Annotated in this window: 111 protein-coding genes and 1 tRNA gene (2 of these 112 only partly in view); 64 read left to right on the forward strand and 48 right to left on the reverse strand. The window is 61.7% G+C overall.

Annotated elements, in window-relative coordinates:
• The 5 genes in view from I6E60_RS04065 to guaA are tightly spaced (at most 40 nt apart) and all read left to right on the forward strand, a layout consistent with a single transcriptional unit that may run on beyond the window.
• Nucleotides 1–1,064: the 3' portion of a GuaB3 family IMP dehydrogenase-related protein gene (locus I6E60_RS04065; RefSeq protein WP_197178985.1), read on the forward strand. Its footprint begins 58 nt before the window's first position; only the last 1,064 of its 1,122 coding nucleotides appear in the window; the start codon falls outside the window, past its left edge; its stop codon occupies nt 1,062–1,064.
• Between the two features lie 40 nt (nt 1,065–1,104).
• Nucleotides 1,105–2,832, forward strand: a complete 1,728-nt coding sequence (locus I6E60_RS04070; RefSeq protein WP_197178986.1) for a glycerol-3-phosphate dehydrogenase/oxidase — start codon at nt 1,105–1,107, stop codon at nt 2,830–2,832.
• Complete coding sequence (locus tag I6E60_RS04075) at nt 2,829–3,641, forward strand: SURF1 family cytochrome oxidase biogenesis protein (RefSeq protein ID WP_307784373.1); 813 nt, start codon at nt 2,829–2,831, stop codon at nt 3,639–3,641. Before I6E60_RS04070 ends, I6E60_RS04075 begins: the two co-directional genes overlap by 4 nt.
• A 4-nt stretch (nt 3,642–3,645) precedes the next feature.
• Nucleotides 3,646–4,104, forward strand: a complete 459-nt coding sequence (locus tag I6E60_RS04080) for a DUF3817 domain-containing protein (protein WP_197123201.1) — start codon at nt 3,646–3,648, stop codon at nt 4,102–4,104.
• On the forward strand, nt 4,101–5,696 hold the full coding sequence (gene guaA, locus I6E60_RS04085) for a glutamine-hydrolyzing GMP synthase (RefSeq protein ID WP_197106399.1): 1,596 nt from the start codon (nt 4,101–4,103) through the stop codon (nt 5,694–5,696). The genes I6E60_RS04080 and guaA overlap by 4 nt, the downstream gene beginning before the upstream one ends.
• Before the next feature lie 75 nt (nt 5,697–5,771).
• Here the strand turns inward: guaA and I6E60_RS04090 are convergent, their stop codons facing one another.
• The 3 genes from I6E60_RS04090 to I6E60_RS04100 all read right to left on the reverse strand — a co-directional run bounded on the left by I6E60_RS04090 (nt 5,772) and on the right by I6E60_RS04100 (nt 7,348).
• Nucleotides 5,772–6,575, reverse strand: a complete 804-nt coding sequence (locus I6E60_RS04090; RefSeq protein WP_197178987.1) for a Bax inhibitor-1/YccA family protein — start codon at nt 6,573–6,575, stop codon at nt 5,772–5,774.
• 79 nt (nt 6,576–6,654) lie between these two features.
• Entirely contained in the window at nt 6,655–7,164 is a 510-nt protein-coding gene (locus I6E60_RS04095; protein WP_197123205.1) for a hypothetical protein, read from the reverse strand.
• Nucleotides 7,154–7,348, reverse strand: coding sequence for a DUF4190 domain-containing protein (locus I6E60_RS04100; RefSeq protein ID WP_197123207.1), 195 nt, complete (start codon nt 7,346–7,348; stop codon nt 7,154–7,156). The genes I6E60_RS04095 and I6E60_RS04100 overlap by 11 nt, the downstream gene beginning before the upstream one ends.
• A gap of 171 nt (nt 7,349–7,519) precedes the next feature.
• Here I6E60_RS04100 and I6E60_RS04105 point away from each other — a divergent pair, with 171 nt between their 5' ends.
• From I6E60_RS04105 to I6E60_RS04115, 3 genes are read left to right on the forward strand one after another with little or no spacing between them, the layout of a single operon-like run.
• Nucleotides 7,520–8,521, forward strand: a complete 1,002-nt coding sequence (locus tag I6E60_RS04105) for a glycerophosphodiester phosphodiesterase family protein (protein WP_197123209.1) — start codon at nt 7,520–7,522, stop codon at nt 8,519–8,521.
• Between the two features lie 12 nt (nt 8,522–8,533).
• The gene (locus I6E60_RS04110) at nt 8,534–10,939 is read left to right on the forward strand and encodes an ATP-dependent helicase (protein ID WP_197106394.1); all 2,406 of its coding nucleotides are present in this window, start codon (nt 8,534–8,536) and stop codon (nt 10,937–10,939) included.
• A gap of 52 nt (nt 10,940–10,991) precedes the next feature.
• Nucleotides 10,992–12,404: an RNB domain-containing ribonuclease gene (locus tag I6E60_RS04115; RefSeq protein WP_197180021.1), complete on the forward strand. Its 1,413-nt coding sequence runs from the start codon at nt 10,992–10,994 to the stop codon at nt 12,402–12,404.
• Between the two features lie 39 nt (nt 12,405–12,443).
• On the opposite strand, the gene I6E60_RS04120 is transcribed toward I6E60_RS04115, so the two are convergent.
• From I6E60_RS04120 to I6E60_RS04130, 3 genes are all read right to left on the reverse strand, one after another.
• Nucleotides 12,444–13,208, reverse strand: coding sequence for a nuclear transport factor 2 family protein (locus I6E60_RS04120; RefSeq protein WP_197178989.1), 765 nt, complete (start codon nt 13,206–13,208; stop codon nt 12,444–12,446).
• Between the two features lie 92 nt (nt 13,209–13,300).
• Nucleotides 13,301–14,164, reverse strand: a complete 864-nt coding sequence (locus I6E60_RS04125) for a helix-turn-helix transcriptional regulator (protein WP_307841777.1) — start codon at nt 14,162–14,164, stop codon at nt 13,301–13,303.
• A gap of 50 nt (nt 14,165–14,214) precedes the next feature.
• The gene (locus I6E60_RS04130) at nt 14,215–14,988 is read right to left on the reverse strand and encodes an oxygenase MpaB family protein (RefSeq protein ID WP_197178991.1); all 774 of its coding nucleotides are present in this window, start codon (nt 14,986–14,988) and stop codon (nt 14,215–14,217) included.
• A 189-nt stretch (nt 14,989–15,177) separates the two neighbouring features.
• Between I6E60_RS04130 and sucC the strand changes: the two genes are divergently transcribed.
• Together sucC and sucD are read left to right on the forward strand one after the other, a co-directional pair.
• Entirely contained in the window at nt 15,178–16,347 is a 1,170-nt protein-coding gene (gene sucC, locus I6E60_RS04135; protein ID WP_129073528.1) for an ADP-forming succinate--CoA ligase subunit beta, read from the forward strand.
• A gap of 10 nt (nt 16,348–16,357) precedes the next feature.
• On the forward strand, nt 16,358–17,245 hold the full coding sequence (sucD, locus tag I6E60_RS04140; protein WP_197123297.1) for a succinate--CoA ligase subunit alpha: 888 nt from the start codon (nt 16,358–16,360) through the stop codon (nt 17,243–17,245).
• Nucleotides 17,246–17,303: 58 nt separating this feature from the next.
• Here the strand turns inward: sucD and I6E60_RS04145 are convergent, their stop codons facing one another.
• From I6E60_RS04145 to I6E60_RS04155, 3 genes are all read right to left on the reverse strand, one after another.
• Nucleotides 17,304–17,558 (reverse strand): hypothetical protein, encoded by a 255-nt coding sequence (locus tag I6E60_RS04145; protein ID WP_197123217.1) that lies wholly within the window; start codon nt 17,556–17,558, stop codon nt 17,304–17,306.
• A 117-nt stretch (nt 17,559–17,675) separates the two neighbouring features.
• Entirely contained in the window at nt 17,676–18,563 is an 888-nt protein-coding gene (locus I6E60_RS04150) for a DMT family transporter (RefSeq protein ID WP_197178993.1), read from the reverse strand.
• On the reverse strand, nt 18,556–19,161 hold the full coding sequence (locus I6E60_RS04155; protein WP_197178995.1) for a helix-turn-helix domain-containing protein: 606 nt from the start codon (nt 19,159–19,161) through the stop codon (nt 18,556–18,558). The genes I6E60_RS04150 and I6E60_RS04155 overlap by 8 nt, the downstream gene beginning before the upstream one ends.
• Nucleotides 19,162–19,420: 259 nt before the next feature.
• Here I6E60_RS04155 and I6E60_RS04160 point away from each other — a divergent pair, with 259 nt between their 5' ends.
• The gene (locus I6E60_RS04160) at nt 19,421–23,020 is read left to right on the forward strand and encodes a S8 family serine peptidase (protein ID WP_197123223.1); all 3,600 of its coding nucleotides are present in this window, start codon (nt 19,421–19,423) and stop codon (nt 23,018–23,020) included.
• A 115-nt stretch (nt 23,021–23,135) separates the two neighbouring features.
• On the opposite strand, the gene I6E60_RS04165 is transcribed toward I6E60_RS04160, so the two are convergent.
• Nucleotides 23,136–23,909 (reverse strand): IclR family transcriptional regulator, encoded by a 774-nt coding sequence (locus I6E60_RS04165; protein WP_197106390.1) that lies wholly within the window; start codon nt 23,907–23,909, stop codon nt 23,136–23,138.
• 183 nt (nt 23,910–24,092) lie between these two features.
• Here I6E60_RS04165 and I6E60_RS04170 point away from each other — a divergent pair, with 183 nt between their 5' ends.
• From I6E60_RS04170 to I6E60_RS04215, 10 genes are all read left to right on the forward strand, one after another.
• Nucleotides 24,093–24,851, forward strand: coding sequence for an MIP/aquaporin family protein (locus I6E60_RS04170; protein ID WP_197123225.1), 759 nt, complete (start codon nt 24,093–24,095; stop codon nt 24,849–24,851).
• Entirely contained in the window at nt 24,851–25,849 is a 999-nt protein-coding gene (dhaK, locus tag I6E60_RS04175; protein ID WP_197123227.1) for a dihydroxyacetone kinase subunit DhaK, read from the forward strand. Before I6E60_RS04170 ends, dhaK begins: the two co-directional genes overlap by 1 nt.
• Before the next feature lie 5 nt (nt 25,850–25,854).
• Nucleotides 25,855–26,496 (forward strand): dihydroxyacetone kinase subunit DhaL, encoded by a 642-nt coding sequence (gene dhaL / locus I6E60_RS04180; protein ID WP_197178997.1) that lies wholly within the window; start codon nt 25,855–25,857, stop codon nt 26,494–26,496.
• Between the two features lie 2 nt (nt 26,497–26,498).
• On the forward strand, nt 26,499–27,281 hold the full coding sequence (gene dhaM, locus I6E60_RS04185) for a dihydroxyacetone kinase phosphoryl donor subunit DhaM (RefSeq protein WP_197178999.1): 783 nt from the start codon (nt 26,499–26,501) through the stop codon (nt 27,279–27,281).
• A gap of 146 nt (nt 27,282–27,427) precedes the next feature.
• Nucleotides 27,428–28,642, forward strand: coding sequence for a DUF6350 family protein (locus I6E60_RS04190; RefSeq protein WP_197123233.1), 1,215 nt, complete (start codon nt 27,428–27,430; stop codon nt 28,640–28,642).
• A gap of 9 nt (nt 28,643–28,651) precedes the next feature.
• Entirely contained in the window at nt 28,652–29,236 is a 585-nt protein-coding gene (gene purN / locus I6E60_RS04195; RefSeq protein ID WP_197123235.1) for a phosphoribosylglycinamide formyltransferase, read from the forward strand.
• 5 nt (nt 29,237–29,241) lie between these two features.
• Nucleotides 29,242–30,843: a bifunctional phosphoribosylaminoimidazolecarboxamide formyltransferase/IMP cyclohydrolase gene (gene purH, locus I6E60_RS04200; RefSeq protein ID WP_197109514.1), complete on the forward strand. Its 1,602-nt coding sequence runs from the start codon at nt 29,242–29,244 to the stop codon at nt 30,841–30,843.
• 84 nt (nt 30,844–30,927) lie between these two features.
• On the forward strand, nt 30,928–32,130 hold the full coding sequence (ddaH, locus tag I6E60_RS04205) for a dimethylargininase (RefSeq protein ID WP_304611050.1): 1,203 nt from the start codon (nt 30,928–30,930) through the stop codon (nt 32,128–32,130).
• 179 nt (nt 32,131–32,309) lie between these two features.
• A complete protein-coding gene (locus tag I6E60_RS04210; protein ID WP_197123237.1) occupies nt 32,310–34,109 on the forward strand; it encodes an ABC transporter ATP-binding protein in 1,800 nt (599 codons plus the stop codon).
• Nucleotides 34,106–35,911, forward strand: coding sequence for an ABC transporter ATP-binding protein (locus tag I6E60_RS04215; RefSeq protein WP_197179001.1), 1,806 nt, complete (start codon nt 34,106–34,108; stop codon nt 35,909–35,911). Before I6E60_RS04210 ends, I6E60_RS04215 begins: the two co-directional genes overlap by 4 nt.
• Here I6E60_RS04215 and I6E60_RS04220 read toward each other — a convergent pair.
• Nucleotides 35,908–36,219: an MGMT family protein gene (locus I6E60_RS04220; RefSeq protein ID WP_197179002.1), complete on the reverse strand. Its 312-nt coding sequence runs from the start codon at nt 36,217–36,219 to the stop codon at nt 35,908–35,910. The genes I6E60_RS04215 and I6E60_RS04220 overlap by 4 nt on opposite strands.
• Before the next feature lie 2 nt (nt 36,220–36,221).
• The gene (locus I6E60_RS04225; protein WP_197123243.1) at nt 36,222–36,674 is read right to left on the reverse strand and encodes an N-acetyltransferase; all 453 of its coding nucleotides are present in this window, start codon (nt 36,672–36,674) and stop codon (nt 36,222–36,224) included.
• 105 nt (nt 36,675–36,779) lie between these two features.
• Here I6E60_RS04225 and I6E60_RS04230 point away from each other — a divergent pair, with 105 nt between their 5' ends.
• The 3 genes from I6E60_RS04230 to I6E60_RS04240 all read left to right on the forward strand — a co-directional run bounded on the left by I6E60_RS04230 (nt 36,780) and on the right by I6E60_RS04240 (nt 39,628).
• On the forward strand, nt 36,780–37,994 hold the full coding sequence (locus I6E60_RS04230) for an NADP-dependent isocitrate dehydrogenase (RefSeq protein ID WP_197123245.1): 1,215 nt from the start codon (nt 36,780–36,782) through the stop codon (nt 37,992–37,994).
• Between the two features lie 223 nt (nt 37,995–38,217).
• A complete protein-coding gene (locus tag I6E60_RS04235; RefSeq protein WP_197179003.1) occupies nt 38,218–38,712 on the forward strand; it encodes a pyridoxamine 5'-phosphate oxidase family protein in 495 nt (164 codons plus the stop codon).
• A 37-nt stretch (nt 38,713–38,749) separates the two neighbouring features.
• Nucleotides 38,750–39,628 (forward strand): Rieske 2Fe-2S domain-containing protein, encoded by an 879-nt coding sequence (locus I6E60_RS04240; RefSeq protein ID WP_197179004.1) that lies wholly within the window; start codon nt 38,750–38,752, stop codon nt 39,626–39,628.
• Here I6E60_RS04240 and I6E60_RS04245 read toward each other — a convergent pair.
• On the reverse strand, nt 39,625–40,137 hold the full coding sequence (locus tag I6E60_RS04245; protein WP_197179005.1) for a DUF805 domain-containing protein: 513 nt from the start codon (nt 40,135–40,137) through the stop codon (nt 39,625–39,627). The genes I6E60_RS04240 and I6E60_RS04245 overlap by 4 nt on opposite strands.
• 37 nt (nt 40,138–40,174) lie before the next feature.
• Nucleotides 40,175–40,954, reverse strand: a complete 780-nt coding sequence (locus I6E60_RS04250; RefSeq protein WP_197123253.1) for a potassium channel family protein — start codon at nt 40,952–40,954, stop codon at nt 40,175–40,177.
• Nucleotides 40,955–41,045: 91 nt separating this feature from the next.
• On the opposite strand from I6E60_RS04250, the gene I6E60_RS04255 reads away from it, so the two are divergent.
• Nucleotides 41,046–42,941 carry a heavy metal translocating P-type ATPase gene (locus tag I6E60_RS04255; RefSeq protein ID WP_197179006.1) on the forward strand — a complete coding sequence of 632 codons (1,896 nt, stop codon included), beginning with the start codon at nt 41,046–41,048 and terminating at the stop codon, nt 42,939–42,941.
• Here the strand turns inward: I6E60_RS04255 and I6E60_RS04260 are convergent.
• The 9 genes from I6E60_RS04260 to I6E60_RS04300 form a co-directional block, all read right to left on the reverse strand.
• Nucleotides 42,938–44,446: an oxidoreductase gene (locus I6E60_RS04260; RefSeq protein WP_197123256.1), complete on the reverse strand. Its 1,509-nt coding sequence runs from the start codon at nt 44,444–44,446 to the stop codon at nt 42,938–42,940. The genes I6E60_RS04255 and I6E60_RS04260 overlap by 4 nt on opposite strands.
• A complete protein-coding gene (locus tag I6E60_RS04265; protein WP_197179007.1) occupies nt 44,443–45,303 on the reverse strand; it encodes an FAD:protein FMN transferase in 861 nt (286 codons plus the stop codon). The genes I6E60_RS04260 and I6E60_RS04265 overlap by 4 nt, the downstream gene beginning before the upstream one ends.
• On the reverse strand, nt 45,287–45,736 hold the full coding sequence (locus I6E60_RS04270) for an FMN-binding protein (protein ID WP_197179008.1): 450 nt from the start codon (nt 45,734–45,736) through the stop codon (nt 45,287–45,289). The genes I6E60_RS04265 and I6E60_RS04270 overlap by 17 nt, the downstream gene beginning before the upstream one ends.
• Nucleotides 45,737–45,816: 80 nt before the next feature.
• A complete protein-coding gene (gene mnhG / locus I6E60_RS04275; RefSeq protein ID WP_197123262.1) occupies nt 45,817–46,197 on the reverse strand; it encodes a monovalent cation/H(+) antiporter subunit G in 381 nt (126 codons plus the stop codon).
• Nucleotides 46,194–46,460 (reverse strand): monovalent cation/H+ antiporter complex subunit F, encoded by a 267-nt coding sequence (locus tag I6E60_RS04280; RefSeq protein WP_197123264.1) that lies wholly within the window; start codon nt 46,458–46,460, stop codon nt 46,194–46,196. Before I6E60_RS04280 ends, mnhG begins: the two co-directional genes overlap by 4 nt.
• Nucleotides 46,457–47,092, reverse strand: a complete 636-nt coding sequence (locus I6E60_RS04285; RefSeq protein WP_197179009.1) for a Na+/H+ antiporter subunit E — start codon at nt 47,090–47,092, stop codon at nt 46,457–46,459. Before I6E60_RS04285 ends, I6E60_RS04280 begins: the two co-directional genes overlap by 4 nt.
• The gene (locus I6E60_RS04290) at nt 47,089–48,645 is read right to left on the reverse strand and encodes a Na+/H+ antiporter subunit D (protein WP_197123267.1); all 1,557 of its coding nucleotides are present in this window, start codon (nt 48,643–48,645) and stop codon (nt 47,089–47,091) included. Before I6E60_RS04290 ends, I6E60_RS04285 begins: the two co-directional genes overlap by 4 nt.
• A complete protein-coding gene (locus tag I6E60_RS04295) occupies nt 48,642–49,166 on the reverse strand; it encodes a Na(+)/H(+) antiporter subunit C (protein ID WP_197123269.1) in 525 nt (174 codons plus the stop codon). The genes I6E60_RS04290 and I6E60_RS04295 overlap by 4 nt, the downstream gene beginning before the upstream one ends.
• Nucleotides 49,163–52,075, reverse strand: coding sequence for a Na+/H+ antiporter subunit A (locus I6E60_RS04300; RefSeq protein ID WP_197179011.1), 2,913 nt, complete (start codon nt 52,073–52,075; stop codon nt 49,163–49,165). The genes I6E60_RS04295 and I6E60_RS04300 overlap by 4 nt, the downstream gene beginning before the upstream one ends.
• Nucleotides 52,076–52,348: 273 nt before the next feature.
• Here I6E60_RS04300 and I6E60_RS04305 point away from each other — a divergent pair, with 273 nt between their 5' ends.
• Both I6E60_RS04305 and I6E60_RS04310 read left to right on the forward strand, forming a co-directional pair.
• The gene (locus tag I6E60_RS04305) at nt 52,349–53,122 is read left to right on the forward strand and encodes a glucosamine-6-phosphate deaminase (protein ID WP_197179013.1); all 774 of its coding nucleotides are present in this window, start codon (nt 52,349–52,351) and stop codon (nt 53,120–53,122) included.
• A 59-nt stretch (nt 53,123–53,181) separates the two neighbouring features.
• On the forward strand, nt 53,182–53,724 hold the full coding sequence (locus I6E60_RS04310; RefSeq protein ID WP_197179015.1) for a DUF1697 domain-containing protein: 543 nt from the start codon (nt 53,182–53,184) through the stop codon (nt 53,722–53,724).
• Here the strand turns inward: I6E60_RS04310 and purU are convergent.
• Nucleotides 53,721–54,575: a formyltetrahydrofolate deformylase gene (gene purU, locus I6E60_RS04315; protein WP_197123278.1), complete on the reverse strand. Its 855-nt coding sequence runs from the start codon at nt 54,573–54,575 to the stop codon at nt 53,721–53,723. The genes I6E60_RS04310 and purU overlap by 4 nt on opposite strands.
• A gap of 40 nt (nt 54,576–54,615) precedes the next feature.
• Between purU and I6E60_RS04320 the strand changes: the two genes are divergently transcribed.
• Nucleotides 54,616–55,869, forward strand: a complete 1,254-nt coding sequence (locus tag I6E60_RS04320; RefSeq protein WP_197123280.1) for an MFS transporter — start codon at nt 54,616–54,618, stop codon at nt 55,867–55,869.
• On the opposite strand, the gene nagA is transcribed toward I6E60_RS04320, so the two are convergent.
• Nucleotides 55,805–56,977, reverse strand: a complete 1,173-nt coding sequence (nagA, locus tag I6E60_RS04325; protein WP_197123657.1) for an N-acetylglucosamine-6-phosphate deacetylase — start codon at nt 56,975–56,977, stop codon at nt 55,805–55,807. The two genes, I6E60_RS04320 and nagA, sit on opposite strands and share 65 nt — an antisense overlap.
• 221 nt (nt 56,978–57,198) lie before the next feature.
• Between nagA and glyA the strand changes: the two genes are divergently transcribed.
• Complete coding sequence (gene glyA / locus I6E60_RS04330) at nt 57,199–58,482, forward strand: serine hydroxymethyltransferase (RefSeq protein ID WP_197179017.1); 1,284 nt, start codon at nt 57,199–57,201, stop codon at nt 58,480–58,482.
• A 78-nt stretch (nt 58,483–58,560) separates the two neighbouring features.
• Here glyA and I6E60_RS04335 read toward each other — a convergent pair whose 3' ends face one another.
• Entirely contained in the window at nt 58,561–59,367 is an 807-nt protein-coding gene (locus I6E60_RS04335) for a DeoR/GlpR family DNA-binding transcription regulator (RefSeq protein ID WP_197123373.1), read from the reverse strand.
• 101 nt (nt 59,368–59,468) lie between these two features.
• Here I6E60_RS04335 and melA point away from each other — a divergent pair, with 101 nt between their 5' ends.
• Nucleotides 59,469–60,785, forward strand: a complete 1,317-nt coding sequence (gene melA, locus I6E60_RS04340) for an alpha-galactosidase (RefSeq protein ID WP_197179018.1) — start codon at nt 59,469–59,471, stop codon at nt 60,783–60,785.
• Entirely contained in the window at nt 60,782–61,621 is an 840-nt protein-coding gene (locus I6E60_RS04345; RefSeq protein ID WP_197179019.1) for a class II fructose-bisphosphate aldolase, read from the forward strand. Before melA ends, I6E60_RS04345 begins: the two co-directional genes overlap by 4 nt.
• Nucleotides 61,622–61,721: 100 nt before the next feature.
• On the opposite strand, the gene I6E60_RS04350 is transcribed toward I6E60_RS04345, so the two are convergent.
• Nucleotides 61,722–62,789, reverse strand: coding sequence for an amidohydrolase family protein (locus I6E60_RS04350; protein WP_197179020.1), 1,068 nt, complete (start codon nt 62,787–62,789; stop codon nt 61,722–61,724).
• 142 nt (nt 62,790–62,931) lie between these two features.
• Between I6E60_RS04350 and I6E60_RS04355 the strand changes: the two genes are divergently transcribed.
• The 8 genes from I6E60_RS04355 (at nt 62,932) to I6E60_RS04390 (ending at nt 69,996) form a co-directional block, all read left to right on the forward strand.
• Entirely contained in the window at nt 62,932–63,810 is an 879-nt protein-coding gene (locus tag I6E60_RS04355; RefSeq protein ID WP_197179021.1) for an SIS domain-containing protein, read from the forward strand.
• A gap of 106 nt (nt 63,811–63,916) precedes the next feature.
• Nucleotides 63,917–65,179, forward strand: coding sequence for an ABC transporter substrate-binding protein (locus I6E60_RS04360; protein WP_307841778.1), 1,263 nt, complete (start codon nt 63,917–63,919; stop codon nt 65,177–65,179).
• A 22-nt stretch (nt 65,180–65,201) separates the two neighbouring features.
• A complete protein-coding gene (locus tag I6E60_RS04365; protein WP_197179023.1) occupies nt 65,202–66,143 on the forward strand; it encodes a carbohydrate ABC transporter permease in 942 nt (313 codons plus the stop codon).
• On the forward strand, nt 66,143–67,039 hold the full coding sequence (locus I6E60_RS04370) for a carbohydrate ABC transporter permease (protein WP_197179025.1): 897 nt from the start codon (nt 66,143–66,145) through the stop codon (nt 67,037–67,039). Before I6E60_RS04365 ends, I6E60_RS04370 begins: the two co-directional genes overlap by 1 nt.
• Nucleotides 67,036–67,938 carry a carbohydrate kinase family protein gene (locus I6E60_RS04375; RefSeq protein ID WP_197179027.1) on the forward strand — a complete coding sequence of 301 codons (903 nt, stop codon included), beginning with the start codon at nt 67,036–67,038 and terminating at the stop codon, nt 67,936–67,938. Before I6E60_RS04370 ends, I6E60_RS04375 begins: the two co-directional genes overlap by 4 nt.
• Nucleotides 67,935–68,846 carry a PfkB family carbohydrate kinase gene (locus I6E60_RS04380; protein ID WP_197179029.1) on the forward strand — a complete coding sequence of 304 codons (912 nt, stop codon included), beginning with the start codon at nt 67,935–67,937 and terminating at the stop codon, nt 68,844–68,846. The genes I6E60_RS04375 and I6E60_RS04380 overlap by 4 nt, the downstream gene beginning before the upstream one ends.
• A gap of 116 nt (nt 68,847–68,962) precedes the next feature.
• Nucleotides 68,963–69,838, forward strand: a complete 876-nt coding sequence (locus I6E60_RS04385) for a bifunctional methylenetetrahydrofolate dehydrogenase/methenyltetrahydrofolate cyclohydrolase (RefSeq protein ID WP_197123284.1) — start codon at nt 68,963–68,965, stop codon at nt 69,836–69,838.
• A 2-nt stretch (nt 69,839–69,840) separates the two neighbouring features.
• Complete coding sequence (locus I6E60_RS04390; RefSeq protein ID WP_197123286.1) at nt 69,841–69,996, forward strand: hypothetical protein; 156 nt, start codon at nt 69,841–69,843, stop codon at nt 69,994–69,996.
• A gap of 59 nt (nt 69,997–70,055) precedes the next feature.
• On the opposite strand, the gene I6E60_RS04395 is transcribed toward I6E60_RS04390, so the two are convergent.
• Nucleotides 70,056–71,072 carry a galactokinase family protein gene (locus I6E60_RS04395; protein ID WP_197123288.1) on the reverse strand — a complete coding sequence of 339 codons (1,017 nt, stop codon included), beginning with the start codon at nt 71,070–71,072 and terminating at the stop codon, nt 70,056–70,058.
• 44 nt (nt 71,073–71,116) lie between these two features.
• On the opposite strand from I6E60_RS04395, the gene I6E60_RS04400 reads away from it, so the two are divergent.
• The 3 genes from I6E60_RS04400 to I6E60_RS04410 are packed head-to-tail and all read left to right on the forward strand — an operon-like array spanning nt 71,117 to nt 73,695.
• Nucleotides 71,117–72,037: an aldose 1-epimerase family protein gene (locus tag I6E60_RS04400; protein WP_197179031.1), complete on the forward strand. Its 921-nt coding sequence runs from the start codon at nt 71,117–71,119 to the stop codon at nt 72,035–72,037.
• Complete coding sequence (locus I6E60_RS04405; protein ID WP_197179034.1) at nt 72,034–73,107, forward strand: VIT1/CCC1 family protein; 1,074 nt, start codon at nt 72,034–72,036, stop codon at nt 73,105–73,107. The genes I6E60_RS04400 and I6E60_RS04405 overlap by 4 nt, the downstream gene beginning before the upstream one ends.
• A 15-nt stretch (nt 73,108–73,122) precedes the next feature.
• On the forward strand, nt 73,123–73,695 hold the full coding sequence (locus I6E60_RS04410) for a cysteine hydrolase family protein (RefSeq protein WP_197179036.1): 573 nt from the start codon (nt 73,123–73,125) through the stop codon (nt 73,693–73,695).
• Here the strand turns inward: I6E60_RS04410 and I6E60_RS04415 are convergent.
• The gene (locus I6E60_RS04415; RefSeq protein WP_197179038.1) at nt 73,692–73,895 is read right to left on the reverse strand and encodes a PLDc N-terminal domain-containing protein; all 204 of its coding nucleotides are present in this window, start codon (nt 73,893–73,895) and stop codon (nt 73,692–73,694) included. The two genes, I6E60_RS04410 and I6E60_RS04415, sit on opposite strands and share 4 nt — an antisense overlap.
• Nucleotides 73,896–74,154: 259 nt before the next feature.
• Here I6E60_RS04415 and I6E60_RS04420 point away from each other — a divergent pair, with 259 nt between their 5' ends.
• Nucleotides 74,155–75,687 carry a stealth family protein gene (locus I6E60_RS04420; protein ID WP_231601122.1) on the forward strand — a complete coding sequence of 511 codons (1,533 nt, stop codon included), beginning with the start codon at nt 74,155–74,157 and terminating at the stop codon, nt 75,685–75,687.
• A 32-nt stretch (nt 75,688–75,719) separates the two neighbouring features.
• Here the strand turns inward: I6E60_RS04420 and I6E60_RS04425 are convergent, their stop codons facing one another.
• A complete protein-coding gene (locus I6E60_RS04425) occupies nt 75,720–76,727 on the reverse strand; it encodes a phosphodiesterase (protein WP_197179042.1) in 1,008 nt (335 codons plus the stop codon).
• Nucleotides 76,728–76,985: 258 nt separating this feature from the next.
• Here I6E60_RS04425 and I6E60_RS04430 point away from each other — a divergent pair, with 258 nt between their 5' ends.
• Complete coding sequence (locus tag I6E60_RS04430) at nt 76,986–77,840, forward strand: nuclease-related domain-containing protein (RefSeq protein WP_197179044.1); 855 nt, start codon at nt 76,986–76,988, stop codon at nt 77,838–77,840.
• Nucleotides 77,841–77,890: 50 nt separating this feature from the next.
• Here I6E60_RS04430 and I6E60_RS04435 read toward each other — a convergent pair whose 3' ends face one another.
• The 4 genes from I6E60_RS04435 to I6E60_RS04450 form a co-directional block, all read right to left on the reverse strand.
• Nucleotides 77,891–78,745, reverse strand: coding sequence for an NAD(P)-dependent oxidoreductase (locus I6E60_RS04435; protein ID WP_197123304.1), 855 nt, complete (start codon nt 78,743–78,745; stop codon nt 77,891–77,893).
• 80 nt (nt 78,746–78,825) lie between these two features.
• Complete coding sequence (locus I6E60_RS04440; protein WP_197179046.1) at nt 78,826–82,392, reverse strand: DUF4132 domain-containing protein; 3,567 nt, start codon at nt 82,390–82,392, stop codon at nt 78,826–78,828.
• A 144-nt stretch (nt 82,393–82,536) separates the two neighbouring features.
• Nucleotides 82,537–83,013, reverse strand: coding sequence for a hypothetical protein (locus I6E60_RS04445; RefSeq protein ID WP_197179048.1), 477 nt, complete (start codon nt 83,011–83,013; stop codon nt 82,537–82,539).
• 96 nt (nt 83,014–83,109) lie between these two features.
• Nucleotides 83,110–83,182 (reverse strand) — tRNA-Lys (locus I6E60_RS04450).
• Between the two features lie 25 nt (nt 83,183–83,207).
• Between I6E60_RS04450 and I6E60_RS04455 the strand changes: the two genes are divergently transcribed.
• Nucleotides 83,208–83,837, forward strand: coding sequence for a DNA-directed RNA polymerase subunit beta (locus I6E60_RS04455; RefSeq protein WP_197123309.1), 630 nt, complete (start codon nt 83,208–83,210; stop codon nt 83,835–83,837).
• On the opposite strand, the gene I6E60_RS04460 is transcribed toward I6E60_RS04455, so the two are convergent.
• The 4 genes from I6E60_RS04460 to I6E60_RS04475 are packed head-to-tail and all read right to left on the reverse strand — an operon-like array spanning nt 83,834 to nt 87,964.
• On the reverse strand, nt 83,834–84,655 hold the full coding sequence (locus I6E60_RS04460) for an ABC transporter permease (RefSeq protein ID WP_197123311.1): 822 nt from the start codon (nt 84,653–84,655) through the stop codon (nt 83,834–83,836). The two genes, I6E60_RS04455 and I6E60_RS04460, sit on opposite strands and share 4 nt — an antisense overlap.
• Nucleotides 84,652–85,569 carry an ABC transporter permease gene (locus I6E60_RS04465; RefSeq protein ID WP_197123313.1) on the reverse strand — a complete coding sequence of 306 codons (918 nt, stop codon included), beginning with the start codon at nt 85,567–85,569 and terminating at the stop codon, nt 84,652–84,654. Before I6E60_RS04465 ends, I6E60_RS04460 begins: the two co-directional genes overlap by 4 nt.
• A gap of 2 nt (nt 85,570–85,571) precedes the next feature.
• Entirely contained in the window at nt 85,572–86,753 is a 1,182-nt protein-coding gene (locus I6E60_RS04470) for an ABC transporter ATP-binding protein (RefSeq protein WP_197179050.1), read from the reverse strand.
• A complete protein-coding gene (locus I6E60_RS04475) occupies nt 86,753–87,964 on the reverse strand; it encodes a PotD/PotF family extracellular solute-binding protein (RefSeq protein WP_197179052.1) in 1,212 nt (403 codons plus the stop codon). The genes I6E60_RS04470 and I6E60_RS04475 overlap by 1 nt, the downstream gene beginning before the upstream one ends.
• A 498-nt stretch (nt 87,965–88,462) precedes the next feature.
• On the opposite strand from I6E60_RS04475, the gene I6E60_RS04480 reads away from it, so the two are divergent.
• The 6 genes from I6E60_RS04480 (at nt 88,463) to I6E60_RS04505 (ending at nt 93,143) form a co-directional block, all read left to right on the forward strand.
• Nucleotides 88,463–89,071, forward strand: a complete 609-nt coding sequence (locus I6E60_RS04480; RefSeq protein ID WP_197179053.1) for a sigma-70 family RNA polymerase sigma factor — start codon at nt 88,463–88,465, stop codon at nt 89,069–89,071.
• A complete protein-coding gene (locus tag I6E60_RS04485) occupies nt 89,068–89,970 on the forward strand; it encodes an anti-sigma factor domain-containing protein (protein ID WP_197179054.1) in 903 nt (300 codons plus the stop codon). Before I6E60_RS04480 ends, I6E60_RS04485 begins: the two co-directional genes overlap by 4 nt.
• Nucleotides 89,971–90,036: 66 nt before the next feature.
• Nucleotides 90,037–90,639, forward strand: a complete 603-nt coding sequence (locus I6E60_RS04490) for a hypothetical protein (protein ID WP_197179055.1) — start codon at nt 90,037–90,039, stop codon at nt 90,637–90,639.
• 145 nt (nt 90,640–90,784) lie between these two features.
• A complete protein-coding gene (locus tag I6E60_RS04495; protein ID WP_197179056.1) occupies nt 90,785–91,318 on the forward strand; it encodes a copper resistance CopC family protein in 534 nt (177 codons plus the stop codon).
• Between the two features lie 7 nt (nt 91,319–91,325).
• Entirely contained in the window at nt 91,326–91,880 is a 555-nt protein-coding gene (locus I6E60_RS04500) for a copper chaperone PCu(A)C (RefSeq protein ID WP_197179057.1), read from the forward strand.
• The gene (locus tag I6E60_RS04505; protein WP_197179058.1) at nt 91,881–93,143 is read left to right on the forward strand and encodes a Dyp-type peroxidase; all 1,263 of its coding nucleotides are present in this window, start codon (nt 91,881–91,883) and stop codon (nt 93,141–93,143) included.
• 73 nt (nt 93,144–93,216) lie between these two features.
• Here the strand turns inward: I6E60_RS04505 and pstB are convergent, their stop codons facing one another.
• From pstB to I6E60_RS04545, 8 genes are all read right to left on the reverse strand, one after another.
• Nucleotides 93,217–93,996 carry a phosphate ABC transporter ATP-binding protein PstB gene (gene pstB / locus I6E60_RS04510; RefSeq protein WP_197123331.1) on the reverse strand — a complete coding sequence of 260 codons (780 nt, stop codon included), beginning with the start codon at nt 93,994–93,996 and terminating at the stop codon, nt 93,217–93,219.
• An 18-nt stretch (nt 93,997–94,014) separates the two neighbouring features.
• Complete coding sequence (pstA, locus tag I6E60_RS04515; RefSeq protein ID WP_197123332.1) at nt 94,015–95,097, reverse strand: phosphate ABC transporter permease PstA; 1,083 nt, start codon at nt 95,095–95,097, stop codon at nt 94,015–94,017.
• Nucleotides 95,097–96,041, reverse strand: coding sequence for a phosphate ABC transporter permease subunit PstC (gene pstC / locus I6E60_RS04520; RefSeq protein WP_197123333.1), 945 nt, complete (start codon nt 96,039–96,041; stop codon nt 95,097–95,099). The genes pstA and pstC overlap by 1 nt, the downstream gene beginning before the upstream one ends.
• A gap of 147 nt (nt 96,042–96,188) precedes the next feature.
• A complete protein-coding gene (locus I6E60_RS04525) occupies nt 96,189–97,283 on the reverse strand; it encodes a phosphate ABC transporter substrate-binding protein PstS (protein ID WP_197179060.1) in 1,095 nt (364 codons plus the stop codon).
• A gap of 176 nt (nt 97,284–97,459) precedes the next feature.
• Complete coding sequence (locus I6E60_RS04530; RefSeq protein ID WP_197123335.1) at nt 97,460–98,539, reverse strand: phosphate ABC transporter substrate-binding protein PstS; 1,080 nt, start codon at nt 98,537–98,539, stop codon at nt 97,460–97,462.
• Nucleotides 98,540–98,642: 103 nt separating this feature from the next.
• Nucleotides 98,643–99,581, reverse strand: coding sequence for an NUDIX domain-containing protein (locus I6E60_RS14630; protein WP_197123336.1), 939 nt, complete (start codon nt 99,579–99,581; stop codon nt 98,643–98,645).
• Nucleotides 99,578–101,758: an RNA degradosome polyphosphate kinase gene (locus I6E60_RS04540; protein WP_197123337.1), complete on the reverse strand. Its 2,181-nt coding sequence runs from the start codon at nt 101,756–101,758 to the stop codon at nt 99,578–99,580. The genes I6E60_RS14630 and I6E60_RS04540 overlap by 4 nt, the downstream gene beginning before the upstream one ends.
• A 74-nt stretch (nt 101,759–101,832) precedes the next feature.
• A complete protein-coding gene (locus tag I6E60_RS04545) occupies nt 101,833–102,564 on the reverse strand; it encodes a response regulator transcription factor (RefSeq protein ID WP_197179062.1) in 732 nt (243 codons plus the stop codon).
• Nucleotides 102,565–102,659: 95 nt separating this feature from the next.
• Here I6E60_RS04545 and I6E60_RS04550 point away from each other — a divergent pair, with 95 nt between their 5' ends.
• From I6E60_RS04550 to I6E60_RS04565, 4 genes are all read left to right on the forward strand, one after another.
• On the forward strand, nt 102,660–102,914 hold the full coding sequence (locus I6E60_RS04550) for a hypothetical protein (protein WP_197123340.1): 255 nt from the start codon (nt 102,660–102,662) through the stop codon (nt 102,912–102,914).
• A 156-nt stretch (nt 102,915–103,070) separates the two neighbouring features.
• Complete coding sequence (locus I6E60_RS04555; RefSeq protein WP_197179064.1) at nt 103,071–103,667, forward strand: FABP family protein; 597 nt, start codon at nt 103,071–103,073, stop codon at nt 103,665–103,667.
• Nucleotides 103,657–104,730 carry a folate-binding protein gene (locus I6E60_RS04560; protein ID WP_307841779.1) on the forward strand — a complete coding sequence of 358 codons (1,074 nt, stop codon included), beginning with the start codon at nt 103,657–103,659 and terminating at the stop codon, nt 104,728–104,730. Before I6E60_RS04555 ends, I6E60_RS04560 begins: the two co-directional genes overlap by 11 nt.
• A 32-nt stretch (nt 104,731–104,762) precedes the next feature.
• On the forward strand, nt 104,763–105,506 hold the full coding sequence (locus I6E60_RS04565; RefSeq protein ID WP_197123346.1) for a phosphoglyceromutase: 744 nt from the start codon (nt 104,763–104,765) through the stop codon (nt 105,504–105,506).
• Between the two features lie 104 nt (nt 105,507–105,610).
• Here I6E60_RS04565 and phoU read toward each other — a convergent pair whose 3' ends face one another.
• Nucleotides 105,611–106,264, reverse strand: a complete 654-nt coding sequence (gene phoU, locus I6E60_RS04570) for a phosphate signaling complex protein PhoU (RefSeq protein WP_197123348.1) — start codon at nt 106,262–106,264, stop codon at nt 105,611–105,613.
• A 167-nt stretch (nt 106,265–106,431) separates the two neighbouring features.
• On the opposite strand from phoU, the gene I6E60_RS04575 reads away from it, so the two are divergent.
• Together I6E60_RS04575 and I6E60_RS04580 are read left to right on the forward strand one after the other, a co-directional pair.
• Nucleotides 106,432–107,586 (forward strand): cell wall metabolism sensor histidine kinase WalK, encoded by a 1,155-nt coding sequence (locus tag I6E60_RS04575; RefSeq protein WP_197123350.1) that lies wholly within the window; start codon nt 106,432–106,434, stop codon nt 107,584–107,586.
• Complete coding sequence (locus I6E60_RS04580) at nt 107,583–108,263, forward strand: response regulator transcription factor (protein WP_197123352.1); 681 nt, start codon at nt 107,583–107,585, stop codon at nt 108,261–108,263. The genes I6E60_RS04575 and I6E60_RS04580 overlap by 4 nt, the downstream gene beginning before the upstream one ends.
• A 74-nt stretch (nt 108,264–108,337) precedes the next feature.
• On the opposite strand, the gene I6E60_RS04585 is transcribed toward I6E60_RS04580, so the two are convergent.
• The gene (locus I6E60_RS04585; protein WP_197179068.1) at nt 108,338–108,847 is read right to left on the reverse strand and encodes a hypothetical protein; all 510 of its coding nucleotides are present in this window, start codon (nt 108,845–108,847) and stop codon (nt 108,338–108,340) included.
• 102 nt (nt 108,848–108,949) lie between these two features.
• Between I6E60_RS04585 and I6E60_RS04590 the strand changes: the two genes are divergently transcribed.
• The 7 genes from I6E60_RS04590 to I6E60_RS04620 form a co-directional block, all read left to right on the forward strand.
• Nucleotides 108,950–109,432: a CarD family transcriptional regulator gene (locus I6E60_RS04590; protein ID WP_129072070.1), complete on the forward strand. Its 483-nt coding sequence runs from the start codon at nt 108,950–108,952 to the stop codon at nt 109,430–109,432.
• A gap of 110 nt (nt 109,433–109,542) precedes the next feature.
• On the forward strand, nt 109,543–110,748 hold the full coding sequence (gene ispD / locus I6E60_RS04595; RefSeq protein ID WP_197123356.1) for a 2-C-methyl-D-erythritol 4-phosphate cytidylyltransferase: 1,206 nt from the start codon (nt 109,543–109,545) through the stop codon (nt 110,746–110,748).
• A 350-nt stretch (nt 110,749–111,098) separates the two neighbouring features.
• Nucleotides 111,099–111,806: a PTS glucitol/sorbitol transporter subunit IIC gene (locus I6E60_RS04600; protein ID WP_197123358.1), complete on the forward strand. Its 708-nt coding sequence runs from the start codon at nt 111,099–111,101 to the stop codon at nt 111,804–111,806.
• 2 nt (nt 111,807–111,808) lie between these two features.
• Nucleotides 111,809–112,864: a PTS glucitol/sorbitol transporter subunit IIB gene (locus tag I6E60_RS04605; RefSeq protein ID WP_197123360.1), complete on the forward strand. Its 1,056-nt coding sequence runs from the start codon at nt 111,809–111,811 to the stop codon at nt 112,862–112,864.
• Nucleotides 112,865–112,909: 45 nt separating this feature from the next.
• Nucleotides 112,910–113,284 carry a PTS glucitol/sorbitol transporter subunit IIA gene (locus I6E60_RS04610; RefSeq protein WP_197123362.1) on the forward strand — a complete coding sequence of 125 codons (375 nt, stop codon included), beginning with the start codon at nt 112,910–112,912 and terminating at the stop codon, nt 113,282–113,284.
• Nucleotide 113,285: 1 nt separating this feature from the next.
• The gene (locus tag I6E60_RS04615; protein WP_197123364.1) at nt 113,286–113,687 is read left to right on the forward strand and encodes a transcriptional regulator GutM; all 402 of its coding nucleotides are present in this window, start codon (nt 113,286–113,288) and stop codon (nt 113,685–113,687) included.
• Nucleotides 113,688–113,815: 128 nt separating this feature from the next.
• A protein-coding gene (locus tag I6E60_RS04620; RefSeq protein WP_197123366.1) for an NAD(P)H-dependent oxidoreductase crosses the window boundary here: on the forward strand, nt 113,816–114,559 show its 5' portion. The gene runs 582 nt beyond the window's last position; only the first 744 of its 1,326 coding nucleotides appear in the window; the start codon lies at nt 113,816–113,818; the stop codon falls past the right edge of the window.

The raw sequence follows: 114,559 nt of genomic DNA on the forward strand, positions 1-114,559 counted from the left end.
ACATCGCTATCGTGCCGTCGCGCCGCACGCGTGACCCTCGTGATGTGTCGGTGAGCTGGACGATTGACGCCTACACGTTCGACATCCCCGTGATCGCAGCCCCCATGGACTCCGTGGTGTCGCCGGCGACCGCGATCGCCATGGGAAAGCTCGGCGGCCTCGGTGTTCTCGACCTCGAAGGTCTCTGGACTCGCTACGAAAACCCCGAACCCGTTCTCGAAGAAATTCGTTCGCTGCCCGCCGACCAGGCGACCGCGCGCATGCAACAGCTGTACGCCGAGCCGATCAAGCCCGAGCTCGTCACGCAGCGTCTCGCGGAAATCCGGGAAGCCGGAGTGCCCGTTGCCGGCGCCCTGAGCCCGCAGCGCACTCAAGAGCTGTATCAAACTGTGGTTGATGCCGGAGTCGACCTGTTCGTTATCCGCGGCACAACCGTGAGTGCCGAGCACGTCTCCAAGACGACTGAGCCGCTCAACCTCAAGGAGTTCATTTATGAACTCGACGTTCCCGTGATCGTGGGAGGCGCCGCAACCTACACCGCGGCTCTGCACCTCATGCGCACCGGCGCCGCTGGCGTACTCGTGGGATTCGGCGGCGGAGCCTCCAGCACCACGCGCACTGCCCTCGGCATCCACGCTCCCATGGCAACCGCTGTTGCCGATGTTGCCGGCGCTCGCCGTGACTACATGGACGAGTCGGGCGGCCGCTATGTGCACGTGATCGCCGATGGTGGTCTGGGTACCAGTGGCGACATCGTCAAAGCAATTTCTGTTGGTGCGGATGCGGTCATGCTCGGCAGTGCTCTCGCTCGCGCCACCGAAGCGCCTGGTGGCGGTTACCACTGGGGTCAAGAAGCGCACCACTCTGAACTTCCTCGCGGAAACCGTGTCGAAGTTGGGCAGCTTGCTCCTCTCGCAGAAATCCTCAACGGCCCCTCGTCACACCCGAACGGTCAGTCGAACCTCATCGGTGCGCTGCGTCGCTCGATGGCCACCACCGGCTACTCCGACCTCAAGGAATTCCAACGGGTCGATGTTGTTGTTGCTCCGTACAATCCGCTGTAGCTAAACCCACGTTCACGTCATCTGGCGCTGGAGGAAAACAATGGTCAAGCCCCGATCGATTGCCCCGACAGCGCCGCTGAGCGCCGAACAACGCACCGCCGCCATTGCGGCACTGCGCGACACTGAACTCGACATTCTCGTGATCGGTGGCGGCATTGTCGGCACCGGCAGTGCCTTGGATGCCGTGACGCGCGGCCTGAACGTCGGCATGGTCGAGGCGCGGGACTGGGCCTCAGGCACGTCGAGTCGGTCATCGAAGCTCGTACACGGCGGCATCCGCTATCTGGAACAACTCGATTTTCGACTCGTGCGCGAAGCGCTCAAGGAACGTGGCTTGCTCTTGCAGCGGCTTGCGCCTCATCTGGTGAAGCCCGTGCGCTTTCTCTACCCCGTGACAAAGCCTGTTATCGAACGGCTATATATCGGTGCGGGAATGTTGCTCTACGACCTTCTCAGTTATACCGGCGGTCGACCGCCAGGAGTGCCTCATCACCGGCACCTCACGCGCGGGCAGATGCTGCGGGCGGCACCGAGCTTGCGAGGCGACGCCTTTCGCGGTGGGCTCACCTACTACGACGCTCAAGTTGACGATGCCCGCTACGTGTCGACTCTCGCGCGCACCGCCAGCTTCTACGGCGCTCACGTTGCGAACCGCGTGCGGGTCGAAGATTTCGTGAAGGTGGGCGAGCGTGTAGTCGGTGTGCTGGCGCACGATCTCGAGACCGGTGAAAAGTTTGAAATTCGCGCCAAGCAAGTCGTTAACGCCACCGGAGTGTGGACCGACGACACTCAGGCGATGGTGGGAACGCGCGGTCAGTTCAAGGTTAGAGCCTCCAAGGGTGTGCACCTCGTGGTGCCGCGCGATCGTTTTCAGTCGAAGCTGGGGCTGCTGCTGCGCACCGAGAAGAGCGTGCTGTTTGTGATTCCGTGGGGTCGTCATTGGCTCATCGGCACCACCGACACTGACTGGGATCTCGACAAGGCGCACCCCGCTGCTACGGCGGCCGATATCGACTATTTGCTGGCCCACGTCAATAAAGTGCTGGCTGTTCCGCTGACCCGTGACGATGTCGAAGGCGTCTACGCTGGCCTGCGCCCACTGCTCGCGGGGGAGTCGGATCTCACCTCGAAGCTCAGCCGGGAACACATCGTCACGCACAGCGTCCCCGGTCTGGTCGTCGTCGCCGGCGGCAAATGGACCACCTACCGCATCATGGCGAAGGATGCCGTGGATGCCGCGGTCGACGCTCTCGACGGCAAGATCTCACCGAGCATCACTGAAGACGTCGCGCTCCTCGGAGCCGAAGGCTACCGCGCCGCGTGGAACAAGCGAGCGGCTCTCGCGCGCACCTACGACGTGCACAAGTCGCGCGTCGAACATCTGCTGAACCGCTACGGGGTGCTCGCCACCGAGGTGCTTGAGCTGGTGCGCGCGACGCCGAGCCTGGCCGAAGCTCTTCCGGGCGCCGACGACTACATCGCGGCCGAGATCGTCTACGCCACGAGTGCTGAAGGTGCCCTTCATCTGGACGACGTGCTGGCTCGCCGCACTCGTATATCGATTGAGGCATGGGATCGCGGAGTGTCCGCGGCGCCGGTGGCGGCACAGCTCATGGCTGGCGTGCTGGGCTGGGACGAAGCTCGCACTCACACGGAGATCGAGCGCTACCTCCAGCGAGTGGAAGCCGAGCTCGCCAGCCAGAAGCAGCCCGATGATGAGTCGGCTGACAGGGTTCGCCTCGAATCACCAGATATTGTTAGCGAGTGAGTACGAGCAATTCCCCCCTAAGCAAGTCGGTCCCCGACACTGAGCCGGCGACGATGTGGGAAATCGCACGACGCCCGCGCTGGATTGGCGCCCTCGTCTTGGCCCTCGCCATTGCCGCCAGTTTCGCGGCGCTTGGCCAGTGGCAGCTCAGCCGCAGCCTCGAAGGTGGCGAGATCACCGAGCAGCAAAGCGAAACAGCAGTCGAACTCGATTCGGTCGCTACTGCTCAAGAGCCGCTGTCGTACCTCACAACCGGTCAAACGGTCACACTTACGGCAGACCTGATTGCGGGCGACTACGTCATCCTCTCCGACCGTAGCAACGACAGCGAAGGCATTGGCTACTGGGTCGTCGCTCATGGAGTCGAACCGAGTGGTGCGAGTATTGCCATCGCGTTGGGCTGGGCCGAGTCGGCGGATGCTGCGGCATCCGCTATCGCAGATTTGGATACGATGACGGGGCCGGTGACGCTGACCGGACGGTTGCTGCCGACCGAGTCACCGCAACAGTCGGACTTCGAAGAGGGGGAGCGCAGCGCCCTCGCGGTTTCCGAACTCGTGAACCTGTGGGCAGAAGTTCCGGCGGGAACTTACGGCGGCTACGTCATCAGTTTCGAATCCCCGGCTGGCTTGGTCGCAATTGACGCTCCGCCCCCATCGACCGAGGTTTCACTCAACCTGCTCAATGTGTTCTACGCCGTGGAATGGGTTGTGTTCGCGGGATTCGCCGTCTTCCTCTGGTTCCGCCTCGTGCGGGATGTATGGGAAGAGGAGCGCGAAGCTCGCAGCTCCGACGCGGCCGTAGACTAGAGCCATGGCTCTCGGTCCCCGGCTTTCAGATATTCCCAGCATTCGTCGCACGCTTTCGTTCTACAAGGTGTCGTCGATCGTCACCGGAACCTTCCTGCTTGTGCTGTGCCTCATGATGATCTTCCGCTACGGACTGGGCGGCGACATCGAGCTGAACGGCCCCGCGGGCTTCCTCACGTTGACGCCCAAGATTCTCGTGCAGGGCATCAACGTGTCGACGATTATCCTCATCGTCCACGGCTGGCTCTACGTCTTTTACGTTGCCGCAGACTTCATCCTGTGGCGCCTCACGCGCTACTCGTTCTTGCGCTTCCTCTACATCGCCCTCGGCGGTGTCATCCCTTTTCTGTCGTTCTTCCTCGAACGTCAGGTACCGCGCCTCGTTGAGGCGAAGATCGCACAACTTGAATCCGCTGCTGCTGCGAAAGCGGCCGGCACTGACTCCGCAAAGGCAACTGCATGACCGACTCCACGGCCACATCCGCTGACACGAATGCACGCCCCGTTCTTGTCGTCGACTTCGGCGCCCAATACGCGCAACTGATCGCACGTCGCGTGCGTGAGGCGAACGTTTACAGCGAGATTGTTCCTCACACCATCACCGCAGCGGAGATCGCCGCTAAGAACCCGGCTGGCATCGTGCTGAGTGGTGGCCCGTCGAGCGTCTACGAGCCTGGCTCGCCCGACCTCGACCCCGGCATCCTCAAGCTCGGTGTTCCCGTTTTTGGTATTTGCTACGGCTTCCAGGTGATGGCCCGTCAGCTCGGCGGCACCGTTGCCAAGACGGGGCTGCGCGAATACGGCGCTACCGACATGACTGTTCAGGGCGGTGGCGGAAACCTCTTGGGCGACCAGCCGTCGGAGCAGACCGTCTGGATGAGCCACGGCGATGCTGTGACCGAAGCGCCAGAAGGCTTTGCCGTGTTGGCGAGCAGCGAGGCGACTCCGGTCGCCGCATTCTCCAGCGTTGAGCGCGGCCTGTATGGAGTGCAGTGGCACCCCGAGGTCAAGCACTCGACTCACGGTCAAGACTTGCTTGAGAACTTCTTGCACGATGCTGCGGGCATCCCCGCCGACTGGAACAGCGGCAACGTTATTGCTGAGCAGGTTGCGCGCATTCGCGAGCAAGTTGGCTCGGCCAAGGTTATTTGTGGTCTCTCTGGTGGCGTCGATTCCGCTGTTGCCGCCGCGATCGTGCACGAAGCTGTCGGCGATCAACTCGTCTGTATCTTTGTTGACCACGGTCTGCTGCGTCAGGATGAGCGCCGCCAGGTTGAAGAAGATTACGTTGCCTCGACCGGTGTGCGTCTCGTCACCGTTGATGCCGTTGACCAGTTCATGGATGCTCTCGCCGGAGTCACTGACCCCGAAACAAAACGCAAGATCATCGGCCGCGAGTTCATCCGCAGCTTTGAAAACGCAGCAGAAGCCCTCGTGCTTGAAACGAAGGGCAGCGAAGACACCGTCAAGTTCCTCGTGCAGGGAACGCTCTACCCGGATGTCGTCGAAAGTGGCGGAGGAACCGGCACCGCCAATATCAAGAGCCACCACAACGTCGGCGGACTCCCCGAAGACTTGCAGTTCGAGCTTGTCGAACCGCTGCGCACCCTGTTCAAAGATGAGGTGCGCGCGATCGGTCGCGAGCTGGGCTTGCCGGAGGTCATTGTGGGCCGCCAGCCGTTCCCTGGCCCCGGCCTCGGCATCCGCATCATTGGTGAGGTCACGCACGATCGTCTCGAGTTGCTGCGCAAGGCTGACGCGATTGCTCGCGCCGAGCTGACCGCCGCTGGTCTGGATGACACGATCTGGCAGTGCCCCGTCGTGCTTCTTGCTGACGTGCGCTCGGTCGGCGTGCAGGGCGATGGTCGCACTTACGGTCACCCGATCGTGTTGCGCCCCGTCTCGTCGGAAGACGCGATGACCGCCGACTGGACGCGCCTGCCGTACGACGTGCTCGCCAAGATTTCTAACCGCATCACCAACGAGGTGGACGGGGTCAACCGCGTTGTGCTCGACGTCACGTCGAAGCCGCCGGGAACTATCGAGTGGGAATAGCGCTTTAACGACAAAGCCCCCGTCACTCGGCTACTGCCGAAGTGACGGGGGCTTTGTCGTTGCTGAGTGGTGCTACTAGTCGCGGGTGAGAGCGAACATGCGCAGCAGTTCGAGATAGAGCCAGATGACGGTGACCATGATGCCGAAGGCACCCTTCCAGCCGAACGCGCGGGGTGCGCGATTGTTGGCACCTCGCTGGATGAAGTCAAAGTCGAGCACGAGGGAGTACGCGGCCATGATAACGACGAGCACGCCCAAGATGAGGCCGAAGGGGATGCCGAAGATCTCCGCGCTGCGAAGACCGAATGCGTTGTCGGTAGCGCCGGTGATCATCATGACGAAGTTCACGAGCGAGAAGACAACGTAACCGATCATCGCGATCATGAAGACCTTGGTGGCCTTCTTCGACGCGCGGATCTTGCCACTCGCGAAGAGCGCGAGCGTGACGCCCACGACAACGACGGTGGCGATAACAGCCTGCGAGACGACTCCGCCATAGGCGTTTTCGAATACGCGCGAGATGCCGCCGACGAAGAGACCTTCGAAGGCCGCGTAGGTCAGAACAAGAGCGCCGGATGGCTGCTTCTTGAAGATGTTGACGAGGGCCAGCACGAAGCCGATGAGGCCTGCACCGATCCACAGAAGGGGAAATGCGGGAACGAGCATCCAGCTGAGGCCAGCGCCGACGACAAGAAGCGCGAAGGCCCCTACAGTCTTGGCAATGGTGTCTTCAACGGTCATGACATCACCGGAGGCGGGAGCCGACTCCTGGTTGTACATGTCGTTGAGCTGCTGGTTGGAGACCTGGTTCGCGACGGCGATTCCGCCGCGCGAGCTGAATGCAGCATCGCGGGAGAAAGCGGGGTTATTGAGTGCCATGATTCCTCTGGTTGGTGTGGTGTCACACGTTTGTGACGCACCCCCAAAACTACCGGAGTTCGCTGAGAAATGCCGCGTTTTAGCGTCGGGCGGCTGCGCTGACAGCGATCAGCCGAGCAAGCCATGCTGCCGCCACGAGCACGACGAAAGAAATGGCGAGTGCCTGAGGCATTTGCGAGTATTCCTGATAGAACTGCGGAAGGATGATGCCGTTGGCAATCGGGAGGGCAAGCGCGAGATACGAGATGAGCGGTCGGTGTCGCACGATGAGCCAGCACAGCAGCGGGATCACGAGGGTCCACATCGACATCGGGCCCGTGAGCATGAGCCAGATTTGGGTGACCGCTGGCAGGGCCACGATCATCCGTCGCCACCCTTTGGCGGGCATGATCGAGTACCCGACGACCGTCGATGTGGTGCCGATGAGCAAGATGATGAGCGTGTAGTTGTTGGCTCCCTGCAGGTGCATGGCGCCCGCGATGATGAGCACCAACCCCGTGTAGTAGCGGTCGGCGTAGTTGCCCCACCGCAGGGGAAGGCGCCGGGTTGGCTCCCGGAACCGCGTGCGTGTTGGCGGCTTAGCGACCATTGGTGAGCAGCGAGTACAACAGAATTGCCCACACGACTAACCACACATAACCCAGCGCCGTGGCAATGATTGCCATGGCTTTGCCGCGTTCGCCCGTCTCTTTGATCTGCCGAAGCGCCAAGTGGCCAAAAATCAGTGCGGGAGGCCCGCCAATCGCGGCCAAAATGAGCGCGAGAATAGCCAAAGGACTCGTTCGTTTTGCTGCCAGCGGCGCCGGGCGGGCAGCATCAGCAGACGTGGGTTCTCCGCAATAAATGCAGAATTTCCACTCCGGTTGCACTGCTGCAGCGCATGACGAACATTCGGGCATAACTAAATATTAGTGGTTGGTCGCGTAACGCATATTCTTGACCCAATGAGCACCACCATTCGCCCGCTTGTGATCGGGCACCGCGGGGCAAGCGGATACCGCCCAGAACACACTCGATCCGCCTACGAACTCGCTTTCACCCTGGGGGCGGATGCTGTCGAACCCGACATCGTGGCGACCCGCGATGGCGTGCTGGTGTTGCGTCACGAGAACGAGATTTCGGGCACGACGGACGTGGCGGAGCATCCCGAGTTTGCTGACCGGCGCACGTCAAAGACGATCGACGGCACCGCGATGACGGGCTGGTTTACCGAAGACTTCACGTGGGAGGAACTCAGCACGCTGCACGCTCGTGAACGCTTGCCCGAGGTGCGGCAGGCGAGCACCGCCCACAACGATGTTTCGCCCATTCTGCGATTGAGCGACCTGCTCGAGATCGTGGACCAGCATCCGGAGGCTGCGCGTCGCCCGCTGAAGATCGTCGCCGAGATCAAGCATGCGAGCTACTTCGCGTCGATCGGGCTGCCGCTTGACGAGCTTTTCGCCCGCGACGTGAGTGGGTGGGCGACGGCCGACAATCTCATCATCGAATCATTCGAGCAGAGCGTGCTGCACCGCATCCGGGAGTGTGGGGTTCCGGGCCAGCTCGTGTTCTTGCTCGAGTCGAGTGGGGCGCCGTCAGATTTGATTGCCCGCTTTGGTACGAAAGCGCGGAGCTACGCCGACCATCTCACCGCTGATGGCCTTGCACAGTTGGCACGCGAAGTCGACGGAATCAGTGTCGATAAGAAGATGCTGATGGTGAAAGACCTCGCTGGTAATCTCACCGGCACTAACGACCTCGTCGACCGCGCCCATGCGGTCGGACTGCTCGTCTTCTGCTGGACTCTGCGGGCTGAGAACCGCTTCTTGCCGAAGAACTTGCGTTCGAGCACGCAGCCCGAGCAGCACGGAGATTGGCGTGCGGAGTTTCGGATGCTCATCGATTCCGGTCTCGATGGCGTCTTCGCGGACCAACCCGACCTCGCCGTCAGCGCGCGCGGGTAGAGTCAAGGGGCCATGACGACTGCTCTTGACCCTCACGACCCTGGCCGTTCTGACGACGGGGATTCCATTAGCGACCCTCTGCTCGACGGGCTAAATCCGCGTCAACGCGAGGCTGTTGAATACCGCGGGCCTTCGCTGCTGATTGTGGCGGGCGCTGGCTCGGGTAAGACGAGCGTTCTGACGCGTCGCATTGCCGGGCTGTTGCGTTCGGGAGAAGCCTGGCCGAGCCAGATTCTCGCCATCACCTTCACCAACAAGGCTGCCGCCGAAATGCGGGAGCGCGTGGGTGCCATTGTCGGCAACACTGCTGAGGGCATGTGGATCTCCACGTTCCACTCCGCCTGCGTGCGCATTTTGCGCCGCGAAGCTGAAGCCTTCGGATTCTCCAAGAACTTCACGATCTATGACTCCGCCGACAGCAAGGCGTTGCTCAAGCGGATTCTTAAAGAGCTCGACGCCGACATGTTCGGCCTCACGGTCAGCAAGGCCGCGAACCGTATTTCGCAGCTCAAGAATGAGCTAACCGACGTCGACGGTTTCGCACGGGATGCCAACATGAGTGACCCGACAGAGAAGAAATTCCTCGAAGTATTCCGTCGCTACACTCGCGGTCTCAGCGACGCCAACGCTTTCGACTTCGACGACCTCATCGGGCAGACCGTGTACCTGTTCCGGGCGTTCCCGCAGATCGCAGCCACCTACCAGCGTCGCTTCAAGCACATCCTCGTCGATGAGTACCAAGACACTAACCACGCGCAGTATTCGCTCATCCGCGAGCTGACGCGGCCGCCGGCTCCTGAGCAGTTCGAGACCTCGCCTGGCGTGCTCATTGCCGGCTCCAGCAGCGAGGCGGATGCCGCGTCGCTGACCGTGGTCGGTGACAGCGACCAGTCGATTTATGCGTTCCGCGGGGCCGACATCCGCAACATTGTGGAGTTCGAGCGTGACTTCCCGAACTCGACCGTGATTCTGCTCGAGCAGAACTACCGCTCGACCCAGACGATTCTGGATGCGGCCAACGCGGTCATCTCCCACAACTTCGACCGCAAAGACAAGAAGCTCTTCACGACCGTGGGGGCTGGCGACAAGATCATGGGCTTCACCGGTTACTCGGGCCACGACGAAGCGCAGTTTGTGGCCGACGAGATTCAGAAGCTGCACGATCAGGGCGTCGCATACAAAGACGTCGCGGTTTTCTATCGCACCAACTCGCAGACTCGTGCGCTGGAAGAAATTTTCATTCGCGCAGCGTTGCCGTACCGCGTGCTCGGCGGCACCAAGTTCTACGAGCGCGCAGAAATCAAGGACGCCTTCGGCTACCTGATCGCGGTTGCTAACCCGGCGGATCCGTTGGCCCTGCGCCGCATCATGAACACTCCGAAACGCGGCATTGGTCCGGCGACGGAAGCTGCGCTGCAGGCGTGGGCGGATGACCGGGGGATGACCCTGCGCGATGCGATGCGCAACGCCTCCGAACTCGGCCTCGGCCCCAAGGTCACGAAAGCGATCGTTGGTCTGGCTGAGGTGCTCGATGAAGTGATGGCGAAGGTGGAGACATCCAAGCCCGCCGACATTTTGACTGAGTTGCTGGAACGCTCGGGGTATCTGACGGCGCTGCGCGCCTCGCAAGACCCGCAAGATGAAGCTCGCGCCGAGAACGTGGACGAGCTCGTGGCGGTGACGAAGGAGTTTGGCAAGAACAACCCCGACGGCACACTGCTCGACTTCCTCACCGAGGTGTCTCTCGTGGCGGCGGCCGATGATCTGGATGACTCCAGCGGAACCGTCTCGCTCATGACGCTGCACACCGCGAAGGGCCTCGAATACGATTCGGTGTTCCTCACCGGAGTCGAAGAAGATCTGCTGCCGCACCGCATGTCGGCCAACGAGCCGGGCGGTCCCGCCGAAGAACGTCGACTGTTCTATGTCGGCATCACGCGCGCTCGCAAAAGACTCTTTCTCTCGCTGGCCATGACCCGCGCCCAGTTCGGCGAAGTCAACGTCGCGATGCCGAGCCGCTATTTGCAAGAGATTCCCACCGAACTCATCGAGTGGAAGCAATCACCCGGAATGGCGAACTCGCGCGGCGGAACCCAGTCCCGTGCGCTCAACGCTCGCCGCGACGGCAACAGTGGCGGCGGCTCGTGGGCCGGCTCGCTGCGGCAAGCGGCATCCGGTGGTCTGCCTCCGGCACCGCCGCGGGCCAAGACGGAATGGGCCAGCCCCATCACCGCAACCGTGCGCGACAACGGTGACCTCACTCTGGCGGCGGGCGACCGCATCCGCCACACTGACTTTGGTGACGGAACCGTGAACCAAGTCACGGGCGCTGGCCCTAAGAGCATCGCTGACGTTCAATTCGACACCTCCGGGCGCAAGCGCCTGCTGATCAAGATTGCTCCCATTGAGAAACTTTGATTCCGAAGGAACACCGCAGTCGGGCACGCCGCGCCACTGGGAACCCCGGCTCGTGGTGCCGCGCGTTCGGCCACTTGACACCGACGACGAGTTGGCTCAGGCGCTCGCAGCAGTGCGGGTCGAGCTAAAGCTTCCCACCGAGTTCAGCGCTGAAGTCGAGGAAGCAGCCAACGCCGCGGTGGCAGCATTCGAGCCGCCGGAACTCGACCTCACAGCCATCCCTTTCGTGACAATCGACCCCGAGGGCGCAACCGATCTCGACCAGGCGCTCTACCTCGAACGCACCGGCGAAACACTGCGCGTGATGTACGCCATCGCAGAAGTGCCCGCCTTCGTGCTTCCCGGCTCAGCCGTGGATGCTGAAGCCCGCAAGCGTGGCCAAACCTTGTACGGTCCCGACGAACGGGTGCCGCTGCATCCGACCATCATCAGCGAAGACGCCGCCTCGCTCCTCGCCGGTGCGACGCGACCCGCTTTTGTGTGGACCTTTGACTTGGATGCCGCGGGCGAGGTCATCACGACAACTCTCGTGCGCGCCCAAGTGCGAAACCGTCGCCAGTTCAACTATGTCGAAGTGCAAGAGTTGCTCGACAATGACCGCGCGGACGAATCACTCTCGTTGCTGCCCGAGTTTGGGCGCCTGCGTACCGAGCTCGAACGTCAGCGCGGGGGCGCGAGCCTGAACCGGCCTGACGAAGAAGTCGCCGTAGTCGATGGCCAGTACGTGATCGAGCGTCGCGCGTCGCTGCCGATCGAGGACTACAACGCCCACGTCTCGCTCATGACCGGCATGGAAGCTGCGCGCATCATGCTCGAAGGCAAAGTCGGCATTCTGCGCACGATGCCCGCGCCGGATGACGAAACGCTCCAACAGTTCCGCCGTCAGGTGGCGAGCCTCGGATGCCCGTGGCCCGAGAACCAGAACTATGGCGAGTACCTGCGTGCTCTCGACCACTCCGACCCTCGCGCCCTCGCGGCGACCCACGCCGCCACTTCACTCTTCCGCGGAGCGGGCTACACGCCGTTCGACGGCGAGCTGCCCGAAGACACCATCCAGGCTGCCGTTGCAGCGCCCTACGCTCATGCGACAGCACCGCTGCGCCGCCTCGTCGACCGCTTCGTGCTCGTGGCGTGTGAAGCGATCGTTGCTGGCCGGGATGTTCCGAAGTGGGTTCGCGAAGCTCTCCCGCAATTGCCGAAGATCATGGGGCGCACGAGTCAGCTCGCGTCGCAGTTCGATCGCTCGTCGGTTGACGTGATCGAAGCGGCACTGTTGCGGCCGCGCGTGGGCGACGAGTTCGAGGCCACGGTGGTGTCGGAGCGCGGCGATGGTGGCGTCATCCAGATCGCTGATCCGGTGATCACCGCCCGCATCTCCGGCACTGTTTCGGCCGGGGACACGGTGCGGGTTCGACTCGTTTCTGCCGAAATTGCGACCGGAACGATCGAGTTCGAACTCGTTTAGGGCGCTTCAGCTGAGGCGGATGCCGCAGCAGCAGCCTCGTTAGAACTTGCCGGAGTTCACCCAGGTGCTCGGGTCGGTGATCTCCTCGGAGACCACCCAGTGCTCGACGATGAGGCCGTTCTCGACGCGGTAGAGGTCGATGAGGGCTTGCGCAATTCCGTCTTTGTCGGCGGCCGCGAGAACGGCAACGAAGTTTCCCGACCCGATGAGATTGTGAATCTGGTGGTAACGAACTGCGTGTGCGTCGACAAACGCAAAGTAAGCATCGCGGCCGTCGCCAATGCGTGAGTCGTGCTGGGCGAGATCGGGGTGCACAAACGACGCGGCGAGCGTGCGGTCGCCCTCGATGAGAACCTTCGTCACGTATTCGAAGACGAGCCGTTTGTTGACCTCGGTCTTGTCGAGATCCGTGACCTCGGTCGGGCCATCAAACGGTGTGCGCCCGCTCACGCTCGTGGGCTCGACTTCGGCGATCATGTCCCAGTGCTCGATGAGCTTGGCATCGTCGTCGGTGTCGAAAATGTCGGCGGTCACATAGGTGAATTCGCCGTTGTTGAGCTTCTGGCGGGCCTGGATGAAGACGAAGTGTCCATCTTCGAAGCCGCGAACGATCTCGATGTCGCGGAGGGGATTGCGGGTCGTGAAGTCTTCGAAGAATTCGATGAAACCTTCGCGGCCGTCGCGCACGGGCGTGGAGTGCTGCGTGTAGCGCTGGCCCGCATAGTTGTTGATCGCGTCGACGTAGTTGCCGTCGCGGATACCTTCAAGATAGAGGCCCGTGACGTTGTCGAGTCGTTGTCCCATGGAGTGCTCCTAGCGGCGAGGTGAGGGTGCGCTATTGCGTGCTTCAAGCCTCCCGTGCAGCGAGACGCGAGCACAGGTGCGACCACGACTGCTTATGGTGCAAAGTGGACAAGGCCGCGCCGGAACTCTGCGGGCGACGTGCCGATCACGCGCTCAAAGAACTTTGTGAAGTTGGTGGGTTCGCTGAAGCCGAGCGCCGTGGAGATGGATGCCACCGTGCCGTCGGTGTGCGCCAGCAATCGTTTCGCCTCGAGCATGAGCCGCTCATCCAGCAGCGCTTTGGCGGTGAGGCCCGTGACGGTTTGGCAGGCGCGGCTCACGGTGCGCTCGGAATACCCGAGGCCCGTGACGTAGTCGCGAACGTTGCGGCTGAGGGTGAGGTCACGTTCGAGGGCGGCGCGGAAGGCGAGGTAGGCGTGCGGGAGGGCGCCGCGGCCGGGCTCGCTGCTCGCTCGTTGATAGAGCGCGACGAGGGCGGCGAACAACGCGGTGAGCAGGGTGACGGAGTGCTCGTCGGCTGTGAATCGCTGCTGTTCTCGCTCGATTGCGGCGACAAGGTCGAGGGCGGTGACGAGCGAGTTCTCGCCGAGGTCGGCGTGAGTGGGATCGCCGGGGAGCCACGCCGCGGCTTGTGAGGCAGCGGGCGATGCTACGACCACACTGGCGCTGAGATCGTTCTGGATGTGCCACTGCTGAACTTGGCCAGCCCGCACGAACAGCACGCGACCGGGATGCAGGGCGACCGTCTGAAAGTCGACGGTGTGGGAACCGCTGCCGCCGCGGATGACGATCATGAGGTCAAACGAGGGCCGCTGCGCTCGTTCGAAATAGCTCGGGCCCATTCGCTCCACGAGCGCCGTGTAGTCGAGCACCTCGACGGGAAGCGCGTGGCCGTGCTCGCTCGCGAAGTCGACCGGCAGTACGGTCTCGTCGCGCTCGTCGTCAATAGTGGCCACACGCTGATGGTAGCGGGCGGGAGTGGCGGGTGATCGTGACGCGGCGCCGGTCAGCCACCGCTCGCGAGCGATCGCCGGAATGACGCCAGATACCTCCGCTGCACCGCGAAGCGCACCCACCGCGGCAGGCGCGGGTACACCGCCCGCGTGACCCGCATGATCCGGGTGAAGCGTCTCGGGTGATGGGGGAGCGCATACGCCTCGCGCAGTTCAGCGCTCAGGAGCCCAGCGGTCAGCACCCGCACGAGCGGCATCGAGGCGCGCAACCACCAGGGTCCGCCGGTCGGATGTAGCAGCTGCTGGGCAACTCCGAGGCTCGCGTCCGTGACGCGCAACGAAGCCACGCTCTCGGTCCAGTACGCGGCGAAAGCCGCGCGGTCGGCGGGCCACAGCGCGTGCGGAACGCCGAGCGCGGTCGCGATCACGGCGTAGTCAGCGAGCAAGCTCTCGGCATCTCCGTCGCGCAGCGGCCCGAAGACCAGCTCACGCACCCGCATCGCGGTGTCGTACAAAGTAGCGGCGACCCACAACTGCAGCTGCGGATCACGGGCGTCATAACTGTCTGCCCGCACCGGGCGGTGAGCCGCGCCCACGCGCCGGGCGACCTCGGCAGCCTCGGCCGGGGTGCCATACACGGTGACGTAGAGATAGGTGAGGGTCCCGTTGAGGCGATCCAAGGGGCGCCGCGCAAAGTCGCTGTGCTCGGCGACCGCCTGCCCCACAGCGGGGTGCGCGATTTGCAACAGGATGGCCGCCCCGCCGCCAGCCAGCAGAGCGACGTCGGCAGAGACATCCGCAATTCTGAGAGGGGCGGATGCGGGCATGAAGCCAGTTTAGGAGTGTGCAAACACAAGATTTGCTGATCTTTCGCCCTGTACAGCCCGCTATCGGAAAACGCACAACGTTAGGCACGGTAAGGTTTTCTATTGGCGCGCGACTCATGGAGCCGACCAATTTGGCACCGATTCGCCGCCTTCCCCACTCACCATTACGCGCGGATTGGAATGAGCAGCGTGGATCTATATGAGTACCAAGCCAGGGACGTATTTGAGTCGTATGGCGTACCAGTACTTGCCGGCCTGATTGCCGACACCCCAGAAGAAGCCAAAGCAGCAGCCGAGAAAATCGGTGGAACTGTCGTTGTCAAGGCTCAGGTCAAGACCGGCGGTCGCGGCAAAGCAGGTGGAGTCAAGGTTGTTCACAACGCCGACGACGCCTACGCCGCAGCCGAGCAGATTCTTGGTCTCGACATCAACGGCCACACGGTCAAGCGAGTAATGATTGCTGCCGGTGCTCGCATCGCGCAGGAGTTCTACTTCTCCGTGCTGCTCGACCGAGCAAACCGCTCCTACCTTTCGCTGTGCAGCGTTGAAGGTGGGGTGGAAATCGAGGTGCTTGCTGTTGAGCGCCCCGAAGCTCTCGCCAAGATCGAGGTCAACCCGCTCACGGGTATCGACCTCGCCAAGGCCACCGAAATCGCGACCGCTGCCGGATTCTCCGCAGAGCTCGTCGAAAAGGTTGCCCCTGTCTTCGTCAAGCTCTACGACGTGTACAAGGGCGAAGACGCCACTCTCGTTGAGGTCAACCCTCTCGTGATCACCGAAGACGGCGACATTGTTGCCCTCGACGGCAAGGTCTCGATCGACGAGAACGCAGACTTCCGTCACCCCTCGCACGCCGAGCTCGAAGATGCCGACGCTGCTGACCCCCTCGAGGCGAAGGCTAAGGCCAACGGCCTCAACTACGTCAAGCTCGACGGTGAAGTGGGTGTCATCGGTAACGGTGCCGGCCTCGTCATGTCGACGCTGGATGTTGTTGCCTACGCTGGCGAAAACCACGGCAACGTGAAGCCCGCCAACTTCCTCGACATCGGTGGCGGAGCATCCGCTGCTGTCATGGCCGCCGGCCTCGACGTCATTCTCAACGACCCTCAGGTCAAGAGCGTGTTCGTCAACGTCTTCGGTGGAATCACCGCGTGTGACGCTGTTGCTCACGGAATCGTGGGTGCGCTCGCCGAGCTCGGTGACTCCGCCAACAAGCCTCTCGTTGTTCGTCTCGACGGCAACAAGGTCGAGGAGGGTCGCGCGATTCTTGCTGAAGCGAACCACCCCCTCGTGACGCTAGCCGCCTCTATGGACGAGGGCGCCGACAAGGCTGCCGAACTCGCCAACGCCGCGAAGTAAGGAACCGAGCATGTCAATTTTCCTCAACAAGGACTCCAAAGTCATCGTTCAGGGCATCACCGGCGGTGAGGGCACCAAGCACACCGCCCTCATGCTCGCTGCTGGCACCCAGGTCGTTGGCGGTGTCAACGCCCGCAAGGCTGGCACCACCGTCACCCACGGCGACGTTGAGCTGCCCGTATTCGGCACTGTTGCTGAAGCCATGGAAAAGACGGGGGCGGATGTTTCGATCGCTTTCGTTCCTCCGGCCTTCACCAAGGATGCCGTTATCGAAGCCATCGACGCTGAGATGCCGCTGCTCGTCATCATCACCGAGGGTGTTCCCGTCGGCGACTCTGCCGAGTTCTGGGCTTACGCCCAGGAGAAGGGCAACAAGACCCGCATCATTGGTCCGAACTGCCCCGGCATCATCACGCCCGGTGAAGCACTCGTCGGTATCACGCCCGCGAACATCACCGGCAAGGGCCCGATCGGTCTCGTTTCCAAGTCGGGAACGCTCACGTACCAGATGATGTACGAACTCCGTGACCTCGGATTCTCGACCGCAATCGGCATCGGTGGCGACCCCATCATCGGCACGACGCACATCGACGCTCTCGCAGCGTTCGAGGCGGACCCCGAGACCAAGGCAATCGTCATGATCGGTGAGATCGGTGGAGACGCTGAAGAGCGTGCCGCCGACTACATCAAGGCCAACGTCACGAAGCCCGTTGTGGGCTACGTTGCTGGTTTCACGGCTCCCGAGGGTAAGACCATGGGTCACGCCGGTGCGATCGTTTCTGGCTCAGCCGGAACCGCTCAGGCCAAGAAGGAAGCACTTGAAGCTGCAGGTGTGAAGGTCGGCAAGACGCCGTCTGAAGCAGCCAAGCTCATGCGCGAAATTCTCGAAACTCTGTAGCTAACGCTTTCGCTACTCCAAGCGCCGCTCGTCTTTGTGACGAGCGGCGCTTGTTTCGTTATTGAGGGACTTCGGATGATGGTGCCGACGGGGCTTTTCTCATTGCGAAACCGACTGACAGCACGACGCTCTGCGCGAAGCTCAAGGTCAGGACAGCGATGCCCGAGTACGCCGCTACGTAATAGCTCGACGGGGTACCGATCGCACCAAGCAATGGCTCTTCGTAGAACCAGATTGTTTGCCCGGCAAACACGCCCAGCACCGCGATCAAGGCTGTCACTAGCCACGATGAAATCAAAAAATAGACTCTCATGCGCTCCTCCGCTGGGTTCTTCGTGCGGATCAGTCGGCCTGCGTTCAACTAGCGTCACGCTTGCGGATGACCAATATTCACCCTAAGTGATTTTGACTCAGTAGTCGACGGTTCGCATCAGGCGTGCGGCGCGGGATCGAGCTCGGGGGCGGCATCGGCCGGCGCGCGAGTGCCGCTGCGTTGCGCCGCTGCTCCCGCGAGCACAACGAGGCCGATTCCGATCCACTGCACGAAGGATGGAATCTGGTGCAGCACGATCAGGCCGATGAGTACTCCGAAGGCTGGTTCGAGGGACATGAGCGTTCCGAACGCGGTGTGGGTCATCCGGCGTAGCGCGAGCAGTTCAAGCACGAAAGGCACGACGGGGGAGAGCAGGGCAAGGCCGAGTGCGATGGGCAGCACGCGCCAGTCGAAGTCGGGGATGACCTGGGGCGCTCCCACGAAGGTGGTGATGAAGGCGGCGATGGGGATCGTCATCGCGAGTGAGCTGATTCCTGTGAAACGATCGCCGACCTTTTGGGTGAGCAGAATGTAGGTTCCCCAGCCGACTCCGGCGAGCAGCGCGAGACCGACGCCGATGAGATTCGTTTCGCCCTCCCACGGTTCGGTGAGCAGCACAACGCCGACCAGCGCCAAGGCGGGCCAGGCGAGCATCCGGGAACTGCCGCTTCGAATCGCGGCCACCGCGAGCGGCCCCAAGAACTCGATGGCCACGGCCGTGCCGAGCGGAATGTGTTCGAGCGCTGACAAAAAAGAGACAGACATGACCGCGCTGGCGACACCCAGCCCGAGAAGGGGCCCGACATCCTGACGGCGGATGCGACGCACCTGCGGCCGGGCAACGATCAAGAAGATGAGGCCGCCGAGCGCCAGCCGCAACCACGCGGTTCCGCTGGCGCCAACTTGCTCGATGAGCCCCACCGAAAAGGCTGAGCTCAACTGGATCATCATCATGGCGGCCACCGCCATCGACCACGCGGGGAGCGGCTCGCGCGCGCTACGCATGGGAGTGATCCGCTCGGGATGACGCGCCGATACCCGGTTCGAGCACGGACAAAATGAAGCGGGCGGGCTTGCTGCTCGTGTTTTCGTAGGCGTGCTCTTGGTCGCCGGCGAATGCCATCGAATCACCCGGGCCGAGCACAAACGTCTCGGCGGCCACGGTTATTGTGATTTCGCCCTCGAGCAGGTGCAGCAGTTCTTGAGTGCCCGCACTGTGCGGTTCGCTCGACTGCGATTCGCCGGGCATGAAGGTCCACTCCCACAATTCCAGAGCTTCGGGGATGTTGCTGGAGGCCAGCAGGATGCCGCGGCCGCCGTTCTCTCCCGTCCAGAGGGTTGCGCCAGCACACGAGCGCGTTACCGTCGCCTTCTGGGCTGTGGGCGGCTCCACGAGGGCGGGCAAGCTCACGCCGAGGGCTTCGCTGAGGCGAAGCAGGGTGCCGACGCTGGGGTTCGCTGCGCCCTGCTCAACATTGACCAGCATCCGGCGGCTTACTCCCGCTTTCTCGGCGAGCTGGTCGAGTGTCAGCGTGCGCGCGTGGCGCTCGTTCTTGACGCGGGTGCCGATCGTGCGTGCAAGGAGCTCGGTGGGTTCATCCATAGGTGCAGCATACTGCACTAATAGTGCATTGCTGAAGGGGCCGAGTCTCGACGCCGAGATGCCACCTAGGCAGTCCCCCAAAGAGCGGACAATAAGTCACGTTAAGGTAACGCTGATCGATGAAGACCCCCTGAAGAGGGGTAGAACGTGCATATAGTGGCTCGTGGTGCGTGCCCGACCACCAGCTTTGCAAACACGCTCTGATCAGCGTGTGTACGTCACATAGGCAAGTCCCATTCACAGAAGAATAGGAACATTCGTGAGCATTCGAAGAGTCATATCGGTAGTGGCGGCGACAACTCTTGTCGCCACTTCCCTGGTTACCGGCGCCGCACTCGGCGCCACAGCTGCACCAGCATCCATTGGTGGCGGCGGCCAAACTGAATTCACCCCGGGACGTTACATCGTCACCATGGTGGATCAGGCTGCTGCAACCTACGACGGTGGTGTACGCGGTTTTGACGCAACAACCCCACCCGATGGCGAGCAGCTCGACACTCGCCGCCAAGTAGTGCAGGACTACACCGAGTATTTGGAAGAGAAGCAAGACGATGTCGCGGCATCCGTCGGAGCTGACATCGATTATTCGTACACGCTTGCGACCAACGGCTTCGCAGCCGACTTGACCGCGGCCCAAGCAGTTGAGCTTTCGGCCAACAAGCTCGTTGCCTCGATCGTTCCGGATGAGCTGAAGAAGATCACCGCAGCGCAGCGGTCAACAGAATTCCTTGGCCTTGAAGGCGCCGACGGACTCTGGGCCGCAACCGGCGGAGCAGAGACTGCCGGCGAGGGAATCGTTGTCGGTGTCCTTGACACCGGCTTCGCTCCGGAGAACCCGGCCTTCGCTGGTGACGCTCTCGGCAGCACGCCGGGTGCCGAACCCTACCGCGATGGTGACTCCATCGTCTTCGAGAAGTCAGACGGTCAAACCTTCACGGGTGTCTGCACCGAGGGCGACCAGTTCACCGCCGAGGACTGCACGACCAAGGTCATCAGCGCTCGCTACTTCGTTGACGGCTTCGGTGCCGGCAATCTCGGCGACGCGAGCGTTGGCGAGTACGTCTCGCCGCGCGACGGCGACGGTCACGGCTCGCACACCGCGAGCACGGCAGCCGGAAACCTCGAAGTCGACGCCAACGTCGGTGGCAACGCTCTCGGGTACTTCTCCGGAGTTGCTCCCGCTGCCAAGATCGCGGCCTACAAGGTGTGCTGGAGCGGACCGGACCCTGTCGACACGACAGACGACGGTTGTGCATCCACTGACCTTCTCGCCGCGATCGACCAGGCTGTCGCTGACGGTGTTGACGTGATCAACTACTCGATCGGTGGAGGCGCTGCTTCCAGCACCGTTTCGCCGACCGACCAGGCCTTCCTCGGTGCCGCTGCAGCCGGCGTTTTCGTCGCTGCCTCTGCCGGAAACTCTGGCCCCGATGCGTCAACGCTCGACAACGCTGCACCGTGGATTACCACGGTCGCCGCCAGCACCATCCCGAACTACGAAGCGACTGTCACTCTCGGTGACGGCCAAGAGTTCGCCGGTGCATCGATCACAGTCGACCTCGACCCTGCTGCAGAACCGCTGACGGGTGAGCTCGTCTACGCGGCGGATGTCGCCCTCGAGGGCGCAGTTGACCCCGACCTGTGCCTCGCTGACACTCTCGACCCGGCTCTCGTTGACGGCAAGATCGTGGTCTGTGACCGCGGAGTCATCGCTCGCGTCGACAAGTCGGCCGAGGTTGCGCGCGCTGGCGGTATCGGTGCGGTTCTTGTGAACGTGACGCCGAGTTCGACCGACCTCGACACCCACGTGATTCCGACCATCCACTTGGATGCTCAGTACCGCGATGCTGTCCTTGCGTATGCAGCGACCGAAGGTGCGACCGCGACCTTCACGCCCGGCAACGAAACCGCGTACCAGCCGCCGACACCTCAGGTCGCTGGCTTCTCCTCGCGTGGTCCCGTTGAAGCTGACGGCAGCGACATCATCAAGCCCGACATTTCGGCACCCGGCGTGGGAATCCTCGCCGCCAGTGCCAATGCTGAAGGAGCCGAGCCCACGTTCGCGCTGCTCTCGGGCACCTCGATGTCATCGCCGCACATTGCTGGTCTCGCCGCGCTCTACCTCGGGGAGCGCCCCAACGCGACTCCCGCTGAGATCAAGTCGGCGTTCATGACAACCGCGTACGACACCGTGGATGGCGACGGAAACCCCGTCACCGATCCCTTCACACAGGGCTCCGGTCACGTTGACCCCACCAAGTTCTTTGAACCTGGCCTGCTCTACCTGAACGGCATCGGCGATTGGCTGTCCTACATTGAGGGCGCTGGTTACGACGTGCTCGACCCCGCGGTCGAAGCAATCGATCCCAGCAATCTCAACCTGGCATCCATCGGTATCGGTTCGCTGACGGCAGCCGAGACGATTACTCGCACCGTGACCTCCACTCAGGCGGGCACATTCGAGGCATCCATCTCGGTTCCGGGAATCGACGCCACGGTCTCGCCCTCAACGCTGACCTTTGGCGCTGCCGGCGAGACACAGAGTTACGAAGTGACGATTAGCCGAACGGATGCTCCGCTCGACCAGTTCACCACCGGAGCTCTCACGTGGACCAGTGGCGACACCGTCGTGCACAGCCCCATCGCCGTGCGCCCCGTCACCATCCTCGCGCCGGATACGGCAAGCGGAACCGGAACCTACGGCGCCGTTGAAGTAACGGTCACGCCCGGCGGAACCGGCGACATCCCGCTGACCTCGACCGGCCTCACCGCTGGAGTCTTCTACGAAGACCCCACTGGCACCGAAACCGAGCACTCGGGTTCTGGTGTGAGCGGAGACGAGTTTGAGTACGCAGCAACCGTGCCCGAGGGCACAACGTATGCGCGCTTCGATCTCGACTCGATCGATGACACCGCCGACCTCGACCTGATCGTGTACCTGCTCGATGGCAGTGGCACTCCGATCGCCGGGTGGCAGTCAGCCACGGGAGCCGCCGATGAGCGCGTCAACCTTGCTGATCCGACACCGGGTGACTACCTCGTGATCGCGTCGGTGTATGCCGCGAACCCGTCGACCGCGTTCGACGTGCGCACCTTCGCCGTCGTGCCTGGCGCGGGAGAGCCCCTCGGATTGGACCCCGAAGTTCTCCCGGGTGTGCAGGGTGAAGCAGTGAGCTACACCGCATCGTGGGAAGGCCTGGCTCCCTTCACGAACTACCTGGGGCTCGTCAGCTATGGCGACACTGGGGCAACGACCGCGATTGAGGTTGTGACGCAAGAAGATGTTCTGCCGGGTACGCCCGTGAACACCGTATTGCCGACCATCTCGGGCAAGCCACTTGTCGGCAAGAAGCTCACGGCTAACCCCGGTGAGTGGGATGTTGACGGGCTGAAGTTCAGCTACCAGTGGCAGGCAAACGGCGAGAACATCGCCGGCGCCGACAAGCGCAAGTACACGGTCACGAACGCTGACGAGGGCAAGGCGATCACCGTCGTCGTCACCGCCAGCAAGAAGGACCTGCCAAGCGCAAGCGCCACCTCCGAGGCTGTGATGATCAACTACAGCTCGAGCGTGAGCCTGTCAGTGAGCAAGCACGTTGCCTTCTCGTGGAATACCGTGAGCGCCACCATCCGAGTCGCTACCGGTGAGGACGCCGCAGCGACCGGAACCGTGAAGGTGACGGTCGACGGCAAGAAGGTTGACACCATCACGCTGGACGAAGCCGACAACGGAAAGGTGACGGTGAAGCTGCCGAAGCTCGACCGTGGCCTGCACCAGGTGAAGGCAGAGTTCACTCCGGCCGGTGACAACGTGACTGGCTCAAGCAGTCGCAACGACTGGGTGTGGATCGTCTTCTAGGCGACACCTGCTCAGTAGCTAACACTCAACAACGGCTGGTCGCCTCCCCACGGGCGGCCAGCCGTTGTTGTGTGTTGCCGCGCTCGCAGTGTTAGGCGCGTTGGCGCGCTGGGTGTTAGTCGTCGGTGGGCCGCCGCACAACGGGCGGCGGCCACGCGGTGTAGCCGAGTTCGCGCGAGATATTGCGGGCAGTTTCGCGCAACACATTCAATACGTTGTCTTCGGGCGGCCATTCGCTGGAGTGAAGTACGACGGCCACGGCGGCGATGACGTTGCCGTTGCGGTCGGCGATAGGGGCCGCAATCGAGGATTCGCCGAGAACCGCTTCATCTTGCTCCGTGGCGATGCCGCGCTCGGCAATCTGCGCAAACTGCAGAATGAGCTTCGAGGGATCGGTGATGGTGTCACCGGTGAGGCTGCGCAGTGGTTTCTCAAAAAGCTGGTCGGCGGCATCCGCGTTGTAGGTCAACAGGATTTTGCCCATGGCGGAGGCGTGCACGGGAATGGAGAGGCCTGTCTCTGGCATTTGTTCGGTGCCATCTGGCCGATTGTTGTGATGGATGACGATGACTTCGTCGAAAAGTTCGGAGCCGAGGCGAACGGCGAGCCCGGTGCGTCGGGAAAGTTCTTGCGTCCAGCGCATGGCGCGAGCGCGAACATCGAGGGTGTCGAGATAGACATTGGAGAGTTTTAGTAGGGCCGGGCCGAGCATGTAGCGGTTGCCGTTGGGTTCTTTGGCGACGAGTCCGTGCACTTGAAGGGACTTGACGATGCCATGCACGGTGGACGGCGGAAGCGAGAGAAGGCCGGCGAGTTCCGTGATGCCGAGATGCCGGGCGCCCTGGAGCGACGACAGCACTTGTGCTGCTCGATCAATGGATTGGATCAACGCTGTTCCCCGTCATTTAGCCGGTATTCATTATCTCTGCACCACCGGTCTACTTTCGAACCGGTGGGGCTTGACAAGATGTAACTGAACGTAGCATATTCGACATTATCGAATAACGTTCCGATATTGACGAACGTTCGCGACACCCGGTCGCACGCGCAATACAAGTTCAAAGGAGAACTCATGGATGAGAACAAGCAGTGGCAGAAGCTGGCTGCGGAGTTTCTAGGAACCGCCTTCCTCGTTTTCGTCGGCGTTGGCTCAGTGCCCGCGACGTTCATCTTGAATGGTGATGAGCCATTCACCATGGCGAGTCTCGGAATCATCTCCTTCGCGTTCGGTCTGATCGTGGTCGTCACGGTCTATGTCTTCGGCTACATCTCCGGAAACCACATCAACCCCGCCGTCACCCTCGGCCTCGCTGTCGCCGGTAAGTTCGCGTGGCGCGAAGTGCCCGGCTACCTCATCGCTCAGCTCCTCGGTGCAACCGCCGGTGCCTTTGCGATCGTCGGCGTTCTTGGTCAGGCTGCTGTGGATGCCGGTCTTGGTGTCGCCGCCTACAACCCCGACACGATTCCCGTCGGACAGGCATTCTTCGCCGAGTTCGTCGGAACGTTCCTCCTCGTCTTCACCGTCTTTGGAGTTATCCACCGCAAGGCAGCCCCCGGCTTTGCCGGACTCGCCATTGGTTTCGTCGTCTTCGCCGCCATCATTCCCGTTGGCCCGATCACTGGTGCATCCATCAACCCCGCTCGTACCACTGGTCCGATGCTCGTTCAGCAGATCATGGGCGGCGAAGTGGCGTGGGAGCAGCTGTGGGTCTACCTCGTAGCTGAACTGCTCGCTGGTGTGCTTGCCGCACTTGCTTTCGGTTTCATTTCCAAGACCAACGCCGACAACGAGACCCTCACTGAAGCACTCACAGAAGAGAAGGCCAAGTAATGAAGAAACTGATCAATACCCCCGAATCGGTACTCGCCGACGCGCTCGCCGGAATCGACGCCGCGCATCCAGAGCTCAAGGTCGACCACGTCAACCGCGTGATCTACCGTGCAGAACCCACTCGCGCGGGCAAGGTTGCGCTGATCTCTGGTGGCGGCTCGGGCCACGAACCGCTTCACGGCGGCTTCGTTGGCTTCGGGATGCTCGACGCAGCGTGTGCCGGCGAAGTCTTCACCTCGCCCACCCCCGACCAGATGCAGGAAGCGACCAAGGTTGCTGACTCTGGTGCTGGCGTGCTGCACATCGTCAAGAACTACACCGGCGACGTCATGAACTTCGAGATGGCCGCCGAAATGGCCGAAGCGGAAACCGGAGTGAAGGTTGCCTCGGTCGTCGTCAACGACGACGTGGCCGTTCAGGACTCGCTCTTCACAGCCGGACGCCGCGGCGTTGGCCTCACCGTATTGCTCGAAAAGATCGTCGGCGCAGCAGCGGAAGAGGGGCAAGACCTCGCCGCGGTCACCGCACTGGCACACCGTGTCAACGACTCCGGCCGCTCCATGGGTATGGCACTCACCAGCTGTACCGTTCCGGCCGCAGGCAAGCCGACCTTCGATCTGCCAGACGACATGATGGAAATCGGCGTCGGCATCCACGGAGAACCCGGTCGTCACCGCGAAAAGCTCGCGGATGCGGCATCCATCGCTAAGCAACTGGTCGACCCGATCTTGGCCGACATGGACTTCACAGGATCACCAGCCATTGTGATGATGAACGGTATGGGCGGCACCCCGCAGATCGAGCTGTACATCATGTACAACGAGGTCGCAAAGCTGCTCAAGGCTGCCGGAGTTGAGGTTGTGCGCAACCTCGTCGGTGACTACATCACGAGCCTTGATATGGCCGGATGCTCGGTCACGATCCTCAAGGCTGACGATGAAATGTTGAAACTATGGGATGCCCCGGTGAACACCGCCGGGCTCCGCTGGGGAGTCTAAGAACTATGTCTACAAGCACCATCTCGCTCGACCAACTGATCGCCTGGCTTTCGCGGTTCCGCGATCTCGTGACCGAGAAACAGAGCTACCTGACCGAACTCGATTCGGCCATCGGCGACGCTGACCACGGCTCCAATATGGTTCGCGGTATGAACGCAGTGGTCGAGAAGATTGGTGCGGAACCCGCGACCGCCGCCGACGCACTGCTGAAGTCTGTAGGTATGACTTTGGTGACGTCCGTCGGCGGCGCGAGCGGTCCCCTCTATGGCACGCTCTTCCTGCGCATGGGCGTGAACGCTGGCCCCGTGACCGAGCTTGACGCTGCCGCCCTCGGCGCAGCACTGCGAGCCGGTCTTGAGGGCGTAGTGGCACGGGGCAAGGCTGAAGCGGGCGACAAGACCATGTTTGACGCAATCGCTCCGGCGCTCGACGCGTGGGATGCCGCTGTCGCTGACGGTGCCGATGTTGCTGCCGCGGCATCCGTTGCTCTCGCTGCTGCTGACAAGGGCCGCCTAGCGACCGAACCGCTCGTTGCCCGCAAGGGTCGGGCGAGCTACCTCGGTGAGCGTAGCGCCGGCCACATCGACCCGGGTGCCACCTCGAGCACACTGCTCTTCCAGGCACTCGACGACACCGTTTCGAGCTGATCGTGATTGGCATTGTGGTCGTAAGCCACAGCCCTGCCCTCGCGCAGGCCGCTGTGGATCTCGCGCTTGAAATGGTGGGGGAGACCCCGCCGCCGATCGCGATCGCTGCGGGGGCTGGCGACGGCATCATCGGTACGGATGCCGTGAAAGTTGCTGCGGCAATCGACGAGGTCGCCAGCGGTGAGGGCGTTCTCGTCTTCATGGATCTCGGCTCAGCGGTGCTCAGCAGCACCATGGCCACCGAGTTCATGACAACAACGGACGAGGTGCGGCTCACCGATGCGCCCTTCGTAGAAGGACTCATCGCGGCAATTGTGCTCGCCAATGCAGGGGCCTCGCTCGACGAGGTCGACCGCGAAGCGCGGGCAGCAATGGGCGCAAAGCAGAGTCAGCTTGCTGACCAGGGCGGTGCTGCTGCCGCGGATGCTGCTCTTGCCGCTGAGGCACCCGCTGCGGCCGCTCCTGCCGCTCCTGCCGCGGATGGCACGTCAGCGGACCCCACAGAAGTCACCGTCGAAGTTCCGCTTGTGAACCCTGATGGCTTGCACGCGCGCCCTGCATCGCTCATTGTGCAGGCGCTCGCGGGAGTGGACGCCAAGCTTACGATCACCGACGTGACCGCCGGCAAGGGACCGGTTTCGGGCAACAGCCTGATCGGAATCATGTCGCTTGGCGCTGCCAAAGACCACGTCCTCAAGTTCACGGCCACCGGCGGCGCGGCACAACAGGCCGTCGACACGCTTGTCACGATGACGGGCGATGGCTTCGGAGAACTCGCGAGCTAGCAAATTCGCGGCGTCACCCGCCTGAGTTTCGCCAGCCTGAGCGCCACCGGTCCGCCCGGCGGCGGCATCCATAACGCTGACAGATCGATCTATTTTCGGTCCGCCGTCGCGGCTGTTGGCGCGCGGGCGGGTACGCTCACCGAGACATGAATCGCCAGCTCACTCTTCTCTTCGCCGCCTTCGAGGCGCTCCTCGTTGTCGCTATCGGGATCGCGATTCCGCTGGTTCCGCTGACGCTGCTGTGGGGCATCCACTACGGCTTGGCCATCGACTGGACTGTGTTCTGGCGTGCCGCCGTTGATATTTGGCTTGTCGGCCATGGCGTCGATATCACCGTTGTGCTTGATCCGACCGTCGCGAGTGCCGTCGGTTTGCCCGCAGCGAGCACACCGGTCACGATCACCATGGCGCTGCTCGGGTTCGCTCTTCTGACTCTTCTGCTCGGTGTTCGGGCTGGTCGTCGGGTCGCCGAGACGCCCCACATGCTGCTCGGCACGCTCGCCTCGCTTGCCACCTTCGGTGCCGCTTCGCTTGTGCTCACCTTGTCGGCTCTGCATCCGGTGGCGCGCCCATCGCTGTGGCAGGGCACTCTCTTACCGACTGTTGTGTTCGCGGTGGGGCTGCTGATTGGCAGCCAAATCGTGTCAGCAGCAAACCCGGTGTCGGGAGGCATTCGCCGCTGGATTGCGGGATGGCCAGCTCACGTGCGCACGATCGTGGCCACCGCGCTGCGGGGCGGGGCGATCGCGGCTGCCGGTTTGCTCACGGTCGCGTCTCTCGTGACGACGCTGGCGATTGTCACGTCCTTCGCCGAAATCATCACGCTGTATGAAGGACTCCACACCGAGGTGCTGGGTGGCGTCGCGGTGACGATCGGCCAACTCGCGCTGTTACCGAACATCGTGTTGTGGGCGGCTGCCTGGCTCGTGGGTCCTGGCTTTGCGATCGGAACAGGTTCCGCTGTGTCGCCCCTGGCCACCACCCTCGGGCCCATTCCTGCCATCCCCGTTTTTGGCGCCCTGCCGAGCGGAGATTTCGCATTCGGATTCGCCGGACTCCTCGCCCCCGTTGTCGTCGGCTTCCTCGTCGCCGCCGTGCTCGGCCCGCGTATCGCCGGAGAACTGCGTCGCCGCGAACTGGCCATCGTCGCGGTCGGTATCGGGCTTACGGCCGCAGCCATCATGGGGTTGTTGACGTGGGCATCCGCGGGAGCTGCCGGTCCCGGACGACTCGTTGATGTTGGCCCGGAGCCGTGGATTGTTGCCCTGTGGGCGTTCGTGGAGTTTTCGGTCGCAGCGGGGCTCGGTCTTCTGGCGTCCGCACGCCCGGAGCGCACTGACGACGGCTTCACTGAGCGCTAGGCTGGGTGCGTGCTCACACTCGTTGTCTTGATTTCCGGGGGCGGGTCTAACCTCGCCGCCCTGCTCGAAGCGGCCGAGAGTGCCGACTTCCCTGCCCGTGTCGTCGCCGTTGGCGCTGACCGCGTTGCTGACGGGCTCGACCATGCCGAGCATTACGGCATCCCCACCTTCTCTGTCGCGATGTCGAACTTCAAGAACCGCGATGAGTGGGGCGATGAACTTCTGGAGCAGATCCAGTTCTGGAACGCTGACCTCGTCGTGCTGAGTGGCTTCATGAAGCTGCTGCCGCCGCGCGTCGTCGAGGCTCTTTCGCCCAACATCATCAACACTCATCCGGCCTACCTGCCGGAGTTTCCGGGAGCCCACGCGGTTCGCGATGCGCTTGCTGCTGGGGCAACCCAGACGGGTGCCAGTGTCATCAAGGTCGACAACGGTGTCGATAGTGGTCCGATCATCGTGCAAGAGCGCGTTGCAATCGAGCCGGGAGACACCGAAGAACACCTGCACGCCCGCATTAAGCCGATCGAACGGCGCTTGCTCGTGCAGACGATCGAAGACATTGCCACCAATCGCATCAACCTAAAGGAACTCTGAATCCCATGAGCGGCCCTAGCCACAACCCAGCCGATTTCCGCGAACGCGATGTCGTTCCCATCCGCCGCGCCCTTATTTCGGTGAGCGACAAGTCGCGACTCCTCGACCTCGCGGGTGCGCTTGCCGATGCGGGCGTAGAGCTCGTCTCGACCGGTTCCACGGCGAAGACGATCGCCGAAGCCGGTTATGACGTCACCGAGGTATCGACCGTCACGGGTTTCCCCGAGTCGCTCGATGGTCGCGTCAAGACGCTGCACCCGTCCGTGCACGCCGGCATTCTCGCTGACCTGCGCCTTGAGTCGCACGAAGCTCAGCTCGCCGAGCTCGGCATCAAGGCCTTCGACCTCGTTGTCGTGAACCTCTACCCCTTCGTGGAAACAGTTGCCTCTGGCGCTGCTCCCGCCGATATCGTCGAGCAGATCGACATCGGGGGCCCCGCCATGGTGCGCGCCTCCGCCAAGAACCACGCCAACGTTGCCATCGTCACGAGCCCAGACAGCTACGACGAGATCATCGCCGCGGCAGCGGGGGAGGGCACGACCTTCGCTCAGCGTTATGCGCTCGCCTCCAAGGCCTTCGCCCAGACCGCAGCCTATGACACCGCTGTGTCGCAGTGGTTCCTGACCGGTGCGCTTCTCGGTGAGACGGATGCCGCGGCATCCGCCCCCACACTGCCGGTGCACCTCGAGGTTGCCGCCGACCAGCTCGCCGTACTTCGCTATGGCGAGAACGCCCACCAGCAGGCAGCCCTCTACGGTGTGGCCGCTCAGCCCGGAATCGCGCAGGCCACGCAGCTCGGTGGCAAAGAGATGTCGTACAACAACTACGTGGATGCCGACGCCGCTCTGCGCGCCGCCTTCGACCACGACACTCCCGCTGTTGCGGTGATCAAGCACGCTAACCCGTGCGGAATCGCCACTGCGGCGAGCATCGCGGAGGCTCACGTTTTGGCGCACGCCTGCGACCCGATCTCGGCCTACGGCGGAGTGATCGCGGCCAACGGAATCATCACGAAGGCTGCTGCCGAGTCAATCGCTCCGATCTTCACCGAGGTTGTTGTTGCTCCCGGCTTTGAGCCTGAAGCACTCGAAATCTTGAAGGCTAAGAAGAACCTGCGCTTGCTGCAGCTGCCGGAGGGCTACGCGCGTGACAGCCGTGAGCTGCGCCAGATCTCGGGCGGCATGCTCGTGCAAGAACTGGATAAGCACTTCTCCCCGGCCTCCGCGTGGACGCTCGCTGCCGGTGACGCCGCCGATGCCGAGACACTCGCCGACCTTGAGTTCGCGTGGCGAGCGGTGCGCGCCGTGAAGTCGAACGCTATTTTGCTGGCTAACGGCGGAGCATCCGTGGGTGTCGGTATGGGGCAGGTCAACCGTGTTGACTCGTGCCAGTTGGCGATCTCGCGGGCTGGTGACCGTGCCGCAGGTTCCGTTGCGGCCAGCGATGCGTTCTTCCCCTTCGCTGATGGCCTGCAGCTGCTGCTCGATGCGGGTGTGCGTGCGGTGGTTCAGCCTGGCGGTTCGATCCGTGACGAAGAAGTGATTGCGGCAGCGGTTGACGCTGGCGTGACCATGTACTTCACGGGTGAGCGGCACTTCTTCCACTAACAAATGTCGCCTGGTGTACGCCGGCTCTCTCCGGGGAGCCGGCGTAAGGCAAATGCATAGAATCTTCCCGGTAAGTTGGGGCGCATGATCAGTGCACAACGGCGTATGGCCGCAGCTTTTATTTCCGGAATTGCCGTTGCCGGCACCGTATACCTCGCAACCGGGCTGGCGTTCTTTACGTCGAACGGTGCTGCGGCAGAGAACCTGCCGACGATCGCCGAGTACTTCTTGCCGATGGCACTTGTGCTCTTCTTGCTCTACTCGCTCGCGGCGGCGCTCGAGATTCACCGCTACTGGTACACGACCGCAGTGTCGGCTCTCGTGATCGGCATCGCCGCGGCCTTCTTCGGCACCGCCCTCGGCATCATTGCCTCGGGAGCCGAATGGAATCCCGAAGCGATGGCCTTCATCTTGGCAAGCCTGCTCGGCACGAACCTCATCTTTGTCGTCGCCACGATCGTGACCGCCCTGACGGTTGGTCGCCGCGTGTGGTTTGCCATGGTCGCCCGTGCCCCGCAGTCGACCTCCACGCTGACCGCTCTCGTACGTGCCCCCTCCTCGCGCATGGCTGAGGGAGAACTGACTCACCTCGACCGTGTTCCCGTGGATGCCGACCTTGCCGATTCGCAGTGGGAGGCCTACGTTGCCGCCCTCAAAGACAACGGCTTCGAAGTAATCGAAGTGCCCGCCGACGACGATCTCGCCGATTCTGTTTTCATCGAAGACACCGTGGTGATGTTCGGCGAGGTTGCGGTGCTCACGAGCCCCGGTGCTGAGAGCCGTCAGGCTGAGATTGATGCTGTTCGCGAGAGCGTCGCTGGACTGGGTCTCGAACTCCGCGAGATCACTCAGCCGGGAACTCTCGACGGTGGTGACGTTCTCAAGGTCGGCTCCACGGTTTATGTGGGACGCGGTGGTCGCACTAATGCTGAAGGTATCCGTCAGTTGCGCGCGATCGTAACGCCCCTGGGCTACACCCTCATTGCCGTGCCGGTCGAGAAGGTGCTGCACCTCAAGAGCGGTGTCACGGCTCTTCCCGACGGCACGATCATTGGGTACCCCGATCTCGTCGACAATGTCGACCTCTATGACCGTTTCTTGGCCGTGCCCGAGGCCGAAGGTGCCGCTGTTGTGGTGCTGTCGGATGACGCGGTGCTCATGTCGTCGTCGGCGCCCCAGACCGCGGCACTCATCGAGAATCTCGGGTACCGCGTCGTGACTGTTGACGTCTCAGAGTTTGAGAAGATGGAGGGCTGCGTCACGTGCCTCTCCGTCCGCATCCGCTGAATTGAGACTCTGTCAAAAAACTTGTGGATAGTGATTGTGAAAGCGCCGGGGCGGGCATATTCTAAAAGGCTGTCTGCCCCGCGCCAATCACGACGAGGAGCAGCGGTTCACGGTCGCACACGACGCGACCCGCAGTAATCGCGATCCCTGAACGCAGGGATCCCTCTCGTCAAGGATCCATGGTGTCACCACAGTCTGACCAGCCAGAACGCGTGAAAGCGGTCGGCACTTTTGCGGCTATCCGCCGGCTTTACCCCTACGCAAAATCGGCCATGCCGTTCATCTACCTCGGCATGGCAGCAGCGCTGGCCGCCGGAATTGTTGCGCTGCTCATCCCGCAAGTGTTGCGCTCGCTCGTGGATGGGCCGCTTCAGTCGGGCGATTCAAGCCAGATTTGGCCCGCCTTCTTCATCGTTCTCGGGCTCGGCATTGTCGAGGCGATCATGATCGCGCTTCGTCGCTACTTTGTGCTGACGCCGGGAACCCATGTCGAGGCGCGCATGCGCAACACCCTCTACATGACCTTGCAGCACCTGCCGGTGAGCTTCCACGACCGGTGGCCGAGCGGCCAGCTGCTGTCGCGGGCCGTCAGCGACCTCAACCTCATCCGTCGGTGGCTGTCGTTCGGACTCGTGTTGCTCGTGGTCAACGTGCTCACGATCATCGTGGGGCTGCTGTTCCTCGTAAACATCTCGTGGGTGCTCGGCGTGATCTTTATCGTCACCTCGATCCCGTTGTGGATCTACGGGTACGTCTTCGAAAAGAAGTACTCGATCGTGGCCCGCCGCAGCCAAGACCAGACCGGTGACCTCGCGACGGCCGTCGAAGAGTCGGTGCACGGCATCCGTGTTCTGAAAGCCTTTGGTCGAGGAAAGCACGCGCTCATCGGCTTCTCGGCTCAGGCCGAAAGCTTGCGTGGCACCGAGATTGAGAAGGCCCGCGCTATCGCCGGCATCTGGCTCTGGCTGCTGCTCGTGCCCGACGTCATGTTTGCGCTCGGACTTCTCGGCGGCGTGTGGCTCGTTGTTGAGGGCAACATCTCTGCCGGTGACCTGGTCGCGTTCTTCGCCACGGCCACCGTGTTGAGGTTCCCCGTGGAATCGATCGGCTTCCTACTGTCGATGACGTTCGACGCGCGCACTGCCGCCGACCGTTTCTTTGAAGTGATGGACTCAGCAAATCCCATCACCGACCCCGAACACCCCGAAACGATCACGGATAGCCGGGGTCACCTTCAGTTCACGAACGTGCACTACCGCTACCCCGATTCGCCCGCGAATGTTCCCGACCTCGTCAACGGCATCGACTTGAGCATTGAGCCAGGCGAGACCATGGCCCTCGTGGGGCTGACGGGCTCGGGCAAATCGACGATCACGGCCCTCACAACACGTCTCTACGACGTGACAGAAGGGTCAATCAGCATCGACGGCGTCGATATCCGCAACCTCACCCTGATTGAGCTGCGGCGTCACCTGGCGATGGCGTTCGAGGATGCCACGCTGTTCTCATCGAGCGTGCGCGAGAACGTGCTCATGGGGCGCCCCGATTCCACCGAAGAAGAACTGCGCGAAGCGTTGAGCATCGCGCAAGCCGACTTCGTGTACGACCTGCCCAAGGGCCTCGACACGCTCGTCGGTGAAGAGGGCCTGAGCTTGTCAGGTGGTCAACGGCAGCGCCTCGCGCTCGCTCGCGCCGTCGCCGCGAAGCCCGCGGTGCTTGTGCTCGATGACCCGTTGTCGGCGCTCGACGTCGACACTGAAGCACTTGTCGAGGCCGCGCTGCGCAAGGTGCTGAGCTCCACGACCGCGCTTATCGTCGCTCACCGCCCATCGACCGTGATGCTCGCTGACCGCGTTGCTCTTCTCGAAGATGGCAAGGTCACCGCGGTCGGAAAGCACTCCGACCTGCTGGCGACCAGCAGTCACTACCGTTACGTCATATCCAGTCTTGAAGAGGAAGAGCAGGAGGTCAGTTCATGAGCGTGATGGGAACCTCCGGCGAAGAACGCAACGACTACACCAAGGACGAGAGCCGTCAGATTCGGCAGCGCTCGCTGCGCCTGCTCGGATCGTTGATCGCGCCCGTGCGCCTTCGTGTTGTCCTTACGATGGCTGTTGTTGTCGTGAGCACTGCCGCGCAAGTGGCTGGCCCCGCGCTGATCGCGTACGGCATCGACAACGCGTTGCCCGCCCTCATCGACGGCGAAACGTTGCCGCTCGTGCTTGCCGTCAGCGCGTACCTGTTCACAGGCATCGTTGGCGCCTCAATGATCGCCTGGTACACCGTGCTGAGCGCCCGCGTGAGCCAAGCAATCCTGTTCGACTTGCGCAAACGCGTCTTCTTGCACACGCAACGGCTGAGCCTTGAATTCCACGAGAGCTACACCTCGGGGCGCATCATCGCGCGTCAAACGAGTGACCTCGATGCGATTCGCGAACTACTCGACTCGGGTATCAACCAGCTCGTGCAGGGTGCGCTCTACATGGGATTCATCGCTATCGCGATGTTCTCGCTCGACTGGGTGAGCGGCGTCATTCTGTTCTTCGCGCTAATACCGTTGGGCTTCCTCACGCGTTGGTTCCAGGTGCGGTCGCAATTGCACTTTCGTGAGACGCGCACGACTTCGGCCAAGCTGATCGTGCACTTTGTGGAGACCATGACCGGCATCCGTGCGGTGAAGGCCTTCCGCAAAGAAGAGCGCAACCGCGAACAATTCGGGGGGCTCGTTGAGAATTATCGGGATGCCAACGCCCGCGTCATCCAATTGTTCGGAATCTTTGACCCGGGTCTGGTTCTCATCGGAAACGTTGCTCTTGCGATGATCCTGCTCGTGGGCGGCCTGCGTGTCTCGACCGGCGATCTCGCGATCGGTGCCCTGCTCGGCGCGCTGCTGTATGCCCGCCAGTTCTTTGCGCCTGCGCAAGAGATGGCGATGTTCTACAACTCCTACCAGTCCGCTGCCGCGGCTTTGGAGAAGATTTCGGGAGTGCTCGAAGAGCGCCCGACCGTTGCTGACCCCACGACTCCGATTGACCTGCGCAAGGCCAAGGGAACCGTGAAGTTCGACGGTGTGGAATTTGCCTACAACGCCGACAAGGTGATCCTGCCGAAGTTTGATCTTGAGCTGCCCGCCGGTCAGACAGTCGCGATGGTGGGAACGACGGGTGCCGGAAAGTCGACCCTCGCGAAGCTCATTTCGCGCTTCTACGACCCCAGCCAGGGCACCGTGTCGCTCGACGGTGTCGACCTGCGCAAGCTGCATCCGAAAGATCTGCGCCGTGCCATCGTTATGGTCACGCAAGAGGCGTACCTGTTCTCGGGCAACGTTGCCGACAACATTGCGCTCGGTAAGCCCGATGCGACCCGCGAGGAGATCGTGAAGGCTGCGAAGGCGGTTGGCGCGCACGAATTCATTGAAGCGCTGCCCAACGGTTACGACACCGACGTAAACAAGCGTGGCGGTCGAGTGAGTGCCGGGCAGCGACAACTGTTGTCGTTTGCGCGCGCGTTCATCGCCGACCCTGTCGTGCTGATTCTGGATGAGGCAACCGCGTCGCTCGATATCCCGAGCGAACGCCTTGTTCAGGCTGGCCTTCAGACGCTGCTCTCCGACCGCACCGCCATTATCATTGCGCACCGTCTATCGACGGTCGCAATCGCTGACCGCGTGCTCGTCATGGAACACGGCCGCGTCATCGAAGATGGCACCCCGCAAGATCTCATTTCGGGCTCCGGCAAGTTCGCGCAATTGCACGCGGCCTGGCGGGACTCGCTCGTTTAGGGGCGGTATCGCGCTAACCGTAGGTTGACGCGATACCCGCCGTCGGGCATCCATGTCAGCGGCGTTGATTCGGCCTCGTAGTGCACGAGCGCCCGATCTTCGTGAGCGAGGGGTGGATGCCCGCCAGAACGGATGACGCGCCACCACGCCACGTCGGAACCGTAGCGGGCCATCACGGTGCCGACGGCCCGCGCGGCTCGCGAGCCGATCGTGGCAGCGACCTCGCCGTAGGTCATCACGTGGCCGGGCGGGATCGATTCAACGACCTCGAGCACGCGGCTCACGAAATCGTCGCTAGGAGCGGGCACGCTTAGAGCGTGTATTCGCCGAGCTTCTCGCCGTATTGAGTTTCGCCGACGACCTTGAAACCGACCTTGAGGAAGAACTGCTCAGGGCCGTCGTCGCCCTCTTCCCAAATGGCGGTGATGCGATCGAAGCCACGGCTGCGTGCTTCTTCAGCGATTGCCTTCACGGCGAAACGACCGATTCCTTGACCCTGCTCGTCGCCGGCGACGCTCACGCGCCAGATGCAGCTGCGAAACTCTTCTTGAGACGCATCGGGGTCGAAATTGCCCCGGACGAATCCGACGACCTTGTCGCCGTCAACGACAACGCGCGGCCACGACGTCAGCGGGTCAATGAAGGCATCCGCGATCGCGTAGGAGGGCGGCGTAACGAACTGCTCCTGCCCGCGACGCAGCGACAGGTTGTTGGCAGCCACGATGGTGCTTGCCGATAATTCTTCAAGTCTTAGCTCACCCATGAATACAGGCTAACCCGCGGTAGGCAGATGCGCCAAGGTATCTCGATGTCGAGATACATAGGAAAAAGAGTAAGCTGGTCGTGGCCACTAACTAAGGAGCAAAGCTTGTCCAAGATCAAGGTAGAAGGCACCGTCGTCGAACTCGACGGCGACGAAATGACGCGCATTATTTGGCACCGGATCAAGGAAACCCTGATCCACCCCTACGTTGACGTCAACCTCGAGTACTACGACCTCGGCATTGAAAGCCGCGACGCAACCGACGACCAGATCACCATTGATGCGGCTCACGCCATCCAAAAGCACGGTGTTGGCGTCAAGTGCGCAACCATTACCCCCGACGAAGCCCGTGTTGAAGAATTCGGCCTCAAGAAGATGTGGCGCAGCCCTAACGGCACCATCCGCAACATCCTTGGTGGCGTTATCTTCCGCGAGCCCATCATCATCTCGAATATCCCGCGCCTCGTGCCGGGCTGGAACAAGCCGATCATCATCGGCCGTCACGCCTTCGGCGACCAGTACCGTGCCACCGACTTCCGCTTCAAGGGCAAGGGAAAGCTGACCGTTGAGTTCGCTCCCGAAGATGGTTCCGAGCCGATGAAGTTTGAGGTTTATGACTCCCCGGGCGATGGAATCGCGCAGGTTCAGTACAACCTCGATGACTCGATCATTGACTTCGCTCGTGCCAGCCTCAACTACGGCCTCACGCGCAACTACCCCGTGTACCTCTCGACGAAGAACACGATCCTCAAGGCCTACGACGGTCGCTTCAAGGACATCTTCGAGGAGATCTTCCAGAACGAGTTCAAGGACAAGTTCGAAGCAGCCGGCCTCACCTACGAGCACCGTCTTATCGACGACATGGTCGCATCGGCCATGAAGTGGGAGGGCGGCTACGTCTGGGCCTGCAAGAACTACGACGGCGACGTTCAGTCCGACACCGTAGCTCAGGGCTTCGGCTCGCTCGGCCTCATGACCTCCGTTCTGGCCACGCCAGACGGAAAGGTCGTTGAAGCCGAGGCAGCTCACGGCACCGTGACCCGTCACTACCGCCAGCACCAGCAGGGCAAGCCCACCTCCACGAACCCGATCGCGTCGATCTACGCGTGGACCCGTGGACTGGCTCACCGTGGTGTGCTCGACAACAACCAGGAACTCGTCGACTTCGCGTCGACCCTGGAAGACGTCGTCATCAAGAGCGTTGAGGCCGGTCACATGACCAAGGACCTCGCACTGCTCGTCGGACCGGACCAGAAGTGGGAAACCACTGAAGAGTTCCTCGACACGCTCGACAAGAACCTCGCAACACGACTTGCGTAAGTAGCACTTCGCGTTTCTGACGACTGGCTTATCGCCAGCACGTTGTGAGAAGGGCCCGGAAGCTTCGGCTTCCGGGCCCTTTTGCGTGCCCGGCTCTCGTCGTTGTCGCCGACATTCTGCGCGTTCTCACCCAACACTCGGCAAGCATTCGGCAAGCGTTGAGGATTGCTCCCTAGCGTCGGAGCGCAGCATAACTGCGAACCGTCGACGAATTGGAGACACCATGTCATTTCAGACCCAAGCAACAACAGGCCAGCTCGACACCATCCGGTCGATCATGAAAAAGACCCGGATCGCGATGCTCACGAGCGTCTCCGCAGACGGCGCGCTGCACAGCCACCCCATGACCGTGCAGGAGGCAGAATTCGATGGCGATTGCTGGTTCTTGGCCTCCGCCGAGTCCGACACCGTGAATCAGTTGCTGGCGCATCCTCAGGTCAACCTGGCCTATGCGGGTTCGTCCGAGTGGCTATCGCTGTCGGGCTCTGCCGAAATTATTCGGGATGTGGCGAAGAAGAAAGAACTCTGGAACTCGTTCACTGATGTGTGGTTCGAAGACGGGGCCGAAGATCCTTCGGTGGTGCTGATTCACGTCAAGGCCGACTCGGCACAGTACTGGGAGAGCCCCGGCAAAGTTGCGACTCTCGTTAGCGTTGTCGCTGCGAAGGTAACCGGGGATGAGCCTCACACCGGGTCGTCCGAATCGGTCACGATCTAGTTCTCCAACAACACACGCTGAGAGGGACGAGGCTCTGATGAAACGACTGCCAGTATTGCGAAATGTTGACCGTCTAGAGGAAGCGGCCGCGCTCGATCCCGCTGTTGAGAAGACGCGGGCCGTCGTGGATGCAGTTCTTCGCCCGCGGTGGTTGCGAGACCTGCTGCATGGCGTTCCGCTGGGTCACCCGGTGCATCCGCTCGGTGTCCACGTTCCTCTGGGCGCGTGGATCTCGGCGGGCGTGCTGGACGCCCTGCCCGGTACCGAGAAGGCGTCACGGGCACTCGTCGGAGTCGGGGTGCTTGGCGCGAGCGGAACAGCGGTCGCCGGCTTCGCGGACTGGTCGAAGCTCGACGAAAAGCAGCAGCGCGTCGGCTTCGTGCATGCCGCGGTCAACATGGTGGCGACGGGATTCTTCGCGGCATCCTTCGTGCAGCGCTCCCGCGGAAAGCACACGAGCGGCAAGGTACTGAGCTATGCCGGGCTCGCGATCGCGTCGGGCGGCGGCTATCTAGGTGGACACCTGACCTACCGGCAAGCAGCGGGTGTCAGTCATGCTCCCGACGTGGAGGCGTCCTTCCCCAGCGGGTGGCAGCAGCTCGCTCCGCTCACCGAGCTTGCGGATGGCTCACTCGACAAGCGCGTTGTCGCCGATACCGAGGTGGTGGTCTTCCGTCGCGGAGACCGCGTCTCCGTACTCTCGAACACGTGCAGCCACCTCGGAGCCGAACTCCATGACGGGTACGTCGTCGGCGATGACTCCACCCCGGGCGGAGCGTGTGTGGAATGCCCGTGGCACCAGAGTGCGTTTTCGCTCGACACGGGGGAAGTCATCCACGGGCCAGCGACGAGTCCACAGCCGCGCTTCGAGAGCCGAGTCGTGGATGGCACGGTGGAGATTCGGTTGCCGCGCTAGTCGAAACGCAACCCCTCGGGGCGCGAGCCGCGGAGGGCGAGCACGAGCACAATGAGGGCGCCAGGCGGGACGAGCGCGAGAAATGCCCACCCTCCCGAAAGGTTCGAATCGTGGAGGCGCCGCACGGCAATGGCGATGCCGGGAATTGCTGTGAGCAACACCCAGCCTCCCGCAATGAAGGAGAGAAACACGAGGGCGGGAGAAGTGGCCGTGGTGGCGCCGCTCCAGCTTGCAATGGTGAGAGTCGGATAGACCAGCGAGCCGAACGGGCCGACGGTGAGTTCGGTCACCATGGGGCGGCCCGCGATCAGTAGCGGCGCGACGACCTCCAGCGCGGTAATTACGGCGATATTCACGAGCATCCACCACCAGTACTCGCTGCGACTGGCGCGACCGCGCATCCTGAACGATCGATCGAAGAATCGCTGCATCGCACCGCGCATCGACGCACCGAGGAGCGGTGCGCTCGCAGGCTCCATCGTGGGTGCTGCTGTGGCGGTGAAGGTCATGCCCACATCATAGATGAGCGAATTTCGTTTCGTAACTCTAGGGCGACGGTTTTTTCTCGGAGGAGCCCGGCAAGGTGGGAGCCGGGTTTCCCGAGGTAGCGGCCATCTGCGTCGCATGCTCGAGGAGCACGTGCTTGAGTTCAGCCACCTGCTTCGTGAGATCCGTGACCTCGCGACGCGTCGCGACATGCGAGAGCTCGTCTTGAGCCGCAACTCGTTCCACGATCCACGAGGCCAGGGTTGCCGTAACAACACCAAGGAGGGCGATTCCGGCCATCATCACGCCAGCGGCGATCACTCGACCTAGCGTCGTAGCGGGATAGATGTCGCCGTAGCCGACGGTCGTGATCGTGACGAAGGCCCACCAAATACCATCGCCGAGACTGGTGATCTGAGTGCTGTCGGCGTTGCGTTCGGTATCCAAAATGGCGAGCCCGGCGACAAAGACGAGCAAGAGCGATGACCCGACCGCGTAGGTGAGCACGCCACCGCGCACGGCGGTTCCCGCCCGTCGTTGCAGCACGCTCAGCAGAGTGACCAAACGCAGGAGGCGCAGCGGGCGCAACATGGGCAGCACGACGACCATGAGGTCGAACAGGTGCTTTCTGAACCAAAACCAGCGGTGCTCAGCCAAAATGAGGTTCACGAGGTAGTCGGCCACGAACACCACCCAGGTGACAGCGATGATGACCTCGGCCACCAGCATGGCGGTACCGGAGAGATTGGCGATAACCTCCCACGCGTAGGCGATAAGAAAAATGATGGCAGCAACGGTCAAGGGAATGTCCATGATCTGTTTCCAGCGCCGTTGAGTCATGCTGTCGAGCCTACCGACCCCGTTCAGGAGCGCGGCTAAGGGGAGCCTGTGCTGGCTGGCCGGATACCGCGAACGAGAGTAGAACGAAGGTATGGCTACATTTCTTTCCGTCACGTTGCGCTCGGCTGTGCGTCGCTATCCGCTCGTCGCTCTGACGGTTGTCGTCGGCGTGGTGGGCCTCGCGCTGAACTGGACTCCGGCATCCGCAGTCGTTCCCTGGCTGCTGTCGATCTATTCGCTCGGCGTTGCCGTGCGTGAGGCCGTGTCGATGGTGCGCAAACTGCTGCAGCACCAGTTCGGGCTCGACGTGCTGGCGGTGACGGCGATCGTGGCGACGGTAGTTGTTGGCGAATACTGGGCGAGCATCGTCATTGTGCTGATGCTCACCGGTGGTGAAGCGCTCGAAGACTTTGCGGCCGGTCGCGCCAAGCGCGAACTGAACGCCTTGCTAGATCGGGTTCCTCAAACAGCTCATCAGCTGACGGCCGCCGGCGACATTGTTGATGTGCCGGCCACAGAGGTTGCAGTGGGTGATCGCCTCGTCGTGCGCCCTTCGGAGATTGTGCCGGTGGATGCGGTGCTGGTGTCTGCCACGACCGCAGTCGATGAGTCGTCGCTCACGGGCGAAAGCATGCCGGTCGAGAAAGTCACCGGAGACCTGCTGTTGAGCGGTTCGGTGAACGGGCCAGAAGCTGTCACGGTGCAGGCGAGCGCGCGAGCATCCGACAGCCAATACCAACGGATTGTTGAGCTCGTCACCGAAGCGGCGGAGAGCAAAGCACCCATCGTGCGTCTGGCTGATCGCTACGCGGTGCCGTTCACGCTCGTCTCGATTGGCCTGGCTGCTATCGCCTGGTGGATCTCGGGTGACCCTGTGCGGTTCGCCGAAGTGCTTGTGGTGGCAACACCGTGTCCGCTGTTAATCGCAGCCCCGGTGGCGTTCATGGCCGGGATGTCGAGCGCGTCTACCTATGGCGTCGTGGTGAAAAACGCTGGCACCCTCGAAGTGCTGGCCCGTGCGAAAACGGTCGTGTTCGACAAGACAGGCACGCTCACGAGCGGTCGTCCCGTTGTCGTCGACGTGCGGCCTGAGGGCGCGGTGACCACCGACGAATTGCTGGCCCTCGTGGCAGCAGCAGAACAATATTCTTCCCACGTGCTTGCGGCATCCCTCGTGGAGGCAGCGAAGCAACGCTCTCTCGCGCTCCCCGAAGTATCGGATGCCCGCGAAGTCGCCACCCACGGTGTGCAGGCTCGCGTAGGAGGCAAGCTCGTCACCGTGGGTAAGCCTGCATTCGTGGCCGAGCAGGCTCCCACACTCACTCGAATCGATCTCGCAAGCGGCGAAGCTGCTGTCTACGTGGGCATCGATGATCAGTACGCTGGTGCGATTGTGCTGCGCGATGCGGTGCGGCCCGAAGCGGCACGCACCCTGACAGGACTGCGCGAACTGGGCATCCAGAAAACTTTAATGCTCACGGGGGATGTGGAGCAGACGGCGCGCAAGGTGGCCGACGAACTCCACATCAGTGAGGTTCACGCGGAGTGCCTGCCCGAAGACAAGGTGCGACTCGTGCACGCCACTGCTCCGCACCCGGTCGTAATGGTGGGCGACGGCGTGAACGATGCGCCCGTATTGGGAGCTGCCGATGTCGGCATCGCGATGGGCGCCAAGGGCTCGACGGCGGCGAGCGAATCGGCTGACGTGGTGATTCTCGTCGATGATCTCTACCGCGTCGTGTCGGCGGTGCAAGTCAGTCAGCGCACTGTGCAAATCGCCTTGCAAAGCATTTGGATCGGTATCGCCATCAGCGTGGGGCTCATGCTCTTTGCGATGACGGGAGCGCTGCCTGCAGTCGTCGGCGCCGGGCTTCAAGAAGTTGTTGACCTCGTCGCGATTCTCAATGCGTTGCGGGCACTGAGTCTCAAGCGTCGCGTGCGTGTCTCGTCGAGCTCGAACGCGGCTGGCGTGCAACTGCCGAGCTAGTACCCCGAGAAGTAGTCGGTGTGGATGCGGCGGGCCCCGTTAGCGCGCAGTGTCGCCTTGAGGTCGTTCACGAGGGAGGGCGGGCCCGAGAGGTACGCGCGGCGGTCGGCCAAGTCGGGCACGAGCGCGGAGAGGGCGTCGCCGTTCATCCGCCCCTCGCTGCCGAGCACCCAGCCTTCGGGAAGTGACTCGACCGGCTGCGGCCCGAACACAATGACGCGCACGCCGGCCTCCACAAAGAGTCCGGAGAACGGCAACGTTTCGGTGCTGGAGGTCGCGTAGATGAGCACGATATCGCGTTCGTCATCGTGCAGGTGAGAGTGTGCGACCTGGCTGGCGAAGGGCGTGACACCGATACCGCCGGCCACGAGCAACAACGGTTCGGTGGTCTTTCGAGGGAGTACGAAGTCGCCCCAGATGCCGGTGGCATTGACGTCGGCTCCGCGCGGCAGTGCGAGGAGGGCTGCTTTGAAACTGCTCGACTTCTCGGGCGCCGTGAACGTGATCGACAGGGTCGCCCCCGCCGAGGGTGCAGACGAGATCGTGAAGTAGCGACGTGCTCCCCGCAGGTCGGGCGAAGGGTGCGGCAACGAGAGCTCAATGTATTGACCCGCCCGGAACGCGAGAGTGCGGTGCGGGGCAAAAGTGAGCTCCCACGTGCCGGGAGCTATCTCTTCGGTTTCGGTGAGCGTCATCCGGATGGTGCGGCGCTGAGTGAACGCGAAGGCGACCAGATTGCCTAGGAGCAGTGCCAGCAGCGGGTCGCTGTAGAGGGTCCCAATCGAGAATGGGATGGCGAAGAGCAGGGCGACGAGCGCGGCGACGCTGAGGCGTTGCCAGCGTCGCGGCGGTAGCGTAAGCGGTTCGCTGAGCATGAAGCCGACGAAGAAGATCAGTTGCGAGGAGGTGAACGTGACGGCGATCGCTTCGGCAATATCGCCACCATTGGCAAGCGTGAGGGCGATGCGGATGCTGGCCGCGAGCACCACAAAGGTCAGCCCCAAATCGAGGCGTTGAGTGCGATACAGAATAAGGAACGCCGCGATGATGATGAGGGGCTGCAGCCACGGGGTGCCGATCCACCACGTGGGGAATCCGATCGGAACCCAGTAGAAAACGTAGGCCCCGAGGGCTGCGGGATTGAAAATATGGCGCCCGCGGAATGCGATCAGAAATTTGGATGCCGCCGCAACGGTCGAGGCAAGTGCGATCGACAGCAGCCCGTCGAGTTGCAGGCTCGGTGCCATGATGAAGAAGACGAGCAACCCGGTGATGAGCGACGATTCGAGGTGCGCGCGCTGCCGCACGATGCGCGCGCCGAGCCAGCTGGCCGCAGAGCTAAACACGACGGCGATCGGCAGACTGGCAAGCAACGCAAAGGGATCAGCAGCGATGAGATCGAAGAACGCGAGTGCAATCGACGCTACCGCGAGAACGGCGAGAGACCCGAGCACAAGGGTGTACATCGGCACGGCACCGAGGGTGCGATCAAGCCAGCGCTTCATAAGAACAACTCTCCTGTGAACCCCGGCGAGTGCTCTACTCGACCGGTAGACAGCATCCGCACCCACTGACAATCGAACTCCTCCGCGAGCGATGCGGGGTCGGCAAAAAAGAGTGCGGTGGCGAGCCCGTCGGCTTCGAGCGCGGTCGGGGCGATCGCCCAGGTGGCGATGATGCGGTCGGTGGGGAGGCCCGTGCGGGCATCCAAAATGTGGTGCAGCCCCGCCCAGGCGCGTCGGTTGGGAGCTGACGCACAAATCGCCTCATTGCTCACGGTCACCACTCCGATGGCTTTGCTGGTGTCGAGCGGGTGCTCCAGCGCGACCCGCAGTTCACCGTCGCCGCGGTGCAGCAGGTCTCCGCTCGCATCCACCGTGGCGGAGCGGACTCCGTGCTCGGCGAGTACCTCGGCCACGAGATCCACGAGGTAGCCCTTGCCTGCAGCGCCGACGTCGAGCACGGCGGGGGTGAGGGTGGTGAGTTCGCTGCCGTTCCAGCTGATCGCTTCGTGCCAGTCGGGCACGCGCGTTCGGGTCGCGGTGGGCTGCAACGAGTAGGTGCGGTCGTAGCCGAGCTCTTCCAGAGCACGGCCCACGAGCGGGCTCATAGCGCCGGCGGTCGCATCGTAGAGGCGACGGTAAAGCTCGAACAGTGGGGGAGCATCCGGCGGAAAAGGATAGCTGCCGGGGGTGCGGGCGATGCGGCTGACGAGGGAGTCGTCACGAAATCGCGAGTAGGTGCGGTCGAATTGCTCGATGCGGCGCTGAATCGCGGCGAACACCTCAGGGTCGAGGGGGTCGGCGGTGTCAATCTGCCAGGGCGCACCAATGGCATCGAACCTTTTACTCGGCGAGGGCATCCGCCTTGATGGCGTCGACGGCGTTGTTGAAGCCGCCGCTTGTGAGCGACGAGCCGGCTACTTTGTCCACCGAAAGTTCGTCGATGTTCTTGCCGACAACTTCGGCGGCGATTCCGTTGATGAATTCGCCTTGGAACTGCTTCGAGCTGGGGTTGTCTCCGTTGCCGACGACGGTGACGTCGGTGATGACATTACTCTCGAGCGTGAGCGTCACGTCAACTTGTTCTTGGCCGTCGGGGGAGGTGTAGTTGCCCGACTCCGTGTAGGTTCCGTCGGTGTACTCGGCACCGGTCGCGGTGGCATCGGGAACAGTGGTTTCAGCCGAACCGACATCCGCAGTCGTTACCGTGCTTGAGCAAGCGGAGAGTGCACCCACGAGGGTGACACCGGCAAAGAGGGCAACGGCGGTCTTGTTGTCGGTGAGGCTGCGCATGGGGCTCCCAGAGGTAGGCGAGTGTTCAGTATGCCCGAGCAATCCTGACGGGAAGCTGGAATTTTACGGTGTCAATCGCCTTATTCGGATCCGGGTTCGGTGTCATCGAATTCTGGAGCGGCATCGATGGCCTGCTCCAGTTCGTCGACAAGGAGCGAATGGGGCGCGATGATTCCTCCCCGATAGCCGGCGCGAGCAATCATGTGGGCCGATACCGGAGCGGTGATCATTTGGAAAATGAGCAAGAAGATCAGCAGGAGAATTGTGGAGAGTTGACGTTCTTGCAGGGCGATGGCCAACAGCACGAACGCCAAGCCCAGAATCTGGGGTTTGGTTGTCGCGTGTAGGCGCGCAATCGCATCCGGAAAACGGAGAAGGCCAACACCAGCGGCGACGGAGAGGAACCCGCCAAGCAGGAGAAATACGCCGGTAAGGATGTCGAGGATTGAGTCGAGAATCATGAGTTGGTTCTCCTCGAGACATAGCGCGCCACCACAACGGAACCGAGGAATGCAGTGCTCGCGAGCACGAGCATCGCTGGCAGGCTTCGCGTGTGACCGTTGTAGACCATCTCCGCTCCCAGCGCGCAAATGATCGTCGTGAGCAGCATGTCTGAGGCGATCATGCGGTCAAGGATGGAGGGGCCGCGGATGATGCGGTAGAGCGCCAGAAGGCCTGCGATGAGCAGCATCACACCGACGGCAAGAAACACCCAATCGCTCATCGTGTGGCCTCCGTCTCATGAATGCGGGCAAGATCATCTTTCGACCCGATGGCACGAACGATGCGCGCCTCCACGACGAGCACCTTGGCGCGCATCGCTTCGACAGCGGCGGCCGTGGTGGTGTCAAAGGTGTGGAAGTAGAGGATGGCGCGTTCCCGATCCACTTCGACGACGATTGAGCCGGGAACCAGCGACATCGCAATCGCGTCGAGCGTCATGACGAAATCTGAGCGAGTGCGCAGCTGAACGGCAATGACGGATGATGTGGGGATCGGTCGAGGGTTCAGCGCTTGGAAGGCGACGGTGAAGGAGGCTACCGTGACGTCGGCGATGAAGTGGGCGATAAACACGAGCGAGTACCAGAGGTTCAGGCGGCCCGAAATGTCGGCAGGGGGCAGATAGAGCACTCGGGTCACGGCGATCGCCACAAGAAATCCGGTCAGGATGTTCAGCCACGAGAACTGGCCCCAGAGCACACCCCAGAGCACCACGAGCCCGAGCAGCAGCGGCAGCTGCTTCCAGACGCGGCCGCGAACTTCGGTGCGCGAGACCTTGCGTGCACTCGCTGATTCAGAGGCGGTCGGATTCGTTGACGCCGCTACGGAGGCGGGCTGGTCGTCCTGAGGACTCATTCGAGGCCTCCCGGGAACACAGTATTGACGTAATAGGCGGGGCCATTGATGTTCTCACCGGCATTAGCGCTGAGGTCGAAGAGCGGGGTCGCGAAGACGGTGAGCGCGATGCTCACCGTCACCATCGCGACGGTGGCGCCGACCATGATTCGAGGCGTGGTGCGCACTGACTCAACGACGGGGGAGCTTCCGGTTTCTGCCCGCATCGCCAACGGGTTTTCGTAGTCGGCCACCTCTTCGGCGTCGCGCCAGAAGATCATGCTCCAGGCACGAGCGAGGGCATAGAGAGTGAGCAGCGACACGGCCGCGCCGCAGCCGATCAGTACCCACGCGAGCACGGACCCGTTGTTGGCTCCGGCCTCAAACAGTGCCAACTTTCCGAGGAAACCGGAGAACGGTGGGATGCCGCCGAGGTTCAACAGGGGGATGAAGAACAGCACCGCAATCAACGGACTGGTCTTGAGCATCCCGCCCAGCTTGTTGATGCCGGTCGTGCCACCTTGACGTTCCACCAGCCCGGTGGCCAAGAAGAGAGTGGTTTGAACGGTGATGTGGTGAACGATGTAGAACGTGGCCGCTGCAAGGCCGGCCGCCGTGTCGATGCCGATACCGAACAGCATGTAGCCGATGTGGCTGATGAGCGTAAAGGACAACAGTCGCTTGATATCGGACTGCGCGACGGCTCCCAAGATTCCAATCACCATCGTGAGCGCCGCCACAATGAGCAGCACGGTATTGAGTTGGCCATCCGGGAAGATGATCATCTCGGTGCGGATGATGGCGTACACGCCGACTTTGGTGAGCAGGCCGGCGAAGACTGCCGTGACGGGGGCTGGCGCCATCGGGTAGGAGTCGGGCAGCCAGAACGACAGTGGGAACACTGCGGCCTTGATGCCGAACCCAATCAGCAACATGACGTGGAGAATCAACTGGATGTCGGCGGGCAATTCCGCAAGTCTCACGGTGAGCTGCGCGATGTTCACCGTGCCGGTCGCACCGTAAATCATGGCGATGGCGGCGAGGAAGATGGCGGAGGAGACCAGGCTCACGACGATGTAAACGGTGCCGGCACGGATGCGGGGCTTGGTGCCTCCCACAGTGATCAGCACGTAGCTTGCGACGAGAAGAATCTCGAAACTGACATACAGGTTGAAGAGGTCACCCGCGACGAAGGCGTTGAAGACTCCGGTCGCCAAAATGAGGTAGGTCGGATAGTAGATCGAGACGGGAGTCTCGCGGTCGCCATCGGCGAGGCCCTGGCCCACCGAGAACACGAGAACGGCCAGCAGCACTGCGGCGGAGACGACGATCATGAGGGCAGAGAGCCGGTCGACCACGAGCACGATGCCGTAGGGGGCAGGCCAGCCTCCGACTTCAACGGCAATCGCGCCATTGGTGTTGACGGCCACGAGCAAGGCGGCACCGATCAGAAGAACGGCGCTGAGCACGCTCACGGCAATGAGCGTTTGGACGCGGGGACGGTTGGCTTGGGTGAGAGCTGCTGCTGCGCCGAGCAATGGCAGGAGAACAACAAGAGTGGTTAGTGCGCTCATGCGCCTGCCTCCTTCTCGTCGATTTCTCGCTGTCTGCGTTCGGCCGCCAGGCTCTCTTGCTCCTCGCGTTCCTCCTGCTTTTCGAGGTCGAGGGCGGTGGAGATGGCCGCTGCGGCTCGAGTGCCGAACTCGGTGTCGTCACCGTCAACGGCACGATCGGTGGTCACCGAACTTCTCCGGCTGCCCATTGCGAGGTCTTCTGAATCGTCGTAGACCACATCAGCATTGGCTAGGCGCCACGACCGGTAGATAAGAGCGAGCAGGAATGCGGAGACTCCGAAGGTAATCACGATGGCGGTCAGGATGAACGCCTGCGGCAGCGGATCGGCTGTGGCATCCTCTTCGCCGAAGAACGCTGCAGCTCCGGAAGGCCCCGAGACGATAAGGATCAGCAAGTTGGTGGCATTACCCACGAGCAGGAAGCCCAACAAGACGCGCGTCATGCTGCGCTCGAGAAGCAGGTAAACACCTACCGAGTAGAGCACGACCATGATGACGACGAGGGTGAGAGAGGCGTTCATATGGTGCTTCCGCTCTCGAGAGATTCAGAGGACTCTTCGCGCTGGCGATCGATCTCGGCGCCGAGGCTGCGCAGAACATCCAGCACCATTCCGATGACGACGAGGTAGACCCCGATGTCGAAAATGGTGGAGGTAGAGAACTCAAGGTGGCCGAGCACGGGAATCGTGGTTTCGAAGAACGTGGAGGTAAGAGCATCCGCGCCGAGGAAGAGTGGCACGGTGGCGGTTCCCGCCGCGAGCACGAGCCCGACGCCCAGGATGCGCCCCGCATCGAACGGCGCTGCTGCGCCGAGCTCGTAGCGTCCACCGGCGAGGTATCGACCGGCGAGCGCGAGTCCCGCCACGAGACCGGCGGCGAACCCGCCTCCCGGCAAATTGTGGCCAGCGAACAAGAGGTAGATCGACAGCACGATCAGGGGGTGGAAGAGCAGGCGAATAACAACTTCGAGGAGAATCGACCGGTTTTCGGGAGCCAACTTGCGGCCCGCGAGTAGCCACGCGGTGCGAGTCGACGGGTCTTGAACACCGGGCAGGTACTCGGAGGACACGATTTCGCGTGATGGCTTGAGTCGAGCGCGGATCGTGCCGCGGGCACGGGTTTCGGAGACACGGGGCAGGTTGTCGGTGCGGCTGCGCAAGAACACCAGACTGGCGACGCCGGTCGCGGCAGCCACGATCACCGAGAGTTCTCCGAGCGTGTCCCAACCGCGGATGTCGACGAGCACGACGTTAACCACGTTGCGGCCGTGACCGATCTCGTACGCGAGTTCAGGCAGTGACACGGAGATGGGATCTGCACTTCGGGCGCCAAGCGCGACGATGGCGACGATGCCCATAAGGAGGCCGACGGAGAGGCCAACGGCAGCACGCAATACGCGTCGCGAACTGCCGTGCGCTTTGCCCAAGCGAGCAGGCAGTCGTCGCAGCACCAGCACGAAGGCAATCAGGGTGACGGTCTCGACCAACACTTGAGTGAGAGCGATATCGGGAGCGCCGTGGAATGCGAATAACGCGGCCATGCCATACCCCACGACTCCCACGAGCACAGCGGCTTGGAACCGCTTCTGGGCGCCGAGTAGGGCGAGGGCGGCAACGATCATGACGGTGCCGACGGCGAGTTGCCCTGGGCTGTCGAAGAGTCGGATGGAATCGGGCCACGTGCGATTCAGCGCCAGCGTGCTGCCTACCGAGCCGACCATCACGAGCAGGATGACGGTGAGATAGAACGGCAGCGAACCTCGCTGCGTAGTGGCTGTCACTCGCAAGGCAATACGGTCGAGCGTGCGCAGGCCGGAGCGGTACAGCTTGTTCGAGTCGACTAGCGAGGGCACTCGGGACTGGAGACTGAAGACCTGGGTGCGTGCCCAGAAGAGTGCGAGGCCGCCGAGCAACGTGGCGGCCGAGACAAAGAAGGCGGCGTCGAAGCCATGCCAGAGCTTGAGGGAATACTCGTAGCCTTCTGAGGCGAACTGCTGCGAATAGCCTTCGAGCACGGTTCCGATGGTGCCGAAGAGCGGGGCAAGAACGAGACCGGTGAGCGCGAGAATTGCCGGCGACGACAGGAACCAGACATTCTCATGCAGCGGCCGCACTGTCTCGACTCCGTCTTTACGAGCGAAGGCACCCCAGAGGAAACGTGCGCTGTAGGCCACAGTGAGGGTAGATCCCACGGCGACTCCGATGACCGCGATCCATCCCAGCGCCGATCCCGCGCTCGCGCTTTCGAGGAAGCTGGCAAGAACAGCTTCCTTGGCGACGAACCCGGCGGTGAAGGGGATACCGGCCATTGACACTGCGGCGATGATCGCGACCGTGGCGAGGAACGGGGCTTCGCGGCCAAGCCCGCTCAACTTGGTGAGGTCGCGTGTTCCCACACGGTGGTCAATGAGTCCGACGACCATGAACAGCGCCGCCTTGAAGAGAGCGTGAGCAAGAAGCAGCGCAACTCCAGCGAGAGCCGCGGTGCGAGAGCCAAAACTCACGACCGTCAGCAAGAACCCGAGCTGACTGACGGTGCCATAGGCAAGCAAAAGTTTGAGGTCGACTTGGGTGAGCGCGCGCCATCCGCCCACCAACATCGTGAAGACTCCCAAGCCGAGGAGCAGCGGCTGCCACCCCGGGGTTTCAGCGAACCCGGGTGCCAGGCGAGCGATGAGATAGATGCCTGCCTGCACCATCGCGGCAGCGTGCAGATAGGCGCTGACCGGAGTGGGCGCGGCCATCGCCGAGGGCAGCCAAAACTGGAACGGAACGATTGCTGACTTGCTGAGCGCGCCCACGAGAATCAGCATGATCGCGATGGTGACCGCGGTTCCCTCGGGGGCAAGGTCGACGAGCCGCGCCAGGCTGGCAGTGCCGGTGCGTTCGGCCAGCATGACGAGCCCGACCAACATCACGAGCCCACCGGCGGTTGTGACGATGAGGGCCTGCATCGCAGCGATGCGGCTCGCGAGCCGACCGGTGTTATGGCCAATAAGGAGGAAGGAGAACACCGTCGTGGCTTCCCACAGGATGAAGAGCAAGTAGACGTTGTCGGCGATCACGAGCCCGTACATGGTGCCGGTGAAGGCGAGGAAGACGGCCGCGAAACGACCAAGCCCCTCTTCAGAAGCAGCGAAATACTTGATGCAGTAGAGCATCACGAGCGTGCCGACGCCGGTGACGACGAGGGCAAGCAGCCACGAGAGGGTGTCGACCCGAAAGCTGAGATCGAGGTGCAGTTGGGAGATCCATGGAATGGTCTCCGTTGGCGGAGTATCCGCGAGAACGGCGGGAGTCTGCAGCAGAGTGTAGATAAATGCCGCTGCGGGAATGATGGCCGTGATGAAGAAAACACGAACACCAACTCGGCGGGTGAGCGCAGGGATCACCAGGGAAACGAGCGCGAACGCACCGAGCAGCACTATCACGGGGCTCTCCGCTTCGAGCTGGGGCTGGAACCGTGCGGATTCAGTGCAGTTCTCCCTTAGAGTGCTCGATCTGGTGATCGAGTGCTGCAGTACAGCCGGGGCGAGTGGCGTTGCAGCAGAGTGGCGAGATGGTCGGTGTCTTCGTCTCGAACATTCTACCGGACGAATATCTGGACGGGTGATGAAGGTGACGACGCGAGTGCTGCGCTCATTCGCAGAGACCACTTCGCCAATCCTCCCGCGATCGCACCGGGTAGCTCTAAGGTCGATGGCATGGCTGAGGTAGTAATCGTTGATGACAAACACGCGGCGGGCGAAGTCGCTGCAGACCTCATCGAGGCACTCGTGCGCCGCACCCCGGATGCTGTCCTCGGCCTAGCGACCGGGTCGACGCCCTTAACAACGTGGGCTGCGCTCGCGGCTCGCGCCCTCGATCTTTCCGCTGTGCGGGGTTTTGCTCTCGATGAATATGTCGGATTGCCTGCGGGGCATCCCGAGAGCTACCGCTCGGTGATCACGCGCGAAGTTGTTGAACCGCTCGGGTTAACACCGGAGCTCGTGCAGGTGCCTGCCGAGAGTGGCCCCATCGAGACCGCGGGTGACGACTACGAGCGCGCGATCGTCGCGGTGGGTGGCGTCGACCTGCAAATTCTCGGAATCGGTTCGACGGGCCACATCGGCTTCAACGAACCCGGATCCTCGTTCGCCTCACTCACCCGCGTCAAGACCCTCACTCAGCAGACGCGACTCGACAATGCGCGCTTCTTCGATTCGCCCGACGACGTGCCGCGGCACTGCATCACGCAGGGGCTCGGCACCATCCAGCGTGCGGGGCATCTGGTGCTGCTGGCGTTTGGCGAAGCGAAGGCGACGGCGCTCGCGGGGGCGGTCGAGGGGCCGGTGACCGCGAGCCTGCCGGGATCGGCAATTCAGTTGCACTCCACCGTCACGGTGATTGTGGACGAGGCTGCGGCATCCGAACTGAAGTTTGCCGACTACTACCGCTACTCCTGGGAGAACCGCCTCGACTGGGAGAGGCTGCGCTAAAGCTCCCGACTTCGCCAGCGGCGACGCCTCGTGTCGGTACTCCGTGCCATCGTTAGCTCATGACGAACTATGTGGCGCTGCTTCGCGGCATCAATGTGGGCGGCTCGAATGTGATCAGCATGGGGGCGCTTAAAGAGTGCTTTACCGATGCCGACTTCGCGGACGTGCGCACCTACATTCAGAGCGGCAACGTCGTGTTCGCCTCAGACGCGCCGGGCAGCGCCGAGCTTGAAGTCGAAATTGAGCGGATGCTGCGCGAGCGCTTGGGCGCAGACATCCTCGCTGTCGTGCGCTCCGACGACGAATTCGCGGCCACCATTGCGGCGGCCCCGAGCGATCACGGTTCCGCGGAGCTGCTGAGTGATGTGCTCTTTCTCAAACGCCCTCTCACCGCAGCGGAAGCACTCACCCTCGTGCCCGAACTCAACGAACAGGTTGACTCTGTCTCAGTAGGCCCCGATGCGCTCTACTTCTCACGCACCGTCGTCGACTCGGCGAGATCGCGCATCGACCGCCTGCGCGCTAATCGCCTCTCGAAGCGGATGACGGTGCGCAATTGGCGCACGACGCTGAAGCTGCGCGACTTGCTCGACGGGGACTAGCGGAAGATGATCGTGCGCGCCCCGTCGAGCAGCACACGGTCTTCGGCGAACCACTTCACGGCTTGCGTGAGCGTGCGGCTTTCTTCGTCTTGACCGATCGATCTGAGTTCGCTTGACGTGCTGGCGTGGTCGACGCGCACCACGTTTTGCTCGATGATCGGGCCCTCGTCGAGGTCGCTCGTCACGAAGTGGGCGGTGGCGCCGATGAGCTTCACACCGCGAGCGTGCGCCTGCTTGTAGGGGTTCGCGCCCTTGAAGCCGGGCAAGAAAGAGTGGTGGATGTTGATGATCTTGCCGCTCAACTGCTCGCACAGTTCGGGGGAGAGGATCTGCATGTAGCGGGCCAGCACCACAAGTTCGATGTCGTGCTCTTCGACAACCTCGAGGATGCGTTCTTCGAAGGCCAGCTTCTGGCCGGGCGTCGTGACAGCGTGCGACTCGAACGGCACCTCATAGAACTCGGCGAGCGAGCCCAAATCGGGGTGGTTACTCATGATCAGCGGCAGGTCGATCGGCAGCTGGCCAGCGCGCTGGCGGTAGAGAAGGTCGTTGACGCAGTGTCCGGCCTTGGATGCGAGTACGAGCGTGCGCAGCGGGCGCCCCACCACGTCGAGTTGCCATTCCATCGCGTACCGCTCGGTCACGGGGGCGAGGGCTTTCTCGAAAACCTCGCGCGGAGCATCCGACTGCACCTGCAAGCGCATAAAGAAGCGCCCGGTGTCTCCGCTGGAGAACTGCTGCGATTCGGTGATGTTGCCGCCGGCCTCAACAATGGCGCCACTGATGGCGTGAACGATGCCGGGCTTGTCATCACAAGTGAGGGTTACGATCCAATGCGTTGAGGTAGTCACTGATTTAGCGTACCGGTGCTGGCGGTAGAGTTAGTCAAACATGAGCACGTCACGCACTTCTTCGCCCGCCTCCTCTCAGGCATTTCCGTGGGCAGGCCTCTTCACTCTCTCTGCACTGATCTTCACTTCGGTCACGAGCGAATGGTTACCCACCGGATTGCTGCCCGAAATCGCCGCCGAGCTCTCTGTCTCGGAGTCGCAGGTGGGCTTGCTCATCACGATCTTCGCCGCGACTGTTGTGATCTCCACGGCTCCGCTCGCCGCTCTCACGCGCAACCAGCCCCGCAAGAAGCTCGTCATCATCGTGCTGATTGTCTTTGTGATTGGTAACTTGCTCGCCGCTGTGGCACCCAACTATGCGGTGCTCGTGATCGCCCGCATTATCGGTGGGCTGTCGCACGGACTGTTCTGGGCCGTGGTCGGCGCCTACTCGGCGCACCTCGTTCCGCCGCACCAGGTTGGCCGCGCCGTTGCCGTCACGAGCGCGGGTGCGACCGCCGCCTTCGTGCTCGGAGTGCCCGTCGGTACCGCTCTCGGTCACGCCCTCGGCTGGCGCTTGGCCTTCGTCGTGATTGCGATCATCATCGCGGCGCTCACGATTATGGTCGTGCGCATTTTGCCGCCCGTCGATCACCAGCAGCCCCTCGCCACGGGCGAAATCTCGATCCCGCTACGCAAAGACCGGTCGGTTCCCGGCGTCATCTACGTCTGCATCTTGGTGGCGCTCGTGATGCTCGGCCACAACCTCTTCTATACCTACATCGTTCCGTACCTGATTGGCCCGGCCGGAATCGACACCGGCGCCGTCGCTGGGGTTCTCCTGCTCTTCGGTGCCGCCGGCGCCCTCGGTCTCGCGCTTGCCGGTCTCTTGGTCGACCGCTTCCCGCGCAGCATCATCCCCGTCACGGTTGCCCTCGTCGCGATCTGCGCCGCGCTGCTCGGCCTATTCCCCGCCGAGCCCGCCATCATGTTCACCGTCATCATTGTCTGGGGAACGGCCTTCGGCGGTGTTCCCGCCATGATGCAAACACGACTCTTGCAGCTGGCCTCACCGCGCATGCGCGATGTCGGCTCGGCCTACCTCACGACCTCGTTCAACATCGGTATCGGCGGTGGAGCGCTCGTGGGCGGCATCCTGCTCGACAACCACGGGGTTATCTCGTTGCCCTACGTTGACGCCGGCATTCTGGGCGTTGCGGTGGTCTTTGCGATCATCGGTGGCGAGCTACTCAGACGGCGAGGCGCGAAGGCTGCGGCAATTCGCGACCAGCAGCCCACACCGCCCGCACCCTAAGGTCGGCATCGAGTAGCACGGCGTCGGCGGCAAATCCGGGAGCAAGCGACCCGAGGTCGCCTTCGCGCCCTATTGCCCGGGCAGGAATAGCGGTGGCCGCGGCAACAGCCTGCGGCAGGCTCAAGCTCACATCGGTCACCGCGCGACGTACCGCGGCATCCATGGTGAGAGTGGAACCGGCAATAGCGCCGTTATCGCTCAAGCGGGCAACGCCGTCGGTCACCGTGACATCGAGCGAGCCGAGTAGATAATGTCCGTCGCCGGCGCAGGTTGCCGCCATCGCATCAGTAACCAGCGCGATGCGGCCGGGGGCCGAAGCGAACAACATTTTTACGACATCAGGATGCACGTGCACGCCGTCGTTGATGACCTCGAGCGTGACGCCCGGAGAGTGAAAGGCTGCAGCCACCGGGCCGGGAGCTCGGTGGTGGATCTCACGCATGGCATTGAACGCGTGGGTCAAGATGCTCGCGCCAGCCTCAAACGCGGATCGGGTCTCGGCGTAGGTGGCGGCAGTGTGGCCAATCGCTACGCGTACATCGGCGGCGACGAATTGGGCGACAGCCTCAGCGCCGCCGGGGAGTTCTGGGGCCAACGTGATCTGGCGAAGCGTTCCATCGGCGGCGGTCAGCAGCTGCTCGATCTCGGTCGCCGTAGGAGTGCGAAGCGCGGCCGGATTGTGTGCACCACGGAACCCCTGATCGATAAACGGACCTTCGAGGTGGCTGCCCAATACGAGGGGATCCCGGTGGGTGAGCTCAGCAACCTCGCCCAGCCGCTCGACAAGACGTTCGTGGCCATCGCTAATGAGCGAAAGAACAGAGCGGGTGGTTCCGTGGCTGCGGTGGGCGGCAAGCGCCGTCGTGATGGCGTCTATTCCGTCATCGAACGAGACACCGTCGGCGCCGTGACAGTGGATGTCGATAAAGCCGGGAGTAAGAAAATCGCCGTTGGCGTCGGTGACGAGGGTGGCGGCATCCGCTTGCTCGCGCCAGGAGTCACCGGTACCCGTTGCGCCAATGCTGTCGCCCGTGAACCCTACCCACGCGTTATCGCGCTGCACACCGTCGCTCACGAGCGTTGCGGAGTGGATGATGCGGGTAAACATGGGGTCCATTCGGGGGAGTGAGAGCGCTCTGGCGCGGTTCCTGAGCGGCGGCGATGTAGTCCAAAGTCTGACAGAAATAGGGGGTATCTCAAGGCTCAGTTAGACCACTTGAAGGACAGACTTCTTTCCTACCGCGCGGAAAGATGGCACACACTGACTGCTTGCGTTGAGCGTTCACCCGGTATCTTGGAAGTATCCACCCCGTCGCAAGGAGATCATCTGTGTCAACGTTCCTCTCGCCTCTCTCTGAGGTAGACCCTGAGATCGCTGCGGTGCTCGCTCAAGAGCTCGACCGTCAGCGCAACACTCTCGAGATGATCGCGAGTGAGAACTTCGTTCCGCGCGCCGTTCTTGAGGCACAGGGTTCGGTTCTCACCAACAAGTACGCCGAGGGTTACCCGGGGCGTCGCTACTACGGCGGCTGCGAATTTGTGGATATTGCTGAGAAGCTCGCCATCGATCGCGCCAAGAGCCTCTTCGGTTCCGCGTTCGCTAACGTTCAGCCCCACTCGGGTGCGTCGGCCAACGCCGCCGTTCTGTCGGCTATCGCTAAGCCCGGCGACCGCATCCTCGGCCTTTCGCTCGATCACGGTGGGCACCTCACGCACGGTATGCGTTTGAACTTCTCCGGCAAGCTTTACGAAGCTCACGCTTACGGCGTGAACGAAGAGACCGGCGTTCTTGATATGGCGGATGTTCGTGCCAAGGCCATTGAGGTTCAGCCGCAGGTCATCATCGCTGGGTGGTCGGCTTACTCGCGTCAGCTCGACTTTGCTGAGTTCCGTTCGATCGCCGATGAAGTTGGAGCAGTGCTCTGGGTTGATATGGCGCACTTCGCTGGACTCGTTGCCGCTGGTCTGCACCCGAACCCCGTTCCTTTTGCGGATGTAGTGTCCTCGACTGTTCACAAGACCATTGGTGGACCGCGCTCGGGCTTCATCCTCACGAACAACGTTGATATCGCCAAGAAGATCAACTCCAACGTGTTCCCCGGCCAGCAGGGCGGACCGCTCATGCATGTGATCGCCGCCAAGGCGACCGCCTTCATGCTGGCAGCATCCGATGATTTCAAGGATCGCCAGGAGCGCACCCTTCGTGGCGCCAAGCTTCTTGCTGAGCGTCTCGTTCAAGACGACATGACTGAGCTCGGCATTGATGTGCTCACGGGAGGCACCGACGTGCACCTCGTGCTCGTCGACCTGCGCAAGTCAGAACTCAATGGTCAAGAAGCCGAAGACCTGCTGCACTCGGTTGACATCACCGTCAACCGCAACGCTGTTCCTGCCGACCCGCGCCCGCCGATGGTGACCTCGGGTCTCCGCATCGGAACGCCGGCATTAGCAACCCGCGGATTCGGTGACGCCGAATTCACGGAGGTTGCCGACATCATCGCCGAAACTCTCAAGCCCGGGGCAGACCTTGCCGCGCTGCAGGCACGTTCGCGTGCGCTCGCCGATGCCTTCCCGCTCTACGAAGGCCTCGAGAGCCCCGGTAGCTGGGCCTAAATAACCCAGAACTGAGCTGAAACAGCCTGAAGCCAAAGACCTCGTCACCTTGTCATTGCGGCGGCGGGGTCTTTGGCGTTAAACGATGTGTACTTCGACACCGGCGGCCCGCATGCGGTCCAATTCCTCAGGGTCGGCCGTGGCATCCGTAATGAGGGTGTGCACGCTCGAGATCTCGGTAACGCGCGCGAGCGCCAGCCGACCGATCTTCGATCCGTCGGCCACGACCACGGTGCGCTGGGCATGAGTCACCATGGCGTTATTCGTGCGCGCTTCGGTCTCGTCGTGAGTGGTAACGCCGCCCTCTACCGAGATGCCGTCGCTGCCCAAGATGGCAGTGCCGACGTTGATGGCATTGAAAGTATTCTCGGCAAGAACCCCGACGAGTTCGAGGGATTGGGGGCGTAGTAGCCCGCCGGTCATCACAACTTTGAGCTGGGGATACGACGTGACGAGCCCGGCGATGGTGAGCGAGTTGGTCACGATCGTGAGCTCGGGGTGGGTGGAGAGCGCTCGTGCGACGTAGGCCGTCGTCGAACCGCCGCTGAGCGCGACCGCATGCCGCCCCGAGGGAACCAAAGTCGCCATGCGAGCGGCGATTGCTTTCTTGGCATCCTGCGATTGGGAATCACGAAAAGTGACCGGCAGCTCGTGCCGGGCCTCGATGACGGTGGCACCGCCATGAGTGCGCACCAAAAGCTGTTGGTATTCGAGCTCTGCAAGGTCGCGCCGCACAGTGGCCGGTGAGATCGAGAGTGTCTCTGCGAACTCACTCAGCGATACTGACCCACGCTCTGAGAGAAGATCGAGGATGGCGATCATGCGCGTCGAGCGTTTAGTGGAGGCGGCGTGACGCTTCGTGTTGTCGATGACCATGCCACCCATTATCCATCCTTTGGTCAAATTCGCTCACCCAAAATGATCGTTTTGCGGCTATTGCGCTCATTATCTTGCGCGATTCACTCAGTGTACGTAAAGATCGATCCATGACCCACATTGTCTTTATCGGTGCGGGAAGCGTCGTGTTCTCCCGCCAGCTCATCGCGGACCTCTTGCGCTTCGACGACCTTCCTCAGCTCACGCTCGTGCTGCACGATATCGACGCCGAGCGCCTGCGCGTTGCGGCTGAAACGGCGACGAAACTTTCGACCCAACTCGACCGTGCGGTCACCGTGGTTTCTACCCTCGATCGGCGCGAGGCGCTCGCCGGGGCAGACTTCGTGATCAATATGGTGCAGGTCGGTGGCATCGACTCGACCCGCACCGATCTCGAAATTCCGGCCAAGCACGGACTTCGTCAAACGATCGGTGACACCACCGGTGTCGGCGGTGTCTTCCGCGCCCTGCGTACCTTCCCGCTGCTCTCCGCCATCGCTGCGGACATGCTCGAACTCTGCCCGGATGCGTGGCTCCTGAACTACACAAACCCGATGGCGATGAACGTGTGGTGGCTGAGTGTCGTTGCCCCCGACCTCAAGGTTGCCGGAATCTGCCACAGCGTCTACTGGACAGTAAGCGACCTGTGCGACCTCATCGGCGTGAAACTTGACGACACTCACTACCGGGCTGCTGGGGTAAACCACCAAGCGTGGCTCTACGAGTGGTCCCTCGATGGTGAAGACCTGTACCCGCGCCTGCGCGCCGCGATTGAGGCTGACCCAGAATTGCTTAATCGAGTGCGCGTGGAGATGTTCCGCCGCATCGGTTATTACCCCACGGAAACGAGCGAGCACTCCTCCGAGTACCTCTCGTGGTTCTTGCGCTCCGATGAACAAATTGCCCGGTTCCGGCTCCAGCCGCTTGAGTACCTCGGTATCAGCGAAGAGAACGTCGCTGACTTTGCACGAGCTCAAGAGGCGCTCGCCGCGGGTGAAGAACTGGAACTCGAAGAGGGGGCCGCTGAATACGCACCCCAAATCATCCATTCGATCCTGACCGGCACCGAACGAATCGTGCATGTCAATGTGGTCAACCGCGGATTGATCTCCAACCTCCCCGAGGGGGCGATCGTCGAGGTGCCGGCAACGGTTGATCGCTCAGGGATTACACCGCACGTTGTCGGAGCGATTCCGACCCAGGGGGCAGCGCTTAACCGCAGCTACCTCTCGGTCGCCGAGCTCACCATTGAAGCGGCTCTCACGGGCAATTCCGATCGTGTTCGCCAAGCGCTGCTCGCCGACCCGAACGCGATTTCGACGCTCACCCCGGAGCAAATTTGGGCGCTCTGTGACGAGATGACCGAAGCGCACGCGGCCGTTCTGCCGGTGTCACTCGGCGGGCAGACGGAGCTGATTTTGCCATGACTCTGTCTTCTGCCGGCGAACTCGTCGCGTCGGCCGTCGAGGGTAACCTCGCCGTGCCGGCGTTCAACGTCATTACCCTCGAACAGGCCGAGGCCATCGTTGCGGGCGCTGAGAATGCAGGCATTGGCGTACTGCTCCAGATCAGCGAGAATGCGGTGCACTATCACCGGCAGATGGAGCCGTTGCTCGCCGCCTGTCGCGAGATTGCCGAAGCGTCGCTAGTGCCGATCGGCATTCATCTCGACCATTTCGAGAGCGCTGAACTCATCGAACATGCGCTCGAGGTTGGTTCTGGCTTGGGGGTGCGTTCTCTCATGGTAGATGCCTCGAAACTTGAGTATTCAGCGAACGTCGCGTTCACGGCATCCGTCGCGGATCACGCCCATGCTTTGGGCTGGTGGGTCGAGGCGGAGCTCGGTGAGATTGGCGGCAAGGATGGCGCCCACGCGCCGGGCGTGCGCACTGACGCCGTCGAGGCGCGGAAGTTCGTTGCCGCGACTAACGTCGACGGTCTCGCGGTCGCGGTGGGCAGCTCCCACGCTATGACGGAGCGCACGGCAGCGCTCGACATCGACCTCATCCGCGCGATCGCCGAGTTGCTTCCGGTGCCTCTGGTTCTTCACGGGTCATCGGGGGTGGCGGATGACGAGCTGCGGCGAGCAGTCGAGGCGGGCATCCGCAAGGTGAATATCGGCACGGTGCTCAACCTCACGGCTACTGCCGCGTTGCGCGCGGAGCTTGCTCGAATGCCGGATGCTGTCGATCCCCGAAAATTTACCGCGCTGGGCAGCACTCAAGTGACTGACCTCGTTGCGCACTTGTGCTCTGTCGTCTGAAACTGACCAGCACGAAACGAGACTGGGCGGCAGGGATCGTGCCCGAGCGCGAGCCCCTGCCACCCGCTCTGGCGTTACCGGCCGAGCTACGCCGGCTAGCTCAGAGGCCGAGCACGCGGCGTGCGTTGTCGCGGTACACCGCCTGAAGGATGTCCCTGTCGAGCGCGAGCGCCGACACTGTCCATCGCCCCTGGGGTGGCACCGGATCGCCTGGCGCGTACTCGAAGGCCTCGTCAGCCGTCTCGAGAAAGCGGAAGTGCAACCGGTACTGCTCGACTGTGATCGGGTAAATGTCGGTGCCGAACAAGACGCGATCGGGGTGGCGGGCGAGCAATGCGGCGAAGCGCCGCGGCTGTCTCCCGAGTTCTGCCATGCGTCCGCCAATATCGATCGTGTAGTTCGAACACGCATCCAGTAGGCGTTCGACACGATCGAGATCTTCGGCGGCACAGCCGGCGTGAGCGCCGATGAAGGTCGTGCTGGGGCAGCCGCTCACGAGCGCGGCATGGGCGTCAAGCAAGCGATCGAAGGTCGGGTGCACAGCGGTATCTCCGAACCACCACTCTTCGGCGTCGAGCAATTCGTCGAGTCGCTCGTTGTGGGCGTCGAGAGGGTCGAAGAAGGCTCGGGGGTCCGCGGTGTGAATGAGCACCGGCAGGCCCAGGTTGCCGGCGTGCGCAACAACGTCGAGCACTCGGGGGTCATCGGGCAGGATGAGGGAGCCATCGGCGTCACGAATGGTGAGCCCCAGGTCTTTCCAGATCTTGAGCCCACGAGCGCCACGTCGCGCACTGTCGTCGAGGGAAGCGCGTAATTGATCGACTCCGTCGGGCTCTGCGAGCAGAGCCCATTCGAGTTGGCAGAAGGTGAGAAAGCGGCCCGGGTAGGCGTTGTCATACCGCTCCACGTTGGCGCTAATCTCATCGCCCCAGAGCCCGTCGAGGTTCACGATGGTCTGCACATTGGTGCTGTCCATGAGAGAGACCAGAGCGGCGACATCCGGGATCATCCACTCGCCATTACTCAGCCAACGGCCCAGATGGTTGTGCACGTCGATGGCGGGCACGGCTGCCTGATCGACCGCGCTGACGGGGGCTGATAGCTGAGATTGAGGGTGCCACGCCGCTAGGGGAAGGTGGCGAAGTTCATCCCGAATTGGGGCAGACATAGGTACTCCTCTGAAAAACGATCAGTGAAAGTGATCATGTTGGGCAGTTTTCTTGTCAAACGATCACTTTGAGGCCACTATTGCACCACACCTTGCGACCTAGGGGAATCCCATAGCAAGTAAAAGTAAACGGAGAAATCGAATGTCGATCACTGCGACCGAAATCACTACCCAGCCGTCGATGTGGCGCACGGCTCTCGAACAGGTCGAGATCGCCCGCGAATTATTGGCCGCGCCCGGAGAGCGAGTGCTCGTCATCGGTTGTGGCACTTCAGCCTTCGTCGCTGAATCATTCGCATGGCTGCGCGAGAGCGCGGCGCTCGGCGAAACCGACGCCAACTACGCCTCCGAACTGCGGGTCTGGCGGGACTACGACCGTGTCATCGCCATCACGCGCTCCGGAACGACCAGCGAAGTCATCGACGCTCTGGGCACAGTGCCCGAGGGTGTGCGCACCGTCGTGATCACGGGCGTCGCCGACTCACCGGCAGCGCTGCTCGCCAACGACGTTCTCTTGCTCGACTACGCGGACGAAGAATCGGTAGTGCAGACACGATTCCCGACTACGTTCTTGTTTCTGGCGCGTGCTGCGTTCGGTCTCAGCGTCGACGGGTTGAGCGACCAACTTGACGCAGCGCTCGCCGAACCGCTGCCCGTCAACGCTGGTGACTTCGATCACTTCGTCTATCTCGGCACCGACTGGAGCTACGGACTTGCACAAGAAGCAGCGCTCAAAATTCGCGAAGCCGCCCAGGCGTGGTCGGAGTCGTACCCTCTTCTCGACTACCGTCACGGTCCGTTGGCCGTCGCCCACACAGGTTCGCTCGTCTGGATGTTTGGCGCAGCCGACGAGGCGCTCGCTGAGCAGATCCGCGCGACGGGGGCAACTGTTCTCCTCGGCTCTCACGACCCTCTCGTCGAACTCGTGCAGGCGCAGCGCCTTGCCGTAGAGCTGGCCGAAGCGCGTGATCTCAACCCCGATAAGCCGAGGCACCTCACCCGCTCGATCATTCTGAGCTAAATAGCCTCACCACCGCAGACCCCCAGCCCCACCCGCACAATTGATCCAGGAGTTAACAATGAGAAAACCCTCTTCTTCAGCATCGCGGCGCTTAGCAAGTATTGCCGTGACTGCAACTGCCGCTCTGGTGCTTGCGGGGTGTAGCGCGAGTCAAGGCGCTACGACCCTCGACCCCGAAGCGGATGTCACGCTCACGTGGTGGACGGGGCAGACGGATGACGCGCAAAAGACTTTGGAAGCCCTCGCCGCTGAATTTGAAGAGGACCACCCCAACGTGACGATCGATGTGTCGCCGGGCTCGTCCTCAACTGAGGAGCTGCTGCAGAAGCTCTCCGCCGGTTTCGCTGGGAACAGTTACCCCGATATTTCCTATTCTTTCGGAGCCTGGGCGAGTCAGCTCGAAAGCTCCGGCCGCACGCTCGACATTACGGAACAAGTAGCGGATCCTGCTGTCAAGTGGGAGGAGTTCTCCGAGTCAGCGCGTCAAACGACGCAACCGACTGGGGACAAAACGATCGGGTTCCCGGCGATCGTCGATAACCTCTCTCTCATCTATAACAAGACCGTCTTCGATGCCGCTGGCGTCGCCTACCCGACGGACGATTGGTCGTGGGACGACTTCCGCGATGCTGCTGCGAAGCTTACGGATGCTGCGACTGACACCTACGGCTACGCCTATTCGGTGTCTGGTTCAGAAGAAACCACGTGGCAGTTCTGGCCACACCTGTGGCAGGAGGGTGGAGAGATCCTTGGTGATGACGGTCTGGCCGCTTTCGATTCCGACGCGGGAGTTCGTGCTCTCACGCTCTTGCGCGACATGGCGATCGACGACAAGAGCATCTACCTTGACCAAACCGATACTAAATTCGCGCAGCTCTTTGCGAGCGACCGCATCGGAATGATGACCTCTGGTCCGTGGCAGTTGTACGACCTCACGGTCGCAGGCACCGACTACGGCGTAGTGCAGCTTCCGGGAACAGACGGCGATCACCAGACCGTGTCCGGCCCAGATATCTGGGCTTTGTTTGACCACGATGACAAGAATCGTGAGTACTGGACCTTCGAGTTCACGAACTGGCTCACATCAGCGGAACAGGACGAACGGTGGAATGTCGCTCTGGGCAACCTCCCTATCCGATCCTCGGAGGTCGACTCTGCGGCATTCGCCGAACAGGTCGAGGCATACCCCGGGCTTGACGTTATGGCCGCGAACAACGACAACGCTCTCCAAGCCCGCCCCACAGTTGAGGGCTACGTAGGCCTGTCGGAATCAATCGGCAACGCCATTTCCGAAGTCCTTCAGGGCAAGGGCGAGCCGAAGACTGCTCTCGAAGAAGCAGCGGCCGACGCCAACGATTCACTCCAGTAGCCAGTCGGAATAGAAGGAAATCATGACAACGAGACCGTTGCTGAAGCCGCCCCTCCGATCCCTAGGTGTGCAGCGCGCGCAGCGGTCTCGTCGTCGTTTTCGTGACGACCTGAGCGGTTGGCTTTTCGTCGCACCAGCATCAATTTTGGTGCTGGGACTATCATTCTTTCCCGCCGTCTGGTCGTTTATTCTCTCGCTGCAGGAATGGAATGGCTTCAGCGAACCTGAGTTCGTTGGTCTCGACAACTACTCCGCGCTCATTACGGATGAGGATTTCGCTGCAGCGGTAATGCACACCGGTATCTACACGGCACTCTTTGTGCCAATGTCGGTGCTGGCGGGCCTCTTTCTCGCAGTGGCGCTCAACCGCAAGATCCGCTTCATCGGGTTGTACCGCACAGCTATCTTCGTACCCTTCGTCGCCTCAGCAGCGGCGACCGGAATTCTCTCGACCTACCTGTTCAACCCTCAGTTCGGGTTGGTCAACAATGTGTTGCGTGTTCTCGGACTTCCCGCTCAGGGATGGCTCGAAGACCAGACGCAAGCCATGTTCGTGATTGCGCTGATGTCGTTGTGGGGGCAAGCGGCCTTCACCACGGTGATCTATCTCGCCGCGTTGCAAGACGTGTCGCCCGAGCTTCTCGAAGCCTCTCGGCTCGACGGAGCGACCCCGTGGCAGTCGTTCTGGAATGTCGTGTGGCCCTCGCTTCGCCCGGTGACCATTTTCGTGACCATCTGGCAAACCATTGGAGCTATCCAGCTCTTTGACCTCGTCTACACGACGACGCGAGGCGGGCCGCTCGACTCCACCAAAACGATCGTTTATTACCTCTGGGAGCAAGCATTCCGCCGGCTCGAATTCGGCTACGGCTCAGCAGTGGCGTACGCCCTCTTCGCTCTCACTCTCGTTATCACCATCGGTGTCGTGTTGTATTCGCGTCGCCGAGGACAGGACGCATTCTGATGACCGCCCTTGATTCGCGACCCACCGTCGATGAAGCTGTGCAGACCACGGTCGCCCCGGTTGCTCGCGCTCGAACTCCACGTCGGCGCCGAATGAGCGGATGGCACTTTGTGCTCGCTCCTATTGCCCTGCTCTTTCTCTTGCCATTCGTGCAGATGTTTATGGCATCAGTTTCTCCCGCCAAAGAGCTCGTGAGTTATCCGCCGCCCTTCGTCCCCTCTCGAATCGATTTCACCGGGTTCATCGCGCTCTTTCAGAACACCGACATCACGCTTTGGCTGCTCAACAGCACGATCGTGTCGGTGACCGGGATCGCCTCCCACCTCGTGTTCTGTTCGCTGGCAGGCTACGGCTTTGCGCGCCTGACCTTTCGCGGCAGAAATTTCGGCATTTTCGCCATCCTGGGTACCATCATGATCCCTACCCAACTGCTCATGATTCCGACCTACGTGCTGTTCTCACGCTTGGGTCTCGTCGACGGGCTCGGCGCTGCAATCGTGCCCTGGCTTGCGACCGCCTTCGGGGTGTTCTTGATGCGCCAGTTCTTCATGTCGCTTCCTCGTGAGCTTGAAGAAGCAGGTCGAATTGATGGGGCCTCTCGCTGGCAGATTTTCTTTCGCATCATTCTTCCTCTGGCTAAGCCAGCGCTCGCGACGCTGGCGATTTTCACACTGCTGGGATCCTGGAATGACTTGGTCTGGCCCCTCATCGCAATCAACAACGACAACGCGTTTACCCTGCAGTTGGGTATCGCCAATTTCCAGGGAACGCGACGCACGCAGTGGAGTCTTCTCATGGCCGCAAATGTGGTCGCCACGATGCCCCTCATCCTGTTCTTCCTGTTTGCTCAAAAACAGTTCATTCAAACCATGACCATGACAGGACTACGCGGATGAGCGCTCAATACCCGGTGCTCGTTGTCGGCGACGCGAATATCGATCTTGTCGTGCGCGGCGATGTTGTTCCCCGATTCGGGCAGGTCGAGCAGCTTCTGGAGCACGCTAGCCTCGTGCTCGGCGGCAGTGCGTGCATCATGGCGTCTGGGCTCGCCCAGCTGGGGGTTCCCACGTCTGTTGTCGCTGTGATCGGTGACGATGAATTCGGCGGGATCATGCGCGACTCGTTGGTTTCCGCGGGGGTCGATGTCTCCGCGGTGCACGTCGATCCACAGGTTCCGACCGGCATCTCGGTAATTCTCTCGACAGCGGATGACCGTGCAATTCTCACTCTGCCGGGAACGGTGCCACTGCTCACGAGCGCTCACGTGCTCGCGGCTGTGGAGTCTTCTCAGGCCCACTGGGTGCACTTTGCTTCGCCCTTCCTGATGCCGGAGTTCACCGCGGGGCTCCCGGCGTTGTTGGCGGAGCTCAAAGCGCAGGGTATCCGCACCAGCCTCGACACCAATTGGGACCCGGCCGACGAGTGGGCAGGTCTGGGTGAAGTGCTTCCGTTGATCGATGTGTTGCTGCCCAATCGGGCTGAACTCGATGCCATCACTGCGGCGGTGGGGGAGATCGAATGTCGCGTCGTGGTGAAGGACGGCGCAGCGGGCGGATGGTCGAGATCGCCGGACGGCACGACGGTGCGGGCTCCGGGCATCCGCCTCGATGTTGTGGACACCACGGGCGCTGGTGACAGTTTCGATGCTGGCTACCTCGCTGCGGTCGCCCACGGCGTAGCCGACGAGCAAACCCGCGTTCGCTGGGCGGCGGTGGCAGGCTCGCTCTCGACGCGCGCCTCCGGTGGCACCGGCGCGCAGGCAACGCTCGCGCAACTGAGGGAGCACCTAGCGTGATCACGGTTCTACTGCTGAGCCCTTCCCTCGACGTCACGTACCTAGTCAATGAGGTGGCCGTCGGAGAGATTCACCGGCCTCACACCGTGCTGCGTTCCCCCGGGGGCAAAGGTCTGAACCTCGCGCGGGCTGCTCACCGCCTGGGGGTGAGTGCATCCGTAGTGATGCCGTCGGGCGGTCACATCGGTGCGCTTGTTTCTGAACTTGCCGCCGCCGAGGGGGTGGCCGTGACCACCGTTCCCGTCAGGCAGCAGACCCGCAGCTGCGTGACTGCCATCGACGGATTGGGGCTCACAGAGTTTTACGAACCGGCGCCTGACCTCAGCGCCACCGAACAGTCACAACTGTGTGCCGCGCTCGCCGCCGAGCCGGCTGGAGGGTGGACGGCGCTCTCGGGCAGCATCCCCGCCGCGGTTGACACACAACTGCTTATCGGTGCTCTCGCAGCGCGGGCGGCCCAGGGCGATTCCATCGCGATCGACACGCACGGCCCCGTGCTGGGGCTTCTTGCCTCAGAGCTTAAGCCGGCGCTCGTCAAAGTCAACCGGCACGAAGCCGCCGAACTGCTCGGCGCCGACGCCAGCGCTGCCAGTCTCGCCGCGCAACTTCGCACGATCACGGGCGGCACCGTTATCGTGACCGACGGCGTGGCCGGCTCAGTGGGAATCGATGGCACGGGCACGTGGAGTGCACGACTGGATGCCCCCGCCGGGCGTTACCCGGTCGGTAGCGGCGACAGCTACCTCGCCGGCATACTCGCCACTCTCTCTAGAGGTGGCTCGCTGGCTGCCGCCCTTGCCATCGCGTCGGGGGCAGCATCCGCTAATGCCGCGGTTGCGGGTGCCGCCACCTTAGATCCGGCTCTGGCGGCACATTTGGCCGAACGCGTCGTAATCAACTCCGCCTGACGCTTCGTCGGGGGTGATCCAAAGCGGTGAACACGACGGTCGCCCGTTTAGCGTTTAATGGAGTCGGCAGTTGTAGGTGGCCGATCAGCGTATGGGCCCGATTCGAACGGAAGACGATGACCGCAGTAAAGCTTGATGGTGTTGCCACAGCAACCGCAGTGAAGAATGAACTGCGCATTCGCGTTGACGCGCTCAAGGCTCGCGGCATCACTCCGGGCCTCGGCACCCTTCTCGTGGGTGACGACCCCGGAAGCCGTTCCTATGTCGCAGGCAAGCACCGCGACTGTGCCGAAGTGGGCATCGAATCTATTCGCGTCGATCTGCCGGCCACGGCATCCGCTGACGAAGTTCGGGATGCCATTGTGGCGTTGAACGAGAACCCTGCCGTCACCGGCTACATCATTCAGTTGCCGCTGCCCGCCGGTCTCGATGAGAACGCGATGCTCGAACTCATGGACCCCGCCAAGGACGCGGATGGCCTGCACCCCACCAACCTGGGTCGTCTCGTGCTTGGCGTGGGCACGAAGCTCGATTCGCCGCTGCCCTGCACCCCGGCCGGAATCGTCGAAATGCTGGAGCGCTACAACGTGCCCATCGCGGGCAAGCACGTTGTTGTTGTCGGCCGTGGCCTCACGGTCGGTCGCCCCATTGGCCTGCTCCTCACCCGCAAGGGACTGGATGCTACCGTCACTCTCACCCATTCCCGCACGACCCAGCTGGAGACTCACGTTCGCCAGGCGGACATCGTGGTTGCCGCCGTCGGCTCTGCTGGCCTTATTCGCCCCGAGTGGATCAAGCCCGGAGCAGCCGTTCTCGACGTCGGAATCACCCGCGTGATCGACGAAGAAACCGGCAAAGGCCGCCTCGTCGGAGATGTTGACCCTGGCGTTGCGGAAGTCGCTGGCTACCTCTCGCCCATGCCCGGTGGCGTTGGCCCGATGACTCGCGCGATGCTCGTGAAGAACGTCGTCGACGCGGCCGAACGGCTCTGACGGTGGCAGCGAAGAGGTCGGCGCCGCCCGAGGGTGGCGCCGCCAAGCGCACTCCGCGCAAGCGTCGCTTTCCGTGGGCTCAGGTCTGGGTCTGGACCGGCACGATTGTGGCGATCGGCTTCGCCGTCGCGCTCGTGCTCAAGATCGTGAGCGAATAGGGCCTAGCGAATAGCCGCTGGCACAGAGCGCTTAGCGAAGAGTAGCTCTGCGGTTCCCGCTAGCGGTCGCGTAGTGCTCCGAGCGAGGGCAGCACCTCGGTGACGGTCGGCTGGCCCAGGGCATGCTCGGCGAAGGCACCATCGAGAGCAACGCGCACCCGCGATGCGGTGTCGGTGTCGACGAGGGCAACGGCGACTCCGCTAAACGGGCGGCCGAGCATCCGTGCACCCAATGCTCCGGATGCCAGAGCGGTTTCTACGGCGAGGTCAATTTCGGTGGTGGAGATTCCGTAGTCGTCGCGCAGGCTCGCCTGCGACGCGTCGAGTAGCGCGCCCAAGAGCCGCGGCGTTTCGTCGCGGATGGCGAGAGCCGCGTCGCGGACCCGCTGGTTTTCGGTAATGGTGTGCAGGGTGCGACGCACTTCGTCATCCGCGATTGCGGCGTCGAGTTCGTCGGCGGTCGGCGCATCGGTGTCGATCACCAGCAGTTCAAGGCCCGCGGTTTTCCAATCGAGGGGGAGCGGCTCGGGGCGGGTTTCACCCTCGAGCCGTACGAGGGCGTGGTCGTCGAGCGCAAAGACGCTCGCGGCAACGTCGGGGTGCTCGGGCAGGTGAGCGATGTGTTCGCCCAGACTCCACAAATCGGTGAGCGCGAGCGCAAGCGCGGCCTCCAGCGCCGACGACGACCCCATGCCCGCACCCACGGGAATGGTCGTGTCGATGAATACATCGACACCACTCAGGGCGCTCGAATCAGCGGATGACGCCATCACTTCCTGCACAATAGCCAGCGCACTGCGGCTCCAGCCTTCTACCGCGGTCGTCGCTAGCTCGTCGAGTTCCACCGTGACCATTTCGTCAACGAGGGCACTCGCGATGCGCACGGTGCGGTCAGGACTGGGGCCGGCGGCGAGCACGGTGCGGCGGTTGATCGCGATGGCGAGTTCGGCATCCGTCTCAGGGCTATCGGGAGTGCCGAGCAGCGTGAGGCGGCCGGGGGCAGACCAGACGCCAGCGGCGGGGCGCCCGAACACGGCCTCGAAGTCATAAAGAACGTCATCGCGAATATCTGACATGGCTGCTTCCTTCGTTGTTGCGTCTGCGCCGATAAGCTGTTGCGGTGAGCACGCCTACCGGAACCCAGTACATCATTTCTCGCGACTCTGAGCAGGGCGAGGCGCGAGCGACGATCACGGAACTTGCTGCGTCACTGCGGGAGTTCAGCATTGGCGGTGTTGATCTCGTGGAATCCTACGCCGAGACTGCGATGCCACCCTTTGCCGACGGCATCGTGTTGGTGCCGTGGCCCAACCGCATCGAAGACGGAACGTGGATGCTCGAAGGCGAACCACAACACCTCGATATCACCGAACGCGATCGCAACAACGCGATCCACGGTTTGCTTCGCAACACGGGCTACTCCCTCATCGAGCGCACCGAAAGCTCGGTCACACTCGAGGCAACAGTTTTCCCGCAGCATGGCTACCCGTTTCACCTGCACACCACGGTGCGCTACGAACTCGTCGAGGGTGGTCTGCGCGTCAGCCACACCGCCACTAACCTGTCGGATGCCGCAGCCCCGTACGCGCTCGGAACGCACCCCTTCTTCAAGATCGGTGACACTCCCATCGCGGAGCTGACTCTCACGATGACCGCCGCCACTCGCTTCGAGTCGAATGAGCGCAACATCCCGACCAATGAGGTCGCAGTGTCCGGCACCGGGTTCGATCTCAGCGGTGGTCGCCTCGTCGGAGAGCTCGATCTCGACACGGCATTCGGCGGTATTGAGGTTGTCGACGGTGTTGCCGCACGCCTCACCGCGCCAGACGGTCGCGAAATTCGCGTCACCGTTGATGACAAGTTCGACTTCGTACAGCTGTTCACGCCCCGCAACTTCCCGACCCTCACCGGTGTCGGCCAAGTTGTCGCCATCGAGCCCATGACGGCCGCGCCCAACGCGTTTAACACTGGCCGCGGACTGCTGTGGCTGGAGCCCGGCGCTGAGTTCGCGGCGAGCTGGGGTGTCGAGTTCTGGGCATGACCGTGACAGAACCGAGCTCCGCACCGAGCGCTCGCGAAGTACGACGGTGGCGACGCTATCTTGCTGCCGAACGCGCCGAAGCTGCCGTTTATCGGGATCTGGCATCCCGTCGCACTGGCGAAGAGCGCGAGATTCTTCTTGCGCTCGCCGCTGCCGAAAAACGCCACGAAGACCACTGGCTGATCCTGCTGGGGGAGCACGCCGGCCGGCCACGCCCGACTGACCCACGCACCCGGATGCTCGGCTTCTTGGCCCGCCGCTTTGGTTCCGTCTTCGTGCTCGCGCTTGCCCAGCGTGCCGAATCACGTTCGCCGTATCTGGATGACGCCGACGCGACCGACACGATGGCCGCCGACGAAGCCGTGCATGAGGAAGTGGTTCGCGCTCTCGCTACCCGCGGGCGCCAACGCCTCTCGGGAACGTTCCGCGCCGCCGTGTTCGGAGCAAACGATGGGCTCGTCTCCAACCTCGCCCTCGTGCTCGGCATGAGCGCTGCCGGCCTGCCGAACGCTGTTGTGCTGCTCTCTGGCGTCGCCGGCCTGCTCGCTGGCGCCCTTTCGATGGCTGCCGGTGAATACGTGTCAGTGCGTTCCCAACTCGAACTCGAACAAGCGGCAGTGCACGGACCGGTCGCCACCGACTCCGTCACCCACCTCGACGTCGACGAAAACGAACTCGCCCTCGTCTACCGGGCACGCGGCATGTCCGCCCAGGAGGCCGAGCTGCACGCCGCCGAAGTGCTCGCCGGTCGCCAAACGGATGCCGCGGCAACGCCCGCAGAGCACAACCCGATCGGTTCGGCGCTGGGAGCTGCGGCATCCAGCTTCTGCTTCTTTGCGTCAGGCGCGGTTATTCCAGTACTGCCGTATTTGTTCGGGGCAGAAGGGTTCGCCGCCGTCGTGATCGCGTCGCTGCTGGTCGGTATCGCGCTGCTCGTCACCGGCTCCATCGTCGGCCTGCTTTCCGGAGCCTCGCCCCTCAAGCGGGCCCTGCGCCAACTCGCGATTGGCTACGGAGCCGCTACCGCAACGTATCTTCTAGGGCTACTATTCGGGGTAAGTCTCGGCTAAAACCCGGAGGTCGCAATGGCTGCAGCACTCATCGTTGTCGATGTACAGCAAGGGTTTGACGATGTCGCCTACTGGGGGCCGCGCAATAATGCCGACTGCGAATCCAATATCGGGGTGCTGATCGGGCACTGGCGCCGCGAAGGCTGGCCGATCGTCTATGTACGGCACGATTCCAACGACGACACGTCGCCGTTGCATCCAAGCTCGCCAGGCAACGCCTTCAAAGAGTTACTCTCGGGCACCCCCGATCTGCTGGTGACCAAGAGCGTGAACTCGAGTTTTCATGGCAGCCCCAATCTCGATGACTGGCTGAAAGCATCCGACATCGATTCGATTGTGGTGTGCGGAATCACCACCAACCACTGCTGCGAAACAACCGCGCGGGTGGGCGGCAACCTCGGCTATGACGTCACGTTCGTGGTGGATGCCACCCACACGTTCGACCGCGAGGGCCCTTTTGGCGAAGAAGTAACCGCCGCCGAGCTCTCGCGCATCACGGGGGTCAACCTGCACGACGAGTTCGCTCAGGTAGTGCTGACTCGTGACCTCGTGGGCGGAAATGCAGGATTCAGCGGCGTCGTGCTCTAGAGCAGGGCGCTATTGCGACCAATCGCAAACCAGATTAGTGGTCCGAGGAATGGTGCAACCAGAATCACGATGAGCCACAGGAGTTTGGTATTCGTGGGCATAGTGGAGCGGTAAATCTGCAGCAGCGCTACGGCGATCAGAGCCACATAGGCGACGATCGCCAGAATTCCGATCAAGTTCCACAAGACAACTTCAGACATGAAAGCCTCCCGATAGGCTGTTCGACCGCGTGGAAGCGGATAAGTCCACTGTAGCGAGCATCGCTCATTAATCAAGCGAGGGGTGAGCGTAGGGTCGGCAGCATCTAGTTCGGCGTTGCCGGGCGCAATCCGACCGATTCTCAGCGGGTCAGGCTACTCTCAGAGAAGCTAAAGGCACGCCGATTTTCGGTCGCTTGGCAGCTCACTCACGCTATAACGACGGGGCCCCATGATTGACCATGTTTCTTCTCCTGCGGTAATGAACCGCGACGATGTTGTTCTGCACGATGGACTCCTCGCGCTCAGCAATGACACTCTGACGCCGCGCGAAGCGGTGCGAGATGACCTGCTGTTTATTCGCGGCATTCTTGATGATGCTGAGATTCCGTTTCTGCTCGTGCGCGGCGACGGCGAGACCCCGGTTGTTGCCGTCGATTGGAAGGATCGCAAGGCGTTGAAGAACGCGTTGGTCACGGCCTGCCAAAACGAGCCCTTCTATGTGAAGCCGGCGCGCATCAAGGAGAACGGCAAGCCTGTTGCTTCGGATGAGCGCGATAGCCCCGTGCTGGTGGCCGATGGTGTGCTGGTCTCCTCGATCAAGGCGAAAGCGATGATGCTGTTTCGGCCTCGAGTCGAGCCCGCGGGCCGTCTGCGTTTCGATGCGCCGTTCGGGGTGCGCCTTGAGTTGTGGGAACACGTGCGCAACGAGGTTGTCGCGCCGAACCCGAACGCCCTCATGCGCCGCTGGGTGCCGCGCAGTGAAGCCATCGACGACACCGTTGAGTTCTATGGGCAATCATGGCCGACGCTCAAGGGCATGTTCGAGCCACTGGCTAGCGACATCCAGTTCGACATCGATATTGTGTTCTCGTGGGTTGATGGTGCCGCGGTCGAGTGGCAAAAGGCCCGCGCGGCCCGCATGGCGAACTTCATCGTGGGCGAGGGCGACGACTCTGAGGCGCGCTACCGACAACTGGATGAGCTCAAGTACGCGCTTCGTTCCGTGCACTTGTTCGCGCCGTGGATTCGCAACATTTACATTGCTACTGATTCTCCGCGCCCGGCCTGGTTGGCCGATCATCCGCGGGTCACGTTGATGCGCAGCGAAGACTTCTTCGCGAACCACGACGACCTGCCAACGCACAACTCGCATGCGGTCGAGAGCCAGCTGCACAACATCCCGGGCCTCAGCGAACACTTCTTGTATTCCAACGACGACATGTTCTTCGGTCGCTCGGTAAGCCCCTCGGCGTTCTTCACCCCTGGCGGCATCTCGAAGTTCATCGAGGCACGCACCCGCATCGGTTTGGGCGAGAGCAGCATTGAGCGCTCTGGATTCGAAAACGCGGCCCGCGTGAATCGTCGACTACTTCAGGAGAAGTTCGGCGCGACGATCACTCGCCACCTGGAGCACGCGGCGACCCCGCTGCGCATTTCGGTGATGAAGGAACTCGAGCAGACTTTCCCGGAAGATTTCAAGCGCACGAGCGCGAGCGCCTTCCGCCAGGCCACGGATGTGTCTGTCACGAACTCGTTGTACCACTACTTCGCGCTGCTGAGCGGCAAGGCAATGATCCAGTCGGATGCCAAGGTCAAGTACGTCGACACAACGTCGCTTGAGGGTTTGCGCAAGATGCGCTCGCTGCTGCGCAAGCGCACGAGCGACTTCTTCTGCCTCAACGATGGCAGCTTCCCGGAGATCTCGGTTGAGGACCGTGCGGCGGCAGTCGGCTCATTCCTTGATGAGTACTACCCGGTGGCGGCCCCGTGGGAGTTGCCAGAGCCCGAGTAGCGGCTAGCCGCTAGCGGTTGACGCGTGGTGCCCTATGCCGCGACGGTGATTGCTGAGATTGTGTTTGTGGCGACGTCACTCTGAGTGTCATCGGCGACGGTAGTGGGCGCGGCGTCAGCGGTGCTGTCAGTGGTGACGCTAGCCGTGACGTGCGGGTTCACTGCGGGGGCGATGGTGATGCCCTCCTTGACCAGAATTGCAGCGGTCTCTTCTGGTGTCACATAGGCGAGACTTCCGTAGTCGCCAAGCGGTACCACCGAGTGCAAGACGGTGTCGTCATACACGTGCACCAGGTTGAACGACTGGGCGCCATCGCGGCCACGACTGCCGCCAACGGCCACGTTGAGGTCTTGCGTGTAGCAGGTTGCCGAGGCAACAGACACGGGGATGCCGGCGAAGGTTGCCGCCGTGGAATAGTGCAGGTGGCCGGCGATGATGCTGCGGATGTCGCTGCCACGAATGACAGCCGCCAACTCTTTCTGGCCACGTAATTCGACGGTCACCGCAAGGTCAAGCACGGCGGGTACCGGCGGGTGGTGCATGGCGAGAATGGTGCCGTGGGGTGCCGGGGTGGCAAGCACATTCTGCAACCACAGCAGCTGGGCATCCGTGACATGGCCGTAGTGGTGGTCGAGAACGGTGGAATCAAGCGAGATGATGCGAAGCCCGTTGATGTCGATGACTCGGTCGATGGGGTCTTCGGAGGCGGCCTCATCGAGCAGGTGTGCGTTGAACGCAGAGCGGTTGTCGTGGTTGCCCATGACCCACACCACGCGAGCGCCGAGGCGTTCTGCTGCAGGTTCGACGATTTCGCGAATAGCGCGGTAGGCCACCGGGTCGCCCTTGTCGGCGATGTCGCCGGTGAAGATAATTGCTTCGGGACGGGAGTTGGATTCCTCAAGTTCGGCAAACAATTGCCGGAGCTTGACCTCGCTGTCGAGGGAGTCGTAGAGCTTCCCCCCGTTCGCCAAGAAGTGAGTGTCACTCAGATGCAAAACGAAATGGTCGGGCCGTGGATACTGCGACGCGTAGCCGGTCATAGAAATAGTCCAACACTTCAACATGGATGCGAGGTGAACATACTGCGGCAAGTTGCAGCGCGGTACAAGGGTTTAGGCGGGTCGCGCCGCGGTTTGTGGCCCGGTTTGGGGGTCTCAGCGGGCGTTGCGGTACGCCGTTTCGAGGCGGCTACGGCGGATGCTGCTGCTCTCTTAGCCCTTGTTGGGGGAAGCGTCGATCGTGGCAGGCGAGATACTCTCGACTAGTGCGCTCGGGGGAGTGCGCTTTGGGGGGAAAGAATGACTGAAGACGTTCACACTGTGCCGGTAGTTTCGCCGTTAGACGCGGTGGGTGACTTGATTGATCGACCGGCAGCGTATTCAGTTATTGAAGAACTGTTCCGCGTTCAGGCGACGATGGAGCCGCGCAGCACGCTTCGGCGGGTTTTCGGTGCCCGACCCGTTCACGCGGATGCGCAGAGCTGGTTCGCTGGGGCGATCGGTGAGCTTAAAGTCGGCGAGCTTCTTTCACGACTTGGGCCGGAGTGGACTGTGTTGCATGCGGTCCCGGTGGGTAAGGGCGCGAGCGATATTGATCACGTGGCCATCGGCCCGGGCGGAGTTTTCACGATCAACACGAAGCGTCATCGGGGCAAGAAAATATGGGTCGGCGACACAATGCTCATGGTCTCCGGGCAGAAGACAGATCACCTTCGCAACTCTCGTCATGAGGCCAAACGGGCCGCGAAGTTGCTGACGCGGGCCGCCGGGATTGCTGTTGATGTGCATCCGGTGTTGGCCATTGTCGAGCCAGCATCCTTCACGTTCAAGCAGCACCCCAAAGATGTAAGCGTCATGGATGCGCGGGCTCTACCTCGGTGGCTGAAGCGCCGCACGACTGCACTCGACGCCGACGCGCTTTCGCGAATCCTCGCGGCCGCAGTTGAGGTACGAACTTGGCACTCAACGGCGGATCTCACCATCGACCCCACCTACCGTGCACGGTTCACGGCGCTGGATCGCGAAAACAACCAGGCGTATGTCGTGCGGATGACGTGGGCCATCGCTGCGGCGATCTCAGCCGGCTTTGTCGCGATCACCTATCTTCTGCCCGCGATATCGGCGGCGATGATCGCCGCCGTCGGCGCACTGTAAAACCACGGGGATTGCAGCACGCCCACCAGCGGGTTTTCGCCAGCTGAGCGCTAGTCCCGCCAGCTGTGCTGCGGCACCCAGCCGAGCAACCGCTCGGCCTTGGCAATCGACGTCAGCGACGCATTGACGCCAAGCTCGCCGCGAACCTCTACGCCGGGGAACACCTCAGCCACGAGCTCTGCATTCGGGCGTGACATGACGGTGTCGGCGGCGAAGATGTTGAAAACGTCATAGCCGGGGCGGGAGGTTTCCAGTGCCAGACGGATGGCGTTGGCTCCGTCGCGGGCATCGATGTAACCCCAGAGGTTCCACGACCGCTGTCGGGCATCCGCATCGAAGCTCGGGAATTCGGCGTAGTCGGCAGGGTCCATCACGTTGGAGAAACGCAGCGCGGTGATGGTCAGCGTGGGATCCCAGCGCACAAACTTTTGCGCCATCTCTTCCTCAAGATGCTTCACCATTGAGTAGGTCGACTCGGGGCGCGTCTCGTATTCCTCATCGAGCGGAATGTAGGGCGGGGGAGTCTCGAACGGCAGCCCGAGCACCGTCTCGCTCGAGGCATACGCGATTGTCTTGATGCCGAGTCGCTTGCACGCCTGAAACACATTGAACGTGGCATTCATGTTGTTCTGAAAAGTGGCCACATCGGACCAGAGCCCTGGCGCAGGGATCGCACCGAGGTGAGCGACAGCATCCACGCCGTCGTGGCGGCCGTTCACGCCGGCGAGAGCATCGACGACCTGGCCATAGTCGGTGAGGTCAACGTAGGTGAACTGGGTGCGGTCGGGGCCAGCCATATCGAGCACAATCACCGTGTGACCAGCCGCACGCAAGCCTGCGACAGCCGCCCGCCCGAGCTTGCCGTTTCCACCGGTGACGGCGATACGAAGGGGAGTGAATGTCATGGCTAGCTCCTTTGCTTGGCACGATTGTGAATCGTTTTAGATGACCGGGAGCAATGCTAGCTCTGTGCATGCTGACGCGCCTAGGCCGCGCCAAAAAACTCGTAGTCCGCAACGAGCTCGGCCAGCAGTGCGGGTGGCAGCTCCGAGAATTGTGCTGCGCCACCGCTGCCGCGCGGAGTGATCCGGCGAATGGTGAGCGCCCCGAGCTCGATAGGGATGTTCGTTTCCGGCAAGCTGCTTCCCGAAAACGACAGCACGCCTTCCAACCCGACGGTATCGAACCGCTTCACGTATTCGAAGAAGCTCACGTCGTCACCCGTCTCCCCACGGTTCCATTCCCTCGCTTTCGCTCGCGAGCGGAGTCGGAACGATTCACTCTCCGTCCCGTCGAGGTTGTCGCGCCGTGATTCCGTTCCTGTGGTGGCAATCGGGGTTGCGCCAAATTGGTCAAAGCCGAGCCCCAAGGGGGCTGCACTCGCGCGCCAGGCCTCAATCACGGAGGTGTCGAGCGTTGTCGGGTGCGCAACGCTCACGCGGGCATCCGGGGTCACTTCGACAGGCGAGCCATCAACGGTTCGTAGGGTGCCGTCGAGATCAGGGCGAACTGTGATGCCATCGATGTGCCAGACCAACGCCGCAACGAGAACGCCCATGATCGGATGCTCGAGCAGCCGTTCGCGCCACTCAGCGCCAGTCCACTCCCGTCGTACGCACATCGCGTCGTAAAGCCGTCGGCGTTGGATTGTGACGACCGCGGTGAGCTCCTTCTTGTTGGTGGCCAAGTGGGTTTTCGCTGCCGCAGCAGATTCGTCAGCCTTGCGCGGGGCGGGGAGTGCCTTGATCAGTTCGCCCTCAGCAGTTTCGAGACTGAGTTTGAGAGAGGTGCCGAAGCGCGCCACAAACGAGCGCGGCCCATAGTCGAGCGCGAACGTGCGTGAACTGTCGAGACCGGCGGTCGGGATCATCCGATCGGCAAGTTCGTCTGTCGACCACCCGCGGGCCTCGGCGATCGCATCGACAAGCTCGCCAGCCCGCTTTTGGATGCCGGCGGTGCGATACCGCCGTGCCGTCGCGACGAGGAGCTGTGTCGGTTCTGGATCGCCCGAGAGCGACAAGACCACGAGGAGTGCGTCGATCTGCGCCCGCTTCAAATGCTTACGTCTCATGTACTGCCGCACGATTTCGGCAAGCTCGGCGCCTGGAACGTGGCTGCAGAGGGAGAGGATGCCACGGTGTGCTGTCGCGGTTGGCACCTTGCCATATTCCCGCAAACGTTCCCGTTCGAAATAGTCCAACTCTCTTGAGTTCGCGAGAGAAAACTCCGGTGGCAAATCTGCATCCACGATGTCGAAGAACAGCAGAGTTTCGCGCGTAATTTCCGGATCATCTAGAGCGAGTGCCTTCACGATGCCTGAATAGCGGATAGCAGCTGTGAACGCTTTCTCCATGGAGACGGCGTCGTCTTTCGTCGCGTCGCGTGCGATCCACGTCGTCAGCACGAAGCGGCCGAGTGCACTGGCGCTCGCCGCAGTGAGCGTACGCAGGTATAGCGGCAGCAGACCCGCACCGGCAGGGTCTTTCAGCGTGAAGCCGAGAACGGTCCACCAGCGCAGAACGTCGGAGGGCACCTCAACGCCGTCCGCGTAGGCGGCCGTCGGCAGGTCGGCGAAGGGAAACCACTCCATCTCCTTGGGCAGGCCCTTAGCGAGTCCCTTGGCTGCCTCGGACGCAAGAGCAGATGGCTGCAGATAAACACCGATGTTTCGCCCTAGTCGCTCAAGCGCGGCGATGATCGTTGCGCGAACTGTCGGGACTGTTTCTTGTTCGAGTTGCTGAGCGAGTGCATCAACCGCCCAGTCGCCGCCGAGCGATCCCACCCAGACCACTGCTGCGGTGCGAATTTCGGTGTTGCCGACGCGGAGAGACTCCTCGGCGATGCGCTCCGCCAGGCCGTGCTTCTCCAGCACCCGCTGAGCCGCTGCGCGATTCGACTTTGCAGTGCCGATTGCGAGGTCAGTAACAAGGGGTAAGTAGCGCGCAGCGAGACGGGGAGATGCTTCCAGAATCGGAAGCACATCGGCGCGCAAATCGTTGCCGGACCAGTGGCCTTCGATCTCACCGAATTCAAGACCCAGAACCACATCAAATAGGTGGGGGTTCTCCGCCATGAAGCCCACAAGTTGGGCGGGCAACAGCGATGGTCCGCTGAAATAGTCGGTGAGCGCTGAACCGAAGATATGGATGTTGGCGTTGCTGACCGTCGACCCCGATTGGATGAGCGCGTGTGCGATCGAACGAGCGTCGATCTCCCGATCGCTATCGCTGGCTCCACGTCCCCAGTAGGAGGTTCCTGATTGCCGTACCCAGTTGACAGGGGCGAAGCCCACGAGGCGATGGCTTACGTGATTCAGCGGGTATAACAGAGTGCGCTCGAGTGCCTCGCCTCCGTAGGAGAGGTAGTTGACGATTTGGGGTAGCGCTTTCAGCGTCGCGTCTGCCTCAACGACGTGCTGCTCATAGGACTCAACTAAGTTGCCTGTGGCGTTGCCCGGGTATTTCTTGAGAAAATCCTCTCGTTCTTTCTTTGCCGATTCGACCAGGCGGCTCTGTCGTGCGCGGTAGTCCGTGACAGCCGTGCGTATCGATTCGACAGCGGCGTCGTCGAGCACATTCTCGGCGAGTGGCACCATCGCGGGTACCGCAATGTGCTCCGGGGCTCCATACAGCTCGTAAATAGCGAGGCGTTGAATCGCCCGATCGATCTCTACCGTGCCCTTCGTGCCTCGTGCAAGCGCGCGCTCAAGTACACCGATGGCAGCCGGGATATCTGGCACGTTCTCCAGTGCGTAGATGACCCTTTCGCGATGGGCTGCAGACCCCGTTTCGAGAAGAGTTTCGAGAACGGCGAGTTGGCGGGCAGGGGCGATTCCGCGTAGAACGGCCAGTGCAGGCATCCGCAATTTCTTATCGCCGTGAATGGCGAGGGCTGCGATGAGCTCCCCATGCATCTCTGCAAGCGGGGGATGGCTCGCGGCGATTCTGACTAACTCGAAGAGCGCTCCGTACGTGAATTTGGGGAGCAAGTCTTCAAGCGCGTCGGCGTTCGTGACGAGAAACTCAGCCATGCCGGGAATCGCTCGAAGTCCGGTGGCTCGATAGCGAGCGTAATCGTCTGCAGTGCCGATTAGTTCGGCGATCAACGTTCGGGGGAGATCATTCTCGTTCACCTGCTCAAGTCGCATGAGCGCGGCGATTCTTTCAGTCGTTATCGACGTGAACGGAATGTCGGCAAACCTCCGCCGTCCGTTGCGGCTGAAAGCAGACAAGGCATCCATGACGAGCGCCCACACAGAGTTGGGCATCGCGCCAGGAGTGCTGAGGGGCTCGACTCGTGCCGCCGAGAGAAAACGACCCCACCGCACGAGAGTCTCATCGTCGGCTCGCTCAATGGACTCCAGCTGAAGGTAGAAGTCCGTGCGGGTAAGGGTGTCGATGCTGCAAAACGCGGCACGGTCGTTCTTGCTGAGCCGCGACGGATAATCCTGATTGCTGCCGTCGAAGACGTAGTCGAGAATGTCGTGACGCAGCACAACATCCAATTCCGCCAAAGAATCTGCGAGCAGAGTGCGGGGGTCGCTGGATGTCATGTGGTTCCTCACCGGGACGCGAACACGGGGTGAGTGAACCTCACAATGAAATGCTACGGGGCTGGATGCTACCGCGCTGTCCCCACATAGGGGCGCGTTGAGCGCGACGTTAGCAGTGCCTCGGCAGCACTCGCGGTGAGCGTCCTAGCCGCGCAGGGGGAACTCGGCGAGTTCCGTCTCCCACGCCGCGACCGCCTGCTTGAGGTCACTCGGCGCGATCGTGAGGTCCATGAAGAATTCCATCTCGCTCGTCACGCTCGGCGGCTGTGACTCAAGCCAGAGGAACACACGGAGCACAACGGCGGCGGGAGCGAAGCTCACGAGGCCAAAACCGAGATTCGGTTCGACGTGAGAAATGGTGGGCTGCAGCGCGCCGGCCCCGCTCAGCTCCATCGGCTCAACGAGCCCGCGGGCGGCACGCGTCAGCCACCTGCCGAGGCTGCGGGCCTCATCCACGAGCAAGCATGGCTCAAGAAAGTTCCACTCTTCGGAGCCGCAACGGGCGCGCCCATCGATCAGCAGCCAGTTGGCGTCGTACGAATCAACGCGCACATCCTCAAACTGGTAAGCCATGGGCTCGATGCTGAGATAGTTCGTTCCGCCAGCGTCCCATAACTCCATGATGAGGAGCCTAATCGCGGCACGCTCCTGAATGCGGAAAACAACCGCAAGCCGGAGAGCAACCGCAATCAGCTACCCCTAAGGCGGAGAAAAATGTGGGCCCGCCGGGACTCGAACCCGGGACCCGCGGATTAAAAGTCCGATGCTCTACCAACTGAGCTACAAGCCCTACACGTTAAGCGTACCGTGAACTTATGGCAGATAACTTCCATAAGCCCACTCAATACTCTGGAGATAAGTTTGACACATTCGAAGGCGGTCAAGATCCAGCCCAAATAATGCGCGCGGCCCATGACACGGCCCACGCACTCATCGATGGTGCTCGCAATTCGGATGATCCTGCCGTAGTCGACCGAATCGTCGCGTACACCGACAAGCACGGCATTGATGCGCTCGCCGAGCTCTGGTCGCGATCGAGCGCCAGCAGCCTTCCTGGCGCACTCTGGCGCATCTATTTGCTGCGTGCCGTCATCCAACAGGATGCGGTAGGCACGAGCCTTCTCTTCCAGCGCGGTATCGAGACTCTTCCCACTATCGATGCCGCCGTTACTGGTGCCGTGAATCCGACTGGGCCTCACGAGATCAAGGAGCTTGCAGACCAGATTCTGCGTGGGCTCTTCCACGGCGACTTTGGGGTCGCCCTCGATCGTGCAGCATCCTTCAGTCGCATCTTGGCGTCAGGAGCGACGAGCGTTGCGGATGATCAAGAACTCTTGAATCCCGAACGTGCCAGTGAGCTCACCACTCGAGCCGCTCGCTACTCGCTCACCGCGCAAGAATTCACGGCCTGCGCGAAGTTATTCCGCTCAGGCTCCCTCGACTAGTTCACGCCGGCGTGGTGGAGCTTCTCGAGCCGTTTTGCGCGGGCCGCGCCTGATACCTGCACGGTGACGACGACGATCAACGCGAGGATGAACACTGCCGAAGCGAGAACATTCGCCTCAGCAGGGATTCCTCGCGCCGCCGATACCCAGATGTACTTGGGGAAGGTAGATACGGCGCCGGAGTTGAAGTTCGTGATGATGAAGTCGTCGAACGACAGCGCGAAAGACAACAGGGCGGCGGCGAGGATGCCGGGAAGCAGCAGCGGGAACGTGATGCGCAGGAACACCTGCAGCGCTGAGCCGTAGAGGTCGCGCCCCGCCTCTTCGAGCGCGGGATCCAAGCTGGCAACACGAGCCTTCACCGCGACAACAACAAAGCTGATGCAGAACATTGTGTGGGCCAAAATGATGGTCAGCATGTCCTTCGGAACACCGATCGACAGGAACTGGGCAGCAAGTCCGGCACCCAATACAACTTCCGGGGTGGCCATCGGCAAGAACAGGAACAGGCTCAATTGCGAGCGGAACTTGAACCGATAGCGCACCATCGCTATTGCGATCATGGTCCCGAGGGTGGTCGCCAGCACCGTTGCTACGACACCGATGAAGATGCTGTTGCCGAAGGCCTCGCACACTGCGCCGTTTTGCACGTTGCAGACGTTGAGCCACTTGTCGAGAGTGAAGCCGCGCCACGTGATGTTTGACTTGAGCGAATCGTTGAAGCTGTAGACGAAGGTGTAGCCGATCGGAATCATGAGAATGAGCAGCGCGAGGGCGCTGTAGGCGGGCAATACCCATTTGCTGATGGAGTGTTTCACAGCAGGTCCTCCGTTCCAGACTTCTTCACATAGAAACTCACCATCACGAGAATCGCTGACATCAGAATGATGGAGAGTGCTGCTCCCGCCGGAAAGTTTTGCAGCACCAGAAAGTTCGCTTCGATCACGTTGCCCATCATTTGGGTTCCCGTGCCACCGAGAAACTCTCGGCTCGCATTGATGTAGTCACCCGCGGCCGGAATGAACGTGAGCAGGGTGCCTGCCACAATGCCTGGCATGGACAGCGGGATGGTTACCTTGCGGAACACATGGAACGGGCTCGCATAAAGGTCGCTGCCCGCTTCGAGGTAGCGCACGTCGAGCCGTTCCAGAGTCGTGTACAACGGCAACGTCATGAACGGGATGAAGTTGTAGGTGAGGCCGAAGATCACCGAGAAGGCGGTTCCCGTGACGTGGGCATCCGGGGCAAGCAGCGACATTGCTTTGAGCGAGGTCACCAAGAACGATTCATCCGAGAAGATCTGCTTCCACGCCAGCGTGCGTAGCAGAAAGCTGATGAAGAATGGCGCGACGACCATCACTAGGGCGAGGCTCTGCAGCAGTGGCCAACGACGCGCTTTGACCCCGATGAAATACGCCAGTGGGTAGCTAATGATCAGGGCAAAGAATGTCGCCGTGATCGCGTAGCCGAATGAACGAAGAATGTGGGGCCAGTACGCGCTGATGACGTCGGTGTAGTTTTCCCAACGGAATGCGTAACTGAACTCTCCAATGTCTCCGAACTCTGCCGGCACTTTGAACGACGTCAGCAGCAGCGACACCAGAGGAGCGAGAAAGAAGAGAACGAGGTACAGGATGCCGGGCAGGAGTAACAGGAGCGCCACCGGGCTCTTCTTCTTGATGCTGTCAGAAGAAGACGGAGCAGCTGTCGTAGAGAAAGCCGCGAAAGCCATCGCTACGCACCCTCGAGGTGGCGCTGCGCGGCAATCGAGCGAGTGTCGAAGTCAGCCTCGAACCGCGGAGCATCCGCAGGATCGTCGTCAAGGCCAAAACCGTGGCCAACGCCCCAGCTGACCCACACTTCATCTCCGAACTTGACGTCAGAGCCGAAGGTCATGTTTTGCGCGAACACGATGAGCGTGCCTGCGCCGGGGACCTCAACCAAATACTGAGTGCTCACACCGCTGAACGAGACATCCGTGACGCGACCGGGGCCCATCACGTTGACATCAGCGTCATGGATGGGCTTTGCGGAGTGCAAGGTCAACTTCTCGGGGCGCACGCCGATCGTGATTTCGCCGGTTGTGCGGTGGGCTCGGGCGGCAGGGACCACAATCTTGTGACCCGCGACATCCACTGCCACACCCGCGCTTGTCGTGCTCACAACGGGGCCGGTGAACAGATTGGACTGCCCGAGGAAGTTCGCCACAAATGCTGTCCTGGGCAATTCATAGAGCTCTTGAGGGGCGCCCATCTGCTCTATGCGGCCCTTGTTCATCACGGCGATCGTGTCGGCCATAGTCATGGCCTCTTCTTGATCGTGGGTTACGTGCAGGAACGTCAGGCCGACATCCTCTTGGATGGTTTTGAGTTCAAGCTGCATTTGGCGACGCAACTTGAGGTCGAGCGCTCCTAGTGGTTCATCGAGCAGAAGCAGTGCTGGCCGATTGACGATGGCACGTGCCAGCGCAACGCGCTGCTGCTGCCCTCCGGAGAGTTGCTGAGGTCGCCGGCTAGCGAGGTGATCGAGCTCCACTAGTCGCAGCACTTCGTGCGCTTTGCCCAGAGGGTCGGCCATCTTGCGGCGGCGCAACCCAAAAGCGACATTCTCGAGCACGGTCATGTGCGGGAATAGCGCGTAGCTCTGAAACACCGTGTTGACGGGTCGCTGGAACGACTTCTGGTTGGTCACATCGGTGCCACCGACCAAGATCCGTCCGGCGGTGGGAGCCTCGAGGCCAGCGACGAGTCGCAGCGTCGTTGTCTTGCCGCAGCCAGACGGTCCGAGCAGTGCAAAGAATGACCCTGCGGGGATGGTGAGATTGAGTTCTTCAATCGCGGTGAAGCCGGGGAAACGTTTATGGATTCCCACCAACTCAAGGTCTGCGCCACTCTCCGCAAAGGTGTCTGTCGTCATTAAGCTGCCCCGAGCACGACGCTCTGGAAAGCGGTGTTGTACTTCTGCTCTTCAGAACTGTCGAGCTCACGGAACACGAACGCTTTCGACAGCATCTCGTCGTCGGGGAAAATCAGCTTGTTCTCGGCGAGTTCAGGATCGATAGCCATCATCGCTTCTTTCGCGCCGACCACGGGAGTGATGTAGTTCACGTAGGCGGCGACCTCAGCAGCGACCTCGGGGTCGTAGTAGTAGTTGATCATTTCTTCCACGTTCGACTTCGCGCCACTGCCAATCGGCACCATGAAGTTGTCGTTCCACAGGGTTCCGCCATCGTCGGGAACGATGAACTCCCACTTGTTGCCGTTTTCGGCATTCAGCTGCACGATGTCGCCCGACCACACAATCGCAGCAACGGTGTCGCCGTTGACGAGGTCCTCTTTGTACGAGTTGCCCTTGATGTTTCGAATCTGGCCATCGGCGACTTGCTTCGAAAACTCGTCGATCGCTGCGTTGAATTCGTCGTCGCCCCAGTCTCCAGAGATATCGACGCCCTGGGCGAGCATGATCAGGCCCATGGTGTCGCGCATTTCAGAGAGCACTCCGACGCGACCCTTAAGGTCGGCCTTCCAGAGGTCCTGAACGGATTCGATTCCACCGGGCAGCAGTTCCTTGTTCCAGCAAATGCCTGCGAAGCCGCCCTGCCACGGGATGCTCAACTCGCGACCCGGGTCAAAGTCGACATTTTGCAGCGACGGCAACAGGTTCTCGACGTTCGGCATCTTGCTGCGGTCAAGCTTCTGCGCGTAGCCAAAGCGAATGAGGCGAGTGGCCATCCAGTCCGTGAGGCAAACGACGTCGGCGCCAATATCTCTGCCGAGGGAGAGCTGGTCTTTGACCTTGGCGTAGTAGGTGTTGTTGTCGTCAACAGCTTCGGTGTATTCGACCGTGATGCCGGTCTGAGCTTCGAAGGCGTCGATGGTGGGGTAGTTGCCTGCGTCATCGACGTCGACATACAGCGCCCAGTTGTCCCAACGGACGAGCTTGTCGGTGGCGCTGGTGTCTGGGGCTGCGGTCAATTCAGCAGGGCCGGTCGAGCAGGCAGAAAGTGCAAGCCCGGTCGCGCCAGCAGCGGCGCCAGTCAGCAACGCACGTCGATTCATGGTGGCGCTCTGGGCCTTACGGACCAGCTCGCGGATGATCGGATCCGCAGGTAAAGGCTTGGACTTCATGACAAGTTCTCCTAGCATTCGTGACGTGCACCGGACGCCCCGCTGCGTTGTAGGGCTGACTGATATTTGCACATATGCGCAGGAAAATCATTAAAAAGTGTCGAAAACATCGGCATTGCAATATATTTGTCACGAAATCCGCACAAACCGGAAACAAAGGGCGTCTGCTCACGGGTGCGCATTCGGAGCGTGCGCACAGGAAGCCCTTTGCTACACTTTTCTTCGCCGGGCCACAGTAACCCCGGGCTCCAAAATTAGCCGCTTAGAGCGGCCCTGCGTCGTGAGGCGTTCTCTGTGGCTCGGCTTTTCTTCTGCCCCGGCGATGTGCTGCTAGGGGGCACCACGGTTTCTGAATACCGACCAAACCCTTTGCGCGAGGGCGCCGAATTACCCACCAGTGAAAGCAGCCGATGAAAACCATCGTTGGCCCCGCATCCACTGACTGAAGATTCGCTGCTGAACCACTCGAACCGCGATGAAGGAGCACAGGAACCTGTCATGCTTGCCCTTATGTCTCGTGAAGCTGATATCGGCGTAACGCCCGAAGAACCCGGTGTGCCCGCCACAAGCCCGCAAGACCTACTCGAGCGTGTCGCCGCTGGTGATCAAGCCGCTTTTAGCGAGCTCTATGACCAGATGGCCCCCCGAGTCTTTGGACTCGTCAAGAGGCTCCTGCGTGACCATTCGCAGTCTGAAGAAGTGACGCAAGAAATCTTCTTAGAGATCTGGCAGACCGCAACCCGTTTCGACTCGAACCGGGGCGCCGCGGTCAGCTGGATTCTCACCATGGCTCACCGCCGCACCGTTGACCGTGTGCGTGCATCGCAGTCGTCTCGCGACCGTGACGTGCGTATCGGCATCCGTGATCACAACCCGGACTACGATCACGTTTCAGAAACCATAGAAGTCCGACTCGAACACGAAAGGGTAGAGAAGGCCATGTCCCGACTGACTGGACTCCAGCGCCAAGCTGTTTCCCTTGCGTATTACGGCGGCTATAGCCACAGTGAGGTGGCGACCATGCTCAAGGTTCCTGTCGGCACTGTCAAAACCCGACTACGTGATGGAATGATCCGCTTACGCGACGAAATGGGGGTGGCATCATGAACGACCGCAACGACGACCTCGCCGCCCAATCTGGTGCCTACGCCCTCAACGCGTTAAGCCCAGAAGAACGCGAAGCATTCGAGAAGCACCTGGCCTCGTCCAGCGAAACTCGCACCGAAACCACTGAACTCTCTGACACGGCAGTAGCACTCGGCCTGGCCGTTGACCCGGTCACTCCGCCTCCTGCCCTCAAAACCAACCTCATGGCGATGATTGCGCAGACGCCGCAGTTGCCGCGCGAGGCAGACACCGCTGTGGTGGCTGACGAAGCTTCAGACAGTGAGGATGCCGCATCCGCGCCACTCTCCAACGTCACGCCCCTGGCGGCCTCGGTTTCGCTCGCGGCTGACGGCTCGGCTGAGCAGTCAAGCACCTCGGCTGCTGCCCCGGCGACCCCCGCTCAGACCAAGGCTCAGGCCCGCTGGTTTACGCGTCCGGCAACGGCGCTCGCCGCGGTTGCTGCCGCAGTGGCGCTCGTTGTCGCGGGTGGTGTGGTGGCCGATTCCATCGGTCGCTCGAGCATTGAGCAGTCCAGCTTTGCGTCGCAGCAGGCCGACAAGCTTGCGGCGATCAATGCAGCGAGTGATTCGCAGCGTCTGGTTTCGACTGTTGCGGGAGGAGCTACAGCTACTTTCGTGTGGTCGGGTGAGCTCGCAGCATCCGCGGTCATCGTTGATGGTCTTGAAGCGTTGCCGGCTGATCAGGTCTACGAGTTGTGGTACATCGATGACTCCGGTGCACGCCCGGCTGGTCTCATGGATGCCGCTGAAGACGGTCCAACGTGGCGCGTCTTGGACGGCGATATGGGTGCAGGCGATGTTGTCGGTGTGACGATCGAACCAAAGGGTGGCTCGGATGCGCCAACTACCGATCCCATTGTGGTCTTCGAGAGCGCGTAAACTAGTGACGAGCGGCTAACAGTCCGCTCGCCTCCACGGCACATTCACGCACTCAGAGGAGCGATCATGATCGGCAGGGGAACTCAAGTTCTCCGGGCGCTGATCGTCGCTGCCTTCTCGGTTTTTGTTGCCGCGGCCGCCCACGTTTTTGGTGGCGGCAGCATGCCCAGTTGGGTTGCTCTCGTGCTCGCCCTTACGTTCGCGGCGCTCATCAGCATTCCGCTCGTCGGAAAGCGGATGTCGCTCCCGCGCGTCGCCGTGGCGGTTACGATCGCTCAAACGTTCTTCCACACCGTCTTCGCGGTTATTGGCAATCCGGGCAACGTCGTGGCGCAGTCCAGCGGACACCACGACCTCGCGTTCACGGTTGTTGCGGGTTCGATTAATCACGGCGTCCACGGTGCGGGGGCTATGACCGCAGGCCACATTGTCGCCGGCATCATCACGATTGCGGCGCTGCGCCAGGGCGTCACCGCACTCAGTTCGATTGCTGCGAGCGCTGGCCGCCACCTTCGTCAGTTGTTCTCGACTCAGGTTGTTCCTGTTGTCATCCGTCGCACGGTTGTTGCTAGCGCCGTCTGCCGTGACGAGATCATGGCAACGCTGCAGTCGTTGCGTTCTGTTGTGAGCCGCAGAGGGCCACCGACCGTCAGCGCGGTCTTCTTCTAACCCTCTCTGCAGTGTGGTGGCTTTGTGCCGCCCCTGTGCGGTTGCGCGCATGCCCCTGATGGGCTGTGTGTGCCTCCGCGATGACAACGGAAAGCTGACAACTCAGATGACGTTTGTGCGTACTTGTGCGCGCGTAGTCGGGGGAGTGGCTCTTGCTGCTCTGCTCGTATTCGCGATGCCTCAGACGGCTTTTGCCCACGATCAAATCATCGGGCAAACGCCGAATGAGAACGAAGTGCTTGAGATTGCCCCGAGCGAGATCACTCTCGAATTTACGGGCGAGCTCATGGACATCACACAGCTCGCCATGGTGGTGGATGCCGACGGCACCGACTGGGTCAGTGGACCCATGCAGGTGACAAATCGCACCGCCATCCAGCCTCTGCTACCTGAGATGCCTGAGGGCAGCTATCAGGTGCGGTGGCGTGTGGTGTCGAGCGACGGCCACCCGATTTCGGGAAGCTTCGAATTCGCGGTTGGTCAGGAGACGCCGGGGGCAACCTTCGGCCTTGAAGAAGACACCCCTGAGCAGCTCGACACCGCTGCCTCAGCAACAGACAACTCGATAACGGGCATGAGTCCGCTCGTTGTTACCAGCCTCATCGGTGCCGGTAGCGGCATCGTCCTTTTTGCCGGAGTCATCGCAGCGCGATGGTTCTGGATTCGACGAAAGAAGTAATACAGAAATGATCCGCACCAAAAACACCTTTAGCCTCATCGCCGTTCTCGCGGCAGGAGCGCTTGCTCTCGCCGGATGCTCGACCGCAGCATCCACCGATGGCGACGACAGCATGGAGTCGACCGCCACCACTCTCACGACGTCCGACACGTGGGTCAAGGCAATCGACAGCGGCATGACGGCCGCGTTTGGGATGGTTGAGAACCCCACCGATCACGACATCACGATCGTGTCGGCGACCACGAGTGCCTCAGATATGACGGAACTCCACGAGACGCTGGAGAACGAATCGGGCGACATGGTCATGCAGCCGATCGAGGGTGGCTTCACCATTCCGGCGGGCGGAATGCTCATGCTTGAGCCCGGCGGAAACCACATCATGATCATGGGCGTTACTGAGCCGATTCTTGCGGGAGATGACGTCACTGTCACCCTCACGCTTGATGATGGCAGCACGCTCGAGTTCACGGCTCCGGCCAAGGACTACTCCGGCGCCAACGAGAACTACGAGGGCGACGACGAGATGGACATGGACCACGATGACATGGAGATGGACGAGTAATTGTCTGAACCAGTAGAGCCTGACACTTCGCGTCGGCTCTCGCGGCGGCACCTCCTCTGGGGAGGTGCCGCCGCGGCGGGCGTCGGCGCGGCAACAGCAGCCGGAGTGAGCATCGTTGGCGACACTTCGGGTTCGGTCGCGCCCACAAGCACCGGCGATAACACGACTGCGGGTTTCACCCCGCAGGAGGCCTTTGAAGGTGCTGTGCCGTTCTATGGGGTGCACCAGGCTGGCATCGAAACGCCAGCCCAGTCCAACGCCGTCTTTATCGCGCTCGATCTGCGCGACGATATCGACGCTTCTGGGTTGCGTCGCCTTATGGGCGTCTTGACGGATGACGCAGCTCGCCTCACGGCGGGGCAGCCCGCTCTGGCGGACTCCGAGCCTGAGCTCGCCGTCATCCCGGCGCAGCTCACGGTCACCTTCGGCTTCGGGCCGCGCGTTGTCGAGCTGGCAGGCAAAGCCGCGCCCGCGTGGCTCGGCCCGCTTCCGGCGTTCGGCATCGACAAGCTCGATCCGGCCTATTGCGATGGGGATCTCCTGATCCAGATCGGCGCTAACGACCCGCTGACGGTCACTCACACCGCGCGAATGCTGCTCAAGGATGCTCGGAGCTTCGCTCTGCCGCGGTGGTCGCAAAGCGGCTTCCGTCGCGCTGCAGGAGCGGAGAATCCCGCCGCCACTATGCGCAACCTCTTCGGTCAGCTCGATGGCACTGGCAACCCTTCGCCCGGCACCACCGAGTTCAGCGAGGCAGTCTGGAGTACAGACGTTCCGTCGTGGATGGAGGGTGGCACGAGTTTTGTGTTGCGTCGCATCGTGATGGATCTTGATGGCTGGGACAAAATCGATCGCCTCGGTCGTGAAGAGACCATCGGTCGCACCCTCGACACCGGTGCGCCCCTCACCGGCACCGTTGAGGGCGACGAACCCGACTTGGAGGCGAAAGACAGACTGGGCTTCCCCGTCATTCCCGCCTTCGCCCATGTTCGTCGGGCGAAAGAGAACGAGGCAGCTAACAAGATGTTCCGTCGTGGCTACAACTACGACGACACGGTGCTGACGGGTGCCGAGAGCGTTTCGAACTCGGGGCTGCTCTTCGCGGCATTCCAAGCGGATGTCGATAAGCAATTTGTCCCCGTGCAAAAAGCCCTCGACACGCTTGACTTGCTCAACACGTGGACCACACCCGTCGGGTCGGCGGTCTTCGCTATTCCGCCCGGCTGCCAGCAGGGTGGCTACATCGGAGAAACCCTCTTCTAGAGAGTGCGAGCAGACAACAGAACAGCCCCCGGCCAGCTGGCGCGGGGCTGATCTGTTGTGCTCAGGCGGCTCGTTAGCCGAACTTGCCCGAGACGTAGTCTTCGGTTGCCTGCACGCTAGGGTTCGAGAAGATCGTGGTGGTGTCGTCGTATTCGATGAGCTTGCCAGGAGCGCCGGTGCCGGCAATGTTGAAGAAAGCGGTGCGGTCAGAGACTCGGGCGGCCTGCTGCATGTTGTGGGTCACGATCACGATCGTGTAGTCCTGCTTGAGTTCCTCGATGAGGTCTTCAATGGCCAGAGTCGAGATGGGGTCGAGGGCCGAGCACGGCTCATCCATCAACACGACGTCGGGCTTTACAGCGATGGCGCGCGCGATGCAGAGTCGCTGCTGCTGTCCACCAGAAAGGCCAGAGCCGGGCTTGTCGAGACGATCCTTTACCTCTTGCCACAGGTTTGCGCCGATGAGGGATTGTTCGACGAGGTCGTCGGCGTCGCTCTTGCTCATGCGCGAGTTGTTGAGCTTCACACCAGCGATCACGTTGTCGCGAATCGACATCGTGGGGAACGGGTTGGGGCGCTGGAAGACCATGCCCACCTGGCGGCGAACGCTGACGGGGTCAACACCGGGCGCGTAGAGATTGTTGCCGTCAATGAGCACTTCACCCTCAACGTACGCACCGGGAATCACCTCGTGCATGCGGTTCAGGGTTCGCAGGAACGTTGATTTGCCGCAACCAGACGGGCCGATGAAGGCAGTAACGGTACGGGGCTCAATGGTGAGCGATACACCTTCTACAGCGCGAAACTTGCTGTAGTAGACGTTGAGGTCATTGACTTCGATGCGCTTAGACACGAATAGGGGTTCCTTCGGTTATCGACCGGTCTTGGGGGCGAAGATCTTGGCGATGATGCGTGCCAGGAGGTTCAGTGCCATCACGATCAGGATGAGGGTGAGTGCTCCAGCCCACGCCCGATCGATGTAGGCCTGGGCGTCGGTGCCCTGAGAAATGTAGGAGCTGTACACGAACACGGGCAAGCTCTGCATCCGGTCGCTGAACAGCGAGTAGTTGAAGTTGTTGGTGAAGCCAGCGGCAACGAGCAGCGGGGCGGTTTCACCGATGACGCGGGCGATGGAGAGCATCACACCGGTCGTGATTCCGGCGATGGATGTCGGCAGCACAACTTTCAGAATGGTCAGCCACTTGGGCACGCCGAGTGCAAACGCCGCCTCACGCAGTTCGTTGGGCACGAGTCGCAGCATTTCTTCGCTCGAGCGCACGACCACGGGAATCATGAGCACCGACAGGGCGACAGCTCCGGCGATTCCGACCCGAACGCCGGGGCCGAAGAAAATCACGATGAGGGAGTAGGCGAAGAGACCGGCGACGATCGAGGGGATGCCGGTCATGACATCCACGAAGAAGGTGATCGCTTGGGCAAGACGACCGCGACCGTATTCGACGAGGTAGATCGAGGTCATGAGGCCGATGGGAACCGAAATGATGGTTGCCGCGAGAGTCATTTGCAGGGTGCCGATGATGGCGTGGGCTGCACCGCCACCTTCGCCGACGACGTTGCGCAGCGAGAGGGTGAAGAAGTCGAGGTCGAAGCGGGCTGCACCGTTGATCACCACGGTGTAGAGCAGTGAGATGAGCGGCAGGAGAGCGATAACGAACGCGAGGGTAACCAGAGTCGTGACGAGTCGGTCTGTGGCGCGACGGTGGCCTTCAACGAGTCGTGAGACGGTCACGAGCACGATGCCGTAGAGCACGACGCCGAAAAATACGGCGCCGACGACGTTGAACTCGCCTTCTGGCTGGCCTGCCTGAATGAACAGGAAGATGATCACGAAGGTCGCGAGGCTGCTAATCAGGATAAGCAGGGGAGCCCAGCGGGGCAGTTGCCCGGCGGCGTAGGCGTTCTCGATGGGGCGCGCGGGGGTGGTGGTAGTCATCAGTTCGCTCCCGAGAATTCCTTGCGGCGGTTGACGATGTAGCGCGCGATCGTGTTGACGATCAGCGTGATGGCGAACAGGATCAGGCCTGTTGCGATCAGTACGTTCACATTGAGTCCGTAGGCCTCGGGGAAGCTCAGCGCGATGTTCGCGGCGATTGTCGACGGGTTAGTCGAGCTGATCACGTTGAAGGTGATGACGTTGGAGGCCGACAGCACCATGGCAACAGCCATGGTTTCACCGAGGGCGCGGCCGAGGCCGAGCATTGCTCCCGAGACGATGCCGGCGCGACCGAAGGGAAGCACCGCGATTTTGATCATTTCCCAGCGCGTTGCGCCGAGGGCGAGTGCAGCTTCTTCGTGCAGCACCGGGGTCTGGAGAAAGACTTCGCGGCAGATGGCGGTGATGATCGGCAGGATCATGACGGCGAGCACGATGGAAGCGGTGAGGATGGTGCGGCCGGTGCCCGAGGCTGGGCCGGCGAAGAAGGGGATCCAGCCGAGATTGTCGGCCAGCCAGGCGTAGGCGGGCTGCACTCCGACGGCGAGAACGTTGCCGCCCCAGAGGCCGAAGACTACGGAGGGCACTGCGGCAAGCAAGTCGATGATGTAGCCGAGGGTTGCTGCCAGCGGGCGCGGCGCGTAGTGCGAGATGAAGAGCGCGATGCCGATGGCGATTGGCACGGCCATGATGAGGGCGAGGCCGGCCGACCAGAGCGTTCCGAAGACCAGCGGACCAACGTACGCCCAGAAGTTCGTTCCTTCAAGGAGCGTCGTCTTTTCTGGATCCGCGGTGATTCCGGGAACACCCTGAATGACGAGGAAGGCAGCGACGGCTGCGAGAATCGCGAGGATGAGCGCGCCAGCGGTGAGGGCCGTACCTGAGAAGAGGCGGTCTCCGGGGCGCTGTTTCGCGCGAATACGGGGGGCCGCAGTCGAGGTCATGTGTCGAGTATCCCTTATCCCTGGCTTGGCTTAGTGCGTGATCTGTACTGCGTGGTGCTCACGGGGACTGCGCGGTGCGCCGGGCCCAGTGCAAAGTCTGCCCGACCCCGCTGCTAGTAGCAACGGGGTCGAAGCAGACTCGAGGTGTTACTTGATGGCGTCTACTGCAGCCTGAGCCTTCTCGAACAGAGTCGAGGAGATCGGTGCTGAACCAGCGGACTCGGCGGCAGTTGCCTGGCCTTCGTCGCTGATGATGTAGGACATGTAGGCCTTGACCAGATCAACGTTGTCGCTTGACGCGTACTCGTTGCAACCAATGAGGTAGCTGATCAGAACGACCGGGTAGACACCCGATTCTTCGGTTGCGCGGTCGATCTCAACAGCGAAGTCGGTCTCGCCTCGGCCTTCTGCGAAGGGCGATGCGTCAACAATGGCTGCTGCAGCTTCGGGCGAGTACGGCACGTACTCGTCGCCGACCTTGACGGCTACGACTCCGAGGTCACCGGCGCGCGATGCGTCGGCGTATCCGATGGTTCCGGTTCCGTTGGTTACTGCGTCAACGAGACCAGAGGTCTGAGGAGCACCCTCGCCACCGAACTCGGTTGGCCAAGTTTCGATCGATCCGACGGTCCATACCGAGGAAGCTGCAGCCGACAGGTAGTCGGTGAAGTTCGCGGTCGTTCCCGAGTCATCAGCGCGGTGAACTGCGGTGATGCCGAGGTCGGGGAGGTCTACGCCATCGTTCTGGGAGACGATTGCATCGTCACTCCAGTTGGTGATTTCACCCGTGAAGATGCCGGCGATCGTGTCAGCGTCGAGGTTGAGCGAGTCAATGCCGTCGATGTTGAAGATGATCGCGATGGGGGAGATGTAGGCAGGGATCTCGAGGATGCCGGTGCCGGGAACGCAGGATGCGAAGTTGTCTTCGTCAATCTCTTCGCTCTTGAATGCGCGGTCGGATCCAGCGAATTGGCTTCCGCCACCGATGAACGTATCGCGTCCTCCACCAGAACCGATGGGGTCGTACTCAACAGTGACGTTCTCGTTCGCCGTCTGGAATCCAGCAACCCAGGCCTCCTGGGCTGACTGCTGCGACGAAGCGCCGGCGCCAACGAGGGTGCCGGTGAGGTCGGACATGTTCTCATCGCTGCTGCCGTCTTCGGCTGCTGTGGCGCAGGAGGAGAGGAGGATGGTGCCTGCGATAGCAATGGCACCGATGGTGCCAAGACGCTTGAAGTTCACAGTTTTCCCTTCGGGATGTTGATTACAGGTTTCAGGTCGGTGCGACCCAAATAGAAAACTTAGGCACGGCAGGTAGCCACTTTTGCCCGGTTAGGTAAACGGGAGGTAAACGACCCATCAACAGGAGACGGGAGAGCCCCGGTTTTTCGGGGATGAGGTGTCAGAGGGTGCCGAAACTACTTAATGGCGGCGACGGCTGCCGACGCTTTTTCGTAGAGCGAGTCGGAGATGGGGGCCGAACCTGCTGACGCGGCAGCAGCCTGCTGACCTTCGGGGCTGATGACGTAGTCGAGGTAGCCGGTGAGCACATCGAGGCGATCGGTGGAAACATATTCGTTGCAGGCGATCAGGTAGCTGATGAGCACTACCGGGTACACGCCGCTTGCGGTGGATGCTCGATCGATCTCAACCGCGAAGTCGGTGTCTCCGCGACCTTCCCCGAAGGGCGAGACATCCACGATGGCCGCGGCGGCTTCCGGCGAGTAGGAGACATACTCGTCACCGACCTTCACCGCCACTGTGCCGAGGTCACCGGCGCGCGAGGCATCGGCGTAGCCGATCGTGCCGGTTCCGTTGGTGACAGCATCCACAACGCCGGATGTTTGAGGTGCGGCTTCTCCGCCGAACTCGAGCGGCCATTTTTCGATTGAACCGACCGTCCACACGTCGGGCGCTGCGCCAGTGAGGTAGTCGGTGAAGTTGGCGGTGGTGCCCGAGTCGTCTGCACGATGGACGGCAGTGATGTTCAGGCTCGGCAGCTCGACGCCGGGGTTCTGCTCGGCGATGGCCGCGTCATCCCACTGCTCGATTTCGCCCGCAAAGATGCTGGCGATCGTGTCAGCGTCGAGGTTGAGCGAGTCGATGCCGTCGAGGTTGAAGATGATCGCGATGGGAGAGATATAGGCCGGGATTTCGAGAATGCCGGTGTCAGGAACGCACGAAACGAAGTCGGCTTCGGCGATCTCCTCGACGGTGAATGCACGGTCGGATGCCGCGAACACCGCGCCACCACCGATGAAGGTGTCGCGTCCTCCTCCGGAGCCGATGGGGTCGTATTCGACCGTAGCGGCCACGTTGGCGAGCTGGAAGCCCCGCACCCAGGCCTCTTGCGCGGCCTGCTGTGACGACGCCCCTGCGCCGATAATGGTCCCGGAGGGGCCAGACGCGTCGCTAAGGTCGGTGGGTACACACCCGGTGAGCGCGAGTGCGCTGGTCATCGCGATGATGCTGACGGTGCCGAGGCGGGTGAACTTCACTGGGGTCCCTTCGAGAAAATGACGTGCACGTCATTGTCTCGCGAATTCCTATGGAATTCACCGCACCGCAACCTTGATGGGCTACTGAGTGGGCAGGCTCGATTTAGGACTCGTGTGTTTCTACCGCAACGAGGCGAGGCTTCTTGGAGTCTCGGGCAAAGTGCAGCACCGAAAAATCACCGGTATTGAGCAGGGCCGCTGCGCGTAACTGCGAGTCGGGCTTGGCATGGCTGGCCTCCGCGAGGGCGCTCACAATCTGTGGCAAGACGGGGCCGTGGCTACACAGCACCGCCGTTTGCTGCTTCTTGAGTCGCTTGGCGACGAGCGCGGTGATCGCTTTGCCGTTGCTCGAGTAGGAGTCTTGGCTGAGATCGTCGGTCGCTTTGATCTCGAGTTCGGTGCGCTGCGCGAGCGGCGTGATTGTGGCGAGGCAGCGCGCTGCGGTACTGCTCAGGATGCGGTCGGGCGCGAATGCCGCGATGCTGCCGGCGATGGTGGCGGCTTGGTCTGTCCCGCGGTGCATGAGCGGGCGAGTGGCATCCGGTCCGTCCCAGGTTTCGCCGGGAACGGCTTTGCCGTGACGAACGGCGATCATCGCAAAGGTGCGAGCATTGCCGGCGTCGTAGACGGCGGCGAAGCGGTCAAGAATATCGATGTCGTGCGTGTAGCTGACTTTCTTGCGGGCTTTGGCGAGCGGCAACCATTCGAGCGCGGAGATTTCACCGTTGGGGGTGAACTTGGCGACCTCGAGGGTGTGGTCGTTCACTTCGGCTGACCAGTAGTGCACGTACTTGTCTCGGCCGTTGGCGAGCGTGTAGTGCACGCTACCGAGCGGTACCCCGAGATCGACGCTCAATCCGGTCTCTTCGAGGATCTCGCGCACAGCGGTCTCCGGCAGCATCTCACCCGGATCCAGCTTGCCCTTGGGCAGCGAGACATCCTTGTGAACGGTGCGGTGCACGAGCAACACTCGCGGTTTACCGTCGACGACGCGCCAGCAGACTATGCCTGCGGCAAGGACCGGAGTGTTCGCGGCGCTCACCGGCGAGACCCGCCTCGTTTGCGCTGCGTTATTCGCTTCATAAGAACATTCTGCATGTCGTTGAGAGGTTCACCGGTCTCCGAAGTACCGTGGCGCACCCAATCTCCTTCCTCATCGAGCCACCAGGAGGAGGTGTTTTCGTCGACCGCGAGGTCGAACATGTACTCGAGTTCTTCGATGTGTTCGGGTTCGACAATGCGCACAAGAGCTTCGACGCGACGGTCGAGATTGCGATGCATCATGTCAGAACTGCCGATGTACACCTGCGGGTCTCCGCTGTTGTGGAAGGCAAATACGCGCGAGTGCTCGAGGTACCGGCCAAGAACAGAGCGCACGCGAATGTTCTCGCTGAGACCGGGAACTCCGGCTCGCAGGGAGCAGATTCCTCGCACAACGATGTCGATAGGCACGCCAGCATTGCTCGCCCGGTAGAGCGCATCGATGATCGCCTCATCCACCATCGAGTTCAATTTGATGCGGATGCCCGATGGCAGGCCTTCACGAGCGTTGGAGGCTTCGTTCTCGATCTGCTTGATGAGGCCCTTACGCAGATGGCGCGGAGCCACTAGGAGTCGCTTGAACTTTTTCTCGATGGCATAGCCAGAGAGCTCGTTGAATAGTCTCGTGAGGTCTTTTCCGACCTGGTCATCGGCGGTCAGCAGCCCGAGGTCTTCATACAGGCGGCTGGTCTTGGGATTGTAGTTTCCCGTGCCGATGTGGGCGTAGTGACGCAGCTTGCCCTCTTCTTGACGCACCACGAGCGCAAGCTTGCAGTGAGTCTTGAGCCCGACGAGACCGTAGACGACGTGCACGCCGGCCTTCTCGAGCTTGCGGGCCCACGAGATGTTCGCGGTCTCATCAAAGCGAGCCTTGATCTCAACGAGCGCCAGCACTGCTTTTCCTGCTTCAGCAGCATCGATGAGCGCTTCGACGATAGGGCTGTCACCGCTGGTGCGGTACAGGGTTTGCTTGATGGCGAGCACGTGCGGGTCAGCGGCGGCCTGCTCAAGGAAGGCCTGAACGCTCGTGGAGAACGACTCGTAGGGGTGGTGCAGCAGGATGTCCTTGCGGGCGATCGCGCGGAAGATATCGGCGCGTTCGTTGCCTTCGGTCGGCATGAGGCTGCGACTCGTGATCGGCACGTGGCGTGGGTACTTCAATCGGGGGCGGTCGATGCCGGCGAGCTGGAAAAGTCCGCTGAGATTCAACGGTGCCGGCAGGCGGTACACCTCTTGTTCAGTGATCTTGAGTTCCCGCACGAGAAGACCGAGCGTGACGTCATCCATATCATCGGTGATCTCGAGGCGGATGGGCGGCCCAAAGCGACGATTAAGGATCTGTTTCTCGAGCGACTTGATGAGGTTCTCCGACTCATCTTCGTCAACGTTCACGTCTTCGTTGCGGGTAACGCGGAACTCGTGGTGCGCCAGGATCTCCATTCCGGGAAACAGGGCGCCGAGGTGGTTGGAGATCAAATCTTCGAGCGGAATATAGCGCAGCTGGTCGCTGCCGTCATCCGGCAATTGGATGAAGCGAGGCAGAACGCTTGGCACCTTCAGGCGCGCGAACTCTTCTTTTTGGGTCTTGGGGTTACGCACTCGAATCGACAGATTGAGCGAAAGCCCAGAAATATAGGGGAATGGATGCGCGGGGTCGACCGCCAATGGCATCAGCACCGGGAAAATCTGGTTGGAGAAGATGTCGTGAACGCGCTCGCGGTCTTCCGGGCCGAGGTCGGCCCAGGTCTCAATGTGGATCCCCTCGGAATCCAGTGCTGGCTTCACGCTGTTGAGGAACTCGGCGGCGTGACGTTCTTGCAGCGCGTGAGCGGCAGCGCTCAGCTCTTCGAGCACTTCTGCCGGTGCCCGCCCAGTGTTGGTCGGAACAGCAAGCCCAGTGTCGATGCGGCGCTTGAGCCCCGCAACGCGCACCATGAAGAACTCATCGAGGTTGCTCGCAAAGATCGCCAAGAAGTTGGCGCGTTCCAGCAGCGGAAGGGACTCGTCTTCGGCTAGTTCGAGTACGCGCTGGTTGAAGGCGAGCCAGCTCAATTCCCGATCAAGGTAGCGATCAAAAATCAGCGTTCCATCGTCAACACTCGACGACTCGTCATTGTCGTACTCGTCAAGCGAGTCCGTTGCAGAGCTCGGGTCGACGATTGCGGTCTCGTTGTCCATCCCCTCATCCTGCCACTGAGTGATGAACAACTGATTAACTCCGCCCACACTGGGAGGCAGTTGATGGCGCTTTGCTAGACAGCGATACTTTGCGGCGCGAGGTCGGCGGTGGAGCCGGTGCTCGAATCTGCTACAGGTGCTTTCTCGGTCTCTTCAGCAATATTGAAGCAGTAGCCGACGTTGCGCACGGTTCCGATAAGCGACTCGAGATCGCCGAGCTTGGCGCGCAAGCGACGCACGTGCACGTCGACGGTGCGGGTGCCACCGAAGTAGTCGTAACCCCACACTTCGCTCAAAAGCTGTTCGCGAGTGAAGACGTGAGAGGGGTGCGAGGCCAAGAAGCGCAGCAACTCGAACTCCTTGAAGGTGAGGTCAAGAGAGCGGTCACGCGCCTTTGCCGAGTAGCTGGCTTCGTCGATGACGATTCCGGATGCTCGAATCTTCGAAGCGGAACTCTCACTCTCGCGGCGCGCCAATGCCAAACGGATGCGGGCATCGACTTCGGCTGGTCCGGCGCCGGACACAAGGAAGTCGTCGATGTGCCACTGGTGATTGACTGCTGCAAGGCCGCCATCAGTGACGACCACGAACAGCGGAACCGTGATTCCGCTGGAATTGAGTACGCTGCACAGCCCTTTGGCGGCCGCAAGATTGATGGTCGCGTCGACCATGATCAGGTCTGTGGTCGGCGCGGCAACAAGAGTTGCGGGCGCGGCAACGACAACCTCCACCGTATGGCTGAGCAACTCCAGGGCTGGGAGCGGTTCAACGTCGGGCGCAGAGCTAAGCATCAAGATGTGTGCCATATGGCCTCCCCACTGCGTGAAAGGAATTCTACCGTGTGTGCGCGCTCCCGGCTGACGGGGCCCGACTTCGGCACATTCATCGTTACGATGGGGATATGACTTGGCAAAAGTGGAGCGTCGTGCCCGTGTGGGCGTTAAGCCTTATCGGTGCCGTCATTGTCGGGGTCTTTGAGACGCCGGAGCTGCGAGTCACGTGGCTGGCGATCGTATTGGCGGCCTGCGTCATTCTTACTTTCGTTATTCAGTTGATAATTCACCGCAAAGAAGGTTTCGTGGCGAGAGCCACCGCCAGCATGGTTGGCGCGCTTGCCATCGTCGCGGCCGCTACGGCGATTTTCGCTGTGATTTAGTGCGGCACGGCTGCACAGGGATAGGATTAGTACATGCTTCTCGCACTTGAGCTCTTCTTCGTCGGCCTTCTCGGTCTCGCGACGCTGTCAATCGGCTACGTGTCGGTTGTCGTTGTCTACAACCTCTTTCGCGGCCAGCGCTAGCCGCGCCGCATCGTGATTGAGCTAGACACCTCCGGCCCCGCTGAACTCGCGCCACTTTCGTGGCTCGTTGGACTGTGGGAGGGCACTGGCATCGTCGACTACAAGATCGGCGAAGAATCGCGCAGCCTCGAATTTGGTCAGCGCATCAGCTTCACGCACGACGGCCTCCCGCACCTCAACTACAACTCCTACACGTGGTTGCTTGACGATAATAAGACTCCGCACGTGACCGAAACTGGGTACTGGCGTCTTCGCCGTCCCGCCAGCGAGGGAGACCCCGGTCCCGGCCTGCTGCCGGCAATCGGAGAACGTCCCTACGGCACAGCCGACGAGGTCGAAACGCTGCGCACTGCCGACGGAGGCTTTGAGATCGAAGTCTCGATCGTGCATCCGGGCGGCATCAATGAGTTTTACATCGGCGAGGTCACGGGGCCACGCATCGATTTGGCTACCGACGCAGTGATGCGCACCGAGAGTGCCAAGGAGTACACCGCCGCTACTCGCATGTATGGGCTCGTCGAGGGCCATTTGCTGTGGGCGTGGGATATCGCTGCTCTCGGCCAAGACCTCCGCACACACGCATCGGGGCGACTCGCTCGTGTCGAATAGTTCATTCGCTGCTCGGCCCGGCGCTGTCGGCAGCCCTCCCGAGCACTACGGCAATCCTTTTGGAGAGCAACGCGCTCTCGTCGAGGGCCGCTCGGTAGTCGAGCTTGCTGACCGCGCTGTCATCACGATCACCGGCCCCGACCGGCTGACTTGGCTCGACTCACTCACGACGCAGTCGCTCACGGGCCTCCAGCCGGGGGAGAGCGCTGAAACACTATTGCTCAACCCAAATGGTCGCGTCGAACACGCCATGCGCCTCGTCGATGATGGCGAAACTCTCTGGTTGCTTGTTGATGGTTCGCAACGAGAGGCTCTCGCCGCATGGCTCGACCGCATGCGCTTCATGCTGCGGGTAGAAATTGCTGACCGCAGCGACGACTTTGCGACAATCGGCAGCTTCGGCGACTCGCTTGAGCTGCCCGTTGCCGTCTCGCAGGACATCCCGCTGGTCTGGAACGACCCCTGGGCAAGTGTTGTTCGAGGCGGACACCAGTACTCAAAGTCAGATGCTCACCCGGCGGCCACGTGGAATTACCGCGAATCACTCGTCGCGGCAGATGCCGACCTCAGCGCGTTCGACGCCGCAGGGTCCCTCGCCGTCGATGCCCTCCGCATTGCAGCCTGGCGTCCACGCTTCAGCTCCGAAGTCGACGACCGCACCATTCCGCACGAACTCGACTGGATGCGCTCCGCCGTGCACCTCAACAAGGGCTGCTACCGCGGGCAAGAAACAGTGGCCAAGGTGCACAACCTCGGGCATCCGCCCCGTCGCCTCGTCATGCTGCACCTCGATGGCTCGGAGGGTGCACTGCCCGAAGCTGGCGCCGAGGTGAAACTGGGCGAAAAAACTGTCGGAAGCGTCACTGCGTCTGCTCGCCACTTTGAGCTGGGCCCCATTGCCCTCGCCGTGATCAAGCGGGGAGTGGACAGCGCCGAGACTCTGGCTGTTGCCTCCGACATCGGTGAGATTGCCGCCGCGCAAGAAGTCATCGTTCCCACCGACGCGGGTGCCGAAGCGAACGTGCCGCGCCTGCCCCGGCTCGGAGCCGTCACTCGCGGCTAACGGCATCCAGTCATTCTCGGTACTCTTGAGGTATGACTCACACCCTGATTTTGTTGCGCCACGGCAACTCCGAATGGAACCAAAAGAACCTCTTCACCGGATGGGTGGATGTCGGGCTCACCGACCAAGGCCGCACCGAAGCCAATCGCGCAGGTGAACTCATTGCCGCGTTCGAGAAGCAGCCGGACATTCAGTACACCTCGCTGCTCAAGCGTGCGATTCACACCGCCAACATCGCGTTGCAGGTTGCCGACCTCGACTGGCTTCCGGTCAAGCGCTCGTGGCGACTCAATGAACGTCACTACGGAGCGTTGCAGGGCAAGGACAAAGCTCAGACTCTCGAAGAGTTTGGCGAAGAGAAGTTCATGACGTGGCGTCGCAGCTTCGACGTGCCGCCGCCCCCGCTCGACGACGACGCGGAGTACAGCCAAGTTCACGACCGCCGCTACGTAGGCATCGACGGCGAGATTCCTCGCACCGAGAGCCTCAAGCTCGTCATCGACCGCATGTTGCCCTACTGGGAATCAGATATCACCAAGGATCTCGCTGCCGGCAAGACCGTGCTCGTGACCGCCCACGGCAACTCGCTGCGCGCGCTCGTGAAGCACCTCGATGGCATCTCCGATGACGACATCGCGAGCCTCAACATCCCGACCGGTATCCCGTTGGTGTACGAACTCGACGACAACTTCATGCCGATCAAGCCGGCCTATTACCTCGACCCAGAAGCCGCAGCAGCCGGTGCCGCCGCTGTTGCCTCGCAGGGCAAGAAGTAGCCAATACTTGACACGCAAGAAGCCCCGATGAGAGAAATCTCGTCGGGGCTTCATGCGTGGTAGCGACTCGGGTGAGCAGCTACCACTCACAGGATGAGACGGGTTTAGTCGTCTGCCGGAATCCAGTCGCCGGTAGCAAGATACTGAACCTTCTTGGCGATGGAGACCGCGTGGTCTGCGAAGCGCTCGTGGTAGCGAGACGCCAGAGTGGCATCCACGGTATCGACCGCAGCACCCTTCCAGGTTTCACCGAGCACCTTGTCGAACACGCTCAAGTGCAGCGCGTCGATTTTGTCGTCGTCGTTGCGAATCTCTTCGGCAACGCGCACGTCTTCATGCTTGAGCAGCTCTACCAGCTTGTTGGCGACCGCAACATCGAGTGCACCGAGCTCTGCGAAGGTTCCTCGCAGTGACTTCGGTACAACCTTGTCGGGGAAGCGGTAACGCGCAAGCTGAGCGATGTGCTCAGCCATGTCACCCATGCGCTCGAGTGAAGCGCTGATGCGCAGGGCGCTCACTACAATCCTCAAGTCGCGGGCGACTGGTTGTTGACGAGCGAGGATGTTGATCGCAAGCTCGTCGAGTTCGGCTGCCGCCGCATCAATCTGGTCATCGTCTGCGATCACTGTTTCCGCTAGTGATACATCGGATTCATTAAATGCTTTTGTGGCGTTGTCGATTGACACCGCCACCAGGCTGGCAATTTCCACGAGGCGATCTTGCACCTCGCGTAGTTCTTGTTGAAATACTTCGCGCACGCTATCTACGTCCCTTCGATACGGGCATGACGAAGCCCGCACGGCTTAGGCCACCCTGCCCGCGTCAGGTTAACAGCAGGTGTTGGCGGCCTGAACTTTATCTGAAGTGAGCACCCGTCGCGAACTCGCGGCAAGCGAACGCCTCAGATGTAACTAACCTAGTGGCTATGGACTCTGCGTGGCTCGTGCCGGCCGCCCTCGCTTTCGGGGTATTTCTTGGCGGCGGTATGTCCTTCATCATCTACGCAGCCGCTAAACGCGGTCAGCGAGCCGCCCACGTGGTCTCTTCTGCCGTGCCGGATGGCGTAGATCAGGTCATCGATGCGCTGGAATCCGCGGGTATCGTGCTCGATCCCTCGAACAACATCATGAAGGCCTCGAACGCAGCGTTGACCTACGGCCTCGTCTGGAATCACGCGCTCGTGCATCCGGAACTCGTGGAGTTCGTCGACCAGGTGCGCCGCACTGGCGTGCCCATTGCGCAAGAAGTTCACCTCTCTCGCGGCCCTTTTGGCGACGCAAACATTTATCTTTTTGTTCGTGTTGCTCGCCTCGGCACGCGATACGTTTTGTTGTTGGCCGAAGACCGCACGGAGTCGTACCGTCTTGATGAGGTGCGTCGTGACTTCGTCGCCAACATCAGCCACGAACTTAAGACGCCGATCGGTGCTGTGGGCCTGCTGGCCGAAGCGCTCGTGAGCGCCTCAGATGAACCGGATCAGGTGAAGCGATTCGCCAAGCGCCTCACCAAGGAATCCCACCGCCTCGCTCGCATCACGCAAGAGATCATCGAGCTCTCTCGACTGCAGTCGGCCGACGGGCTTGCTGAAGCGGCTCCGGTCGATATCGACACGGTCGTATCGATCGCGATCGACCAAAACCGGGCAGTCGCTGAGTTCAATAAGGTCACGCTCGCCAGCGGCGGGCTTACCGGGTTCGAGACCTTCGGAGACGAAACACTTCTCGTGCTTGCTCTCGACAACCTCATTTCCAACGCTGTGCAGTATTCGCCAGAGAACACTCGAGTCGGCATCGGGGTGCGCCACCGCGACGGGGCCGTCGAAATCTCCGTTACCGACCAGGGCGTGGGAATTCCCGAAGATGAACTCGACCGCGTCTTCGAACGCTTTTACCGCAGTGACCCCGCCCGCAGCCGCCACACGGGCGGCAGTGGGCTTGGCCTCAGCATTGCCAAGCACGTCGTGCAAAACCATGGCGGCGACATCCGTGTGTGGTCGCAGCTAGGCCACGGCTCTACCTTTACGATTCGACTGCCCGAGATCGATCCCGACGTAATCAACGCAACAGGAGAAAAACAATGACCCGCATTTTGATCGTCGAAGATGAGGCGTCGTTGAGCGAGCCTCTCGCGTTCCTGCTCGAGCGCGAAGGCTACGAGACGACCATCGCTGAAGATGGTCTCGCGGGACTCGCTGAGTTCGACCGTAACGGTGCCGACGTCATCCTGCTCGACCTCATGCTCCCTGGCCTCGCTGGCACCGAAGTGTGCCGCGAGATTCGCACGCGCTCGAGCGTGCCCATCATCATGCTCACCGCCAAAGACAGCGAAGTGGACATCGTGGTCGGCCTCGAGCTGGGAGCGGATGACTACGTCACGAAGCCGTACTCAACTCGCGAACTCTTGGCCCGCATCCGTGCCGTTATGCGTCGTCGCACAGAAGATATTGACGAGACCGATTCGATTCTCGAAGCCGGGGGAGTGCGCATGGATGTCGAGCGTCACACGGTGTCGGTCGACGGTGCAGATGTCACCATGCCGCTCAAAGAATTTGAGTTGCTTGAGCTGTTGCTGCGCAATGGTGGACGCGTACTCACGCGTGGCCAGCTGATCGATCGAGTCTGGGGCGCTGACTACTTCGGCGACACAAAGACGCTCGACGTGCACATCAAGCGCATCCGGTCGAAGATCGAGAAGACGCCGTCGCAGCCGACGATGCTGGTGACGGTTCGCGGTCTCGGCTACCGCTTCGAAGACTAAGGCTTAGCGGGGGTGCATGCCTGGCTTGCTGAGCCGGTGTGCACCAGCCCAGTTCGAGCGGACGCTATGGCGAGCTATTCGCCGAGTGCGCTTGCGGGAGCGAGGTCGCTGTAGATCGGGTCGCTGCCGGAGATCACCGGAATGAGCAGTTCTTGACCGCTCTCGTCGCCGAACTGCAGGTAGATGGGGAACAGCTGGCCAGCCTTGACGCCCGCATCGGTGATGACGATCGTGTCGCCGTCTACCTCGGTGCCATAGGTCTTGACAGTGTTGGACGTGATCGGCTTCGAGATGTCGATGCGCTCGCCATCAACGGATTCGTACTGCAGTCGCAGGCTGCCGCTCGTGGAGGTCGTGTTGACGACCGTAATCATGAGGCTTACGGCAGAGTCATCGTCGTTGCTGATCGCAAGAACGTTGCGAACCTTCACGTCGCCGACCTCGGCGCCGATGCCGTCGCTGGGGTCGTACTGGTTCAGCGTCGCCGTGGGCGTGATGAACGAACAACCGGCGGTGCCCACTAGTAGAGCGCCGGCAATGAGGGCGGAGGCTGCAGCGCGTGCTGCGCGAGTGCGTACTGTCACGTACCCATACTAATAGATAGTGGGGCTGGCTGGTTTACTTAGGCAACCCTTACCATGTGTTTACTGTGATAAACTGGGTTTTCTTCGAGAGGACCACTATTCATGTTGTTTGAGGTCGGCGAGACAGTCGTTTATCCCCATCACGGTGCTGCAACCATCACCGAGGTGAAGAAGCGCACCATCAAGGGTGAAGAGAAAGTTTATCTCAAGCTCAATGTAACTCAGGGTGATCTCACCATCGAAGTACCCGCAGAGAATGTTGATCTCGTGGGTGTTCGCGACGTTATTGGTCGCGAGGGTCTTGACGCGGTATTCGAGGTGCTTCGTGCGCCGTTTACTGAAGAGCCCACCAACTGGTCGCGCCGTTATAAGGCCAACCTTGAAAAGCTCGCTTCGGGCGACGTCATCAAGGTTTCTGAGGTTGTTCGCGACCTCTGGCGCCGCGATCAAGACCGCGGACTCTCTGCTGGAGAGAAGCGCATGCTTGCTAAGGCACGTCAAATTCTGATCTCAGAGCTCGCTCTTGCGGAGAAGACTGACGAAGACAAAGCATCGTTGGTTCTCGACGAGGTTCTTGCCTCATAATTCTGGCATTGCTGACTGTATTCACAGGTGAGCATGGATAGGCTGGTTCGCTACGTCTTTCTGGCGGAGGAGTATTTCCTCGCCCATCGATTTGGAGATACCCGCCCCCTATGAGTCCACAGAATGCTCCGCGCGTTGCAGTGATCCTGCTCGGCGCCGGAAATGGAACCCGCCTCGGTCGAAACGAGCCAAAAGCTTTCGTCCACCTCGCTGGCCGTCCGACCCTGAGCCGTGCTCTTGAATCCGTTTTTGCCATGGTCGAGCCGACGCAGGTCATCATCACGGTTCCCAAGTCCTACGCTCCGATCGCGAAGCAACTTGCGCGATCGGTACCGGGTGGTCGCGATCACGAACCCACCATCATCGTCGGTGGCGCAACTCGTCAAGAGTCTGTTGCCGCTGCGCTCGGCTACCTCGAGCCCAGCGTCGATGTGGTTCTCGTGCATGATGCGGCGCGTCCGCTGACCCCGAGCGTTGTCTTTGACTCGGTTGCTGCTGAGGTTCGCAGCTCCGGCGCCGGTGTTGTGCCTGGCCTTCCCGTTGCCGACACGATCAAGCGCACGGATGACAACAGCCAAGTTGTTGAGACCGTGGATCGTTCGGTGCTCATGGCCGTGCAGACCCCGCAGGGTTTTCCGCGTGACCAGCTCGTCGCCGCTCACGCTGCCGCGCGAGAAGAGCACACCGATGACTCTGCGCTGGTAGCCGCTGCCGGCTATCCCGTCTCGATCATCGCTGGCGATCCGCTCGCGTTCAAGATCACCACGGCGTGGGAACTTCGTCGCGCCGAACAATTGTTTACCGAATCTGCCGCTACCGGCATCCGGGTCGGCACGGGCACCGATGTGCACGCCTACGACTCAACGAAGCCGCTATGGCTCGCGGGGCTCCACTGGCCCGATGAGGTCGGTCTTCGTGGGCACAGTGATGGCGATGTCGTTGCGCACGCGATTTGCGATGCCATGCTCTCCGCCGCGAAGCTCGGTGACCTCGGCAGTGTCTTTGGCACGAGCGATCCCAAATTTGAAGATGCTCATGGCGACGTGTTCCTGCGTGAAACCCTGTTCCTGTTGCGGGATGCCGGCTTCGAAGTGGGCAACGTTTCCGTTCAGCTCATTGGAAATCATCCGATGGTGTCGCGTCGTCGCGTCGAGGCAGAGGAGTTCCTCAGCGGAATTCTTGGTGCCTCGGTGAGCATTGCGGGCACGACCTCCGACGCTTTGGGCTTCACGGGCCGTGGCGAAGGTATGGCGGCGATCGCTACAGCGCTCGTGCACGTGCGCACGGTGGCCGAAGCAGCACACAACAAGGGCTAACCTCCCGCGTCGCCGATGACGAGGTTGTCTCGTTGTCTCGTTGTCTCGTTGTCTCGTGTGGTCGAGCGATCCTCTGTGAGCCAGCCCCTGTGGGTGCACCCTTGTGCGAAATATCTCTCGGTGTGAGGCGCTGAAGCGCGCCTGAAAACGAACCTGAGTACTAATTTTTTTCGGTTCCACCTTGGTTCAATGCTCGTCGGACTGCTATACCTGTTATTACACGACTGTGAGTCCAATGCTCACATATGTGCAAATGCAGTACCAGGGTCGATGGGGACACGCACCTCACGTCTACGCCACCGGCCCTGACAGGCGCCGACAACGAAGTTGCGGCTGGAGAAAGGTGTGAGATGCAATCTGTTCTGGACACGATAATTTGGGCGGCTGATTCGCCGCCAGTGCCGGCCAGTGACAACCCGTTCATTCAGGCCCTCACCTGGGGTGCGACGCACTTCATCGGCCTGTTCAATGCATCGGGTGAAGCTCTTGTTGGTTTGGCCACCGGCATCCTGCCGACACTGATCGTGCTTCTCACGTTCATGTACGCGATCACCACCTGGGTGGGCGAAGCGCGCATGACTCGTGCGGTGCAGTGGTCAGCTCGCTGGGCCATTACTCGTTACACGCTCATGCCCATCATCGCGGTCATCGTCTTGACCAACCCGATGGCGTACTCCTTCGGCATCTATCTACCCGAACGACAGAAGCCGGCGTTCTACGACTCTGCAGTGTCTTTCGTGCACCCCGTCACCGCCTTCTTCCCGCACGCTAACGCTGGCGAGATCTTCGTCTGGGCTGGTGTCTCGGCTGGAGTTCTCTCCATCGCTCCCGAAAAGTACCCGCTGCTCGCGCTGCTGTACTTCGGTACCGGCATCGTCGTGATCTTCATTCGCGGAGTCGTCACCGAGTGGATCACTAACCTGCTCATCCGTCGCCAGGGTCTCACGGCCGTCTTTGACGAGTACGACCGCGAATTTGCTTTGGCCAGTGAACGCTTCAACGAGGCAAAGTCGACCAAGAAGACCGGATCCTCGGTTGCCACTGAAGGGACGGTGTGATCATGACTGAGAACACCTACAACAAAGTATTCGTCAAGCCCGGCAACGGCGGCTGGGGCAAGGGCCTCCTGCTCGAGCCCAGTGAGACCAAGAACGTCGTTCTCTCGGTAACCGGTGGCGGAATCCACCCGGTCGCCGCGCGTATCGCTGAACTGACCGGCGCAGAAGCTGTCGACGGCTTCACCAACAGCATTCCCGAAGAGCGCGTTGTCGCTGTCGTGATCAACTGTGGTGGAACCGCGCGAATTGGCGTCTACCCCAAGAAGCGCATGATGACCGTGGATGTCTTCCCGGGAGAGCCATCGGGCCCCCTCGCTAAGTACATCACCGACGATGTCTTCGTCTCCGCAGTGGGAACCGAAGACGTTGAGCTTGCGGGAGGATCAGCCGCGTTCGCGACTCATGCTGCTGAAGCGTCGGCAGCATCCGAAGCAGCAATCGGAAGCCCGGCACCGTCTGGAGCATTCGGTACGAGCAACGTGACGCACTTCACGGCGCAGACCACAACGGGTGGGGGCTTCATCGGCTTCTTCTCGAACGTGGCAACGCGCTTCGGTTCGGTCATCGGAAACATCATCAACACGCTGCTGTCGTCTGGTCGCCAGACTGTTCAGCTCGTGCTGCAGACGATCCTTCCGTTCATGGCGTACGTGAGCCTCTTGATTGGTTTCGTCACCTACTCGGGACTCTCGGACCTCATTGCGCAGGCAGTAACTCCGTTGGCCTCGAACCCGATCGGCCTCATCCTCCTTGGCGTGATCACGGGACTACCGTTCCTGTCGCCCATCCTCGGACCGGGTGCGGCTATCGCACAGGTCGTCGGTGTACTCATGGGTACACAGATCGCCGCTGGCGCGCTGCCAGTGCAGTATGCACTGCCGACGCTGTTCGCCATCAACGGTCAGGTTGGTTGTGACTTCGTTCCCGTGGGTCTTGCCCTGGGAGAAGCCAAGCCGGAGACGGTCGCAGTGGGTGTTCCCGCTGTACTCTTCTCTCGCCTGATCACATCGCCGCTGGCAGTCTTGATCGCGTGGGGCGCAAGCTTCGCACTGATCTAACCAGCACAACCACCACACGTAACAGCAGAGAAAAGCGAGACAGCAATGACTACCTATTACCGCAGCGAGGTCACGTCCATCGGAACGGACGCCACCGAAATGTTTGAAGGGGGAGTGGTGATCTTCTTCGGAGAACCCTGCCCCGCCGAACTGGCTGAGGTAAGCGTGGTTCACACTGTCGCGCACCACCACCCGCAGCGCGACCCCCAGCCGGGAGACGTGCTGCGGGTGGGGGACTCTGAAGTCACCATTACGGAGGTCGGCGAGATTGCCGGCAACAACCTCCGCACGCTTGGTCATTTCGTGATCTACAGCGACCCAGAAGACAGCCAGAAAGTTCTCCCCGGCGCCATTCACGCGAAGGGCACACTCTCGTTGCCCAACGCGGGCGTCACCATTGAGCTCATCGAAGGTAGTTGACATGGACACCGGCTTCGCATTACTGCTGATGGCAGCGCTCGTACTGAGCGTTGTATTCAGCCTTCTTCAACAGCGCACGTATTCTCGTGCCACCAAGCGCCTGGGAACCAGCTTCCTCGGCGTCAAAGACCACTTCCTCGTCTCGGGGCGAGGCAAGAGCTTTCTCCGGGGAGCGATCGTTCTCCTCGTCGTCGACGCGTCAACATCTCGCATCGTGGCCGCCGAGGCCATGGTCGGCAGCACCGTCATGGCGCACTTCAAGCCGCGCCCCGAGCTGATCGGTGATCTCGATACCGCCGTGCTTCGCACGAAGGAAAAGATGATGACCGCAGCCGTGGACTACGCGACCAAGCAGTACTGGGTTACGTATAAGCGCAACGTCGCAGCGGCAGCCCGCAAGTAGCAACATCACTCGTTCGGGTGTTTCGGCATCCGACATTGCATCGTCGTTCCCGGCGGGGCATACTAAATACACATACTTGATTAACTAACGCACATAAGTGCATATAACGTGGTTTCAAAGGGGTAGTCATGGGTTACACAAACAAACTGCTTGCGCGTCAGCGTGAAGTCGGTCGTCCCGTCCGCATCGGACTCGTCGGAGCAGGCCAAATGGGCTCCGGCTTCATCGCCCAGATCGCACGCCAAAAGGGCGTCGACATCACCGCCGTCGCCGACATTGCGATCGACCGTGCCGTAAGCGCTCTCGCCAACGCCGGCATCACCGACGTTGACCAGTCAGCGGACCTCGAGACGCTTGCCGCCACAATCGAAGCGGGCGGCCACGTTGTCGTCAACGACGCTCTCGCATTGCCCAAGCTCCCTATCGACATGGTCATCGAGTGCTCGGGCGTTCCCGAGATCGCCGCCAAAGTCGCTCTGGCTTCGCTGCTCGGCGGCAAGGATGTCGCCCTCATGACTGTTGAGGCAGACGTCACCGTCGGTCTCCTCCTGGCTCGCATCGCAGCGCAGACCGGCAACATCTACACCGTCTGCCGTGGCGATGAGCCCGTTGAGTGCCTGAAGCTCGTCGAGTACGTCGAAGACATCGGTCTTGACGTTGTGCTCGCCGGTAAGGGCAAGAACAACCCGCTCAACGAGTCGGCTACCCCCTCCAGTCTCGAAGAAGAAGCCAAGACCAAGGGCATGAACCCGCGGATGCTGTGCAGCTTCGTCGACGGAACTAAGACGATGATCGAGATGGCTGCCCTCGCTAACGCGGCAGACCTTGAGCTCACGAAGCGTTCGATGCACGGACCGGCCGCAACAGTGCCG

The sequence above is a fragment of the Salinibacterium sp. SWN167 genome, from assembly GCF_015864665.1.
Lineage (GTDB): Bacteria > Actinomycetota > Actinomycetes > Actinomycetales > Microbacteriaceae > Rhodoglobus.

Coding starts and splice junctions, on each gene's coding strand:
- I6E60_RS04600 (WP_197123358.1), top strand. CDS start 111,099: ATGCAATCTGTTCTGGACACGATAATTTGGGCGGCTGATTCGCCGCCA.
- I6E60_RS04610 (WP_197123362.1), top strand. CDS start 112,910: ATGACTACCTATTACCGCAGCGAGGTCACGTCCATCGGAACGGACGCC.
- I6E60_RS04615 (WP_197123364.1), top strand. CDS start 113,286: ATGGACACCGGCTTCGCATTACTGCTGATGGCAGCGCTCGTACTGAGC.
- dhaK (WP_197123227.1), top strand. CDS start 24,851: ATGAAGAAACTGATCAATACCCCCGAATCGGTACTCGCCGACGCGCTC.
- I6E60_RS04490 (WP_197179055.1), top strand. CDS start 90,037: ATGATCGGCAGGGGAACTCAAGTTCTCCGGGCGCTGATCGTCGCTGCC.
- I6E60_RS04470 (WP_197179050.1), bottom strand. CDS start 86,753: ATGACGACAGACACCTTTGCGGAGAGTGGCGCAGACCTTGAGTTGGTG.
- sucD (WP_197123297.1), top strand. CDS start 16,358: ATGTCAATTTTCCTCAACAAGGACTCCAAAGTCATCGTTCAGGGCATC.
- I6E60_RS04485 (WP_197179054.1), top strand. CDS start 89,068: ATGAACGACCGCAACGACGACCTCGCCGCCCAATCTGGTGCCTACGCC.
- I6E60_RS04465 (WP_197123313.1), bottom strand. CDS start 85,569: ATGGCTTTCGCGGCTTTCTCTACGACAGCTGCTCCGTCTTCTTCTGAC.
- I6E60_RS04540 (WP_197123337.1), bottom strand. CDS start 101,758: ATGGACAACGAGACCGCAATCGTCGACCCGAGCTCTGCAACGGACTCG.
- I6E60_RS04265 (WP_197179007.1), bottom strand. CDS start 45,303: ATGCCCTCGCCGAGTAAAAGGTTCGATGCCATTGGTGCGCCCTGGCAG.
- I6E60_RS04105 (WP_197123209.1), top strand. CDS start 7,520: ATGAGCACCACCATTCGCCCGCTTGTGATCGGGCACCGCGGGGCAAGC.
- I6E60_RS04410 (WP_197179036.1), top strand. CDS start 73,123: ATGGCTGCAGCACTCATCGTTGTCGATGTACAGCAAGGGTTTGACGAT.
- I6E60_RS04305 (WP_197179013.1), top strand. CDS start 52,349: ATGGCTGAGGTAGTAATCGTTGATGACAAACACGCGGCGGGCGAAGTC.
- I6E60_RS04580 (WP_197123352.1), top strand. CDS start 107,583: ATGACCCGCATTTTGATCGTCGAAGATGAGGCGTCGTTGAGCGAGCCT.
- I6E60_RS04120 (WP_197178989.1), bottom strand. CDS start 13,208: ATGGGACAACGACTCGACAACGTCACGGGCCTCTATCTTGAAGGTATC.
- I6E60_RS04430 (WP_197179044.1), top strand. CDS start 76,986: ATGACTGAAGACGTTCACACTGTGCCGGTAGTTTCGCCGTTAGACGCG.
- mnhG (WP_197123262.1), bottom strand. CDS start 46,197: ATGATTCTCGACTCAATCCTCGACATCCTTACCGGCGTATTTCTCCTG.
- I6E60_RS04350 (WP_197179020.1), bottom strand. CDS start 62,789: ATGTCTGCCCCAATTCGGGATGAACTTCGCCACCTTCCCCTAGCGGCG.
- dhaL (WP_197178997.1), top strand. CDS start 25,855: ATGTCTACAAGCACCATCTCGCTCGACCAACTGATCGCCTGGCTTTCG.
- I6E60_RS04550 (WP_197123340.1), top strand. CDS start 102,660: ATGACTTGGCAAAAGTGGAGCGTCGTGCCCGTGTGGGCGTTAAGCCTT.
- ispD (WP_197123356.1), top strand. CDS start 109,543: ATGAGTCCACAGAATGCTCCGCGCGTTGCAGTGATCCTGCTCGGCGCC.
- I6E60_RS04080 (WP_197123201.1), top strand. CDS start 3,646: ATGGCTCTCGGTCCCCGGCTTTCAGATATTCCCAGCATTCGTCGCACG.
- I6E60_RS04290 (WP_197123267.1), bottom strand. CDS start 48,645: ATGAGCGCACTAACCACTCTTGTTGTTCTCCTGCCATTGCTCGGCGCA.
- I6E60_RS04395 (WP_197123288.1), bottom strand. CDS start 71,072: ATGTCAGATATTCGCGATGACGTTCTTTATGACTTCGAGGCCGTGTTC.
- I6E60_RS04345 (WP_197179019.1), top strand. CDS start 60,782: ATGACTCTGTCTTCTGCCGGCGAACTCGTCGCGTCGGCCGTCGAGGGT.
- pstA (WP_197123332.1), bottom strand. CDS start 95,097: ATGACTACCACCACCCCCGCGCGCCCCATCGAGAACGCCTACGCCGCC.
- I6E60_RS04310 (WP_197179015.1), top strand. CDS start 53,182: ATGACGAACTATGTGGCGCTGCTTCGCGGCATCAATGTGGGCGGCTCG.
- I6E60_RS04370 (WP_197179025.1), top strand. CDS start 66,143: ATGACCGCCCTTGATTCGCGACCCACCGTCGATGAAGCTGTGCAGACC.
- I6E60_RS04295 (WP_197123269.1), bottom strand. CDS start 49,166: ATGAACGCCTCTCTCACCCTCGTCGTCATCATGGTCGTGCTCTACTCG.
- nagA (WP_197123657.1), bottom strand. CDS start 56,977: ATGTTTACCCGCATCATCCACTCCGCAACGCTCGTGAGCGACGGTGTG.
- I6E60_RS04190 (WP_197123233.1), top strand. CDS start 27,428: ATGAATCGCCAGCTCACTCTTCTCTTCGCCGCCTTCGAGGCGCTCCTC.
- I6E60_RS04420 (WP_231601122.1), top strand. CDS start 74,155: ATGAACCGCGACGATGTTGTTCTGCACGATGGACTCCTCGCGCTCAGC.
- I6E60_RS04385 (WP_197123284.1), top strand. CDS start 68,963: ATGACCGCAGTAAAGCTTGATGGTGTTGCCACAGCAACCGCAGTGAAG.
- I6E60_RS04375 (WP_197179027.1), top strand. CDS start 67,036: ATGAGCGCTCAATACCCGGTGCTCGTTGTCGGCGACGCGAATATCGAT.
- I6E60_RS04545 (WP_197179062.1), bottom strand. CDS start 102,564: ATGGCACACATCTTGATGCTTAGCTCTGCGCCCGACGTTGAACCGCTC.
- I6E60_RS04480 (WP_197179053.1), top strand. CDS start 88,463: ATGCTTGCCCTTATGTCTCGTGAAGCTGATATCGGCGTAACGCCCGAA.
- I6E60_RS04225 (WP_197123243.1), bottom strand. CDS start 36,674: ATGGGTGAGCTAAGACTTGAAGAATTATCGGCAAGCACCATCGTGGCT.
- I6E60_RS04405 (WP_197179034.1), top strand. CDS start 72,034: ATGACCGTGACAGAACCGAGCTCCGCACCGAGCGCTCGCGAAGTACGA.
- I6E60_RS04445 (WP_197179048.1), bottom strand. CDS start 83,013: ATGGAGTTATGGGACGCTGGCGGAACGAACTATCTCAGCATCGAGCCC.
- I6E60_RS04365 (WP_197179023.1), top strand. CDS start 65,202: ATGACAACGAGACCGTTGCTGAAGCCGCCCCTCCGATCCCTAGGTGTG.
- I6E60_RS04210 (WP_197123237.1), top strand. CDS start 32,310: ATGGTGTCACCACAGTCTGACCAGCCAGAACGCGTGAAAGCGGTCGGC.
- I6E60_RS04245 (WP_197179005.1), bottom strand. CDS start 40,137: ATGACCTTCACCGCCACAGCAGCACCCACGATGGAGCCTGCGAGCGCA.
- I6E60_RS04155 (WP_197178995.1), bottom strand. CDS start 19,161: ATGGATGAACCCACCGAGCTCCTTGCACGCACGATCGGCACCCGCGTC.
- melA (WP_197179018.1), top strand. CDS start 59,469: ATGACCCACATTGTCTTTATCGGTGCGGGAAGCGTCGTGTTCTCCCGC.
- I6E60_RS04605 (WP_197123360.1), top strand. CDS start 111,809: ATGACTGAGAACACCTACAACAAAGTATTCGTCAAGCCCGGCAACGGC.
- I6E60_RS04170 (WP_197123225.1), top strand. CDS start 24,093: ATGGATGAGAACAAGCAGTGGCAGAAGCTGGCTGCGGAGTTTCTAGGA.
- I6E60_RS04110 (WP_197106394.1), top strand. CDS start 8,534: ATGACGACTGCTCTTGACCCTCACGACCCTGGCCGTTCTGACGACGGG.
- I6E60_RS04575 (WP_197123350.1), top strand. CDS start 106,432: ATGGACTCTGCGTGGCTCGTGCCGGCCGCCCTCGCTTTCGGGGTATTT.
- I6E60_RS04565 (WP_197123346.1), top strand. CDS start 104,763: ATGACTCACACCCTGATTTTGTTGCGCCACGGCAACTCCGAATGGAAC.
- I6E60_RS04255 (WP_197179006.1), top strand. CDS start 41,046: ATGGCTACATTTCTTTCCGTCACGTTGCGCTCGGCTGTGCGTCGCTAT.
- I6E60_RS04475 (WP_197179052.1), bottom strand. CDS start 87,964: ATGAAGTCCAAGCCTTTACCTGCGGATCCGATCATCCGCGAGCTGGTC.
- I6E60_RS04145 (WP_197123217.1), bottom strand. CDS start 17,558: ATGAGAGTCTATTTTTTGATTTCATCGTGGCTAGTGACAGCCTTGATC.
- I6E60_RS04215 (WP_197179001.1), top strand. CDS start 34,106: ATGAGCGTGATGGGAACCTCCGGCGAAGAACGCAACGACTACACCAAG.
- guaA (WP_197106399.1), top strand. CDS start 4,101: ATGACCGACTCCACGGCCACATCCGCTGACACGAATGCACGCCCCGTT.
- I6E60_RS04270 (WP_197179008.1), bottom strand. CDS start 45,736: ATGCGCAGCCTCACCGACAACAAGACCGCCGTTGCCCTCTTTGCCGGT.
- I6E60_RS04590 (WP_129072070.1), top strand. CDS start 108,950: ATGTTGTTTGAGGTCGGCGAGACAGTCGTTTATCCCCATCACGGTGCT.
- I6E60_RS04240 (WP_197179004.1), top strand. CDS start 38,750: ATGAAACGACTGCCAGTATTGCGAAATGTTGACCGTCTAGAGGAAGCG.
- I6E60_RS04095 (WP_197123205.1), bottom strand. CDS start 7,164: ATGGTCGCTAAGCCGCCAACACGCACGCGGTTCCGGGAGCCAACCCGG.
- I6E60_RS04130 (WP_197178991.1), bottom strand. CDS start 14,988: ATGCCCGCATCCGCCCCTCTCAGAATTGCGGATGTCTCTGCCGACGTC.
- I6E60_RS04440 (WP_197179046.1), bottom strand. CDS start 82,392: ATGACATCCAGCGACCCCCGCACTCTGCTCGCAGATTCTTTGGCGGAA.
- I6E60_RS04250 (WP_197123253.1), bottom strand. CDS start 40,954: ATGACTCAACGGCGCTGGAAACAGATCATGGACATTCCCTTGACCGTT.
- I6E60_RS04435 (WP_197123304.1), bottom strand. CDS start 78,745: ATGACATTCACTCCCCTTCGTATCGCCGTCACCGGTGGAAACGGCAAG.
- ddaH (WP_304611050.1), top strand. CDS start 30,928: ATGATCAGTGCACAACGGCGTATGGCCGCAGCTTTTATTTCCGGAATT.
- I6E60_RS04355 (WP_197179021.1), top strand. CDS start 62,932: ATGTCGATCACTGCGACCGAAATCACTACCCAGCCGTCGATGTGGCGC.
- purH (WP_197109514.1), top strand. CDS start 29,242: ATGAGCGGCCCTAGCCACAACCCAGCCGATTTCCGCGAACGCGATGTC.
- pstC (WP_197123333.1), bottom strand. CDS start 96,041: ATGACCTCGACTGCGGCCCCCCGTATTCGCGCGAAACAGCGCCCCGGA.
- I6E60_RS04335 (WP_197123373.1), bottom strand. CDS start 59,367: ATGGGTGGCATGGTCATCGACAACACGAAGCGTCACGCCGCCTCCACT.
- I6E60_RS04425 (WP_197179042.1), bottom strand. CDS start 76,727: ATGACCGGCTACGCGTCGCAGTATCCACGGCCCGACCATTTCGTTTTG.
- I6E60_RS04500 (WP_197179057.1), top strand. CDS start 91,326: ATGATCCGCACCAAAAACACCTTTAGCCTCATCGCCGTTCTCGCGGCA.
- I6E60_RS04455 (WP_197123309.1), top strand. CDS start 83,208: ATGGCAGATAACTTCCATAAGCCCACTCAATACTCTGGAGATAAGTTT.
- I6E60_RS04150 (WP_197178993.1), bottom strand. CDS start 18,563: ATGCGTAGCGCGCGCGAGCCGCTCCCCGCGTGGTCGATGGCGGTGGCC.
- I6E60_RS04280 (WP_197123264.1), bottom strand. CDS start 46,460: ATGAGCGATTGGGTGTTTCTTGCCGTCGGTGTGATGCTGCTCATCGCA.
- I6E60_RS04320 (WP_197123280.1), top strand. CDS start 54,616: ATGAGCACGTCACGCACTTCTTCGCCCGCCTCCTCTCAGGCATTTCCG.
- I6E60_RS04285 (WP_197179009.1), bottom strand. CDS start 47,092: ATGAGTCCTCAGGACGACCAGCCCGCCTCCGTAGCGGCGTCAACGAAT.
- I6E60_RS04415 (WP_197179038.1), bottom strand. CDS start 73,895: ATGTCTGAAGTTGTCTTGTGGAACTTGATCGGAATTCTGGCGATCGTC.
- I6E60_RS04260 (WP_197123256.1), bottom strand. CDS start 44,446: ATGAAGCGCTGGCTTGATCGCACCCTCGGTGCCGTGCCGATGTACACC.
- I6E60_RS04070 (WP_197178986.1), top strand. CDS start 1,105: ATGGTCAAGCCCCGATCGATTGCCCCGACAGCGCCGCTGAGCGCCGAA.
- I6E60_RS04090 (WP_197178987.1), bottom strand. CDS start 6,575: ATGGCACTCAATAACCCCGCTTTCTCCCGCGATGCTGCATTCAGCTCG.
- I6E60_RS04235 (WP_197179003.1), top strand. CDS start 38,218: ATGTCATTTCAGACCCAAGCAACAACAGGCCAGCTCGACACCATCCGG.